The organism is Treponema sp. OMZ 803 (assembly GCF_024181165.1).
In the GTDB taxonomy this organism is placed as follows: domain Bacteria; phylum Spirochaetota; class Spirochaetia; order Treponematales; family Treponemataceae; genus Treponema.
In genome coordinates, this window is record NZ_CP051195.1 from 519,043 (window position 1) to 634,385 (window position 115,343).

107 protein-coding genes and 4 pseudogenes (1 of these 111 running past the window's edge) are annotated in these 115,343 nt (G+C 41.7%); 59 read left to right on the forward strand and 52 right to left on the reverse strand.

Annotated elements, in window-relative coordinates:
• The 5 genes from ABH09_RS02375 to ABH09_RS02395 form a co-directional block, all read left to right on the forward strand.
• Positions 1-428: the 3' end of an alpha-L-fucosidase gene (locus ABH09_RS02375; RefSeq protein WP_253715050.1), read on the forward strand. Its footprint begins 994 nt before the window's first position; the window shows 428 of its 1,422 coding nt (coding positions 995-1,422); its start codon lies beyond the left edge, outside the window; it ends in the stop codon at positions 426-428.
• A gap of 136 nt (positions 429-564) precedes the next feature.
• Positions 565-1,203 carry a TetR/AcrR family transcriptional regulator gene (locus ABH09_RS02380; protein WP_371922139.1) on the forward strand — a complete coding sequence of 213 codons (639 nt, stop codon included), beginning with the start codon at positions 565-567 and terminating at the stop codon, positions 1,201-1,203.
• Positions 1,204-1,460: 257 nt separating this feature from the next.
• Positions 1,461-2,039, forward strand: coding sequence for an MptD family putative ECF transporter S component (locus ABH09_RS02385; protein WP_253715052.1), 579 nt, complete (start codon positions 1,461-1,463; stop codon positions 2,037-2,039).
• Positions 2,039-2,740 (forward strand): energy-coupling factor transporter transmembrane component T family protein, encoded by a 702-nt coding sequence (locus tag ABH09_RS02390; protein ID WP_253715053.1) that lies wholly within the window; start codon positions 2,039-2,041, stop codon positions 2,738-2,740. The genes ABH09_RS02385 and ABH09_RS02390 overlap by 1 nt, the downstream gene beginning before the upstream one ends.
• A gap of 13 nt (positions 2,741-2,753) precedes the next feature.
• Entirely contained in the window at positions 2,754-4,229 is a 1,476-nt protein-coding gene (locus ABH09_RS02395) for an ABC transporter ATP-binding protein (protein ID WP_253715054.1), read from the forward strand.
• 168 nt (positions 4,230-4,397) lie between these two features.
• Here the strand turns inward: ABH09_RS02395 and ABH09_RS02400 are convergent, their stop codons facing one another.
• Both ABH09_RS02400 and ABH09_RS02405 read right to left on the reverse strand, forming a co-directional pair.
• A complete protein-coding gene (locus ABH09_RS02400) occupies positions 4,398-5,219 on the reverse strand; it encodes a glycoside hydrolase family 191 protein (protein ID WP_253715055.1) in 822 nt (273 codons plus the stop codon).
• Positions 5,220-5,285: 66 nt separating this feature from the next.
• On the reverse strand, positions 5,286-6,005 hold the full coding sequence (locus tag ABH09_RS02405; RefSeq protein WP_253715056.1) for a class I SAM-dependent methyltransferase: 720 nt from the start codon (positions 6,003-6,005) through the stop codon (positions 5,286-5,288).
• A gap of 65 nt (positions 6,006-6,070) precedes the next feature.
• Here ABH09_RS02405 and ABH09_RS02410 point away from each other — a divergent pair, with 65 nt between their 5' ends.
• Together ABH09_RS02410 and ABH09_RS02415 are read left to right on the forward strand one after the other, a co-directional pair.
• A complete protein-coding gene (locus tag ABH09_RS02410) occupies positions 6,071-6,904 on the forward strand; it encodes a hypothetical protein (protein WP_253715057.1) in 834 nt (277 codons plus the stop codon).
• Between the two features lie 33 nt (positions 6,905-6,937).
• Complete coding sequence (locus ABH09_RS02415; RefSeq protein ID WP_253715058.1) at positions 6,938-7,924, forward strand: helix-turn-helix transcriptional regulator; 987 nt, start codon at positions 6,938-6,940, stop codon at positions 7,922-7,924.
• A 448-nt stretch (positions 7,925-8,372) separates the two neighbouring features.
• Here ABH09_RS02415 and ABH09_RS02420 read toward each other — a convergent pair whose 3' ends face one another.
• The 3 genes from ABH09_RS02420 to ABH09_RS02430 all read right to left on the reverse strand — a co-directional run bounded on the left by ABH09_RS02420 (position 8,373) and on the right by ABH09_RS02430 (position 12,029).
• The gene (locus ABH09_RS02420; RefSeq protein WP_253715059.1) at positions 8,373-9,044 is read right to left on the reverse strand and encodes a CPBP family intramembrane glutamic endopeptidase; all 672 of its coding nucleotides are present in this window, start codon (positions 9,042-9,044) and stop codon (positions 8,373-8,375) included.
• 84 nt (positions 9,045-9,128) lie between these two features.
• A complete protein-coding gene (locus tag ABH09_RS02425) occupies positions 9,129-10,043 on the reverse strand; it encodes an alpha/beta hydrolase (protein WP_253715060.1) in 915 nt (304 codons plus the stop codon).
• A gap of 63 nt (positions 10,044-10,106) precedes the next feature.
• Entirely contained in the window at positions 10,107-12,029 is a 1,923-nt protein-coding gene (locus ABH09_RS02430) for a beta-N-acetylhexosaminidase (protein WP_253715061.1), read from the reverse strand.
• A 263-nt stretch (positions 12,030-12,292) separates the two neighbouring features.
• Between ABH09_RS02430 and ABH09_RS02435 the strand changes: the two genes are divergently transcribed.
• Entirely contained in the window at positions 12,293-12,967 is a 675-nt protein-coding gene (locus ABH09_RS02435; RefSeq protein WP_253715062.1) for a B3/B4 domain-containing protein, read from the forward strand.
• A 10-nt stretch (positions 12,968-12,977) separates the two neighbouring features.
• Here ABH09_RS02435 and lepA read toward each other — a convergent pair whose 3' ends face one another.
• Positions 12,978-14,783, reverse strand: a complete 1,806-nt coding sequence (lepA, locus tag ABH09_RS02440; RefSeq protein ID WP_253715063.1) for a translation elongation factor 4 — start codon at positions 14,781-14,783, stop codon at positions 12,978-12,980.
• 210 nt (positions 14,784-14,993) lie between these two features.
• On the opposite strand from lepA, the gene ABH09_RS02445 reads away from it, so the two are divergent.
• Both ABH09_RS02445 and ABH09_RS02450 read left to right on the forward strand, forming a co-directional pair.
• A complete protein-coding gene (locus ABH09_RS02445; protein WP_253715064.1) occupies positions 14,994-15,845 on the forward strand; it encodes an Rpn family recombination-promoting nuclease/putative transposase in 852 nt (283 codons plus the stop codon).
• A gap of 242 nt (positions 15,846-16,087) precedes the next feature.
• Entirely contained in the window at positions 16,088-17,647 is a 1,560-nt protein-coding gene (locus ABH09_RS02450) for a major outer sheath protein Msp (RefSeq protein WP_253715065.1), read from the forward strand.
• Positions 17,648-17,880: 233 nt separating this feature from the next.
• On the opposite strand, the gene ABH09_RS02455 is transcribed toward ABH09_RS02450, so the two are convergent.
• From ABH09_RS02455 to argS, 3 genes are all read right to left on the reverse strand, one after another.
• Positions 17,881-18,867, reverse strand: coding sequence for a hypothetical protein (locus tag ABH09_RS02455; RefSeq protein WP_253715066.1), 987 nt, complete (start codon positions 18,865-18,867; stop codon positions 17,881-17,883).
• Positions 18,864-19,790, reverse strand: a complete 927-nt coding sequence (locus ABH09_RS02460; RefSeq protein WP_162662446.1) for a DUF58 domain-containing protein — start codon at positions 19,788-19,790, stop codon at positions 18,864-18,866. The genes ABH09_RS02455 and ABH09_RS02460 overlap by 4 nt, the downstream gene beginning before the upstream one ends.
• Positions 19,791-19,878: 88 nt before the next feature.
• Positions 19,879-21,642, reverse strand: coding sequence for an arginine--tRNA ligase (gene argS / locus ABH09_RS02465; protein ID WP_253715067.1), 1,764 nt, complete (start codon positions 21,640-21,642; stop codon positions 19,879-19,881).
• 331 nt (positions 21,643-21,973) lie between these two features.
• Between argS and arcA the strand changes: the two genes are divergently transcribed.
• The 4 genes from arcA to ABH09_RS02485 all read left to right on the forward strand — a co-directional run bounded on the left by arcA (position 21,974) and on the right by ABH09_RS02485 (position 26,897).
• On the forward strand, positions 21,974-23,200 hold the full coding sequence (gene arcA, locus ABH09_RS02470) for an arginine deiminase (protein WP_253715068.1): 1,227 nt from the start codon (positions 21,974-21,976) through the stop codon (positions 23,198-23,200).
• A gap of 139 nt (positions 23,201-23,339) precedes the next feature.
• Positions 23,340-24,332 (forward strand): ornithine carbamoyltransferase, encoded by a 993-nt coding sequence (argF, locus tag ABH09_RS02475; RefSeq protein WP_253715069.1) that lies wholly within the window; start codon positions 23,340-23,342, stop codon positions 24,330-24,332.
• 19 nt (positions 24,333-24,351) lie between these two features.
• Positions 24,352-25,296 (forward strand): carbamate kinase, encoded by a 945-nt coding sequence (gene arcC / locus ABH09_RS02480; RefSeq protein ID WP_162662450.1) that lies wholly within the window; start codon positions 24,352-24,354, stop codon positions 25,294-25,296.
• 179 nt (positions 25,297-25,475) lie between these two features.
• On the forward strand, positions 25,476-26,897 hold the full coding sequence (locus tag ABH09_RS02485; protein WP_162662451.1) for a YfcC family protein: 1,422 nt from the start codon (positions 25,476-25,478) through the stop codon (positions 26,895-26,897).
• Positions 26,898-27,174: 277 nt separating this feature from the next.
• Here the strand turns inward: ABH09_RS02485 and murD are convergent, their stop codons facing one another.
• A complete protein-coding gene (murD, locus tag ABH09_RS02490) occupies positions 27,175-28,626 on the reverse strand; it encodes a UDP-N-acetylmuramoyl-L-alanine--D-glutamate ligase (protein ID WP_253715070.1) in 1,452 nt (483 codons plus the stop codon).
• A gap of 166 nt (positions 28,627-28,792) precedes the next feature.
• Here murD and ABH09_RS02495 point away from each other — a divergent pair, with 166 nt between their 5' ends.
• The 3 genes from ABH09_RS02495 to ABH09_RS02505 all read left to right on the forward strand — a co-directional run bounded on the left by ABH09_RS02495 (position 28,793) and on the right by ABH09_RS02505 (position 31,786).
• Complete coding sequence (locus ABH09_RS02495; RefSeq protein WP_253715071.1) at positions 28,793-29,323, forward strand: adenine phosphoribosyltransferase; 531 nt, start codon at positions 28,793-28,795, stop codon at positions 29,321-29,323.
• 15 nt (positions 29,324-29,338) lie between these two features.
• Positions 29,339-30,760, forward strand: coding sequence for an asparagine--tRNA ligase (gene asnS / locus ABH09_RS02500; RefSeq protein ID WP_253715072.1), 1,422 nt, complete (start codon positions 29,339-29,341; stop codon positions 30,758-30,760).
• 123 nt (positions 30,761-30,883) lie between these two features.
• Positions 30,884-31,786 (forward strand): DNA repair protein RecO, encoded by a 903-nt coding sequence (locus tag ABH09_RS02505; RefSeq protein ID WP_253715073.1) that lies wholly within the window; start codon positions 30,884-30,886, stop codon positions 31,784-31,786.
• Positions 31,787-31,859: 73 nt separating this feature from the next.
• Here the strand turns inward: ABH09_RS02505 and ABH09_RS02510 are convergent, their stop codons facing one another.
• The 3 genes from ABH09_RS02510 to ABH09_RS02520 all read right to left on the reverse strand — a co-directional run bounded on the left by ABH09_RS02510 (position 31,860) and on the right by ABH09_RS02520 (position 33,310).
• On the reverse strand, positions 31,860-32,480 hold the full coding sequence (locus tag ABH09_RS02510) for a DUF2812 domain-containing protein (protein ID WP_253715074.1): 621 nt from the start codon (positions 32,478-32,480) through the stop codon (positions 31,860-31,862).
• Position 32,481: 1 nt separating this feature from the next.
• Entirely contained in the window at positions 32,482-32,796 is a 315-nt protein-coding gene (locus ABH09_RS02515) for a PadR family transcriptional regulator (protein WP_162662462.1), read from the reverse strand.
• 310 nt (positions 32,797-33,106) lie between these two features.
• Entirely contained in the window at positions 33,107-33,310 is a 204-nt protein-coding gene (locus ABH09_RS02520) for a nuclear transport factor 2-like protein (protein ID WP_253715075.1), read from the reverse strand.
• Positions 33,311-33,336: 26 nt separating this feature from the next.
• Here ABH09_RS02520 and ABH09_RS02525 point away from each other — a divergent pair, with 26 nt between their 5' ends.
• Positions 33,337-33,555, forward strand: coding sequence for a winged helix-turn-helix transcriptional regulator (locus ABH09_RS02525; protein ID WP_253715076.1), 219 nt, complete (start codon positions 33,337-33,339; stop codon positions 33,553-33,555).
• Between the two features lie 181 nt (positions 33,556-33,736).
• Here the strand turns inward: ABH09_RS02525 and ABH09_RS02530 are convergent, their stop codons facing one another.
• The 20 genes and pseudogenes from ABH09_RS02530 to ABH09_RS02625 all read right to left on the reverse strand — a co-directional run bounded on the left by ABH09_RS02530 (position 33,737) and on the right by ABH09_RS02625 (position 50,598).
• Positions 33,737-34,750, reverse strand: coding sequence for an SH3 domain-containing protein (locus ABH09_RS02530; protein ID WP_253715077.1), 1,014 nt, complete (start codon positions 34,748-34,750; stop codon positions 33,737-33,739).
• Positions 34,751-34,850: 100 nt separating this feature from the next.
• Positions 34,851-35,171: a type II toxin-antitoxin system RelE/ParE family toxin gene (locus ABH09_RS02535; RefSeq protein WP_253715078.1), complete on the reverse strand. Its 321-nt coding sequence runs from the start codon at positions 35,169-35,171 to the stop codon at positions 34,851-34,853.
• Positions 35,171-35,416 (reverse strand): type II toxin-antitoxin system prevent-host-death family antitoxin, encoded by a 246-nt coding sequence (locus tag ABH09_RS02540; RefSeq protein ID WP_253715079.1) that lies wholly within the window; start codon positions 35,414-35,416, stop codon positions 35,171-35,173. The genes ABH09_RS02535 and ABH09_RS02540 overlap by 1 nt, the downstream gene beginning before the upstream one ends.
• Before the next feature lie 473 nt (positions 35,417-35,889).
• Positions 35,890-36,498, reverse strand: a complete 609-nt coding sequence (locus ABH09_RS02545; RefSeq protein ID WP_253715080.1) for a hypothetical protein — start codon at positions 36,496-36,498, stop codon at positions 35,890-35,892.
• Positions 36,499-36,643: 145 nt separating this feature from the next.
• Positions 36,644-37,033: a toxin-antitoxin system HicB family antitoxin gene (locus ABH09_RS02550; RefSeq protein WP_253715081.1), complete on the reverse strand. Its 390-nt coding sequence runs from the start codon at positions 37,031-37,033 to the stop codon at positions 36,644-36,646.
• Position 37,034: 1 nt separating this feature from the next.
• Positions 37,035-37,292 (reverse strand): type II toxin-antitoxin system HicA family toxin, encoded by a 258-nt coding sequence (locus ABH09_RS02555; protein WP_253715082.1) that lies wholly within the window; start codon positions 37,290-37,292, stop codon positions 37,035-37,037.
• A 265-nt stretch (positions 37,293-37,557) separates the two neighbouring features.
• Complete coding sequence (locus tag ABH09_RS02560; protein ID WP_253715083.1) at positions 37,558-37,896, reverse strand: type II toxin-antitoxin system PemK/MazF family toxin; 339 nt, start codon at positions 37,894-37,896, stop codon at positions 37,558-37,560.
• Complete coding sequence (locus ABH09_RS02565) at positions 37,890-38,123, reverse strand: AbrB/MazE/SpoVT family DNA-binding domain-containing protein (protein WP_253715084.1); 234 nt, start codon at positions 38,121-38,123, stop codon at positions 37,890-37,892. Before ABH09_RS02565 ends, ABH09_RS02560 begins: the two co-directional genes overlap by 7 nt.
• A gap of 325 nt (positions 38,124-38,448) precedes the next feature.
• Positions 38,449-38,754: a helix-turn-helix domain-containing protein gene (locus tag ABH09_RS02570; protein ID WP_253715085.1), complete on the reverse strand. Its 306-nt coding sequence runs from the start codon at positions 38,752-38,754 to the stop codon at positions 38,449-38,451.
• Between the two features lie 140 nt (positions 38,755-38,894).
• The gene (locus ABH09_RS02575; RefSeq protein ID WP_253715086.1) at positions 38,895-39,305 is read right to left on the reverse strand and encodes a hypothetical protein; all 411 of its coding nucleotides are present in this window, start codon (positions 39,303-39,305) and stop codon (positions 38,895-38,897) included.
• Positions 39,306-39,511: 206 nt separating this feature from the next.
• Positions 39,512-40,621: a DUF4145 domain-containing protein gene (locus tag ABH09_RS02580; RefSeq protein WP_253715087.1), complete on the reverse strand. Its 1,110-nt coding sequence runs from the start codon at positions 40,619-40,621 to the stop codon at positions 39,512-39,514.
• Positions 40,622-40,730: 109 nt separating this feature from the next.
• Positions 40,731-41,606: a hypothetical protein gene (locus tag ABH09_RS02585; protein ID WP_253715088.1), complete on the reverse strand. Its 876-nt coding sequence runs from the start codon at positions 41,604-41,606 to the stop codon at positions 40,731-40,733.
• Between the two features lie 260 nt (positions 41,607-41,866).
• Positions 41,867-42,228, reverse strand: a pseudogene (locus ABH09_RS02590) (tyrosine-type recombinase/integrase); the annotation flags it as partial.
• A 20-nt stretch (positions 42,229-42,248) separates the two neighbouring features.
• On the reverse strand, positions 42,249-42,830 hold the full coding sequence (locus ABH09_RS02595) for an SAP domain-containing protein (protein ID WP_253715089.1): 582 nt from the start codon (positions 42,828-42,830) through the stop codon (positions 42,249-42,251).
• 120 nt (positions 42,831-42,950) lie between these two features.
• Positions 42,951-44,198 carry an NAD(P)/FAD-dependent oxidoreductase gene (locus ABH09_RS02600; RefSeq protein ID WP_253715090.1) on the reverse strand — a complete coding sequence of 416 codons (1,248 nt, stop codon included), beginning with the start codon at positions 44,196-44,198 and terminating at the stop codon, positions 42,951-42,953.
• Between the two features lie 13 nt (positions 44,199-44,211).
• Positions 44,212-45,759 (reverse strand): NAD(P)/FAD-dependent oxidoreductase, encoded by a 1,548-nt coding sequence (locus ABH09_RS02605; protein ID WP_253715091.1) that lies wholly within the window; start codon positions 45,757-45,759, stop codon positions 44,212-44,214.
• A gap of 3 nt (positions 45,760-45,762) precedes the next feature.
• A complete protein-coding gene (glpK, locus tag ABH09_RS02610; protein WP_253715092.1) occupies positions 45,763-47,256 on the reverse strand; it encodes a glycerol kinase GlpK in 1,494 nt (497 codons plus the stop codon).
• A gap of 135 nt (positions 47,257-47,391) precedes the next feature.
• The gene (locus ABH09_RS02615) at positions 47,392-48,501 is read right to left on the reverse strand and encodes a D-alanine--D-alanine ligase family protein (protein WP_253715093.1); all 1,110 of its coding nucleotides are present in this window, start codon (positions 48,499-48,501) and stop codon (positions 47,392-47,394) included.
• Between the two features lie 84 nt (positions 48,502-48,585).
• A complete protein-coding gene (locus tag ABH09_RS02620) occupies positions 48,586-49,728 on the reverse strand; it encodes a tetratricopeptide repeat protein (protein ID WP_253715094.1) in 1,143 nt (380 codons plus the stop codon).
• Positions 49,729-49,779: 51 nt separating this feature from the next.
• A complete protein-coding gene (locus ABH09_RS02625) occupies positions 49,780-50,598 on the reverse strand; it encodes a PilZ domain-containing protein (RefSeq protein ID WP_253715095.1) in 819 nt (272 codons plus the stop codon).
• Positions 50,599-50,685: 87 nt separating this feature from the next.
• Between ABH09_RS02625 and ABH09_RS02630 the strand changes: the two genes are divergently transcribed.
• The 11 genes from ABH09_RS02630 to ABH09_RS12995 all read left to right on the forward strand — a co-directional run bounded on the left by ABH09_RS02630 (position 50,686) and on the right by ABH09_RS12995 (position 62,105).
• Positions 50,686-50,946 carry an exodeoxyribonuclease VII large subunit gene (locus ABH09_RS02630; RefSeq protein WP_230977963.1) on the forward strand — a complete coding sequence of 87 codons (261 nt, stop codon included), beginning with the start codon at positions 50,686-50,688 and terminating at the stop codon, positions 50,944-50,946.
• A gap of 151 nt (positions 50,947-51,097) precedes the next feature.
• Positions 51,098-51,892, forward strand: a complete 795-nt coding sequence (locus ABH09_RS02635) for a DUF4261 domain-containing protein (RefSeq protein WP_371922140.1) — start codon at positions 51,098-51,100, stop codon at positions 51,890-51,892.
• Positions 51,893-52,137: 245 nt separating this feature from the next.
• Positions 52,138-53,034 carry a helix-turn-helix transcriptional regulator gene (locus tag ABH09_RS02640; protein ID WP_253715097.1) on the forward strand — a complete coding sequence of 299 codons (897 nt, stop codon included), beginning with the start codon at positions 52,138-52,140 and terminating at the stop codon, positions 53,032-53,034.
• Positions 53,035-53,172: 138 nt separating this feature from the next.
• Positions 53,173-54,720: an ABC transporter substrate-binding protein gene (locus ABH09_RS02645; protein WP_253715098.1), complete on the forward strand. Its 1,548-nt coding sequence runs from the start codon at positions 53,173-53,175 to the stop codon at positions 54,718-54,720.
• A 151-nt stretch (positions 54,721-54,871) separates the two neighbouring features.
• A complete protein-coding gene (locus tag ABH09_RS02650; RefSeq protein WP_253715099.1) occupies positions 54,872-55,816 on the forward strand; it encodes an ABC transporter permease in 945 nt (314 codons plus the stop codon).
• Positions 55,806-56,636 (forward strand): ABC transporter permease, encoded by an 831-nt coding sequence (locus ABH09_RS02655; RefSeq protein WP_253715100.1) that lies wholly within the window; start codon positions 55,806-55,808, stop codon positions 56,634-56,636. The genes ABH09_RS02650 and ABH09_RS02655 overlap by 11 nt, the downstream gene beginning before the upstream one ends.
• Entirely contained in the window at positions 56,633-57,418 is a 786-nt protein-coding gene (locus ABH09_RS02660) for an ATP-binding cassette domain-containing protein (RefSeq protein WP_253715101.1), read from the forward strand. Before ABH09_RS02655 ends, ABH09_RS02660 begins: the two co-directional genes overlap by 4 nt.
• A 10-nt stretch (positions 57,419-57,428) precedes the next feature.
• A complete protein-coding gene (locus ABH09_RS02665; protein ID WP_253715102.1) occupies positions 57,429-58,208 on the forward strand; it encodes an ABC transporter ATP-binding protein in 780 nt (259 codons plus the stop codon).
• A 77-nt stretch (positions 58,209-58,285) separates the two neighbouring features.
• On the forward strand, positions 58,286-60,010 hold the full coding sequence (locus tag ABH09_RS02670; RefSeq protein ID WP_253715103.1) for an ABC transporter ATP-binding protein: 1,725 nt from the start codon (positions 58,286-58,288) through the stop codon (positions 60,008-60,010).
• A 14-nt stretch (positions 60,011-60,024) separates the two neighbouring features.
• Complete coding sequence (gene cydC / locus ABH09_RS02675; protein WP_253715104.1) at positions 60,025-61,689, forward strand: thiol reductant ABC exporter subunit CydC; 1,665 nt, start codon at positions 60,025-60,027, stop codon at positions 61,687-61,689.
• 287 nt (positions 61,690-61,976) lie between these two features.
• Complete coding sequence (locus ABH09_RS12995; RefSeq protein WP_371922122.1) at positions 61,977-62,105, forward strand: DUF6756 family protein; 129 nt, start codon at positions 61,977-61,979, stop codon at positions 62,103-62,105.
• A gap of 127 nt (positions 62,106-62,232) precedes the next feature.
• Here the strand turns inward: ABH09_RS12995 and grdD are convergent, their stop codons facing one another.
• On the reverse strand, positions 62,233-63,381 hold the full coding sequence (gene grdD / locus ABH09_RS02680) for a glycine/sarcosine/betaine reductase complex component C subunit alpha (protein WP_253715105.1): 1,149 nt from the start codon (positions 63,379-63,381) through the stop codon (positions 62,233-62,235).
• Positions 63,378-64,928 (reverse strand): glycine/sarcosine/betaine reductase complex component C subunit beta, encoded by a 1,551-nt coding sequence (gene grdC, locus ABH09_RS02685; protein ID WP_162662519.1) that lies wholly within the window; start codon positions 64,926-64,928, stop codon positions 63,378-63,380. Before grdC ends, grdD begins: the two co-directional genes overlap by 4 nt.
• Positions 64,929-65,248: 320 nt before the next feature.
• Here grdC and ABH09_RS02690 point away from each other — a divergent pair, with 320 nt between their 5' ends.
• A complete protein-coding gene (locus ABH09_RS02690; protein WP_253715106.1) occupies positions 65,249-65,773 on the forward strand; it encodes a cysteine hydrolase family protein in 525 nt (174 codons plus the stop codon).
• 66 nt (positions 65,774-65,839) lie between these two features.
• A complete protein-coding gene (nudC, locus tag ABH09_RS02695) occupies positions 65,840-66,631 on the forward strand; it encodes an NAD(+) diphosphatase (protein ID WP_253715107.1) in 792 nt (263 codons plus the stop codon).
• 120 nt (positions 66,632-66,751) lie between these two features.
• On the opposite strand, the gene ABH09_RS02700 is transcribed toward nudC, so the two are convergent.
• The 3 genes from ABH09_RS02700 to ABH09_RS02710 all read right to left on the reverse strand — a co-directional run bounded on the left by ABH09_RS02700 (position 66,752) and on the right by ABH09_RS02710 (position 71,628).
• Positions 66,752-68,476 (reverse strand): thiol-activated cytolysin family protein, encoded by a 1,725-nt coding sequence (locus ABH09_RS02700; protein WP_253715108.1) that lies wholly within the window; start codon positions 68,474-68,476, stop codon positions 66,752-66,754.
• Between the two features lie 174 nt (positions 68,477-68,650).
• Complete coding sequence (gene pyk, locus ABH09_RS02705; protein WP_253715109.1) at positions 68,651-70,411, reverse strand: pyruvate kinase; 1,761 nt, start codon at positions 70,409-70,411, stop codon at positions 68,651-68,653.
• A 29-nt stretch (positions 70,412-70,440) separates the two neighbouring features.
• Positions 70,441-71,628, reverse strand: coding sequence for a dicarboxylate/amino acid:cation symporter (locus tag ABH09_RS02710; RefSeq protein ID WP_162662529.1), 1,188 nt, complete (start codon positions 71,626-71,628; stop codon positions 70,441-70,443).
• A 206-nt stretch (positions 71,629-71,834) separates the two neighbouring features.
• On the opposite strand from ABH09_RS02710, the gene ABH09_RS02715 reads away from it, so the two are divergent.
• From ABH09_RS02715 to ABH09_RS02835, 24 genes and pseudogenes are all read left to right on the forward strand, one after another.
• The gene (locus ABH09_RS02715; protein ID WP_253715110.1) at positions 71,835-73,277 is read left to right on the forward strand and encodes an aminopeptidase; all 1,443 of its coding nucleotides are present in this window, start codon (positions 71,835-71,837) and stop codon (positions 73,275-73,277) included.
• Positions 73,278-73,351: 74 nt separating this feature from the next.
• Positions 73,352-75,274: a phosphoglucomutase gene (locus tag ABH09_RS02720; RefSeq protein ID WP_253715111.1), complete on the forward strand. Its 1,923-nt coding sequence runs from the start codon at positions 73,352-73,354 to the stop codon at positions 75,272-75,274.
• Positions 75,275-75,440: 166 nt separating this feature from the next.
• The gene (locus ABH09_RS02725; RefSeq protein WP_253715112.1) at positions 75,441-75,821 is read left to right on the forward strand and encodes a PUR family DNA/RNA-binding protein; all 381 of its coding nucleotides are present in this window, start codon (positions 75,441-75,443) and stop codon (positions 75,819-75,821) included.
• 268 nt (positions 75,822-76,089) lie between these two features.
• Positions 76,090-76,482 carry a VanZ family protein gene (locus ABH09_RS02730; protein ID WP_253715113.1) on the forward strand — a complete coding sequence of 131 codons (393 nt, stop codon included), beginning with the start codon at positions 76,090-76,092 and terminating at the stop codon, positions 76,480-76,482.
• 25 nt (positions 76,483-76,507) lie between these two features.
• The gene (locus ABH09_RS02735) at positions 76,508-76,717 is read left to right on the forward strand and encodes a hypothetical protein (RefSeq protein ID WP_253715114.1); all 210 of its coding nucleotides are present in this window, start codon (positions 76,508-76,510) and stop codon (positions 76,715-76,717) included.
• A gap of 27 nt (positions 76,718-76,744) precedes the next feature.
• The gene (locus ABH09_RS02740) at positions 76,745-77,842 is read left to right on the forward strand and encodes a Gfo/Idh/MocA family protein (protein WP_253715115.1); all 1,098 of its coding nucleotides are present in this window, start codon (positions 76,745-76,747) and stop codon (positions 77,840-77,842) included.
• A gap of 16 nt (positions 77,843-77,858) precedes the next feature.
• On the forward strand, positions 77,859-78,977 hold the full coding sequence (locus ABH09_RS02745) for a DegT/DnrJ/EryC1/StrS family aminotransferase (protein WP_253715116.1): 1,119 nt from the start codon (positions 77,859-77,861) through the stop codon (positions 78,975-78,977).
• A 218-nt stretch (positions 78,978-79,195) separates the two neighbouring features.
• Positions 79,196-80,434, forward strand: a complete 1,239-nt coding sequence (locus ABH09_RS02750) for an ATP-binding protein (protein WP_253715117.1) — start codon at positions 79,196-79,198, stop codon at positions 80,432-80,434.
• A gap of 6 nt (positions 80,435-80,440) precedes the next feature.
• Positions 80,441-80,935 carry an acyltransferase gene (locus tag ABH09_RS12895; RefSeq protein ID WP_305880071.1) on the forward strand — a complete coding sequence of 165 codons (495 nt, stop codon included), beginning with the start codon at positions 80,441-80,443 and terminating at the stop codon, positions 80,933-80,935.
• A gap of 429 nt (positions 80,936-81,364) precedes the next feature.
• Positions 81,365-82,612, forward strand: a complete 1,248-nt coding sequence (locus ABH09_RS02765) for a CDP-glycerol glycerophosphotransferase family protein (RefSeq protein WP_253715118.1) — start codon at positions 81,365-81,367, stop codon at positions 82,610-82,612.
• A gap of 7 nt (positions 82,613-82,619) precedes the next feature.
• A complete protein-coding gene (locus tag ABH09_RS02770; RefSeq protein WP_162662550.1) occupies positions 82,620-84,029 on the forward strand; it encodes a lipopolysaccharide biosynthesis protein in 1,410 nt (469 codons plus the stop codon).
• A 75-nt stretch (positions 84,030-84,104) separates the two neighbouring features.
• The gene (locus ABH09_RS02775) at positions 84,105-85,256 is read left to right on the forward strand and encodes an N-acetyl sugar amidotransferase (protein ID WP_162662552.1); all 1,152 of its coding nucleotides are present in this window, start codon (positions 84,105-84,107) and stop codon (positions 85,254-85,256) included.
• 9 nt (positions 85,257-85,265) lie between these two features.
• Entirely contained in the window at positions 85,266-86,345 is a 1,080-nt protein-coding gene (wecB, locus tag ABH09_RS02780) for a non-hydrolyzing UDP-N-acetylglucosamine 2-epimerase (RefSeq protein WP_253715119.1), read from the forward strand.
• Between the two features lie 39 nt (positions 86,346-86,384).
• The gene (locus tag ABH09_RS02785) at positions 86,385-87,707 is read left to right on the forward strand and encodes a nucleotide sugar dehydrogenase (RefSeq protein ID WP_253715120.1); all 1,323 of its coding nucleotides are present in this window, start codon (positions 86,385-86,387) and stop codon (positions 87,705-87,707) included.
• Positions 87,707-89,005 (forward strand): glycosyltransferase, encoded by a 1,299-nt coding sequence (locus ABH09_RS02790; protein WP_162662558.1) that lies wholly within the window; start codon positions 87,707-87,709, stop codon positions 89,003-89,005. The genes ABH09_RS02785 and ABH09_RS02790 overlap by 1 nt, the downstream gene beginning before the upstream one ends.
• A gap of 8 nt (positions 89,006-89,013) precedes the next feature.
• Positions 89,014-90,045, forward strand: coding sequence for an EpsG family protein (locus ABH09_RS02795; protein ID WP_162662560.1), 1,032 nt, complete (start codon positions 89,014-89,016; stop codon positions 90,043-90,045).
• Positions 90,046-90,061: 16 nt separating this feature from the next.
• Positions 90,062-91,042, forward strand: coding sequence for a glycosyltransferase family 2 protein (locus ABH09_RS02800; protein WP_253715121.1), 981 nt, complete (start codon positions 90,062-90,064; stop codon positions 91,040-91,042).
• 23 nt (positions 91,043-91,065) lie between these two features.
• A complete protein-coding gene (locus ABH09_RS02805) occupies positions 91,066-92,151 on the forward strand; it encodes a glycosyltransferase (protein WP_253715122.1) in 1,086 nt (361 codons plus the stop codon).
• Complete coding sequence (locus ABH09_RS02810; protein ID WP_253715123.1) at positions 92,148-93,137, forward strand: NAD-dependent epimerase/dehydratase family protein; 990 nt, start codon at positions 92,148-92,150, stop codon at positions 93,135-93,137. The genes ABH09_RS02805 and ABH09_RS02810 overlap by 4 nt, the downstream gene beginning before the upstream one ends.
• Positions 93,138-93,432: 295 nt before the next feature.
• A pseudogene (locus ABH09_RS02815) lies at positions 93,433-93,615 on the forward strand (dTDP-glucose 4,6-dehydratase); the annotation flags it as partial.
• Between the two features lie 43 nt (positions 93,616-93,658).
• Positions 93,659-94,654 (forward strand): GNVR domain-containing protein, encoded by a 996-nt coding sequence (locus ABH09_RS02820; protein ID WP_162662568.1) that lies wholly within the window; start codon positions 93,659-93,661, stop codon positions 94,652-94,654.
• Between the two features lie 235 nt (positions 94,655-94,889).
• The gene (locus tag ABH09_RS02825; RefSeq protein ID WP_253715124.1) at positions 94,890-95,507 is read left to right on the forward strand and encodes a hypothetical protein; all 618 of its coding nucleotides are present in this window, start codon (positions 94,890-94,892) and stop codon (positions 95,505-95,507) included.
• Between the two features lie 10 nt (positions 95,508-95,517).
• Entirely contained in the window at positions 95,518-95,736 is a 219-nt protein-coding gene (locus ABH09_RS02830; protein ID WP_253715125.1) for a hypothetical protein, read from the forward strand.
• Between the two features lie 88 nt (positions 95,737-95,824).
• Positions 95,825-96,175, forward strand: coding sequence for an arsenate reductase family protein (locus ABH09_RS02835; protein ID WP_253715126.1), 351 nt, complete (start codon positions 95,825-95,827; stop codon positions 96,173-96,175).
• 65 nt (positions 96,176-96,240) lie between these two features.
• Here ABH09_RS02835 and ABH09_RS02840 read toward each other — a convergent pair whose 3' ends face one another.
• The 13 genes and pseudogenes from ABH09_RS02840 to lon form a co-directional block, all read right to left on the reverse strand.
• The gene (locus ABH09_RS02840) at positions 96,241-96,639 is read right to left on the reverse strand and encodes a type II toxin-antitoxin system VapC family toxin (protein WP_253715127.1); all 399 of its coding nucleotides are present in this window, start codon (positions 96,637-96,639) and stop codon (positions 96,241-96,243) included.
• The gene (locus tag ABH09_RS02845) at positions 96,636-96,881 is read right to left on the reverse strand and encodes a hypothetical protein (RefSeq protein ID WP_253715128.1); all 246 of its coding nucleotides are present in this window, start codon (positions 96,879-96,881) and stop codon (positions 96,636-96,638) included. Before ABH09_RS02845 ends, ABH09_RS02840 begins: the two co-directional genes overlap by 4 nt.
• A 223-nt stretch (positions 96,882-97,104) precedes the next feature.
• Positions 97,105-97,776, reverse strand: coding sequence for a hypothetical protein (locus tag ABH09_RS02850; protein WP_253715129.1), 672 nt, complete (start codon positions 97,774-97,776; stop codon positions 97,105-97,107).
• Positions 97,777-97,931: 155 nt separating this feature from the next.
• Positions 97,932-98,636, reverse strand: coding sequence for a hypothetical protein (locus ABH09_RS02855; RefSeq protein WP_253715130.1), 705 nt, complete (start codon positions 98,634-98,636; stop codon positions 97,932-97,934).
• A gap of 224 nt (positions 98,637-98,860) precedes the next feature.
• Entirely contained in the window at positions 98,861-99,637 is a 777-nt protein-coding gene (locus ABH09_RS02860) for a hypothetical protein (protein ID WP_253715131.1), read from the reverse strand.
• Between the two features lie 428 nt (positions 99,638-100,065).
• Positions 100,066-100,212 (reverse strand): annotated as a pseudogene (locus ABH09_RS02865) (integron integrase); the annotation flags it as partial.
• On the reverse strand, positions 100,208-100,699 hold the full coding sequence (locus ABH09_RS02870) for a hypothetical protein (RefSeq protein WP_253715132.1): 492 nt from the start codon (positions 100,697-100,699) through the stop codon (positions 100,208-100,210). The gene ABH09_RS02870 and the pseudogene ABH09_RS02865, both read right to left, overlap by 5 nt.
• A gap of 136 nt (positions 100,700-100,835) precedes the next feature.
• Positions 100,836-101,240 carry a type II toxin-antitoxin system HicB family antitoxin gene (locus ABH09_RS02875; RefSeq protein ID WP_253714792.1) on the reverse strand — a complete coding sequence of 135 codons (405 nt, stop codon included), beginning with the start codon at positions 101,238-101,240 and terminating at the stop codon, positions 100,836-100,838.
• Positions 101,241-101,261: 21 nt separating this feature from the next.
• A complete protein-coding gene (locus ABH09_RS02880; RefSeq protein ID WP_002672316.1) occupies positions 101,262-101,444 on the reverse strand; it encodes a type II toxin-antitoxin system HicA family toxin in 183 nt (60 codons plus the stop codon).
• Positions 101,445-101,862: 418 nt separating this feature from the next.
• Positions 101,863-102,966 carry a hypothetical protein gene (locus tag ABH09_RS02885; RefSeq protein WP_253715133.1) on the reverse strand — a complete coding sequence of 368 codons (1,104 nt, stop codon included), beginning with the start codon at positions 102,964-102,966 and terminating at the stop codon, positions 101,863-101,865.
• A gap of 184 nt (positions 102,967-103,150) precedes the next feature.
• Positions 103,151-104,776 (reverse strand): leucine-rich repeat domain-containing protein, encoded by a 1,626-nt coding sequence (locus tag ABH09_RS02890; protein WP_253715134.1) that lies wholly within the window; start codon positions 104,774-104,776, stop codon positions 103,151-103,153.
• A gap of 272 nt (positions 104,777-105,048) precedes the next feature.
• A pseudogene (locus ABH09_RS02895) lies at positions 105,049-105,672 on the reverse strand (integron integrase); the annotation flags it as partial.
• A 695-nt stretch (positions 105,673-106,367) separates the two neighbouring features.
• Positions 106,368-108,803: an endopeptidase La gene (gene lon / locus ABH09_RS02900; RefSeq protein ID WP_253715135.1), complete on the reverse strand. Its 2,436-nt coding sequence runs from the start codon at positions 108,801-108,803 to the stop codon at positions 106,368-106,370.
• 209 nt (positions 108,804-109,012) lie between these two features.
• Here lon and ABH09_RS02905 point away from each other — a divergent pair, with 209 nt between their 5' ends.
• The 3 genes from ABH09_RS02905 to ABH09_RS02915 are packed head-to-tail and all read left to right on the forward strand — an operon-like array spanning position 109,013 to position 111,906.
• Positions 109,013-109,768, forward strand: coding sequence for a ParA family protein (locus ABH09_RS02905; RefSeq protein ID WP_162662597.1), 756 nt, complete (start codon positions 109,013-109,015; stop codon positions 109,766-109,768).
• Positions 109,761-110,768, forward strand: coding sequence for a ParB/RepB/Spo0J family partition protein (locus ABH09_RS02910; protein WP_253715136.1), 1,008 nt, complete (start codon positions 109,761-109,763; stop codon positions 110,766-110,768). The genes ABH09_RS02905 and ABH09_RS02910 overlap by 8 nt, the downstream gene beginning before the upstream one ends.
• Before the next feature lie 22 nt (positions 110,769-110,790).
• Positions 110,791-111,906, forward strand: a complete 1,116-nt coding sequence (locus ABH09_RS02915; protein WP_253715137.1) for an Mbeg1-like protein — start codon at positions 110,791-110,793, stop codon at positions 111,904-111,906.
• Positions 111,907-112,009: 103 nt separating this feature from the next.
• Here the strand turns inward: ABH09_RS02915 and ABH09_RS02920 are convergent, their stop codons facing one another.
• On the reverse strand, positions 112,010-113,446 hold the full coding sequence (locus ABH09_RS02920; protein ID WP_253715138.1) for a sodium:solute symporter family protein: 1,437 nt from the start codon (positions 113,444-113,446) through the stop codon (positions 112,010-112,012).
• Between the two features lie 277 nt (positions 113,447-113,723).
• On the opposite strand from ABH09_RS02920, the gene rny reads away from it, so the two are divergent.
• Complete coding sequence (gene rny, locus ABH09_RS02925) at positions 113,724-115,265, forward strand: ribonuclease Y (protein WP_203232439.1); 1,542 nt, start codon at positions 113,724-113,726, stop codon at positions 115,263-115,265.
• The last annotated feature ends 78 nt before the right edge of the window (positions 115,266-115,343 follow it).

Genomic DNA, 115,343 nt, shown 5'->3' on the forward strand with positions numbered 1-115,343 from the left:
ATGAAGGTCAAACAGCAGCGTTTCATGTTCCCCCTATTCAGGCAGAAAAAGACGGTTCTTTCCGGTTGACCGTTTGTACAAACCTTTTTCGCTATACGGGCGGTGAATACTATACCCTGCGGCCGATTATAACGGGAAAACGCTGGCGGTTGGCTGTTCCGCCTGAATCTACCCAAACGGTCTTTATGTTGGGCTGGAAGTGTGTCGCTCCTCTAAAAGAAGATATAAAGCTCTGTTTTGAAGATGACGATACACGGCTGTATTTTTCGCTCCGCAAGGGAAAAACATACGGCCTTATCAGCTCCTGCTACCGCTTACCGCAAAACCGCCGTATATGCACACTGGAGCTTTCCACTGTTGGGGCACCCCACAGCCGCGGGGAACTCATCCCTGACAGCATGGTGCTGACCTTGGAAAAACAACTTTAAATGCGACGGGTGAACAAAGCGTGGACTTTGGAAACTGTTGCATTGATGTGCGAACAACGTACACGTTCCGTTCTTATTGACAAAAAACTAAAGAACCTATTAAATATAACTAAGTTATATTTAATAGGTTTTGATGATGGCAAACGGAGATTTCGACCTGACGCATAAGAAAATACTGGAATGCGGAAAAACAATTTTCAAAGAAAAGGGCTTTGAAAAAGCCAATCTGCGGGAAATCTGTGCGCAGGCAGGCGTTACAACCGGAGCCTTTTACGGTCATTTTGAAGACAAAGAAGCTCTTTTTTCCGAATTGGTACAGCCGATCATTACCGATATAGAGTACCATTATAGCTTGCTCAAACAACAAAGTTTTACAATGTATAAAAAAGAAACGGTAATCACAAAACAAACAATCGAATCCATCCTTGATTTAAAACTAAAGGGCGCAATTAGTATGGTGTCCTATTTTTTTGATAACAAAGATATTTTCGAGCTTTTGGCGTTTTGCTCATACGGAACAAAGTATGAACATTTTTTAGATGAAATAATAGAAAAAGAAGATGAAAATCACCTGAAGATCTTAGAAATGATTCACGGAAAAAAGAAAGCAGCCCAAGTAATCACCAAAAAAGGCATTCACTTACTGAACCATGCGTACCTGTATGCGCTATCGGAAGTTGCCGTCCATTGTGAAACAAAAGAAGAAGCCGAACGCAATGCCTATTTAATTGCAGACTTCTTTAATGAAGGCTGGAAAAAAATGCGCACGGTTTAATTGCAATTATTAATGAGGGAAAATTATTTTTTTAAGTTTAAATATAACTAAGTTATATTACAGGAAGCAGAGGAGAAGGAAATTCTCTTATTAGTTATTCCCAATTAGAGAAAACCTTTTTGAAAATAGAGGGAGCAGATTCAAGGCGCGTGCAAAAAACACCCGCAGGCGTACTTGCTGTACGTTGAGGACTGTTTTTTGCTAAGCAACGCAGAAGATGCCCGTATATTTTCAAAAAAATTATAGGAGGTTGTTTGATGAAACTAAAAGACATCGTGCAAATAGCTGTATTGACAGTTATTGGGTTCGCAATCGGAATGACAATTTCGATGCTGACGGGAACACTGGGAGCCATAGCCTTATACGCTTCTGCAGGATTTGCTGCTTTTGCAGTCGGTCCTGTTTTTGTGATAACGGCTAAAAAAATAAAGCATCGCTGGACGGCGGTTTTATTTTGGGTTATCTACGGATTGTTATATACCCTTATGGGCTATTGGATAATGATACCGATTTGTTTGGTTTCGGCAGCGCTTGGCGAAATCATCATCGGCGATTATTCAAGCAATGTAAAAGTTTCAATCGCTTTTTCGGCTGCAATGTTTGTCGTCGCAATGCACCCGATTATATTTGTCAAAGTATTAGGTGCGGAAGGAATTACGAAGTTCGCTCCGTCTATTTCAAGTGAACAGGCTCAGTGGATGATTCAGTTTTACACGGGAAAAGCCATCGCAATAGCGGTAGCGTGCAACATCATCTTGGAATCTTTGGCAGGCTTATTCGGTACTTATATCAACAAAAAATTCTTTGAAAAGAGCAGTAAAAAGAGCGTATTATAATGAAGCCGGCAAGAAACACTCAAGGATGGTCAATGAATCCGATAACGCTTTTTATCCTCATACTGCTCACATCATTCTTGGTGTTTTTTGTCGATCAAACGATGTATTATGTGCTGCTCGGTATGAGCTTTCTCTTTTTGGTTTTATTTTCATACTCGGAAGGCATAAAAAGGGCTGTAGTCTATATCGGTTTATTTTTGCTGATAAAGCTCTTGGCATATATCGATTTGGGAATGACAACCGGAGCATTGATAGGATTGATTGCTTTATTTTTAAGGCTCTATCCTATCTTTAACATTGGAAGGATATTGATTTTAACCAGTCCTTTAAAAATTATGAGCGCATTGCGTGCGGTAAAAGCGCCGCAATCTCTTTCGATAGGACTGGTTACCGCCTTACGCTTTTTGGACGAGATGACGGCGCGGCTAAAAGAAATAAGAAACGGCATGAAGGTGCGGGGCTTGCGTTTGAGCCTGTTACATCCTCTTCGCTCGTTTGAACTCTATCTTATTCCCCTCATTTATAAATGCCTTCATGTAAGTGAAACGCTGACCTCATCGATAATCGCAAAGGGGATTGAGTACGAAGGAAAAAAGACGAGTTATAAACCGGTGCGCTTCGGCTGGTACGATACGCTGGGTTTATCGGCGGCTGTATTTTTAGTATGGCTGACTATCTGCTATAGAGGGCAGTGGAGCTAAGCAGGATATCAGTATGAATATAATAGAAGCGCGGATAAAAAATTTTACGTATGAAAATGATGAAAGTCCCACGCTCCACGCTATTGATTTGAATATTGAAGAAGGCGAGCTTGTTGTGCTTACGGGCTTTTCCGGCTGCGGGAAGACTACCTTAACGCGGATATTAAACGGCTTAATTCCCTATCATTACGGCGGAATACTCGACGGTGAGGTGCGCATTTTAGGGAAGAACATCTTGGATTATAAAAAGGGCGAATTGGCAAAATACATCGGCAATGTGTTTCAAAATCCGAGCGATCAGTTTTTTGCTACCATTGCAGAGGAAGAGGTTGCCTTTGCCGGAGAAAACCTCGGTATGGATTTTCAAACCTTGTGCGAAAAAACCGATGCTGCTTTTCAGACGATGCAGATAGAATCGCTTAAAGGTGCGAAACTTTCAGAGCTTTCCGGCGGGCAAAAACAAAAGGTCGCCATTGCTTCCACACTCATCTATGACACAAAGCTGCTTTTTTTCGATGAACCTTCTTCCAATCTCGACTATGAAGGTATTGTGCAATTTCAAGCGATGATACGGGATTTAAAGGCGATGGGAAAAACGATTATCATTGCAGAACACCGTTTATTTTTCTTAAATGAATTGTACGATAAGCTCATCTACATGAAGGACGGCACTATCGAAAAAATTTTTTTGAAGGGTGAATTGACAACAGAGGATTGCAGGCGGTACGGACTGAGGGCAATACGGTATGACAGTCTTGTCTGCGAAAACCCTTCGGTGCCGAAACAAGCGGTTACGCATATCGAGGGTTTGAGCGTTTCTATCGGCAGGCGGGAACTTATCAAAAAACTTTCGTTTGATGTACACGCAGGAGAGATTACCGCCGTTATCGGAAAAAACGGCAGAGGAAAGACTACGCTCGGCAAAGCCTTAGGCGGGCTTTTGTCTTGCAAGGGGTATATCGGTTACGGTAAGCGGCGGCGGCAGCGCTTAAAGACAGCGTATTACATGATGCAGGATGTTGACTATCAGATTTTTTTTGACACGGTAGAAAACGAGCTTATCCCTTCTTCAAAACGGAAGGATGAATCCTATTTGCAACAAGCGGCTGAGTACCTGCACATAATTGACCTTTGGGAAAAAAGGCTTGACCATCCGCAGGAACTTTCAGGCGGACAAAAGCAACGGCTCGCCCTTGCAACGGCATTTTTGAGCGGCAGGCATATCATCATCTTAGACGAGCCGACCAGCGGTCTCGACTACAAACGTATGGACGAAATCGCAAAGCTCATCTTACACTGCGCTCAAGAAGTCCCCGTACTCATCATCACCCACGACTTGGAACTCTTATTCAAAGTCTGCAACACCGCCCTCCTGCTCGGTGAAAACGCATACAAGAAGATTCCGGTAAACGGAAATGAGAGAGAAATTCGGGAATTTCTAACGGCTTCAGTTTTTTTAAAGGGGGCATCTTCTTTTGGTTATAACTAAGCATATATTTTGCTGTCTGGACATCTCTATTCCAAAGGATGCGAAGCAAATCTAACCGAGTTTTTAGAGATGTCTCAGTGTAATAGCTGTAATCACCTTATGCATCATCAGAAAGATTTTTATGCAATGTTATATCTCACCAAGTTCACGGATCGAAGCCCCCTAAACTTAAAACAGCTTATCCAGCTCTACTGAATAGGATATGTCGTATATAAATCCGTTGCGTTCGCAATAGGCTTTTATTTCTTTTGTCAGTTTTTTCGTTGCACCGTATTCGAGTACATAGACGGTGAGTCCATACGTTTTACATTGAGCAAGATATTCCATAAAATATGCTCTATCTTCTACCGGTTTTGCTCCAAACGTATTATTCTTAAAATGTATTTCGGTAAATACGCTTTCTTGATTAACGCCATTTACTATCCCTTTAATGGAATCTTGCTGCATCGCTTCGGTGATAAACGTATCTCCGCCGTTAATGATAATGGGTTTATTCTCCGTATGTATTTTCTGTAAGATGGTTATAAGTCCTTGATATATTTCGGGTGTGTGATAATGATAATAAACGTCAGCGTTATCAAGAAAAAAACCGTCTATGCCTTTTTGAGATAAAAGCTGCGCTTTGTGTTTTATCCTTTTTTGCCATCTTTTATCCGCAACATTTACCCATTGTTCTTCGTCCCAATTTTCGTAGTGTCCTAAAGCGATATCCGCAAATGCTGCATAGTCATCGCGGAATGTTTCGATAGAGCCGATGTTTAAATAAGAAAATATATGGACGTTTCCGTTTTTGTGAAGCTGCGCGATATCTTCTTGAGAAAAAAATTCCGCATCAATTACCAGCGTTTTAATTTCTTTAAGCTGCATCACTTTTTCATGATCCATGCCTATCAGCACTTTGTAGTCTTGTTTCCTCTCTGCGGATATACCATTCATTACAGCAACTGCAAAAAAAATTACAAACAAGCAAGTGAGCTTTTGATTTCTCATAAATAAACCTTATATTGAGAATTACGAAATTATCATTATCAAAATGATGATACGGAATTGCTCCGCTTATTTCTTCGCTGTATACACTACGGCGTAATCTTCTGCATGGCTTTCGGTAAAGTTGTAATCCGAATAAGAGGCAACAGATTGGAAGCCTGCCTGTTCAAATAAAGCTAACAGTGTTTGGCGCTGTAACGGATGTAATACCGTAAAGTCCGAACCTACGGTATTGTGCTGCTTGTCGATAAACTCTATGGTAAACTTGATATTCCCGTCCGGCAAAAAATCATAGCGCCGCTTAAAAATAAAAGCGTCCGTTTCTTTATCTTTAAAGTCCATTTTTTTCTCGGCAAGGATGCGGTCGTAATTGAGGACTTCAACAATAAAAATACCGTGCGCTTGTAAAGACTGATACACAGCGCTGAAAAAATGGCGAAGTGCCGTTTCATCAGGTAAATGCGGGAGCGTATTGCCGAAACACAGTACACCGTTACAGGCACCGAATTGCAGAATATCGGCAATATCCGCTTGATGAAATGCCAACTCTCCGGATGTGCGAATTCCCGAAGCTTTCTCTTTTGCGATTCCAATCATCTTTGCATTTAAGTCGAGCCCGTATATATCGTATCCACGTTGATGTAAACCCACCGCAAGGTCGCCGGTTGCACAACCTGCATCACACAATCTGCCCGGCAACGGACAAAGACGCCGGATAAAATCAAGCTTTTCCGCCTCAAGCGGGAAAAGTTCGCTGTAATGTTCTGCAATCAAATCGTATACGTTCATTCACTCTTCTCCATCGGTATAATTATGGTATACTATATCAATATAATATGCTATGGGAGAACGGTATGATCAAAATAACAAAACGCATATTTTTTTACGCAGCTTTTTTACTGTGCGCTGCACTTGTTTTTGCGGCTGATAACAGTAAAAAAACGGATAAACCGGCTATTAGAGTGTACGATTCAAAAGATAAGTTGGTGTGTGAACTCACAGAGAGCGAAGATATTGAATCCTTTAATTATTTATTGACGGAGAGTGCAGCCGTTGCTGCCGATGATGCCGCTTTTACGCAGGTGCCAAAAAACGCCAAGATAGCGTATCGCTATGATATACCTAACAATTCATCTGCCGATATACGCCTTCTTATCTATGCCGACAGTCATATTGCATATATACCTAATGCCCCGAAAGGCGATGATATGCCGGAGGTGTTTGCATGGGAGCTATTCGGAGAAGCATACAAGATACTATCCGAGCCTGCTTCGTTAAAAAAGGCACTTGCTCGGTATCAAGATAGCGACAAAAATATTTTTGTCTATGATGCAAAAGGTTTTTTGGTATCTGAGGCACGTATTCCGTCAATCTTGCACGTATTCGGCAAAGTCATGGACGTTTATGCCGGTGATGCAAATGACCATCAATTTTCGGGAAGCATTTTACCGGAAAGAAGTGTGCACGGAGGAAAGCAACTGCTGTACCGCTATACCATTTGGGCTTTTAAAGATGAACCGATACGGATATACGTTTATAGCGATACGGATAAAGTTGTACTCACAAACACATTTCCGGCTTGGCTTGATTGCACACTGACAAAAGAAGGATATGAACTGTTTTCAAATCCGAAACGATTGATTGATCGGTTGAATAGGGTGGCGATTGAATTGATGGATATACGCTGATCGGAATTTTGATATTCCTTAAAAAGGGCGCTAATGCAATCGGTCTTAGTTATTAAACAGATAGATGATTATGATTATATATTAAGAGAGCAATTCGGCTTCCGCTGTGCGGATGAGGGGTGTTGTAAAACATATACGGTTCCGAAAGAGGTCGGAGTCGGAACTATCCGCAATATTTTCCCTTGCGGGAATGTCGGGCTTTCGATTATTCGGCTCAAGCTGCGCTATCCGCTGGTGATGCAGTATGACGGCTATAATTCCGCATTTGAAACGACGTGTTGTTTTGGCGGGCATATCGCCTATTCCGAAACAGGTGTAATCGACACGTGCCTTTCGCCGAATGAGCTGGGCATTTATACCAAGCAAAACAGCTGCGGTATGATGATGTATCCGGCAGGGGAGGATATTACGGCTGTTTCTCTATTCGGTACGGATGAATTTAAGCAAGCGCTGCCCTTTGCGTTTGCAGGTATGCAATCAAAAAACACAGAGCCGGATGGCTTGACGGATTGGCTGATGGAGCCGAAAAAACCGGAACTTCCGTTGATACGGCTTTTTAAGGATATTATCGATAGTCCAGTAGAAGGCGCGATGCAGCAGATCTTTTATGAAGGTATTACCAAAACGCTGCTTACACAACTTTGGCAACGTTACATTGCAAACCCCATGCGCGGAATTACCCGTTCCTCGCTTTCTCCTGCCGAATATGCTGCCGTGTTACGCGCTCACGATATTTTATCGGAACGATATGCTGCTCCTCCGACAATTCCGCAATTAGCGCGGCTGGTATTTTTAAACGAAACCCGATTAAAACAGGGCTTTAAAGAAACATTCGGAAAAACAATTCATCAGTTTACTCATAGTATAAGGATGGAAACGGCACGATCATTATTGGATGATAAAAACACAACGGTCAGCCAAGCCGCTTATGCAGTCGGGTATGTGAATGTCAGTCATTTCTCGCAAGCCTTCCGAAAATTCTATGGAAGAAGTTTGAGGTTCCCTGCTATCTTCCCATAATAGCCGCATTACTCTGCCTCAATCAACTCATGCTCGGCAAAATGAGCTTTTCCCTCTTTTATATCACGCACAATATTTTCAAGATAGCGGATATTACTTTCAGAATAGAACGGGTCAACGGCGGCTTGTTTTTTTGGGCTTATATTTTATAGTGTGGATGGGAAGCCCCACTATTTTGAGGCATACTATGCTAGGTATAAATTTTGAATTCTCTGAATTATAGGAAACAGTACAATTTTTTAGAGCTAACAGGCTTTTTTTAAGCGGCGTAAAGCCACGTTTCATTTTAACAACGCTGCACGATGAGGCGGTGAACATACCGATTTCTTACGCGAGGGAAATGGCGGTATACAATTCGGAAAAGGTGAAGGATATTGCGTTTGCCGACAATCCGTACAGCCTCGATATGATGAGGGTACCAGGGCATCTCTAAAAGCTTGGTTAGTTTTTAGAGGTTCCCAATAGTATTTCCCCACAAATAATAATACACCCCGATATTCCAAAGGCCGTGTACTATGGCTACCAGCGCGATACTTACTGCCGGATGGAATACCTGTTTGAGCTTAAGATAGGCAATGCGAAATACGATTCCGGCTCCTGCGGCGAAGAGCATAGACATACCCCCGAGGTAACGATGCGCGAGCGTGAAGAGCAGCAGGGCGGGGATTTCGGTGAAGCACAATTCAAAAAGTACGGTAGTTTTGAATGAGGCGGCCTTTTTATAACGGGACTGATCCGTGCGGAGGGATAATGCTAACATGCCACGTTGGGAATGTTGATTATGCGATAAAGACTGCTGCTGCAAATCTATGGCGTTTTCGGTGGTGCCTTCCGAGCTGTTTTCCGATGCCGGCACATTTCCCTGCAGCCGCGGTTCGATATAACCGGCATAGATGCGGTGCAGCCGATTTGGAGTATAGAGCCGATATAGTATTTCTTCATACGCGGCGGCACATATCGTATAAAAACAGAAAACACACTGTGCATATAGTCCGTCCGGCTTGGGCGGAAGGGTGAACGGTACCGCTGAAAACAGCGGAGGAAGCAATAAAAAAGCAGTTACAGCAGCGAATTCAATAAAGAGAAGTACATCGTTTTTATTAAAGTCGTTCCATTTCATCTCGTTATCTTATCGTGATTTTTTTTAAACTAGGTTATCGCCTATCGCGAACCTCTAAAAATCTCATTGAGTTTTTAGAGGTGCCTACAGCCGCTTTTCTATCCATTCCAAGATATCGGCTTTTACTTCCTCTTTATTTGTTTCATTCAAAATTTCGTGCCGGCCGTTCTCGTATAGTTTTAGCGTTACGTCCTGCATCCCGATGTCCTGATAGATACGGTAAAGGGTTTTTAGCGTTTTGCCTCCGTTTGAAACGGGATCTTCCGAACCGGCGGTAAGTAAAACAGGAAGAGCGGCCGGTATACCTTTTAAAGCTTCCTGCGTATGCAGTCTTTTAAGACCACGCATAAAATCCTGAAAAAAGCCTGCGGTACAGACAAATCCGCAGTATTCATCATCGATATATTTTTTTACTTCGCTTTCATCCCTCGAAAGCCAGTCAAAGGCTGTGTGCGGATTTTTTATCCTGTTGTTATATGAGCCGAACACCAATGCATTCATAAATTTTGCAGCGGATTTCCGACCTTTAAATGCGCAGTTAAGATTTGCAAGCAACAAGGCGACGGATACGCTTGGGTTGGGGCCTGCCGAACCGATGAGAACTGCTGCTTTTACCGTTGTACCGTACCGTTCGATGTATTCCTGTGTTACGAAGGAGCCGAACGAATGCCCGATGATGATAACCGGAAGCGCAGGATATTGTTTTTGTATCTCCGCATTGATTTTTTTTTGATCTTCGACAACACGTCTGAATCCGTCTCCATCGGCAAGGTACCCCATTAAGCCGCTTTTTGAACCGGTCTTTCCGTGACCGCGGTGATCGGAAGCAACTACTGCAAAGCCTCTCTCACATGCCGTTTTTGCAAAATCATCATACCGGAGGGCGTGTTCTGCCATTCCGTGCACGATGTGCAGCACAGCCTTAGGGTGCTGTTCCGGAAGCCATTTATAAACGGCGAGGGAGGCACCGTCGCTCATTGTCTGATATGCTATCTGCATTAGTTTTCTCTCCTCCAGGGCAAATACTTAAAAGTTCCGATGCGTTTGCCATGACTACCTTTTTTACCACGTTTCTCGGCAGGCGGTCATAATACGCAAGGCGCGATTATAGCGCACCGCTTGCGGTTCGAGCATTTTATCCGATTCGGGGCATGGATCGAGCCGTTCTTCTTCAAGTTCGTCGATTTGCTTAATCTTACCCTGTATGTAATCGGCCAGTACTTCCTGTGTAACTTCCAGCCGCATCAGCATTGCGCCGAAGCGGTGATCCAACACCTCCGAACCGAATCCGCGGCATTCTTCCGTCCATACCCGCCGACGCGCCTTCGCTGTTTCGGCTAATACCGTTTTTAGCGGCTTTATCTTATTTTCGATTAATGCCTGCAATGCTTTTTTATCCGCCTTCTTATACGCCTCCCAAATATCCAAGGGGAGCCGCCACTTATAGTAAAGCGTTTTCATCATCATCGCGTAAAATTCGGCGATACTGTGCTGCAAAGAATTATCCGTATTGGCTGCGTCCTCGGTAAAGGCTTGTTCAAGTTTTTTATAGACGGCATCCATATCGGTTGTTAACGTCCGTATGTAATGCAGAAATTTTGAACCGAGCGGATCTTGATATAATAGATATTTCGACGGCGTTATATCATAATTATTACCGGTTGTTCCTTCAAATAAATCCGGTTCTCCCTGCCGCATCCATTCGTCAAGCCCCATACCGGTATAGAGTTTTAGATACTGTGCAAATTCTTCTTCTTGATATTTGATATGGCAGTCAAGGTAGGCATAGAGTACCAAGCCGAACATACAGGTGTAAAGCGGCGCTTCGCTACCGTCGTCTCCCCAGGTTGTAACAATAATTTCTTTGATTCTTTCCTTTCGACAAGCTTCAATAGCGGCAAGTGTGGTTTCGAGTGTTTTCTTATGATGGGGTATGTATCCCATCCAGCGCCATGCCCCGCCGGCAAACATGGTCTTTTTCGTTAGCGTACGGCATGCTTGAAGGTGGTCTCGATAATGTTTGCTTATGCAGCTGTAGTAATCCCAGTACATCAATCCTATCTGATTAGGGATAATCGGCTCAGTATCCTCTTTGTTATTGGAATAACAGCCGAAGAACATATCATCCCAAATAATAGGTTTAAAGCCGTATGTTTTACAGAGGGTTTTCATAAAAGCAAGATGCTCTTGCATAATATCCCCCCTATTCTTAAACCCGTTTTCATCCAAATAGCGCCCGCGCCCCAGATTATAGGCTTCGTCCATCCCAATGTGGATAATATCAGTGGAGAAAGCCTTGCGCAACGATGCAATCATCCGTGTAAGTAGGGCTTGTACTTCAGCATTGCCGACATTAAAGATGTTATCGATATCCTTATACTTGTATTCTACGGCCTCCCACATAAAATATTGCTCCATGTGAGCAAGTGTCTGAATACACGGTATCAACTGTATGCCGAAAATCTGTGCATAGCGGTCAACTTCCTGTAAATCTTTTATGGAATACCGTCCGCGTAATGCGCCGAAATAGGGAGCGCCTTCAACTTCGTACACATCTTCCATGTACAGCATAAACCACGAATGTCCCATAAAGGCCATTTCGCGAATAAACTGCTTCAGCATATCGATATGTGCAACAGCATTACGGGAAAGATCGAGCATTAAGCCGTTTTTTTCAAAAAAATGATCCATGCGGAATTCCAATAAACGCTGTGCATCCCGCCGTGTATAGACCTTTGAGTCTTCGATCGTTTGGCTTTTAAGCAGCAGCATCGACAGCGCAAAATAAAAGTGCGGTGCAGAGTCCGCTTCGATTTCGCATACGCCGTTCCTAAATGTTGCGGAAATTTCGGAGTCCTTCACTTTTTTGAACGTAACAGGAATACCGTCTTCGCTAATTCTGAGCGGATAGCTTTTCCGAAGTTCCGCCACTGCGAGTGTCATTTTCTCGTCAAGATCGGATAGATCGAGTTTTAAAGGTTTCAATTGTTTTATCGCCGTACACATTATTTTATCCACTAAAACTAATTAAAGAAATCTTCTAATAATTTTAGGTTTTAGAGTTTCTCTAATAATAGTTTTCATTATATCATAGTTATAGAGAAATGACAGCCTTAATTTAACGCAATGCATAGGCTTTTAAAAAAATTATCAGGCATCTCTAAAAAACTCAGCTTTTTAGAGATGCCCTATTAACAAAGGTATAATCAATCCGCTATACTCAATACAAAAACCGGAGGCCAGCTGCTATGGAATTTATTATTGATAAAAGTATCGTTGAGCTTGGGATTAAAAGTGTTGCGATTGGCATTGCAAAAAATATAGACCCTCAGGCGCCATTATCAGATTCGTTCTTAAAGAAGCAAAAGAAGATGGAAGATTGGGCGCTGCACTGCGATGTTGAGGCGGTGTCGAATCATCCGATTACGCAAGGGTATGCAGATATGTTGCAACGTGTTGGGCGTAGTATCAAAAAGTATCCACCGACTGTTCCGGCCTTTATTCGGAATATTCAGCGACGCGGTTCTATGCCGCATATCAACAGTGTTATCGATATTTATAATGTTGAATCATTACATTCGTTTTTAGCGATTGGCGGGCATGATCTTGATAAGATAGACGGGCAGATAGCGTTTACCGTCAATAAAGAAGCGGGCGTTTTTCTTCCGATTTCATCGACGGAAAAACACGTCGCCGAAACCGACTATGTATACCGCGACCCTAAAGGTATTATTGCATGGCTTGGCGTCCGCGACGGTGAAAATTATAAATTTGATGACGGAACAAAAAATGCAATCTTTATTATCCAAGGGAATGCCAATACCTCTGTTGAAATACGTGTAGAAGCGCTCAAGCGGATTCAAAGCGATTTAGCGGAGTGTATGCCCCAGTTGGAGTTTGAAATACAGGTTATCGAGGGGTAGTGCGCAACCGCTATTCGCTTTTGGTTTTAAGCACCGAAAGGAAGGCTGACTGCGGTAACTCGACATCGCCAACCATCTTCATGCGCTTCTTTCCCTCTTTCTGCTTTTCAAGGAGCTTACGCTTGCGGGTGATGTCGCCGCCGTAGCACTTTGCCAACACGTCCTTGCGCACCGGATTAACCGTTTCCCGTGCGATAACTTGGCTGCCGATTGCCCCCTGAATGGCGATTTTGAACTGCTGTCGCGTAATTTCTTCCTTTAACTGCTCGCACACGTGCCGTGCCTTGTTGTAGGCGTTAGGCTTATACGAAAGCTGCGCAAGGGCATCCACCGGCTTGCCGTTCAGCAGAATATCGATTTTTACCAGCTCGGTTGGGCGCATTTCGATTACTTCATACTCAAACGACGCATAGCCGCGGCTGATGCTTTTGAGCCGATCGTAAAACTCAAACAGCACTTCCGCAAGCGGCATTTCGTAGGTAACCTCCACCCGCTTTTGGTCGAGGTAGGTCATGTTGGTTTGCGTACCCCGCTTTTCGATGCAGAGAGAGATGATATTGCCAAGGTATTCAGTCGGGGTGATGATATTCGCTTTGATATACGGCTCATCCGCGGAAGCGATTTTCCCCTCGTCGGGATATTCTGCCGGGTTGTCGCAGATCATGGTTTCGCCGTTCCGCAGATGGAGGCGATACCGCACGGACGGCGCCGTAAAGATAACCGCTTGGTCGAATTCCCGTTCCAGCCGTTCCTGTACAATCTCGAGATGGAGCAGCCCCAAAAAGCCGCAGCGGAACCCATGTCCGAGCGCTACCGAAGAATCTTTTTCGTAGGTGAGGCTTGCATCGTTTAGCTTGAGTTTTTCAAAGGCATCGCGCAGCTGCTCGTAGTCGTTGGTGTCGACGGGATACACGGAGGAAAACACCACAGGTTTTACTGCTTTGAACCCGGCACGGGGCTCCGCACAGGGACGACCTGCATCGGTGAGCGTGTCGCCGACTTGCACATCGGAGACGGTTTTAATACCCGCAATGATGTAGCCGACCTCTCCCGCACGGAGAGAATCCCGCTGCACAAGGTCGAGGATAAAAACGCCTGTCTCTTCTACACGGTATTCCGCATTGCTGTGCATAAAGCGGATGGTCATGCCGGGCGTTACCGTCCCTTCAAACACCCTCAGGTGGATAATAACCCCGCGGTATGCGTCATAGTGGCAGTCAAAGATGAGCGCCTGCAAGGGGGCTTCTGCGGAACCGGTCGGCGGCGGGAAATACTTGACGATGGCTTCAAACAGCGCATCGATATTTTTGCCGGTTTTTGCCGAAACCGCAACGGCAATATCGGGATCAAGCCCTAGGTCGTGATCTATCTGAGCGGAAACCGCCGGAATATCCGCCGCCGGTAGGTCAATCTTATTGATGACCGGCAGAATTTCGAGGTTGTGCTCAAGCGCAAGGTACATATTGGAAAGCGTCTGAGATTCCACCCCCTGCGTTGCGTCCACAATCAAAATTGCCCCCTCGCAGGAAGCAATAGCGCGGGAAACTTCGTAAGTAAAGTCTACGTGACCGGGCGTGTCGACAAAGTTTAAAAGATAATCCTGCCCGTCGGCAGCGCGGTAGGGAATGGTAACCGCTTGGCTTTTAATGGTAATGCCGCGTTCCCGTTCAATATCCATGTTATCGGTCATCTGCGCCCGATAATAGCGTTCGTCGATAACCTTGGCTTTTTCTATAAGACGGTCGGCAAGCGTTGACTTCCCGTGATCGATATGAGCAACAATACAAAAATTGCGGATATGGTCGATTGAATACATAGGGTCTTTATACTATTGGAAATGCGAGGGGCTGTCCAGAGAGGTGATACTGCAATTATAAAAAATATTGGACGGCAATATACGCTTCATAATGATATTTAGTCAGCAATATTTTCTCTCGTTTTTGGTCATGCCAGATTTCTGACAAACTAGGTTGCGCCACGCTTTTTTTTGGTATAATATTACAAGAATGAAATAGGAACTAAAACCATGGAAAAAGATTTTGATGAGCTGACCATAGCCGACGATTATATGTTTTACCGTGTCATGGAGGATCCGGAAATCTGTAAAACACTGTTAAATAGAGTTTTACAGGGAAAGGTAGGAACAATAACCAATATAGAGCTGCAAAAGACAATCGACGATGCAGGGCGAGCTAAAGGTGTCCGGTTTGACGTATGGGCAAAAGATTATAACGGGCGTATTTATGACATAGAAATGCAAGCTCTCGATAAGAAAGACCTTGCAAAACGCATCCGATACTATCAAGCTGCTATCGATGTGAGCCTATTAGGAAAAAGCAAACCGTATGAAAGTCTACCCGATACGTTCATCCTGTTTTTCTGCACTTTTGATTACCTTGAAAGAGCGTTACCAGTATATACTTTTAAAACAGTGTGCAGTGAAGACAGCCGGATAGAGCTGTACGATGGGGTAACAAAGATTATTATAAACAGTAAAGCTGCAGCGCAAGAAAAAAATAAAAAACTGAAAGTATTTTTAGAGTATATGAATGGGAAAGTAAGCGACGATGATGAGTTTATCCAAAGGCTGGAGCAGCGAATAAAAGAGGTAAAAGCGAATGAAGAGTTAAGGAGGGAGTATATGCTTGTAAATACAATTGAACGAGATGCGCGGAATGACGGATGGAAAGCAGGTATTGCACAAGGTCTTGCCGAAGGTAAATCTCTTGGTCTTGCCGAAGGTAAATCTCTTGGTCTTGCCGAAGGTTCGCACCAAAAAGCCCTTGAAACAGCCCGACTTATGCGTCAACGCGCTTATCCGGTGGCAGAAATTTGTCTTATGACCGGACTCACAAAAGAGGAAGTAGCGCAATTGTAATTTATAATTGTGAATTACCCTAGCAATTCACAATTATAGAGAATTTTTGCTGAATTCAAGTCTCTTGCTTCTATATTATTATGTGCAATAGGGGTTTTCTGTAACAAAAAAAAACAAAAAAGTTACAAAATAAGTGATTGACAAATAAAAAAAAATCAGCTAGCATATTTTTAATTAAGTATGGCCGCTCAAAAGCGTGTTACGCTTTGGCCAAGAAAGTATTAAAGGAGGTATTTTTTGTTATGAAAAAATATCTACTCGTAAGCTTGACTATTCTTTTTGCTGCTGCTTTTGTGTGGGCAGCAGATGATGCTGCAACTGCAGATCAGAACATTGCTATTGAAGCCGACGCAACCGTAAGTTGGGGTATTGACCTTGGCTCAAAGACTGAGTCGTATAAACACGGATTTAATAACGAAGCTTCGTGGAAGGTAAAATTCCCGATTTATAAGAAGGCTGATAGAACTTCTACAAGAGGTAACGTGCCCGTATACGGCGAAGTTGTCTTAGAGGGTGCGGAGCTTAGCCTTCTTAGTGAACGAAAAGAAAGCAATGAGAAGAACGACAAAGTGCCTTTTACAGTTGATGGAAAAGTTAAGGGGCTTAAGGCAAAATTGGTTTTCTACGACGTTTATCTAAGTGCTTTCAGCAAACCTAATTTTAGTGCAAATTATGCTGAAATATGGAAGCCTATTGACAATGATGATGATTATGAACCGAAGGACTATAGATATAAGCCGGCATTTGAAGGTTTCGGCACAAAATTAGGCTATGCAAACAAGGACTTGCTGGGATTGGATGTCGGTTTAAAGTTCGGCTCGGATGGAAACTGGAAATCTGAGGCCGGTAAGGCTCAAGTTAATTACGAAAAGTATAAAGGAACTGCCGATAAGCCTGCGGATACTCCGGTTCCTGATGGTGAAGTATGGATTAATGTAACGACAAGAAAGGAGTATTTCGGAGACGCAAATGGAAAGACGAAAGTTCCTCATGGTCATTACTCAATGTATGAAACAAAAGCTGGAGATTCTGCTCAGTACAGCAAGTATGCTATTGGTTTTGACCTTTCTATTAAACCGCTTGATAAGATGCTCGAACTTGCTCTTACCGTCAACTCGACATTGAGCCCTGGCTATAAGGATGCTAACGTAAACTTCGGTGTCGAAGCGAAATCTGCACCTGTAGACGGCTTAGAACTTAAAGCAGGTTTTGATGGTGGGTATGCCTTTGCGACAACGACAAAGGAGTTTGACTGGGACACCGTATTTACTGCTCAGTATAAATGGGTAGGCGCCGGTGTGTATGTCGGTTCAAAAGGAACTGTGATTGGCGGATATAACGCAGAAACCAAGGCAAGAGGTAAGACAGTTGACTTGGCTGTGTTTGCAAAGTTTGAAACAAAAGCCGACAAGGATGATGCAACCAATTTAGTAGAAGGCTTGGATGCAGGTGTCTACGTCGGTATGTATCAACTGCTTGCTAAGCTGAAGGCTACCCCTAAGGAATTCCCGTTCTTTGCAAAGGTGTGGGGGGCATACACAATTAATATCAACGATTCTATGTCGATAAAGCCCTTTGCCAATATCTGGCTTGAAACTCCTCATACACAGAAAGTTGGTCTTGCTTATGACGTCGGTGTAACTTACAGCCCTGCCGAAAAGGTTGAAGTAACGGCAAAATGGAGTCAGGGCAAAATTCAGGAGAATAAACACGGGGTAAACGACGTAAAGATTATCGAGAAGTCTGCCACAGGCGGCGAGCACTACGGTGCATTCGTTCTTTCACTCAAAGTTAGCTACTAAGCCGTATTCGGCCTAATAGCTACGCTTAAAAGCCTGTTCCGCACTACGCGGGACAGGCTTTTTTTGTATACGGAAAGCATACTGATTAATGAGATACTTTTTAACCTAAGATCGGCAAAATAAGATATCTGGCATCTCAGAATACCGTCATAACCAATTCCGGAGTAGATCCGGCCGCTGATATTTGCAAGATAGCAGGCCTTTCTAAAGTCGAACTGGAAGCGCCTAAATAATTAAGGATTCCGGCTGAGCATGGCATACGCAGCTTCCGCTCTTTCGGCAATGCGCGGGAGTTGCTTAAGCATATCCTGCGAAACGGCGGTATAATCGCGTATCAGCGCCGGCGGGGGACTTGCAAAACGTTGCCGTTCCAGCATGGCATAAAAGATACAAAACAGATCGGTTATGCTTCGTTTTGGTGCAAATAGTTCTGTAAGCGTTTCTGTCAACTCTGCGTAGGTCGCGCTTAAAAAATATGCTTCATCCTTTGTTGAGGTTGTAAGGTGGTTGCTCATATACAAATCTTGTATATATTTGCGGAGGCAGCGGTCAATGCCCGCATACCAGTTTTCTATGGCATTTTTCGTATTTTTTAAGCCCTCGTCAAAGATTAAGCCCGCATCTGCAGGAATCTGACTTGTACCGAAAGCTGCATCGGACGGGGGGATGTGCTTTTGAATTTTCCGTGCTGTTTTATAGAGCCGCTTTAGTTGTTTACGCAGTGCAGTAAGCCGCTGTTTGGCTGTTCCAAGCGTTCTTTTCCGCAGCTTTTTAAGCAGCAGCCACACTCCGCAGCTTGACGCTGTAAGCAACCCGACCCCTAAAATCGCTGCGCCATATAACAGAAAATCGGTTCCCGGAGGTAACAACGGTGGCTTCGGCGGCTGGAGGCTTACCCGTTCACCGGTTCCCAAAAGTGAAGATACAGAGATTGCCGGAAGTTTATTGTGTAATTGTAAGAACGTAAGAGCGGGAAAATCGATGTCACCTGTTTCCCATGGGATGAATGTAATAGCGAGATAGTACCCGGATTCCCGTTTTACGATGCTGATTTCGTTGATTGTCATCACATCGTTTTGCGTTATATTTCCGAGTGGGATAGGTACGCCGACAGTAAAGCCGCTGGCGGTTAAAGTTTTGTATTCTTTTTGAGATAACGGAAAAAGGAACTGTGCCGTATCACCGACAAAGATATGCTGGGGAATGAGTACGCCGTTCATAATGCCGCATCCACCTGAGGCCGGTATCGGCTAAAGGGCTGAGCACCGTATTTGCCGGTCAAAAAAAATTGGTTCAAGAGCTTTACCGTATTACCATCGTACGGTAACACGAGCGGATATGCTCCGCAGCGTATACAGGTGTTTTCCCATTGTTGGGTATCTTCTGCTATACGGCGGATACGATCCTGCCGGAACTGATGCGAATTGGTCGGCAAGAGCCGCTCCAGTCCCGTTTCGGGGTCGGTAAAGCGCAATATCCCTGCGGCGGGCAGCGCTTCATCGTAAGGGGCAGTAATGCGAATAGCTGCAACATCATGGCGGCGTGCCAATAGCCCTAACTCCTTTTCAAAATTTTCTACTTTAAAGTCGGATAAAATAATAATGAGAGCCCGTTGCCGCAGGAGTTTTGCTGCCGCTTCGAGTGCAGGAGCTAAAGCTGTTCCCTTGTTTTTGCTGCCCGAAATGGCAATACGTTCCAGGGTGCTTAGTATATGCAGGTTCGCTTCCCTGCCGCGCTGGAGCTGGAACACCCGCGCAACTTTTCCGTCAAAAGCGAGGAGTCCCGTATAACTATGCAAGTGTTCCGCCGCAAAGGTGATCAGCGCTGCTGCTTCCAAAGCTTTTTCTTGCGGCGATTGGGTGGTGCAACCTGTTTCCATCGAAGCGGAAACGTCGACAATCAGAAAAAGGCGCAAGTCTCGTTCTTCGCGATAAAGCTTCACAAAGGTTTTGCCGCTCCGCGCCATCAAGTTCCAATCGATACTGCGGATATCGTCCCCCGCTTCATATTCCCGCAGCGAATCAAATTCAATACCTCTTCCGCGGAAATGGCTGCGAAAACTTCCTGCTTGCATTCCCTGTGCAATGGAGAGCGCCGCCAGCTGTAGTTGTTTTGATCGTTCCGCTAAATAACCTGTTTTCATCTGCCCTATATACGGAAAACCTCTAAAAACAACGGTTTACATTACCAAATGTTTTTAGAGGTTTTGACAGTGTTAAGACTCCTGCCGTTTACATAACTTCAAGGAAGGGAACGAGCACGAGCCATGTTGCATTTTTCAGTACGATATATACTGCTTTTGCGAGGGCAAGCCGGGTTGCAGCGACATCTGCATTTTCTGCACCGAGGATGGGGCAATCATGATAGAAACGGCTGAACAGCTTACAAAGGTCGTAAAGATAGCTTGTTATCAGCATCGGTGCATACTGGTCGGCTGCTTTGTCTACTTGAGCGGGAAATTCCTCCAGTTTTTTCAGTAATTCCCACTCTATATCGGAGCTAAGCAGTTCAGGCTTGCAAATGCCCGCCTTTGCTTTTTTGCCTTCTTCCGTATCAGCTTTGCGCAAAATAGAAGCGATACGTGCACCCATGTATTGGATGTAGGGGCCGGTGTTGCCGTTGAACGAAAGAGACTCGGACGCATTAAAGAGCATATCCTTTATTGTGTCTACTTGGAGCAGGAAGTAGTGCAATGCACCGAGTGCAACTTTTTCTGCAACTTCTTCAGGGTTACCTACCGCCTCCTCACGTCCCTTGGATGAAATCTCTTTTAGCGCGCTATTCTTGAGCTCGGTAATAAGATCGTCCGCATCGACAACAGTGCCCTCGCGGCTCTTCATTTTACCTTCCGGTAAGTTTACCATGCCATACGCAAGGTGATATAAACCGGTATACCAGTCATAGCCAAGAAGCTTCATTATATAGAAGAGTACTTTAAAGTGATAAATTTGCTCGTTACCGACTACGTAGATAAGCTTGTCAAACGGCCACTCGTTATGGCGTGTTATTGCGAGTCCAATATCTTGTGTGATGTAAACAGACGTTCCGTCTCCGCGCAACAACAGCTTCTTTTCAAATCCGATCGATTTAAGGTCGACCCAAATGGAGCCGTCTTCGTCTTTATAGAAGATACCTCTTTTTAAGCCTTCCATAATTTCGGAGCGCCCTTTGCGGAATACATCGCTTTCAAAGAAAAGCTTATCAAATGAAACACCTGTGCGGTCGTATGTTTGCTGAATACCCTGCAGTGCCCAGCCGTTCATCTTTTTCCACAGTTTTATCGTTTCAGGGTCTCCTGCTTCCCATTTCCGCAGCATTTCCTGTGCTTGCTCTTCGGCTTCGGGATGATCTTTGCTGTACTTGTGGAACTGAACATACATATCACCGACAAACTTATCGGGTTTGATGCCTTCTTTTACCGGATCAATACCGTTGCCGAAGAGCTGGTATGCCAGCATCGATTTACAGATGTGCACACCGCGGTCGTTGATAATATTGGTTTTGTATAAATCCGCTCCGCTGAACTGGAGGATACGAGAAAGACTTTCACCGATGGCGTCATTACGCAGATGGCCGAGGTGCAGCGGTTTGTTGGTATTGGGGCTGGAAAACTCGACCATGATTTTTTTACCATGCAGGGTTTTCGTTTTTCCATAATTTTCATTTTGATTGATAATCGTGTTGAGAATTTGGGCGGCCGTTTCTCCCTTGGGTAAAAAGACATTGATATATGGTCCAACCGCTTTCACTTCTCCTTTTCCCTTGAGGGCAGGATCGGCTTGCAGCTTGGGCAACAACTCCGTTGCGATTTTAGCGGGAGCGGAGCGCAGTGCCTTTGCAAAACTGAAAAGCGGAAAGCCTAAATCACCAAGGTTCGGATCGGGAGGTGTTTCCATCGCAATTCGTTCCGCAGTAACAGACTCGGCTCCTTCCGGCAGCAGCGATGTAAGTGCACGGGCGATACTTTCTTTCCATAATAACCGTATATCGTTCATAATTACCTCACTTATAGGAATTGCTAAAAACTTCTGTTTTTAGTGATTCCTTTGTGTTTCTGATTTAGGAAAAACCTCCGGAACTATTGATTTTAAGAGGTCTTACCAGTATAGGAAATTCCGTACCTTAGTGCAAGAGGTCGATCAGGGTAAACGCATCAGGCCATCTTGTCGAAAAAAATTATGAATTATTTTGCTTGCATTTTAAAAAAACTGTGTTATAATTGTCCTTATCTTACAGGGATAAGGAGGCTGGCAGCGTTTTTTGCGCAAAACAGCCTTCAAGCGGTGCAGTTGCCGCATCCCGCACTATAAGTTATAGGAGGCTTATATGTCCGTATTGAGTGTTACCAGTGAAATTAAAAAACTGCGTAAAGTATTGCTTCATAGGCCTGGTGCCGAACTACTTCATTTAACTCCCGACACCTTAGGCGAACTGCTGTTTGACGACATTCCGTTCCTTAAAGTCGCTCAGGCAGAACACGACGCCTTTGCCAAGATTTTGAGAGATAACGGAGCTGAAGTTCTGTACCTCGAAGACCTTGCCGCAGAAGCAATTAAAAAACCCGAAATTAGAACAAAGTTTATTGACCAGTTTATCAACGAAAGCGATGTTTATTCCGAAAAGTACAAGGAAAGTCTTCGCGAACTGCTGAACAACATCAAAGATAATAAACAGCTGATTTTAAAAACGATGGAAGGCATCGATATTAAGGAACTTAATATCAAAGGTAATGCCTCATTAGTTGACTTTGTCGGCGATTCCGATTCGTCAATGATTGTCAACCCCATGCCTAACCTGTATTTTACCCGCGATCCTTTTGCTACGATCGGAAACGGCGTAAGCTTGAATAGGATGTTCTCCGTTACTCGTAACCGCGAAACAATTTATGCCGAATATATTTTCGATCATCATCCCGATTATGCAGGAAAGGTTCCCAAGTTCTATGATCGCTATGATCCGCCCCACATCGAAGGCGGTGATATCCTCAATATAAACGAAAAAGTTTTAGCCATCGGTATTTCGCAGCGCACCACAGCAAACGCGATCGACCTTATCGCAAAAAAGATTTTCTTTAACAGCGATTTGAAGATCGAAACGATCCTCGCGTTTGACATTCCCGTAAGTCGCGCATTCATGCACTTGGATACGGTATTTACGCAGATCGATCACGACAAATTTACCATCCATCCCGGTATTCTCGGCCCGCTCCGCGTATTCACTATCACCAAAGGCGCTGCAAAAGGCGAGTTGAAGATTGTTGAAAATGATACGACACTCGAAAAAACGCTCGCTCAGTACACCGGTACCGGCCATGCAGAGCTTATTCAGTGTGCAGGCGGCGACAGGATTGCTGCAGCACGCGAGCAGTGGAACGACGGTTCGAACACGCTGTGTATCAGCCCCGGAACAATCGTTGTCTACGAAAGAAACGATGTTACCAACGAAATCCTCGCGAAGCACGGACTAAAGGTTCTGACAATGCCGAGCGCGGAACTTTCACGTGGACGCGGCGGTCCCCGCTGTATGAGTATGCCGCTCGTACGCGATAACTAAATCGTACATTGCTTTATACTGCCGATGCTGTTTTTGTATTAAGTTGAATAATAAAGAAAGCGGCATCGGCAAATTTTATTATTGCCCGCATATAAGCGGGTATGAATTTTAAGCGCTATAACAATAGCAAGGAGTTTTTATGGGTGTGAATCTTTTAGGACGCAGCTTCTTAAAGTTGTTGGATTTCAGCTCAGCAGAAATCAGGTATTTGTTGGATCTTTCAAAAGAATTAAAAAAATTGAAGATGACACATACCCCGCACGATCACTTAAAAGGAAAAAACATCGTATTACTGTTTGAAAAAACCTCAACACGCACACGCTGTTCTTTTGAAGTTGCCGCAATGGATTTAGGTATGGGTTCAACCTTCCTTGATCCTGCAAGCTCTCAAATGGGGCATAAAGAAAGCATCGAAGATACCGCACGGGTTTTAGGTCGTATGTACGACGGTATCGAATACCGCGGTTTCAGCCAAGAAATCGTTGAAAAACTGGCAAAATATGCCGGTGTACCGGTTTGGAACGGCTTAACCAATGAATTCCATCCTACGCAGATGCTCGCAGACGTACTAACCGTTGAAGAGCATTTCGGTCATTTAAAAGGCATCAAGCTGACCTTTGTCGGCGATGCACGCAACAATGTTGCCAATTCGCTGATGGTTGTATGCGCAAAGATGGGTATGCACTTTACCGCATGCGGCCCCAAGGACTTGTTCCCCTCCGCCGATTTGGTCAAGACCGCCGAAGCGATTGCAAAAGAAACCGGCGCAACCATCACGCTTACCGATGATGTAGAAAAAGGCTGTAAAAACGCAGACGTATTGTACACCGACATTTGGGTATCGATGGGCGAACCCGACAGCGTATGGGAATCCCGCATTAAGCTGTTGAGCAAATATCAGGTGAACAAGAAGATGATGGCTCTTGCCAACCACAACGCTATCTTCCTGCACTGCTTGCCTTCGTTCCACGATCTGAATACGAAAGTCGGACGCGAAGTAAACGAGAAATTCGGTATTCCCGAAATGGAAGTAACCAACGAAGTCTTTGAATCGGTACAGTCAAAGGTATTCGATCAGGCTGAAAACCGTATGCATACTATTAAAGCGGTTATGTATGCGACCTTAAAGTAAAGCGAGCGGCAATACGAATATGAAAAAAGAAAGAATTGTCGTAGCGCTCGGCGGAAATGCGCTTGGAAACAATCCGCAGGAGCAGCTTGCGTTAGTAAAAGAAACGGCAAAATCGATTGTCGCATTGGCAGAAAACGGCTATGAAATCGTTATCGGACATGGTAACGGGCCTCAGGTCGGTATGATTAATTTGGCAATGGATTATGCAGCGAACGGGGGCGCAGGGACTCCTGCAATGCCGTTTGCCGAATGCGGTGCTATGAGCCAAGGATACATCGGCTATCATCTGCAGCAGGCGATCGGCGATGAGCTGAAACGACGAAATGTTAAGCGTGAAGTCGTATGCCTTATCACACAGGTTTTGGTGTCCGAAAATGATCCTGCGTTCACAAACCCGAGCAAGCCTATCGGTATGTTCTATACAAAAGAACAAGCTGATAAAATTAAGGCTGAAAAACCTGACCAGACCTTTGTTGAAGATGCCGGTAGAGGCTACCGCCGCGTTGTTCCGTCACCGCAGCCGGTCGCAATTATCGAACGCCCCGTTATCGAGGAATTGGTTGCTAAAGGGCACATCGTTATCACCGTCGGAGGCGGCGGTATTCCGGTTCTGCAAAAGGCGGACGGTTTGCACGGCGTCGATGCGGTTATCGACAAGGATAAGTCCTGCGCAAAACTCGCAGCAGATGTTAAAGCCGATAAGCTTGTCATCTTAACGGCAGTTGAGCAGGTTTGTATTAATTTCAATAAACCCAATCAGCAGGCTTTAAGCAAACTGAACATTGCCGAAGCGGAAAAATATATTGCCGAAGGGCATTTTGCGAAGGGCAGTATGCTTCCCAAGGTGGAAGCATGCTTACAGTTTGTCCGTAATCACAAAGAAGGACAAGCGGTTATTACCTCGCTGGCAAATGCAGGCAATGCGCTGAAAGGCGGAAACAGCACGGTTATTACTGCAAACTAATCTATCGCGCTGACAGTCGACGCCGCACAAATAAGTACATTGCTGTTTACTGCGGCGTGTCGGCCTATTGCCGGTACTCCGGTTAGAAAGACGTTGTCTTTTAACCGGAGCTTGCATCATATATATATCGTATAGATGATGAAGGCAAACCGGTTTTTAAATAAATTGGAGGAAAAAAAATGGGAAAAGATAAAAAAAAGAGGGCGTCCCTCTCGGCATTCTCGATCCTGTACATTATTTTACTTGTACTGGCTGTAATCACTTGGATTATTCCCGATGTACAAAACGCAACGCTCGGAACAATCGTTATGGCGTCCTACAATGGATTTTCCAATGCGCTTGACGTCTGTTTCTTCGTATTGGTACTCGGCGGCTTCTTGGGCATTGTAACAAAAACCGGCGCTCTTAACGCAGGTATTACTCATCTTGTCAAGAAGTTAAAGGGTAATGAGCTTATTCTTATTCCGATCCTGATGACACTGTTCTCAATCGGTGGAACGACTTACGGTATGTCCGAAGAGACCGTTGCTTTCTATGGACTGTTGGCGGCAACGATGGTCGCTGCCGGTTTTGACTCGATGGTAGGTGCTGCAACCGTATTGCTCGGCGCCGGTGTAGGCGTTCTCGGTTCAACGGTAAACCCCTTTGCAACCGGTATCGCTATCGACAGCGTTAACAAGAGCTTCGAAGAACTCGGCATTCAGAGCAGTGTAAACAACGGTGTAGTTATCGCGTTGGGTATTGTTCTTTGGCTTTCTTCTCTCATTATAGCATGTGCGTTTGTAATGTCTTATGCAAAGAAAGTAAAGCGAGATAAAGGTTCTACCATTCTTTCCTTGCAGGAACAAGAAATCATGAATACGGAATTCTCCAAGAAAGATACGGACGTTGAAGTTGCCTATACCGGAAAAATGAAGTTTACGATGGGTGTCTTCGCATTCGGTTTCTTCGTAATGATTATTTCCGTTATTCCGTGGGATAAATTCAATGTTACCATATTCCAGGGCTGGTCTTCATTCTTAACAGGTGCTGCAATCGGTGAATGGTGGTTCGGCGAACTCGGTATGTGGTTCTTTATCATCGGTTTGATTATCGCGTTTATCAACAGATTCACCGAAAACGAAATTGTTTCCGCATTCATGGAAGGTGCCAAGGATATCATGGGTGTTGTTCTCGTTATCGCTGTTGCTCGTGGTGCTTCCGTACTGATGGGCGAAACCGGTTTGGATAAATACGTTCTCGAACATGCTTCCAAAGCGTTGGAAGGCTTGCCTGCATTTGCATTTGCACCGCTTTCATACATCTTGTATGCACTGTTGTCCTTTGTTATCCCGTCGACCTCAGGTTTGGCAACCGTATCAATGCCGATTATGGGGCCGCTTGCTCAGAACTTAGGCTATAACCCCGCTGTTATGGTTATGATTTTCTCCGCAGCATCCGGTATCCTGAACCTGTTTACCCCCACGAGCGGTGTCGTTATGGGCGGTCTTGCGAGCGCACGTATCGAATACAGCACATGGCTCAAATTTGTCGGAAAACTACTTGCTATGCTGTTTATCGTTAACCTCGTTGTTCTGACTGTAGGAATGATGATTCTGTAAAGATAATCTCCGGGCATAAAAGCCTTAAGGCCGTTGGCGCCTAAAAATTTCGGTTTTTACGTGCTACATATTTAATCAACATACCCCGACGCAAGCGTCGGGGTACAATGCTCAACGTTTCGCATTGTATGTTCTATAAGGTGGTTGCAGTCGGCTTTAATACCCTTTGTTACGACGCAAGCGTCGGGGTATTAAACCATCCGCACGAATAAATGAAAACAGCCTATTAACTCAAACGGGTTAATAGGCTGTTTTTTTACTTTTAGAGGGAAACGCATCAGATGTTTGACCAATATTGTCGTACGGCTTCCTTAAAGCGGAGTCCGCGGTCAAACTCATTTTTAAACATGCCGAAACTCGTAGCGCCGGGGGAAAACACGACGATCTCTTGTGTTGTAGTATGGCTGCTTTGCGGCACCGTATTGTTGCTTTGCGGTGTATGTTCGCATTCTCGGTGGACGGCCTCAAGTAGTGTCGATAGGTCTTGAAAGGGACCGAAGTACAGAGTGTGTTGTGCTTGCAGCAGCGGGATTAATTTATCGGTGCCCGTACCGGCGAGTAAAAACAAGGCTTTTGCTTTTTTAAGCTCCGGTGCAAGCGCGGTAAAATCGAGTTTTTTGTCGGTACCGCCGGTGATGAGGATAATCGGTTTTTCAAAGGCATTGACCGCTGCTGCCGCCGCTTCGGGAATTGTTGCTGCGGAATCATTATAGAATTTGAATTGGTCTGTTTCGTAAAAAAATTCGAGCCGGTGAGGGATACCGCCGTAGTTTTGCATAACGGCTGGAATTTTTTCCGGATTTACGCCGTATAAAGCAAGAGCGAGCGAGGCTGCCATAACGTTTTGCTTGAGCGCTGCGCCGGGCACCGCAATTCGGGGCGGCAGTAATAACCGATCATCGCCCGGTGTCAACCGCATACATGCGGAGCCGTCGGGAGCTATCCATGCGCCGACAAGATACGTCGGCAGCGGGTGTGCGCTGTACCAAAAGACCTGTCCGGCAGTTTCCTGTGCAAAGGTCTTTCCCCATCCGTCGTCGTAATTGCATACGGTGTAATCGGTCTTATCCTGATTGCGGTAGATAATTTTTTTGTCGGCGACATAGCGTTCCATCGAACCGTACCAGTTTTGATGATCGGGCATAATGTGAGTGATAATCGCTATTTTCGGTTTCAGCTGAGGGCAGTGTGCAAGGTCGCCAAGCTGCCAACTGGAAAGCTCCAACACAACCGGTGTATCGGAATTTGTTTCGGTTAAGAAGGTGAGTGGACTTACCGTGATGTTGCCGCCGAGAAATGCCGGTATGCCGCATTGCTGCAGTCCGTAGTATAGCGCGCTGACGGTTGACGATTTGCCCTTGCTACCGGTTACGGCAAGTACCGGCGCAGAACTCAGCTGCAAAAAAATCGAGATATCCGTTTCGATGCAGTGCGCTGCGGCAAGATACTGGTTCCCCTCGGATTTTACGCCGGGGTTTTTAATCACCATATCCGCCGTACGGAAATCTTCGATATTATGACCGCCGAGCGCAAAGCGTACATTAGGATAGTGTCGCAGCTCTGCGACGGAGGGTGCAAGCTCCTCCTCGGTTTTCATATCGGTTACGATAACCTCTTTTGCACCGTGTTCCGCAAAAAAACGCGCGGACGCAAGCCCTCCGCCGTTTAAACCCAGTCCCATAATCGTTACCGAAAGCCCTGCAATATCGTTTAAATTCCGTATCATCATTCAACGATAGTATCAAAAAAAAAGCCTTTAGGAAAGAATGGAGATCTTTAAAAACTCGGTTGTTTTTTTAGAGATGTTCCAAAGTATTAAATCCCGCATTAATACGCCAGAATGTCCGTTTTTGCATTACCTTGACTATTATACCCCGTAAAGTTAAAATGTTAATATGAAAGATACATTGATAGATGGTGCCGTCCGTAAGATTCCTGATTTTCCTAAGAAGGGAATTTTGTTTTATGATATTACGGGGCTTCTGATAAATCCTGAAGCGTTTCACTATTGCTTGGATAAGCTTACGGGCTTTTATAAGGATGAAAAAATCGATGCGGTTGCGGCTATTGAATCGCGCGGTTTTATTTTTGCGGCTCCTTTTGCCGATAGGCTCGGTATTCCGCTGATTCTCATTAGAAAAAAAGGAAAGCTGCCGGGTGAAACCTATTCCTGTTCTTATGACCTCGAATACGGGCAGGCAACGATCGAAGTTCACACCTCCGATATACAAAAAGGCCAGCGGATATTGCTGCTCGACGACTTGATTGCAACCGGCGGCACGCTGAACGCTGCGCGGAAAATGCTGAATCAGGGCGGTGCCGAGGTGGTTGGCTTTTGCGGCGTTATCGGATTGCCGTTTTTGCACTATGACAAACTTCTCGGTGATTTACCGATTAAAACACTGATTGAATACGACAGCGAATAGGGATGAATTTTTAAAATGATTACATTAATTAAAGATATACTGACACAAAAACCGGACGGGCAGGAGGTTGCCGTCTACGGATGGGTGCGTACCAAACGCGAAACAAAAAACCTCATTTTTATTCAGGTAAACGACGGTTCATGCTTTGCTTCAATTCAGCTTACCTTTGACCGCGATAAGGGAATCGATGCGCAAACCGAAAAAGAATTAAGCAGGATTACGACCGGTGCCTCGATTAAAGCGGTCGGAGCATTGATCGAATCTCCCGCATCGGGACAGGCCGTAGAGGTCGCTGCAAAAACGATTTTTGTGTACGGCGAGGCTTCCGGAGAAACCTATCCGCTGCAAAAAAAACGGCATACGTTTGAGTTTTTACGCGACATAGCTCACTTACGCGCTCGTACCAATACGTTCGGAGCGGTTGCCCGTGTGCGGAATCAAATGGCTTTTGCCGTGCATAACTTCTTTCAAGAACATGGGTTCCAGTACGTGCATACGCCGCTGATTACCGCTTCGGATTGCGAAGGCGCCGGCGAAATGTTTCAGGTAACCACGCTCAATATGCAGGAGATTGTCCGCAAGGCTTTAAAAGATAAAGTTGATCCTGCCACCTTCGCAGTCGATTACAAACAAGACTTCTTTGAACGGGAAGCCTATCTGACGGTTTCCGGTCAGCTTGAGATAGAAACGTATGCAACGGCGCTTTCACGGGTCTATACCTTTGGACCGACCTTCCGCGCGGAAAACTCAAACACGACGCGGCACCTCTCCGAATTTTGGATGATAGAACCGGAGATGTCGTTTTTCCGGCTTGAGGACAACATGGATTTAGCGGAGAAATTTGTTGTCTACCTCCTTAAATGGGCGTTAACTCATTGCAGAGCCGACCTTGAATTCTTTAATGCACAGATTAAACCGGGTCTTATCGAAACGCTGGAACACGTGGTGGAGTCCAAGTTTACCCGCATCACTTACACCGATGCGGTGAAAGAACTTGAAAAGCACGCTTCCGAGTTTGAGTTTAAACCGTTCTGGGGTTGCGATCTTCAAAGCGAGCATGAAAAATATTTGACCGAGCAGGTTTTTAAAGGCCCCGTTATCGTAACGGATTATCCCAAGGAAATAAAAGCCTTCTATATGAAGCAAAATGATGACGGCAAAACGGTACGGGCGATGGATGTACTGGTGCCGGGACTGGGAGAGATTATCGGCGGTTCCGAACGGGAGGATAACCTTACTGCGCTGGAAACCCGTATGACCGATCTCGGTCTTGATGTCAAAAACTACTGGTGGTATTTGGATTTGCGCCGTTACGGCACCGTACCGCATTCGGGATTCGGACTCGGATTTGACCGGTTGCTTCTCTATGTTACCGGTATGGCGAATATCCGCGATGTTATTCCGTACCCGCGGACTCCGAAATCTGCGGAATTTTAACCCCGGCAACGTGTTGTACCGCAACGCAGCGTATTTATACGGGATGTACCGGTATGCAGTGTACCGGTACATGATGCGTTTGTATGTACCGTACTTACACGCTCCGACCATAAAACCGGCAGTATGAGTAACCGTTCTTGGAATACCGAGGCACTTGTGCTGTCGGTTTCTTCTTTTAGCAGTGACCATCGGAACGTGTCGCTCCTTGTGCCGCAGGAGCACGGGTGTACGATTGTACCGGCAACCCTATTCGGCGGTGCACGGAGTAAACTGCGGGGGATGGTTTCTACCTACCAGAGCGGGCAAGTCTGGCTCTATTCAAACCCGATAAAAAATTCAAACAAAATTACCGATTTTTCAGTGAGCGCCTACCGGATGGAGCTGCGCGAAAGTTTAGCCCGCAGCTGGTGCGCTGCCGTGTGTAGCGAAATCACGATAAAGACCTGCGGCACGGTGAACTGGCAGCTGGTAAACGCTTTTTTGGATGGGCTGTGCGTTTCCGACGATGAAGGATGCGAGCGGGGGCTCCTGCGCTTTTTATGGCGGCTGCTACAGACGGCAGGCGTTGCCCCCGATATATTCCACTGCGGCACATGCGGTGCAGAGATTGCACGTAGCGCCGGAGTTGTAACCGGCAGTGCGGAGATTGTAAGCATCGGTGCGGGGAGCGGCGGCAGGGGGATAACCAATGCTGCGGGGTGGGGGAGCCGCGGTGCCGAAATTGCAGCCGACGCTGAAATTGCGGCAAACGCTGCGTCCTGCCCGGCGGAAACGTGCTGCGCCGTATATAGCCCCGCAGAGGATGAGTGCTTTTGCAGTTCCTGCCGCCGGTTCGATGCCCATACGTTTCCGCTTTCTGCAGAGGCTTTCAGGTATTTGTATGCCGTAACGGAAAAAGCTCCCGGCTATTCACGGCACTTGCCGCTCAGCCCCGCCGCTTATGGGGAGCTCAAGCGGTTCCTCTTCTTCTTAACCGAAAAGATGGCAGGGGCACCGCTCAAAACCTTTCAGATGGGGTATGTGTAATTTCTAAAGTTGCAGAGGGGGTAATGGGCATCTCTACAGATGATACCTTGAGTGTTTGAAAGATGCCCTCATATCAATCTGTTAACTCAGACTCCTTTTTATATTTTTTATAGTTTTTTTGTGCTTTGTATAATATGCTTGCAACTATCAATGTAACTAACCCGATAATCCCACTCAAAATAATTTTAGAGACTTCAAAGTTGCTTTTGTATACTTTATACGCAGAAAATACAAACAATGCAAAAACAATGATAAATCCTTGCAAATAAGCATTCTTTATATTTTTATATTGTTCTGCCAAATCGGAATTATCGGTCAACAATTTTTGCGGTTCTTTTTCGTTATTTTCAACTACGAGTATTTCTTTATTAAAGCCTTGAAAAGAATTAGCTATTTTCCCATCACCATGTGCATACGGTCTAAATCTAACTTTTCCAAACACTATGCTACATTGGTTTAATGGAGCTCTATACACCCTTGTTCCATTCTCTTTTAGCATTTGTATATAGCTATCATTTTCGCTTGATGAGTTTGCGCCTATAAATTGTGTAGAATAAGAATAATTTTTATCGGTTTTTTCAAAATTATATACGAAATTATTGATCGCCTTTAATCGATAACCTTTTTTAGCCGTTTCATTTAGCCATGTTTCCAAATCACTTATCGGATCTAAAAAAAATTTAATTTTCTGCATATTATCTACCTCGTATATTTTTTATCAATAATTGAAGTTCATGCAATCGATTCGCCTCTTTTTTAACCTGTTCTTTTCCTGCTTCGGTTATAATATAATTGACTTTTCCATCGACTCTTGAAGATTCAACAATCCATCCTTTGTCTGCCAGATTCTTTATGGCTCCATAGAGAGTCCCCATTCCCAAAACAACTCTTCCATCGGTTTTTTCTTCAATAAATAATTTAACTCCATAGCCATGCAGTTCCTTATATAAGGCTAATAAAACCAATAATGTCGTTTCAGTTAAAGCCCCACTAGATATATTATCTCTCACACTTATTGCTTCCTTTCTTTATATCACTATGCGTAATATATCACTATCCGTAGTATTTGTCAATATTAATGAATATTTTACTTAACTTTTAGTTGATAAGTCACAAATCTTACATTGAGACAATAACATCACAGAAGAATTTTCTGGATCACCGCTAAGTGGCGCAAATTATCAACCTAACGTTAGCTTAACCTGCATTGCCGCAAAGGTAATGGCAGGTTGAAGCGGGTGTTAGATGTCTTTTATTTATTTTTCTATGATGAATGATCTATAACACAGAAAAATTCTATATGAATCAAAGCGTACACACTTAACCCCAAAATGTGTCTTCTGCCGATTGTTGTTCGGCAAAAGTCCATACTTCTTGTATCTTGCCATTTTCTATTTTGAATAGATCAATACCCGGATCATTGAGCTTATCAGCACCTTTCTCCGCTACGGAAACAACACTTGCAGCAACAACACACTCGTTGCTCGCAGCCCAATTGGTAATATCATCTGAGTACGGGCACAAAAAGGTTTAATGAACTCGAAAGATTAATGCCTACGACAACTCGAACTGTTTTAACAAGACAGCTCCGTCAGCTTGAAAAAGATAAACTAATCGACCGCAAAGTCTTTGCCGAAGTCCCGCCTCATGTTGAATACTCTTTGAGTAAATTAGGAACTCAGTTTCAAAAAGTATTAGACGAGATTGAGATTTTTGGTTTGAATTATATCGCCGAATTAAATAAAATGCAAAAAGGAAAAAGTAGGTAGCATTTTTATCGATGTATTACTTTTTATATTGAAACCTATTTATGGTATCATTTTCAAATTCCCGTAGATAGGTCTTTTGACAATTGTTCATAAGTGGTGTTGGTTGTCACCTTGATATAATTTTAAATTGGAATACGATTTACCCATGTTGTCAGTTTTGAAAATTGTGTTATGTAGTTTTTCAATTACATTGAATCAGCTTTTTTCGATGTTCTTCCATAATCGGATTCCAATAATCATGATATTCCTGTTCGTATTGTGTGTTTTTTGCAGAAATCCCATACGCAATCAGTTTCGAAATTAGACGATATCTTAATTCAAAAAGACTTTGTGTTTCTTTCCAATAGCTAAAAAAAGATGTACTGACTCCTTTAATTATGTTTACCGGTAAATTATCATCCGAATATGCGATTTTATATATTAAAGGCATTTTAACTACATCTGAATAATGCCAATGATGTCTATGTACAAAAGGCTTGTTTAAATATCGTTTACCGTTAATATAACATTGAGCCTCATCAATAGGCTCAATTTCCAAAATTTCTATTCCATCAATTGATTTCGGAATATACCAATGAATTTCTACCTGATGATGATTCAACACTTTCCATGTGCTTTGGTTGTCGTCATCGTCATAGTTTTGGAAAAACCAAGCTTTATCGGAATCAACAACTTCTTTGTCCTTTAAATCCGGATCTCTTGATCTTGAATAGGTGTAGGTATACTTTGTATAAAAATTAAAGTGATTATCTTCTCTATAACCTTCACCGGAATATGTGTTCTTATCCGGAAGAGACCAGTTTCCGCATTTTAAATATTCTTTTAATTGATTTGCCGTTTTCGGTTTAATAAATTCAGGTTGAAAATGCGATAAGTAACCGCCGAACACCCAACCGTATTCAGCTTTATCGTCTTTCCATTCATAAGGCGGAATTAAAATTTTAATCCATGGGGCTGTAATTTCGTCGATTGTTTCTTCTTTCCCAACAGCAATAATTTTTACAGGTAATCTGTGCGGCAATCCGCAAAGACGATTTGATTTTAAAGACGGATAGCCTCTCACTTTTAATCCTTCTTTGGAATTAACATACATTGTATCAATTACTTTGCCATTTTCATAAAAATTATTTTTGTCCGCAAAAACCGATGTAATTATTAAAATCGATACTAATAAAGTTAAACAAAAATTTTTCATATTTTTTTTCTCCAACATTACGCCGTGGAATGTACACATAACATTCGCTTGACCTGCATTTGCTGCAAAGGAAATGTCGGGTTGAAGCGGATGTTAGACGCTATTTGCTATTCTCTCCAAATAAAATACGAACAAAATCTCTTCTTGAATACAAAACCCTTATAATTCTTATAACTTCGTCTTCAATTCTATAAAATATTGAATAATTATTTGCAAGCACAAACTTATAATCGGTAGGAAATGAAACATATTTTTCCACAGAAATCCCTCCATTTGGAGAGAACGTTAAATTTTCATAAGTTTCTATAATTTTTGAAATAGTATTATGTGCTGCTATAGGATTTTGAAGTTCATTCTCGATATAATTTTTAATTTCAAGTAAGTCTGCTGCCGCTTGCGGAGCAATCTTTATCTCAAACATCAAAGCCCTGCCATTTTTCTGACTTGTGTTGTGTCCAACCATCCATTTTGCAAAGCAGATTCTTCGCCTTTCTGCAATTCAGAAAAAAGAGTTTTCGTAGCCGTCAATTTTTCGTAATCTCTTATAGAAATCACCGCATAACATCCCCTGCCATTTCTAGTAAGAAAAACCGGCGATTCATCAGCAACATCTTGCAAAACTTCATTATAATTACGCAAATCTGAAACAGGTTTTATAACAATCATACATACCTCTAATATTCGTAATATTTTACGAAATAATTATCTTAAAATACTTACAAAATGTCAAGTGGATTAAACATTCATATCAAGGATTTCGTTTTAAAATTATAAAGCTATATTATATAATAACTTATACGACTTACATTTTTATAATATTTTATAGCAAGTTATTACCACACAATAATTTAGTTAGTTATAATCCAGAATCCCTGACTCTCTTATTTTTTACTAATGGGGAATAAGTACATCTCCATGACCGTCCGAAGGACTTATCTATAATTTATCGTGCTGTAAGGCATCCATCTAACAACTGGTTATACCGCAGAGAGCTCGACCCGCTTTCGATTACGAACCTTTGTTATACGTTCCATCTTACTATAGTTAATTACTTGTTTCATTAAACAGATTTATTTCTATTTAATTCTTATTTTATTTAAACCAAATGCAATAAGATTAATCAACAGCTAAAAACTTTTTTATACACTGGCTGCAGCCATTCCAAAAAAGGCAAAATCATATATGAGTATATAAACCCAAAATAAAATATTGGAAATTATGTTCAATTTTTTTGACTTTACGACATCACCATTATAAAACCTGACGATTAAGACTTTTAGGTAATAAAAAACTATAAGTATTATTGAAAAATAAAAGACTACAGGATTTAAATAGTTTTCAAAATTTGTGATAAGCTCTATGCAACTGTGAGTAAAAATCATTAATCCAGATAACACAATGAAAAAAATTTGTTTTCCACTTTTATTTAGATTGTTATCTTTTGTTTTTAATAAAATGAAAACTAAACTTACAACAAAAATTAAAAAATAAAGACCACCAAATTTCAAAAAATTTTCTATATGAAAATAACTCATATCTGATCCAAAAGAATATAATGTATTAAATAATGGAAAAACCGGTAAGAAGATAAACCCTAAACAACTTTTTAACAAAGACTTATTTTTCCTTAAAAAAATCCAGCCAACAATAGAAATAACATATGTTAAAAAATAGGCAGTAGTATGAAATAAAAAGAGTTTATTAATTCTAAAAATAACATCTATACCATATAGAAAAGTGTAAATCATATCTTTATCTCTTTTTCATTTTTCTTATTTAAATAAGCGAGGAAAGTTGCGTACCTTTTCTCATGTTTCCAGCACAGAGGGCTGTACGTATAACATTGTTTTAAACCGCACGCGGCTCGACCGCGTATCGGCTTTGAAAACGGTGTTATACGAATACAGTTTGTTCTTGCGATAATATATGTTCTTTTTCTGAATTCTTTGCAAGAAGATATACGCAATATTGGTTCATACTTACTCCTTCCTTTTTAGAATCTTCGGCAAGAGTCTTGTGCAAAGATTTTGGAATACGTAGTTTGAATTGACCGGAATAAGAATCGGCACTTTTTGGCTCTGCAATTTCAATATTTTCTTCAATGGCAGCCAAAAGCCACTCTTTTTTTGCATCTTCTGCATTATTAACTGCATCAGAAATTGTTGAACCACAAGTTATACAACCCGGAAGGTCTGGATATGAGGCTACAAAACCTGATTCTTCTGAATCCGGAACAATTTCCAGTTTATATGGCATTTTCATATATTCATCAATTGTTTTCATATCAATCCTCCTTTCCCTTGTGCTCCTCTTCAGATTCTACAACCTCTTTTACCATTCTTACATAAATAATTTTTATCGGTTCATGTTTTGGGATGGTAATCGGATTACAACCATCTTTTCGAAAAGTATAATGACTGCTTCCTCTTTTTGGCTGTGTCATTCTATAGCCGTAACTTTGTAGCACTTTCTTGAGTTCTGTAAAACGCATATCTTTATCAAGAGATAGTATTTTAGCCAGAAGTTTTTCCCATTGAGCCATAATCTCATTATAAGTGGTGTTATATATGGTGTCAAGAAGATATGTTTTTAGAATGATTAAAATACAATATATTCTCCAAAGCGTAAAATTTAATTCCATTTTTTTAAGCAAATTTAGTTTGCTGGAAAAATATTTTTACTGAATCAAAACTTCTTTTATATAGCCTAGAAATAAATACATCTATTTTTTTTATCTTTTAACATTTCCATTACTTTATATGAATCAAAAACTCCTCCATCTGTCAAAGGTCTATTCCGCTCATTGATTACTCAATCAACAACTTTATATTATCTACAACAGCATTTATCTCTTCTTCTGTTATTTTTTCTATAAAATCACAACTTCTTTTTTTATAATCAAGGTTCTTTACTTGGTCACTAAGAATACAGCCATTTATCGAATGATTATCCAATACAATTTCAAAAGGATAACCTTTTATATGGCTTGTAATAGGACAAAATAAAGCAAGTCCGACTTTTTGATTGTATCTTTTTTGAAAAATGCAAATTGCAGGACGACGACCTTTCTGCTCATGTCTTACTTGCGGATTAAAATCAAGGCAAACTAAATCACCTCTATCGGGAACATAATTTGAATTCACCATTCTTCGTTACCTACTGGATAACCTGTCGAGATTTCCGAATGAACATTTTCAGAAGTAACCATTGCCAGCATATCATCAAGAGTTTTTTTCTGAGGAAGAATTATTATTTTTCCTTTTTCTGCGATTACTTCTATTTTGCTTCCATTCTTTACATTATTATCTTTTGCCCAAAGGGAAGGTATTCTAAATCCGAGACTATTACCCCATTTCTGAACTACAACCTGCATAATAAACCTCCATTATTTTTTAATATATACATTGTATAGTCTTTTTGTTAAGGATTTTTTCAAAAACCGGGCTTGCTCCACTGCCTAAATCAAAGGGATATGCTCCATTTATCACTGTAACCTTTGCTTTAGCCATTAGAAATCCTGTACTTTGGCAACTACATAAGATAAATAGACTTATTAACTGGGAATATATTTCTTCATTTTTACCTCAAGCTGCCCGAAGGGCAGTCCAACCTAACGGGGTGCGTAGCGTTCGTTCAACTGCCGCTTAAGCTGCATTGCCGTAAAGGCAATGTCAGGTTGAAGCGAGTGTTAGGTCTTCTTATACTTTCAAAAGAACTTTTTCCTGGTTTTTAGAAACAGCAAGTTTTGGATAAGTAATAATTTCGAGTCCCATTCCGAGACTGTCGAGATAGTCTATTAAAGTTGAAATTTTTATATCTTTCCTTTTTTCAATTTTAGAAACAGATGACTGGGTAAAATTAGTCATTTCTGACTGTTTTACATTCTGTTCTTCGCGAAGCTGTGCAAGACGAATTGTCATAAGACCCTGCTCGGCTTTTATGTGAGTGCGACGAACAGCCTCTGGAGACATATTACTTTCCATCATCTTGATTGCGTCTTTCATTTTCTAATTTTGTCCAATGTTAGAAACCAAGCATCATATTCATCTGATGAATCTACATTCCACATAATTTATTATATGAACTAAAGTGAATATTTGTCAAGAAGAAAAAGGCGGGCTTGACCCGCCAGATTATTTAATTATTATGGATAGATAAACTCAGCAACATTGCTCCAAGCACTATCTGAAATGCTATGAGCCGTATTCATTACTTTTATCCAAAAATAATATTTTGTTCCATGCTGAGGAGTAAAATTATTATATTCAACAGTTCTTGTATTCACTCCTGCTTCTACCGTAGCTGTTGAAGGGGCTACTCCCGCAACGGTTTCATACACAGCTTTAGAAGAATCATTTGTAGTTGAGTAACCTAAAATTACAGAAGACGCCCCATCAAGGCCGACTTTTCCATTGTAGGTAAATGTACAATTAACTTTGGTATTCAAACCTTCTGTTATCGAATTAATAACTAAATTTGTCGGTGCTTCAAGTTTAGTTAGAGTTTTACCCTCATTTGTTGCTGCCTGTTTACAACTGACAAAAGCAAGTGTCAATAATACAGTAGTTAGTAATACTGTAAATTTAGAAAAGCGTTTTATAAAATCCTCCTATGATTTTATAAATTTATTTTTAGATCGAAATAAATATCATAGGTCGGTTCCGCGCCTGCCTGTCTTTAGGCAGGTCAACCTAACATTGTTTTAAACCGCAACGCAGCTTATCTGCGTTGTCGGCTTTGAAAACTGTGTTATGTGATTCATTAACTAAACTTTATTTTTAAAGAAGCTATATTTTCTATCTCTTCCTTTTTTTTATATTTATCCAATATTAGATTTTCAATAACCTTATATGTTTTATACAAATCATACTTACTTATAATTCCACCTCCATGGGAACCTTCGTTACCAACATTTTTTAATATCTTCAAAATCTTTTTTTGTGAACTATTAATTTTTTTACAATCATCAATTCTTTCAGCTAAATTTCTAAATTTACCATCTAAAGATGTTTCTGAAACTCCTAATTCTGTTAAAAACATATCTAAAGATACTCGTATTTTATTTGCACATGCATTTTTATCAGAGAAGTATAATAAAAAACTTTCTCGGAGAACTTTCTGCAAATCTTCATTTTGCAAATAATCTATATTAATAAAATCTTTTACTCTCTGAAAATACTTTATTTCATACACCTCTTCAACATATCGTTCACAATAATCATCTATCTGTTGGATACAGTACTCTGAATAGGAAGATTCGCCAAGAAATGCAATTTTTTCAAAACAATTATTACAACATAAAAATCCTATAAACGAATTTCTGAACCAGTCCGTATCATATTCTCCATAATAATCGGTTCTTATTTTTTCATTGAAATTCTTATATTCTTCACTTATAATAGATTTATCATCATTTACACAAAGAATTCCTTTCTTACATTCTGGACATAAAAAAACTGTTTGAATAGGATACTTCTTTTTTATATCAGAATAACCGATGATTAATCTATCAGGAAAAAACAAATCCTTTTTTTTATTTGAAAAGATTTTAAATTCTTCAGCATATATTTTATTTAAAATTTTTGATTCGATTTCATGAATATCATCCATATATTTTAAATAGTAAATTGAATTCTTATAAACAATCTCAATTCGCTTATTTTCAAATTTAATTGCCAGTTTTGCAGTATTTGTTTTTTTATCAAAAGTAATAAAGAATAGAATAAAAGAAATATTTGTGTTTTGATTATTTCCTATATTAAATTCTTTTGAAGTCTCAGTTAATTTTTTATACTTTGCTTTATATTTTCCCCCTGCATTAGTTTCAGTTTTAATTTTTTTAGCAAGATTTTCGAAATCATTATATTTCATTTTTTACACCTTGTGCACCAGTTGTACATCCATCTAACATTCGTTTAACCTGCATTGCCGCAAAGGCAATATCAGGTTGAAGCGGGTGTTAGATTTTTATTTTTAAATATTAGAATCCAACCATTATGGTGTCGTCTTCTGCATCCCCTTCATATACAGTGTACAGCATCTCTTTTTTTAATCCGAAATAGGCAGATGAGCCAATTTCCCATTCAACTGCACTACCATCAACTGTTTCAACTTTCAGTTCTACTCCTTCTAAAATTTTACTACCAGATGTTACACTTATATTGGTTGCTTGATTAGTACATTTCACTTTACTTGCATTAAATTGAATCGTTATTTCTTTTTTATCCCTCTCAGAATAATCTAAGTTAATTTCATTTAAATTATTTGCATCGGAAACTTTAACATTATACCACAAATAATTAAATTCATATAATTGCTCACTATTTTTTATTTTCCATACAGCAACTTTATTAGGGGTAATATTTTTAGGAGTGAACTCCAACCCGTCCTGTTCAAGAACTTCAGAGTTTTTTTCTATCTCGCTATCATCCTTTTTACATATAACTTTTGTATTATCAAAAACTATTTTTAACTTTGCTGGTATTTTCAGAGTATAACTTACATTGATGGTATTTCCTTCTGCATCATTTTTTGAAATTTTATACCATATACCGGAAGATGTGGCATTTTCTATTTTCTTACCAATAATCCATTTATCAACGATCTTCCCAGTGGGAATATTTATTGCAGTAAACCACACCACACCACCTTCAGCAACCATCATATCACTTGGTATCTCTGCATTATTACTGCCATCAAAACACTTTATCTTTGCTTTGTCAAATTTTATTACTATAGTATTCGGATTGCGTGAATTGCCTGAACCAGCGGGGTTTTGACATCCTGTTATCACAAGTACTGCACTAATTATTAAAACTAATGCGTCAATTATTGAAACTACTTTTCTCTGTTTCATGCCAACCTTCCTTTTGCAATGTCTTTTTACATTGCGAGTTTTATTTCTCAGTCGAATGTCTGTTTCGATTGATTCTGTGCTCGCCTGGAATAGTCAATCTAATACCTTTTCGACCTTTCCTCATAATATCATAAAAACTACTCGTTTGCAATCTAAACTGTTACAAGATAAGAAATTAAATCTTTCTACCATAATACTCGCCTGAACACATCACTAACAGCCAGATTAGGCCTATCTTCACTAAATGATATAAAGACAAATCACATTCGGTCGACAGGGCTTTGAACGCCGAAACCGCCGCGGTTGAGGACGTGGGTGTAAACCATAGTGGTTGAAACATCGCTGTGACCGAGAAGTTCTTGGATGGTGCGGATATCGTAACCGGATTCCAGTAGATGCGTTGCAAATGAGTGGCGGAACGTGTGGCAGCCGATTGGCTTCGGAATACCCGACCGTAAAACAGCTTCGTGCAAAGTGCGCTGAATAACCGAAGGATCAATATGATGCCGTCCCTGCTCACCGGTTTCTTTATTTTGCCATCGACGTGCTTGAGGAAATACCCATTGCCCTGCCTAAGTTTTACCGGCATTGGGATATCTTTTTTCGCACGAGCAGAAGGAAGATTACATTTGCTCTATATATTTATCTCTGCGTCATGGTTGTTGATTTTTTCCACGTTATATAATCTTTTTTGACCTTCATACTTTTTAGTTTATTCCATGCTTCCAATGCCTCTTCTCTTGTTGCATTTTTTTCATTTGCCAGATAATCACTGATAAAATTATTAAATTTACAGGATGGAATTTGCGGAAGCTTTCCTTCAATTCCGTTTAACCGAATGTATTCACAAATGACATCGCTATAAGTTATTTTTTCACCATCAGAAAGTTTATTTTCAATCCAGCGATTAAGCCAATATTTTGCACCTGATTTCGGTTTTAATCCTCGAACTCGTTTATCCATTTCACTATGTATGAATTCCCATGTTTCTTTTTTGTTGCTAAAATTTTCAACATAAGTATGACTATTCAATATATCTCTATTCCGGCTTTTACTCCGATAACTATTTTTTTTATTCACCGTTCCGGTTTCCAAAAACTGAATAATCATCTCTTCAAGCTGACCCTTTCGTATTTTTAAATCAAAAGGTATTTTAAGCGACTTTGCAAGTGCTTTGAGTTCACTCATGTACCAATATTTATTCTCAAATTCTTGTATTGTCATAGAGCTTTTTGCTTATGTGCCGTAATTATTGTATGACTGTATGCATTAGCGGTTATGATACTATCATCAGTACTGATATCTTGATTTCTGTGCGCGCTGCCGTCCGCGGCTAGCACCCCATTACTGCACCGTAACTTCTGCGGTGATTGGTTCCGTCAAAGGACGTATCTTTTCGGCGCTCAACGGTATGTTGATCATTTCGGAGGGAATCATGCGGGCAATCCGTTTTGTTGCAAGCACTGTGTTTCCCGATTTTACCGATACGGTGGCGTTTTGGTAGATGGCATCCACCCGCATAAAGAGATTCACTCCGTCGGGCATGTGCGTCAATACCTTGCGCGGCATCACATAGCGGATACCTTTGCCGGGCGTACAGGGAACGGAAGCCGAATCGGGTAGAGCGCCGAGCGCGTACAGCCCTGCGTGTTTTCCGGCGATTCTGCTTTCCCGTGTTACAAAATCGACGATGTCGTGTACATGCAGCACATTACCGCAGGCGAATATTCCCGGTATCTCCGTTTGCATCGCGCTGTCAACCATTGGCCCGTTGGTAATCGGGTCGAGTGTGACACCGGCTTTTACCGAAAGTTCGTTTTCGGGGATCAGACCTACCGAAAGAAGCAGCGTGTCGCATGGATAATAGATTTGTGTGCCTTCAATTTCGTTAAAGTGCGAATCGATTTGCGAAACGGTAACCCCTTCCAACCGATTCTTTCCGTGGATAAAGCTGATATTATGGCTTAACAAAAGCGGTATACCGTAGTCCTCCAAACATTGAGCGATATTCCGGTTGAGCCCGCTCGAAAACGGCATAATCTCTACGACAGCTTTTACCTTTGCACCCTCAAGTGTCATGCGCCGCGCCATAATCAGGCCGATGTCGCCGGAGCCGTAAATGACAACCTCGTGCCCCATGCGGCAGCCTTCCATGTTCATCATCCGCTGCGCCATGCCCGCAGTATATACACCCGCCGGACGGTACCCTTTTACGGCAATCGCGCCCGCCGTACGTTCGCGGCAACCCATCGCAAGCACAACGGCTCCGGCCTGTATGGTTTTAAGCCCGTCCGTCCCTGCCGCAGTGATAAGCCGCTCCGGCGAAATATCGAGTACCATTGTATTCAGCATTACCTGAATATCCGTTTGTGCAGTTTGCATAATAAAGCGCTGCGCATATTCCGGCCCGGTCAGTTCTTCTTTAAATTCATGCAAGCCGAAGCCGGCGTGGATACATTGATTGAGGATGCCGCCCAATTCGCGGTCGCGTTCGATAATCAGAATTTTTTTTACGCCGGTTTCCCGCGCGGCGAGGGCTGCTGCTAAACCTGCGGGGCCGCCCCCGATCACTACAACATCATATTTCATCATGCTCTTTTTCCGTTTAAGATTTTGAGGAATTACCGCTGCGGACTTCACTCTCTGCGATGTTCTTTAACCTTCCCAACACGATCTCCGTACCCTTGTCCGATTTGGCGATGTTTTCCATCGGCAGCTGTAATTCCCTGCTGAGGATTTCCAAAACGCGCGGCGTACAAAAGCCTCCTTGACAGCGTCCGGTTCCGGGACGTACCCGCCGCTTAACACCGTCAACGGTACGCGCTCCGGCAGGACGGCGGATCGCTTCAACGATTTCCGCCTCCGTTACCGTTTCGCAGCGGCAGATGATTCGTCCGTAGAGCGGATTGTCCGCAATCAGGGCAGCCCGCTCTTCGTTGGAAAGGGCGGAAAACTGACTGATACCTTTCCGTGCACTAACAACGTGCGGCTTTTTTATCAGTTCCGCTCCTGCATACTGCAAAAGCTCCGCAACGTATTCGGCAATTGCCGGCGCCGAGCTCAATCCGGGAGATTCGATGCCTCCGGCGTGAATAAATCCCTTTGCATGCTTTGAAGCATAGATCATAAAGTCGCCGGTACTCGGACGGGCGCGCACGCCGGTAAAGGTGCGGATGGTTTTTCGGAAGTCGAGTGCCGGTACCGATTTTTTTGCGGAACTGTCAATCTTGTTCAGACCGGCAAGCGTCGTCGAAGTATCCTCGCGGTCGTCAACGTCCTGCGCCGTCGGCCCTGCCAAAAGGTTGTTATCATAGGTGGGGGTTACCAGAACACCCTTGCCCATTTTGGTCGGCGCTTGGAAGATAACGTGATGCACCAGATCGCCGCATACCTTATCCAACACACGGTACTCACCTTTGCGGGGATTGATAGCGTAATCGTAATCGCCGATCATCGCGGCAATGTTATCCGCGTAGAGTCCTGCGGCGTTGACAACATACCGCGCAGTAAAAACTCCCTGCGATGTCGTTACGGAAAAGGTATGTTCTTGCGCCGACGTTTGTGCAGTTACAGCGTGAACGGCGGTATCCTGTGTTGGCGCATGTTGAATATCCTCATCTATTTTTTGTATGCCGGTTACCTCGGCATCGCATATCAGCTCAACGCCGTTTTCTACCGCATTTTCGATAAAGGCATACGTCATTCCAAAGGGACACACGATACCGGCAGTCCCGCAAAACAGCGCCCCCTTTGTTTCGTGCGAAAGGTTCGGCTCTTCCGCTAAGGTCTTTTCTCTATCCCATATTTCAAGCTCCGGTACGCCGTTTGCGATGCCCCGTTCATAGAGCTTTTTAACTTCCTCCATATCTTCATCGGAGAAAGCAACAACTAACGAACCTATCTGTTTAAAATGAAACTGAAGCTGCGGCGCAAGGCGGCGGATCAACTCGTTTCCACGCACATTGAGGCGGGCTTTTAATGTACCCGGTTTAGCATCAAACCCGCCGTGCACGATAGCGCTGTTCGCTTTGGAAGAACCTTCGCAAACTTCCGAATGTTTTTCGAGCAGAGCAATGCTTAGCCGGTACTGCGACAGTTCCCGCGCAATAGCACACCCGACAACCCCGCCCCCAATTATAAGTACATCATACATGAGTTAGTCTTCCCAATCCATAGCGCGCGTTATCGCCTTTTGCCAACCGGCATAGCGCTGTGTCCGCGCCGCTTCATCCATTTGAACGGTGAATGCGCGGTCTACTGCCCAGTTGCGTTTAATTTCTTCCATATCTTTCCAAAAGCCGACTGCCAGTCCCGCCAAGTATGCGGCGCCGAGTGCGGTTGTTTCCAGCACCTGCGGACGGTGTACCGGTACATTCAAAATATCGGCTTGGAACTGCATCAAAAAATTATTGACCGCCGCGCCTCCATCTACTTTCAGCGCCTTGAGCGTGATGCCGGAATCTTTTTCCATTGCGGAAAGGACATCCCGTGTCCCGTAGGCAATCGACTCAAGGGTGGCGCGGACAATGTGTTCGCGTTTGGTACCGCGGCTTAAACCCACAATCGCACCCCGCGCATACATATCCCAATACGGAGCGCCGAGACCGGTAAAGGCGGGCACAACGTATACGCCGTTGGTATCTTCTACCCGTTCTGCGTAATACTCCGTTTCGGCGGCGTCGTACACCAGTCTGAGCTGATCCCGCAACCATTGCACGGCTGCTCCCGCTACGAAGATGCTTCCCTCAAGCGCATAAGTTACCGTGTCCCCGATGCCCCATGCAATGGTCGTTAACAGCCCGTTCTGCGAGATAATCGGCGCAGTGCCGGTGTTCATCAGCATAAAGCAGCCGGTACCGTAAGTGTTTTTCGCCATGCCCGCTTCGAAGCATGCTTGTCCGAACAGCGCCGCCTGCTGATCTCCCGCAGCTCCTGCAATGGGAATGTCGGCGCCGCCAAAGGTGCGTTCATCGGTGTTGCCGTACACGCAGCTCGACGGTTTTACCTCCGGCAGCATCGAGCGCGGAATATTCAGTTCCGTCAGAATTTCATCATCCCATTGCAGGGTGTTGATATTGAACAGCATGGTGCGGGATGCATTGCTGTAGTCGGTAACGTGTACCTTGCCGCGGGTTAAATTCCAGATAAGCCACGTGTCGATATTCCCGAACAGCAGTTCTCCCCGTTCCGCCCGCTCGCGTGCTCCCGCTACATGATCAAGTATCCATTTTATTTTCGTGCCGGAAAAATAGGCGTCTATGATAAGCCCGGTCTTTTTCCGTATCGTATCCGTCCATCCCTTTGCTTTGAGTTCATCGCAGATGGAAGCGGTACGGCGGCATTGCCACACAATCGCATTGTACACGGGCTTTCCGGTATTCTTATCCCACACGACGGTGGTTTCGCGTTGATTGGTAATTCCGATTGCTGCAACCTCATCGGGGCGCGTTCCGGTTTCTTCCAATACTTGCCGGGCAACACCGCTCTGTGTCCCCCAAATTTCCATAGCATCGTGTTCCACCCATCCGGACTTAGGGAAAATCTGGGTGAATTCCTGCTGTGCAGTAGCGATAATCATACCGGCTTTATCAAATAAAATAGCACGGGAACTGGTTGTTCCCTGATCGAATGATAAAATATACTTTTTCATATCAGTCCTTTACATGGAAACGGATTCCATTTTCTCTTCTTTTACCGATATTTATTTGTGTAGATTTTGAATGAGCTTTAATTATACGCCAAGACATCTTCTAAAAACTCGGTTAGATTTTTAGAAGATATCCCGTCAGCGAAGTTTCCAGTCGGTTCTGATTTGTCGTGAAGAATTGAATCGATCTATTGCGAGTTCAAATAAATGCATGATGAGTTCTCGGTACGGCATCCCCGACGCTTCACACATCTTGGGGAACATGGAAATAGCAGTAAAGCCCGGAATGGTGTTTACTTCGTTCAAATAGATTTTCTTTGTTTTTTTATCTATAAAGAAGTCAACGCGCGCTAAGCCGCTTAAATCAAGCGCTTGGTAAGCCTTGCCGGCAATATTGCGGATTTCTCGGCGCTGTTCATCGTCGATATCGGCAGGAATTTTCAGCTGTGCACCGTCGGGATCGATATACTTTGCATCATAATCGTAAAATTCATGGGAGGGGATAATTTCTCCCGGAGTGTAAACTACACACTCATCGTTACCGGTTACGGAACACTCGATTTCGCGTGCGGCAATACAGGCTTCGATCAATACCTTACTGTCCCAAAGAAAGGCTTCTTGTATCTTTTGCAGCAACTCGGCACGATTAGTCGCTTTACCGGCGCCGACGGAACTACCGACCCGGCACGGTTTTATAAACAACGGGTATTCCAATTCCTTTTCCGCCTGAACAATAAATCTTTCGCACTCTTTCGGATTATCCCATTGGAATTTTCTTACACAAAGGAAAGGAACAATCGGCAACTGTTCGTGCTGCCAGATTATCTTTGTCTTTTCTTTATCCATTGCCGCACTGCTTGCAAGCACACCGCCGCCGACATACGGGAGATCAGCCATTTCAAATAAGCCTTGAATAGTGCCGTCCTCTCCAAAGCTGCCGTGCAATACCGGAAATACAACATCCGCTGTAATCGGCTGTCCGTTCACGGATAAACCGGCTGTAACGCCCCCGCCCGGGATGACGGCAACTCGTGCAGCTTTATTGCACTCTATTGTTAAAACCGCAGATGTATCCTTACGGATATGTTCTAAGAGAGACTCAGGTTGTAAATACCATTCGCCGTTTTTGGTAATGCCGATTAAATGTACGATATGTTCACTGCCGATAGCACGAACAACAAAAGAAGCGGAAACAAGCGAAACCTCATGTTCGCCTGACCTTCCACCATAGATAATCGCTATATTCATAGTATACTCCGCATCAAATTAAATCTAAGGGAAAACCGGTGAGCAAAGCTCACCTCTAAAAACGGAAGTTTTTAGAGGCCCCTTTTATGTATTTTCCAATTTTTTTAAAATTTCAACGGCGAGTGCATCTTCGGGATAAATATCAAGAACCGTTCTAAAAAATGCTTTTGCTTCTTCAGTCCTTCCTTCTTTTAACGAAATAGTTCCTAAATTTGAAATAATCTTGATATTCTCCGGTTCCTGTTCAAGTGCGCTCATCAGCCAACGGCGACTTTCATCAAATTGACCGAGCTCCATTAAACAGATGGCTAGTTCATTGCAAATATCACAATAGGCGACCGCCAGTTCCTTAGGAGTCTTTTTGCCAAGCTCCAGGCAATGGAGAAACGCTTCTGAAGCATCCTTCCACCGCTCCTGACGACGCAATGCCCAACCGAGTAAAAACCACGCATTCCATACTTTAGGGTGATGCTCTAAAAACTCCCGTATTTTTTCAAGCGCCTTTTCTTCTTCACCCATTTGGATAAAATCAAAAGCACCTTTAAATAGCTCGTCATCGAGCGCTTGTGTTTCTATCCAGTCAATGAGCTCGGAAGCCTTTTGCCTACGGTGTGCCGTTAATTCATCTTGTGCCGTTTCAATATGCAGATATGTCTCGAATACGCTTTTTGCCTTAGGAAAATTCTTTTGACGGATAAAGAAAAAACCGGCATTAAAAAAGGCATCAGGCAACGGCGGTTCGGCAGCCAACACCTCTTTATACGCTTGAAAGGCTTTATCGGTATAATAGTCGGCATAGTCTTCTGCACCGGCTTGTTCATAAAAACGAGCACGTTCATCCATCAACAACGCAACGTTCAGTTTTGTTTGCATATTTTCCGGAAACAGCCCTTCAAGTGCGAATAGTAGCTGTTCCGCTAAGTCAAAATCGGCATTTTTTATCTTTAGAATTGCGGCATTAGTCATCTCTTCGAGAATATTCGGCCGTAGTTCTTTAAAAATATCTCGATAGTATGCAATATGTTGATTATCCCGTTCATAAGCGAATACATTCAACATACCGGCTAAAATCATCTCTTCTGAAATAGTTTCCGGTCTAAAATCTTTCCCTTCATCCGTTAAAAGAAGCGGAAGCGGTATCGATGAATCAAAGCCCGGAATTTTTGCCGTTAAAGCATATTCCTCAGGCATTTTGATGTAGATGAGCTGCTTATCGGAGTTTTCCATATTGTATGTATCCTATTACTTACGAAGATTATGCGTATGTTTATAGTCGGATTAAGGGTAGATTTTGCGCTGTTGATTAAAATATTGGTTCAATCGTATTTTATATGCAAGCGGTACGGTCGAGGCATTATACGCCATCGCTACTGCAATAAGGTCTTTTCGTTTTTCGACTAATTCCGCTCTGATGATTTTACCGCGTAACCCAACAATGACAGTAGGATCGTCAAAATCAAATTTTAGCACACAATCTTTATTGAGTAGGAATGGGGCAATCCCCGCCATAATAAACTTTGCGCCGGAAAATGAAATATCTCGCACGATACAACGCCGTGGAATGTTTTCGATGTAGACAATCGTCTCTTTTTTGGTCAGCGAGAGCTTTCGCATTGCCTCCGCATTTAATTCGATACGTTCATTGCCGCGTTTGGTTGTATTCGCTTTTGCATCGACGAGGAGCCCTAATTTTTCAATTAGGTCATCAGGAGCGCGCTGCGTGTATTCAATACTAAGTAAGAGTAAATCGGGTGTCACGGTATACGGAGTACAACTTACAACTTTCCCGGAAACAAAAAACGAAAGATCGCTTTTTCCGTTTGTTTGCGAAAAAGAGAACCACAGAGAGACAGCCGTAGAACCTTCGCATATTTTTTCATATATTCCGCAGTGCTGTGGTACGATAACCTTTGCTCCTATCATCGAAGAAGAGTTGATGACGCATGGCCATGGCCCTCCTTCGGATCCGACGCAGCGTATCGACGACTGCTGTGCATTAAGATTCATCGCTTGGATAACTTCTTTCGTAAAAGTTATTTCTGCCTTTTGGAAAAAATCGTAATATTTATTGACCTGTTGGCTCGTCAGGAAACCCATATTTATAATAATAAATTTATTTTGTTAAAAGGTCAAGGTGAGAATGAGCAGCTGTTCGGTTAGGAACCCATCGGGCAGCCGCTTTTAATGCGCCTTGACGATGCAAAAGAAAATCTGCTGTACACAATGCAGGCACTGCAGACCGATACGAAGCACCGGTTCGCCTGGCTGACTCGAAGCATTGAAGGGGCAAACCCACAGGAAATACTCAACAGAGGGTATTCTATCGTTTACAACCGGCAGGCAGAGCTCGTACCTCGCCGCGCGCAGGATGCGGCAGCGGCGCGCGATCTTCGTATTAGGCTTGCCGACGGCGAAATCGAAGTCTCCATCGGTAATACCCGTTGATGCCGCTGAAATGGCGCAGCTGAAAGACATTGACAACCGTGCAACGAAAATGCGAATTGAACAACATTATAGATTGACACTTTGTTCGGTTGTTCAATATATATGTAGAATTGTATTGAGAAAAAATTATAATAGTAAAAAAGGAGATATCATGGGAATCTTAAATAATGCATTCAACAAGAAAGATAAAAAAAAGGAAGTTAAAGCACCGCTTATTTTATCTATGCCGATGTTTAAAGGCGATAGCGGGTATTCATTGGAGAAAGTTATCGAGGATTTAAAATCATATTGGAGACTTACGGTTGATCAGATAGAGGGCGATGATACTACCGCTTTATTCGAAATCGGCGAAGAACGTGTAGTCATTGCGTTGATGCCTGCGCCGATACCCGCTGAGGAATTTGAATCCATGTACAGCTATTCTTACCTTTGGAAAGATGCTGAGAAAGAGGTAAAAGAACATACACAGCATGCAATAGTCTCGCTTTTAGCCGGCAATACCTCGGCAGTGGAAAGGTACTCTCTATTAACTAAAGTGAATGCTTCTATTTTGAGAACGTGTGAAACGGCAATAGGGGTATATCAAGGCTCATCGACACTGTTACTCCCAAAAAAGCTTTATCTTGATTTTGCTCATTTTTTATTGGAGGATATGTTACCGATTCAGCTGTGGGTGTATATCGGGATTATCAATGGCGATGAGAAAAGCAGTGTTTATACGTATGGGATGAAAGAGTTCGGTAAATCCGAGATAGAAATAATCGATGCAGATATGAAAGGCAGTGAAGTATATGATTTTCTATTATCTGTCCTTGAGTATGTTTTACAGCAAGATGTAACGCTGCACCACGGAGAAACCATAGGATTTACCGAAGAACAGAAAATTAAAATCACAGAATCGGAAGCAATTTATTTGGAGGGCACATCATTAAAAATAGAATTATAGATTACTGTATTTCTTTCTGTCCGGTAATCAACATAGAGAAGTCTTTGTGTGTTCTCCTCCTACTTTAAAGTAATATCGTCGTAATAGCCGGCCTCACGGGCAATCTATGTAATCGACAGTCGATGCCGTCCAGAGGCGGTTAAGGAACGGCGGGTATGAAAACCTCCGCATGAATAACGTAAGCATTTCGGAATGAAAAGATGTGGTTTAATGAAAAGATGTGGTTTGAAGCATGAGGAAAATAAATGAATAAAACTGCCGAATATAAAACAGCTGTGATACAATTGTATAAGGGCGTTAATCTTGAATTTTATGATACCGAAAGCGATGAAGTATATTTTCTTCGCGGAAAACCGCGTAATGTATTTAGAATCGATTATTGCAAACAAGGTATTTTGGAAGGTGAATTTGAAAATAAATCTTTTTCATATTTAGGCGAAAAAGAAGCGGCAATTAATTACGAAAAACTTGCACTGTTAAAAACATATTTTCCACTGAGGATTTACAAAGGAGTAAGCATTTTATTTTTTCTCGATGAACTGGATGAAAAATTTACCGCCGTAACGGAAATCTTTGATATCGATATTAGTAAGATTTGTGCAAAATTGGATTTAAAAAACGGATGGTATAAACTGAAACCGGAATCGGAAATTACAAAAATTTTAGACGCGTTATATGTAAACACGGATATGCACGATCATATTTATTTTCAAATTAAAATACTTGAAATTCTTCATTATTTGAACAGGCTTGGTCTATCGGCATACCGGACAGCAGAATTTTTTTCAGGCTATAATATCAATAAGGTAAAAAAAATTCATGCCTTTATTGCCGATAACCTTGATAAAAATATTTCATTTCAACAGCTTGTAAAAACGGAAGGAATAAGTTACACGATTTTTCAAAAATTGTTCAGACAAATATACGGCGACAGTCCGTATTCCTATCTAAAAAAATATAAACTAAAAACGGGAGCGTTTTATATTTCTTCTACAAACAAAAAAATAGCGGAGATAGCGGCTGATTTGGGTTATGCAAATGCGAGTAAATTCTCCGATGCCTTTAAGTCCATATACGGGCAAACACCGCTGCAGTACAGAAACACCCTTACGAACCCTGCTAAAAACGATAAAAATTCATAGAATCTTCAAAAGTATTTTTCAAAAAAAATATCAAAATGGAGTATTTTCGCCCAAAATGGAGTGGAAAGAAAAATCATTTTGCGTATAGTAAGTTGAAACTAACTTCTATTTATATATTTTAAGGACGGTATAACTTCTATGAAACGCTTGCTATTGGGGATTCTTTCAATTGTGCTGCTAATCTCATGTACGGTAAAAAGCGAAACACCCACGGATACGGAACAGACCGTGCTGAAAATAGGCGCCATAAAGGATTTTAAACGGTCGCTTGAAGGCTCGACGTTGGTATTTGATACGCTTTTGCAAATGACACTCGATTACAAACCGCTTCCCAATATCATTACCGAATGGACGCGGAACGATACGGCAACGGAATACCATCTTACCATACGGGATGATATTCTTTTTTCCGATGGAACTCCGCTTACCGCGCAAACCGTAAAATGGGATATCGAAAACGTTGCGCCGATAACGTACTGCGTATTTTCATCCCTGTTGAAAGAGGTCAGCATAACGGATACGACGCATTTAAAAATCAGCTTGACTGCTCCGTATTATTTTCTGCCGCAGGATCTTGCGTTAGTAACGGCGATAAAAGAAAACGGAGTTGATGAGGCGTTAAACATTACCGATTTTATCGGAACCGGCGCATATATTTTGAAAGAATACGACGAAGGTCAGTCGGCTTCTTTGATAAAGAATGAGAACTACTGGAATAAAGCGGCAGCGCCTTCAATTCCGCAAGTAGAGTGGCTTGTAATCACCGACGACAATGCACGGAATTCGGCTCTTTCGTCAGGGCAAATCGACGTGCTTGGCATAAGTGAGCATTATCTTTCGATACAGTATCCGTTAATCGATGATTTAATAAAGGCAAAAAAGATGAGCTTTTTTGAAGAACCGAAAGACGCTTTTACTTCACTTATGACTATCAGCTTTAATTGGAAAGAAGGTTTTTGCAGCGATAAAGCGTTGCGCGAAGCGCTGGAATACGGAATAAACCGACAGGCGCTCGTTGATACCGTTTTTTTCGGCATACCTCAGGCATCGGGACATCAATTTAACCCTGCATTTACCGATGGACCTCAAAACGAAAAACCATATACCTATAATCCGGAGTTTTCAAAGACGCTGCTTGCCGAAGCGGGTTATCGGGACAGCGATAACGACGGTGTACTCGAAAAAGACGGAAAAAAAGTTTCGTTAAAATTTTTAATTTCTTCAAAAGAAGATTACCAACGCGATTTGGCCGTTTTTATAAAATCGGAATTGCATAAACTCAGAATAGATTGCGAAATTATTCAGGTTACCGGTGAAGCAATGAGGGAGCATTTTAAAACCGGCAATTATGACTTGGCTGTTTCTCATCCGTGGTATGAACCGATCATCGGTACCGTAACCTATTTCGGATTTGGTGATAATTATACCGACTACGGATTAAGCTATGCCATTAATGCAAAGTCTGTGGAAGCGGCGCATGCTTTGGTCGAATCGGCAACCGAAGAACAAATTAAAACCTACGCGGGAGCATTATGGAAAGAACAATACGAGCAGTGCGTAACCCTACCGTTATGTACCAGTTCCCGCATGGCAATTTTTAATCCGCGCTTTGAAGGCTTCCGGTTTAACGGGAACGTATACCGCATCGATTTAAGCGGCGTCAAACTCCGTACCGAAAAACGGTAGTGGTGCAGCGCTGCCGATTGGAAAATGCAAGAGCATCTCTAAAAGCACTGATTCGCAGATCCGTGTTAGCGAATATGATGATTACTTTCTTACAGGATAAGCGATAAACTTGTAGTTTTTGAAAGATGCTCATAAAAGGAAAAAACGGTTTATGAGTCCGTTACATGTATTTATCAGAAAATTAATTATGATTATACCGACGGTACTGTTGCTGTCTTTTTTAAGTTTTTCCGTAATTTATTTTGCGCCCGGCAGCGCAGAAAAGTTGTTGCTGAATGCAAAAAATGCACGGGGCTTTATAAGCGACAAAACAGTAGACGTATACGGCAAAAAGCTCGGACTCAATAAACCGTTCGGCAGGCTATATGCGCATTGGTTATGCAGTTTATTAAAAGGAGATCTCGGTACATCGTATTTGACAAACAAACCGGTTTCCGGCATTTTTATAAAACGTTTTTCGGTTACTTTTAAACTCGCATTGTTAAGCCTGCTGATTTATTCGGCATTGGGTATTCCGATCGGAGTGCTCGCATCGGTAAAAGAAAATATACTGTGCCGTTTCTTTTTGCAGCGGTGGCGTATCATTTGTATGTCGATACCGTCATTTTGGATTGCCGTTATTTTGGTTTGGTTTATTGCGAATTATATTCCTGTTATTCCTACAATAGGTTATCACGGAATAAAAAGTTTAATAGTTCCTGCTTTTTTACTGGGCATTATGTCGTTTTCCAATTTAACCTGCGTTATTCAAAGTAAAACTCAAGCGGTGTTAAGTAAGTCGTTTATCATCTTAGCGGGAGCGCTCGGCATTCCGCAAAAGATCATTTTTATAAGGCACGTGCTTAAAAATATCGCAGCCCCTGCAATTGCAGTAGCCTGCATCGATTTTAGCGGATTTATCGGCGGGGCAATTTTAATCGAAAATATCTTTTCTATTCCCGGTTTGGGGCTGATGCTTGCCGAAGCGCTCAATGTAAAAGATTACCCCGTTATCGCAGGAACACTTTTTTTGTTGGGACTTTTTATCAATCTTTTAAACTTCTTTGCAGAGATGGTATATCTTATAATCGACAGACGAGGTATTTATGAAAACTAAAAAGAATTGCAAAGTTCGTATTATCGTCTATTCGATATTGAGCTTTGCCGTTCTTACGGCAGTGGTATTATCCGATATTGCAGCTGCTCCGGAAATACATGCCTCATTGGAACACAGATTTTTGCCGCCGTCGATACGGCATCTATTCGGTACGGATGATTTCGGTCGGGATGTTTTTTTAAGGACGCTGCAAGGGTTCAAATACACTTTTTTTATTGCGCTCACTGCTCAGGTTTTCAGTTTTTTATTAGGTGGGATAATCGGCCTTTTTGCAGGATATTACGGCGGACTGTTCGACGAAATACTGTATTATCTTTGCAATATCATTCTATCGTTTCCAATGATTGCCGCCGTTATCTTTTTCTCCGCTGTTTTCGGAAATTCCGTTTTTATTTTAATCGTCTTATCGATTGTTTTCGGTATGATATTTAATATAAAGGTAGTCAGAAGCGAAATAATGATACTGAAGCACAGCGATTTTGTTACGGGATTAAAAATTATCGGCGCTTCCGATTTGTTTATCGTAACGAGGCATCTTTTAAAGCCTGCGTTTATGCTACTCTTACCGACGGTTCCGCTCATCTTGGGACACATCATTATCGGCATTTCCGCATATTCATTTTTGGGTTTCGGTGTGCAGCCGCCTCATCCTGAAATAGGCTTGATGTTAAAAGAAGCCATTCGGTTTATCAATTATGCGCCGTGGCTGATGGTTTGTCCGGGATTATTTCAATTCTCTGTTATCCTCATCTTTGCCGATTTATCCGAAGCCGTTCAAAATTTTATGCAGTACGCACGGGATATCAGGAGAAAGATATGACGGATGCCGTTTTAAGCATACGTGCGCTGACAGTTGATTTTGTAGTCGGAGAAGAAAAAAAACGGATTATAAAAAATATTTCTTTAACTGTTAAAAATGAAATATTTGCGATTATGGGAGAAACAGGCAGCGGTAAGTCTGTTCTTGCAGCAAGCATTCTGGGGATGTTGCCTTCAAATGCAATAATCGAAGGTACTATTTTTTATAAAGGTAAAGCGATTTCCGGTTTAACGGAAAAGGAATATAACACCATTCGCGGAAAAGAAATAGCATTGGTGCCGCAAATTTCTGCGGACTCTTTAAACCCGCTGTTAAAGGTTAAAAGTCAACTTGCCGTACCGATTACGGTTCATAAAATTTGTAAAACGGCGGATGAAGTATATTCCCGTTCCTGTGCATTACTGAAAAGTGTGTCGCTTAATCGGGATGTATTAAATCTATATCCGTTTCAATTAAGCGGCGGGATGCAGCACCGCGTTTTAACTGCGCTCGGTCTTTCGTGTAAACCTTCCGTAGTGATTCTTGACGAACCGACCCGCGGAATGGATATGATGTTGCGGAACGAATACGCTGCGCTGATTAAGTCGATTTACGATACGGAGCATATTGCAATTATTTTTATAACGCATGATTTGGAACTTGCGCACAAACTTTCTCACCGCTGCGCGCTTATGTATAACGGGGCAATTGTAGAAGAAGGAGAAACGCAATCGGTATTCAAAGACCGTCGCTCTTCTTATTTTCGTTCTTTGATGGCAGCGATGCCGCAAAATCTTATGTGAAGGCGATAGTATGGAATATATTCTCCAATGCAGCGCTCTTTCAAAATCATTCCGCAGCAATACAATAGTCGGGGCATCCGCTTCTATTTTAAAAAATATCGATTGCAGTATTGCACCTTTTTCCGTCACCGGCATCACCGGAGAAAGCGGCTGCGGCAAAACGACACTTTCACGCTGTATTCTTAATTTGATAAAACCCGATAGCGGAATCGTTTTGATACACGGTAGGCCGGTTTGTGCATACGGCTGCAAAAAAGAATTTTTCCGCACCATACAAGCAGTGCAGCAAAATCCCGAATCGGCGCTGGATCCGGATTTTACGGTACGGCGCAGTTTGGAAGAAATGTATACGCTCCATAAGAAGCGCTTTGCTTCAAAGCAGGCGTTTTTGAAGGAATTGGAGTCGTTATGTAAAGATGCCGGAATTGCATACGACGAATTGGATAGACTTCCGTATTGTTTTTCAGGCGGTCAGCTACAGCGTATTTGCATTATCAGAGCGGTCATTATAAAACCGGAGATTCTGATTCTTGACGAACCTACTTCGATGCTTGATGTTGCCGTTCAGGCGCAAATCTTGTCGCTACTCTCAAAGCTAAAAGAAAAGTATAAACTGACGTTAATTTTGATTTCGCATGATCTCAATGTAATCGAATATTTCTGCGATTATTTGATTGTTATGCGGGCAGGCAGCATTGTCGAATCGGGCGTATGCAAAGAAGTATTTGCTCATCCGGCACACGAGTATACGGCAGCTTTATTGAAAAGCAGAAACTTACATTTGAACTAAAAAGAGTTCTATTGGGCATCTCTAAAAACTCCGTTAGATTTTTAGAGGTTCCCTATTGTAATTTGGAGAAAATAGTTATGATGATTCACAAACGGGTGATGGAACTGACGAAAGGTGCGCGTTCCGGTATTGTATGCAAAGCCTTGATAGGGGTTGCCATTTCTGCGACCTATATTGTACAGGCAGCGACGCTGGGCACGATCGTCGGGCTGTTGTATAAACGGGCTGCATTTTCCGCACTGCTACCGTATATAACATATCTGGCAGCAATTATCGGTACGCGGCTTGTATTAATCTATATAAATTCCGTGTATGGAAAAAAAATTATCGGCACAGTAAAAAATATACTCAGACGGCGCATTTATGCAAAGCTGCTAAAACTGGGACCCGCATTTTTGGATGACGAGCGTACCGGTACATTGGGCTCGACAATGGTAAGCGGTGTCGATTATTTGGAAGGTTATTTGACGCTGTATCTGCCGCAGGTGCTGGTATGCCTTATCGCTTGCTCTGCAATGCTTGTCTATATTTTTTCAGTGCATTATGTGCTTGGGCTTATTGCGTTGGTAGCATTGATTATCGTGCTCATATCCCCGATCGTATTCGGGAAAGTATTGTCGGAATCTTCCAATGCGCATTGGGCGGCGTATCAGGAGCTGACGGCAGAAATATTAGACGGTGTACAGGGGATTGTAACGGCAAAGGCAAACAATGCGCAAGAACGAATCGGCAGCGTATTAAAAGGAAAAATGAAAACGCTTTTTTCCGAAACGATGAATAATCTCAAAGTCAATTTAACGGAAGTGGGTATTGCCGGATTTGCTTCGGGCGCAGGCGTCAGTTTCACCCTTGCGGTTGCCGCTCTTCTGGCGGTAAAAGGGAGTATTCCGCTTTCTTCGCTTTTGGTTCTGCTTTTTATGACGAATGAAGTGTTCAGACCTGCGGCCGATTTAAGTGCGTATTTTCATCAAGGCTTTATGGGCATTACTTCTTCAGGCAGTATTTTTGCACTGCTCGACGAAGAAGAAAAAATACACGATACGGGGACAAAAACACTCGATGTAAAAATGCCGGGCGGTTTTGAAATTGCGTATACGGATGTCTTATTTTCATATAACGAAAATGAAGCTCCCGTTTTTGAAGACATGAATTTTACGGTCAAAAAAAACGAGCGGCTTGCAATCGCTGGAGAATCGGGAAGCGGAAAAACAACTCTTATCAATTTGTTGCTCCGCTTTTATGATCCGCAGGCGGGACGCATCGCCATTAACGGAATCGATATACGGGATCTGACGCTGAAATCGCTCCGCAGTTTAATTTCCGTTGTTTCGCAGGAAACATATTTGTTCAACGGTACGATAAAAGAAAATCTGCTGCATGCAAACGAAACGGCTGATGACGATATGGTAATCGAAGCATGCAAAATTGCGCATATCGATTCGTTTATTCAAAGCCTGCCTGAAAAATATAACACGCGTGTCGGGGAACGGGGGCTTAATTTTTCAGGAGGACAGCGGCAGCGTATTGCTATTGCACGTGCCGTGTTGAAAGATGCGCCGATTATCGTACTGGATGAAGCGACCTCCGGTGTCGATACCGAAAACGAAAATGAGATCAAACATAGTCTTTCGGTGTTATTAAAAAACCGTACGAGTATTACCATTGCCCACCGTTTAAATACAATAGAAGATTGCGACCGCATTTTGGTTTTGCGGCATGGCCGAATTGTCGAAGAAGGAACTCATCATCAGCTGTTTGGAAAAGACGGTTATTATAAAAAACTGGTACAAGCACAGCAGTAGAAAGGAGCGAAGAAATGTTCGAAAAATATAAACCGCTTTTAAAATTGATCGTATATATCAAAGAGTATAAAAAAGAATTCATGATTTCAGTGCTGTATGGAATATTGAATAGTGTTTTTTCGCTACTGACGGTATTAACCGGAGCGTATATTACCTCGGCGGCACTGTCCCGTGCGCGTGTTCAAACCGTGCTGTATTTGTTTATCCCTCTTTTAGCGTTTATATGCGGAAAAGGGCTTTTTTCTTTTTTGGAAATGTACGAATGTCATCTGGTTGCTTACAAAATTATAGAAAAAATACGGGGGCTTTTATACGATGCGGTTTCGGCATCGGCGCCTCAATCGATGGCAAAAACAAGGTCGGGGAACATAACCGCTGCTATCGTTGAGGATGTGGAAGCAACCGAAATCTTTTACGCTCATACCGCAGGTGCGTATATCGTTGCTGCCGTATGCACCGTACTGTATCTGACGACTCTTGCGTTTCTCTCGTTGCGTATTGCCGCCGCCGTATGCGCTGCTTGTATCCTTGTTGCGGCAGTACCGTATTTTTTCAATCGTGTTACCAAAAAAACGGGAGAGGAAATACGGGAGGGTGCGGCAGCCGTACATGCGGAAGCGGTGGATACCGTTCAAGGGTTGCGTGAAATTTTGATTTTTGGAAAAGAGAAAAAATATATCGAAAAGGTCGTACGGGATACGCTCAGGTTGAACAAAAAAGAAAGGAAGGACGGGCGATTTAAGGGGGTGCAGGGGTTAACCGTCAATCTGATTACCTCCGCTGTATTGATTGCGTCGCTTTTATTCGCTCATACAGAAGTTATTGCCGGAACATTGCGGCCGGAAACGGTTTCCGTCGTGATTGTTTTTTCGCTGTTTGCCTTTATACCGGTGATGGGTGTTTCGGTAACGGCGGGAGCGATGAATATTTCCAACGGAGCGGCAAAGCGGATTTTGAATATTCTTGAAGAAGCACCGTCTGTTACCGATACCGTACCGTATATTCCTCAATCCGAACTGCACCTTGCAGGCAGTGTCAAGTTTAAGGATGTGCGTTTTTCTTATGAAAAAGACCGGGAGGTACTGCACGGTATTTCTTTTTTCGTGCAGGCGGGAGAGAGCGTTGCCATTACCGGAGAGTCGGGAGCGGGGAAATCGACGATAGCGGCTCTACTGATGCGTTTTTACGATCCCGACAGCGGCGCGGTGTATATCGGCGGAAAAAATATCAAAGCATTGAATCAAAAATCCGTGCGGGATATGATTGCATATGTGCCGCAGGATGTATATCTTTTTAATAAAAGCATTAAAGAAAATATTGCGCTCGCCTGTCCCTGCGCTTCCGATGAAGAGATAAAAGCCGCAGCGCAGATTGCAATGGCGGACGGCTTTATCGAAAAACTGGAATACGGATACGATACAAATGCGGGCGAGCGCGGCGTACAGCTTTCAGGCGGGGAAAAACAGCGTATCGCCATTGCTCGCGCCGTTTTGAAAAAATCTCCCATTTTGCTAATGGACGAGGCGTCTTCCAATTTAGACAGCGAAAGCGAGGCCTTGTTTCGGCAAGCGTTGAACAATATCCGCAGAGGCAAAACTATCCTCACAATTGCGCACCGTCCGTCTACTATAAAAGAAGCGGATAGAGTTATCCGAATCGATAACGGACGGATGGTATAAAAAGTTAAAAGACCGAGAAATGGTAGGTATTAAATCCGCGAATAAAGACGTTCTGAAAGGTGCCTACTCTGCACTCCTGCTGCTGCAAAAACATTACCTCTTAAAATGCGCCGGGGTAACCGCCTTTCCGTAGCTTTTGCTTTTCTTACTGTTTTCATTGCAAATATCCATTTTTTATTCGTGCGGAGGGTTTAATACCCCGACGCTTTGCGTCGTAACAAAGGGTATTAAAGCCGACTGCAACCACCTTATGAGAACAACATACTCCGACGCTTGCGCCGGGGTTGTTGATTAGCGAAATATACGGATTAAATGATTTTTATATTGTTTCAAAAAAATTTGATTGGCTTATAAGTGAATGTCACGAAGATGTTGTTTCATTTGTTGGAAAGACATTAAATATTTCTTGCTTTTAAAATAACAGAAAGAATATAAGACCTCTAAAAACTTGCTTTGCAGGCCGCAGCAGACAAGGAAATGAATTTCCTGACAGAACACGCTGTGAAGCCTGCCGTTTTTAGAGGTCTCCTACAGTAATTCTTTTTATATATAGTTCGCTGCGGTTAAAATCTTACGCGCTTTTTCAGCGTCTTCACCGGCAAGCAGGATGACGGGGCCGGTACAGCCCATGCCCGCTTCTGCATAGATGTTCTCTTTCCAGAGCGTCTTGCAGGCATTTTCTATGTCGATAACGTCGATGCCGTGGATTTCTTCCGTAACGACCTTCTTAGGCGGCACCGCGACTGTCTCCGCGCTTGCCTCTTTTGCGGCGCCGAACGAGTCGAGTATGGCTTGCAGCCCCGATTTTTCGGCGGCTTGCACCTCGGCACGGCACAGCGCTTGCAAGTTTGCCTGCGCGCTGCGCGCGGAATACGCCAAGGCTGCGGCGATAACCGGGGCGCCCGATGCGCGGGAAACAATCGCGACAACATCGGTCATATCCTTACCGGCGCAGGGACCGTAACCGGAACCGGAGGCTTCGTAGCTGCCGCCCGTTAAGAAGGAGCTGAAAAGCTTCATCAGCACATTGCCGGTTAAGGTATCGCAGACCATCACATCGGGCGTCCCTTGCAGCAAATCGTTTCCGCGCATGCGTACCCCGCCGTCGGCGCGGTGCGATTCGGTAAAGCGTATCGGATAGCCCGCTTTTTGCAGCTTTAACAATGCTTTTTCAATCGTTGCAACGCCGTCGATGTTTAGAAGCCCGACCGTCGGGTTTTCAACGCCGTTTGCTTTTGCAACGGCAATTCCGGCAAAGGTGTTTAACAGCATTGCCTTATACCGGTCGGCATCGGAGGCGCCGGTAGTGGACGCAATAAACATTTCTTTGCCGAAGCCGGGCGTTACTACCTTTCCGATTGTCGTAACGCCGAGCGGGAAAGTATAGTGCATTGTTACAGCGGCTTTTATTTCGCCCGTTTTAAACAATTCTTCCATTTTATGATGAGCGTCTTCCAGCGTCGGCGCTTCATACCAGCGAAACCCCTCGGTTTTCGGGCCGCCGATTAGCACAATATCCAATCCGGGATTGGCATGGGCTGCAAGTTTTGCTGCGCGGATAAGCTCCGCTTCTCCGTGCTCGCTGCCGGGGACAGTTAAGCCGACCGGAAAGGCTTCCGCAAAGGCGCCGGTTTCCAGTCCCTTCGCCATCAGGCTGAAGGCATCGGCTACTTGTTGTTTTGTACTGCTCATTTTGCTCCGTCCTCCGCTAAGATACGGGCAGCAACATCGCGCATAGCATCGGCTACAATCTTCTTAATTTCCGCTTCACCGGCGCCGCCCGCAGCACCGGAACTTCCCTTACCGTTGTTCGCCTCAATTAAAAGGCTTAAACCGTCAAAGAGGTTGGTCAAACGGCCGAGGAACAAGCTGCCTTTTCCGATAATCATTGCGCGGCGCAATTTACCTGCAAGCATATCCCGCCGTGCATGGCCGATAAAAGGAACGCCGGAGGGAATATGTCCCTGCGTAGGCGCAAACCCTTCCACACCGTATTGCTTTACAAATTCCGCGATTTTGGCTCGTTCAAGCTGGCCTTTCATAACCGCAAGCGCCGCGATCATCTTTGTGTTCGCTTCCGGCACATTACCGGCGCCTGCAGGAGCGGTAATTTCATGATTCTGCAACTCCGCAGCAAATTTTTCGACATCGGTAATCTTCATCCCTGCGGCGTTCAGCGGATCGTAGATAAGCGCTGTCATAACCGCCTGCGGAGAAGAACCGGAAGAAATCGTATGTTTGCCGATGACATCGGTATTGATAATGGGGTTTACACCGTCGTCTTCCGTAATTAAAACGGCGAAACCGCCTACCATATCCTCAAGGAGCGGCATCTCTTTTTTAACATGATCTTTACCGTTCATACCGAGCTTAGGTACGGAACCGCCGGCGACAACCATCACGGTCTTAAAGATACCCGACCGCACGAGCGCAGCGGCATTTGCCAATGCGTGTACCGGCGCTGCACAGAAACCGCGGATATCACAGCCGGTCGCATGAACGCAGCCCGCCTTTTCACCGACGGACTTTGCAATATTTCCGCCGCCGCGCTGATTCACATCGCCTGCAGCTTCCTCGGAACACTCGATAATATAATCGATGTCCGCCGCATTGATGCCTTCAAGCTCCGCGAGGTGCCATGCGGTTAAGATGCCGGTTCCCTTGGTAACAAGGTTTTCGAGCATCGTATGAGCGCTCAAGTTCGGGTCGGTGTCATGCGCTTGTTTGACACAGCCGACCAGCACGTCATTGTCGTATAAACCTTCCGCCGTGTGCGATTGCACCAACTTTTCGATATCGGCCTTGGAATGGGCTTCTCCCAACGTAATCGCCTTATCCTTCATTAACGGATGATTTTGAATAATCGTTGCCGCTTCGGCAGTAAATTCTTCGGTTAAGTATACCAGTTCAAAAACGTCGGCGTACTTCATCAAAATATAGAGTTCTTTTTGCGTTGCAATTTCACCGAACGGCCCAAAGCGGTCGGCTTTTTCGGTGCACTTAAACCACGGCTCGGGGATACCGGGCAAATCTTCCGGCTTCTTGTTTCCGATATACACCTGATTAGGCGGATATTGTACAGCTTGCTCAAAGGTTCTTAAATGAGACGGGATTGCGGCAATATAGGGATCGGCAGGATCTTTCGCAATCGCTGCGGTCTGAGTTGAACCGTTCCGTTTTAACAGATCGGGGCTGTATGCCAATGTGTAACTTGCCCCTTTAATCACTGCGTTTTTCATAATACATCCTTATTGATAAGATATTGAAGCACCTCAAAAAATTTTAATTTTTAGAAGGTGCTCAGTTAGAAAAATACCGTCTCATATCGATACACGGTTTTTCCTATAATATGGTAGCATTGACTTAATTTCATAGCCTACACTTTGAAAATGCTCTTGTCAAGCATTCATTTTTTATAGAATTTTTTATAGAAGACAGTGTTCGGTTTCTTATTGATACATGCCCTCGTCCGTATTTGAAATAAATGATATAAAGTTATATATGGAGAGATACATCCAGTTGTTCCATCAATAAATTTGAGATAGACGGAGGATTTTCTATGAATGATGTGTTGGCTGTTATCGATATGCAGAATGATTTTGTCAGCGGGAGTTTGGGGACAAAGGAAGCGCAAGCGATTGTTCAAAATGTCGTAAAAAAGATTGAGACCTTTAGTGGTAATATTGTATTTACGCAGGATACGCACCCAAGTTCATATCTGCAATCTCAAGAAGGAACGTTTTTACCTGTTCAGCATTGCATAAAAAATACGGAGGGATGGGAAATTGTTGCTCCGATTAAAAAGCTCATAACCGATCAAGTCTATGAAAAACCTACCTTCGGTTCGCTTTTGCTGGCGGAATCTTTAAAAAGTTTGCATGAAAGAACCCCAATCCGTTCTATTACGCTGATAGGATTGTGTACGGATATTTGTGTTGTGTCGAATGCGTTGTTGTTAAAAGCTTTTTTTCCCGAAATCCCCATTTATGTTGATGCTGTCTGTTGCGCGGGAACAACGCCCGAAAATCACAAGGCGGCGCTGCAGGTTATGAAGATGTGCCAAATTATTATCGAAAATGAATAAGTATCATTTTTAGCAATCGGAATATGTCGATTTGACTTAAACCGATAAAAGGATATACTGAAACGTATGGCGCTTATAGATTGTCCCGATGGGGCTGATTTTGAATTCGGTATTTTGATACAAAAGAAAAATATTTTTATTTTAGAAAACGGACAGTTACCGAACGGTAGCGAAGTATCTAAAGTTCTTAAAAAATATAATGATAGTGATATTCTCGGTTCTTACGGCGAACAGGCATATCACACGTTTGCGGCAGTTTTGTCGCCCGAAGCGGCGGGGCCGAAAGGTTTTAAACAAATTCCGTACCGAAATCTATTTATAACGGAACCTGCTGAGCATGCCGCGATTGTTGCTCGCGCAGCGCTTTTACTCGATTGGCTGCATCATACAAAGTATTGTTCTTCTTGCGGTAGCCGCCTGTATTTGAGCACAACCGAAACGGCATTGGAATGCCCACAATGCCGCAGAATATGGTATCCGGTTCTTGCGCCGTGCATTATTGTACTTATCAGCAAGGGTGAACAAATTCTTTTAGCGCGGCATGTACAGCACATCTCCGACCTTTATACTTGTATTGCGGGTTTTATCGAAGCGGGAGAAACGGCGGAAGAGGCGGTTGCCCGCGAAATACGCGAAGAGGTTGGTTTAACGGTTAAGAATATCCGGTATCGCGGAAGCCAAGGCTGGCCGTATCCCAATCAGCTGATGCTTGCCTTCCGCGCCGAGTACGTTTCGGGGGATATTACCGTACAAAAGGAAGAGCTATCGGATGCTGCATGGTTTACACGCGACGCATTACCGCCGATACCGCTCCCCGGATCCGCCGCTTACGATCTTATCTGCGGCGACTGGTTTTAGGTACACGGACAGGACAATCCGTTTGCTGTGTTTGCCCTGCCTGCTTTTGAAAAACCCGTGCAAAATTTTGGATAAAACTTTGCACAGGTTGTTTAAAAGTAGTGTATCGCCCTTTTCTTGTTAACTCTCTTTTTCAACTTTAAACCGAATATCGAACACCAGCGTTTCATTCGGATTATCTTTGTGATAGAGCGTAAAATATTGCAAGGAACTTTTTTTGAGTTCGCTTGCCTTAGGCGTAAGCAGCATAGAATTATTCCCCTGTTCATTGCTTACAAAAACTTGTTGCACACCATTTACATAGCCCTTTATATTGAAGGAAAGCTGAACAACAGAAGATTCGCTTAATACAATAATATTATTTGTTTGCGCTTGAGGCTGTACCTTTTTCATGTACGTACACGTTAATTTTGGCAGAGGTTTCGTATTACTGTAGTTAAAGATCGCTTGCCGCAGCTTGTCTTTATCAAACGGCTGCATGCCGATACTACCGATAACATCTATAGTTTTATGGCCTGTATAATGTATATTTTCTACCGTTGCGGTTACCTTGTATCCTTTTGTCGGTACCTCAATGCGTTCTACCGTCTTGTATTTTTCGCTATATTTGATATATGCGACGGCATTATCGTCCAAGAATCTTAATTGGTACTTAATAATCTGCCCCGGATTCTTTGCAGAAAATCCCTCTTTTACAATATATTTTTGAAACTGTCTAAGATCGGTAACAGCCTCGCTGCCGCCTCCGATAATATTGATGGTAATCGTCGTTCCTTTTTCCAGTTTTTTGATTGCCAGATCGATGTCGGCTTCGGCATGATTTGCTGTTGTAACTTTAAATACTGTGTCGAGATTGGCTTTTAGCTCTGATTTTTCCTGATCGGATTCAATAGTAAGATATGCAATTCGTCCGTAAGAAACCGACGACACATATACCGGCATTCTGTCGCCTACGGCTGCTCGCGGTATATTGATCATAAGCGGAGCTGCTTCTTGATTTACATCGACGGTATAAAACGTTTCAACGAATTTGATAAGGCGCCGTTCCTTTTGGTCTCCATTTTTGAATTTAAAGCCTGCTGCAATTTTGCTTTTAATTCCAGCTGCACCGAAACCAACCCCTATTTTAAGCTGTGCTTCAAGGCTTTTTTCATTGGTAATCTCCATCTCTTCATAGCTTGAATGGGCAGAGGCATGGTATGTAATACTTTGACTGAGGATTCTATTGCGCAGATCTCTATATGATGCTAAATTCGGGAAAATTGCGTCGGACGTAATCCCTGCTTTTCCATCTTTACCTTCTTTATCTTTTACTCCTTGTAAATCGAATGAGATCGTCGCTTTTCGTTTATTGCCTTCGGTAATTTCCCGGTAGCTCTCTTTATCAAGACTATCGCCACGCAGAACGGAACCGGGATAGATTGAGTTCTGAGCAGGATCAAGCATGAGCGTGTCATCAAAGGCAGCCGAAATATCATGCTCAACTTCTTTTTCGATGTATTTTACCACCATACCCTGGGCATTAAGCTGCGGCTCCGTTTCACTAATCTGCCGCCCTTGAAAAATCATTTCGCGCAATCTCTGCGGCGATCGTGCAAGCGTTTTAGGAATATCAAGCCCTTTATAAGTAAATTCCTCTTGCTCGTTGCTTTGGCTGTTACCGGAATTACCGCTGTTTCCGTTACTCGGTTTTGCAGGTTTTTGCACCGATTTGTCCGTTTTAATTTCCCTCACTAACGGTTTTGTCGGTTGTTGGCACCCCGTTATACCGAATAGTACAAGACAGAACAACAGTGATTTCCATTTCATACATGTTGCGAGCTTTACTCGTTTTTGTTGCTGCATAAAAACCTCCTTGCGGTTGATGCTGTCTGTCTTATAAAGCACGTAATGTAAAATGGCTTGAAATTCGGAGAAAAAAATAAAAAATTTTAAAAAATTTCGTGCAAAAATAAGGCAACCGCCTGAGATATCTCCAATTCGGTTGCCTTAGTGTGTAGAAAAAGCTGTAAAATTAATTTAATAAATAGCGGCGGTTCCTTTTATCACGACGCCGGTTTTTCCGTTCAGCGTGATAATATCGCCTGTTTTTAATATGCTTGTTGCCTCGGAGGCGCCTACGATAGTCGGCTTCGACAAGTTCATTCCCATCAAGGCGGCGTGTCCGCTCAAGTTGCCGTTTTCGGTAATGACGGCGCCTGCCCGCTCGATAAAGGAATTCATTAAATCGTTGGTCGTTTGGGTTACGATGATGTCTCCGTCCGCAAAGTCGGTCAGTAAGTCTTGCTCGGAACGGATAACCTTTACTCGGCCGGTTACAACCGACTGAATGCCGGTGCCCTTACCCTTTAGCAATATCTTCCCGACGGTTTCAACTTTCAACAAGTTTGTCGAACCGACCAGTCCGATAGGAACTCCGGCGGTAAGCACGGCGAGTTCACCCTCTTGTACAAACCCATTCTCTTTTGCGACGTTGATGCACTGTTCAAACATTTCGTCCGTCGATTTAAAATAGGACGTGACAATCGGATATACCCCCCAGTTAAGTGATAACCGGCGTGCAGTTGCTTCATAGGGGGTTACGGCAACAATCGGCGCCTTGGGCTTGTATTTTGAAAGTGCCCGCGGCGTTTCTCCCGAAGAGGTCGCGGTAACGATAACCTGTGCATTCATTTCCAACGCCATAGAACAGGTTGCGTGTGCGATGGCATTCGTAATGGTCAAAGAATGCTCCCGGGCAACCGCCCCCATAATCTTGTCGTAGTTTAACGAATTTTCGGTTGTAACGGCAATGCGGTGCATCATCTTAACGGTTTCTACCGGATATTTGCCCGCAGCCGTTTCTCCCGAAAGCATAATGGCGCTTGTTCCGTCAAAGATGGCGTTTGCAACATCGGTAACCTCCGCCCGCGTCGGACGCGGATTATGCGTCATTGATTCGAGCATCTGGGTTGCCGTAATCGCCGGCTTACTTGCCTTCAGTGTTTTGCGGATAATCATCTTTTGCACAAGCGGAATTTCTTCCGGCGGAATTTCGATACCTAAATCGCCGCGAGCAACCATGATGCCGTCGGAAACTTCAATAATCTTGTCGATGGAGTCGACGCCTTCTTGGTTTTCGATTTTCGCAATAATATGGATATTGTTCCCATTCGCTTCCTCCAAGACCTTGCGGATGCTTAAAATATCCGCAGGGCCGCGGGTAAACGAGGCTGCTACAAAATCAACCTCATTTTGAGCGCCGAACTTTAAGTCGGAAATATCCTGTTCGCTCAGAAAGGGGAGGTTGATTTTTGCTCCGGGAATATTGATGCCCTTATGATTCGATACGGGGCCGTCGCTCATGACGGTACAGATAATATCGGTGCCGTTATCGATCCGCTCGACCTTCAGTTCGATTAAGCCGTCATCTATAAGGATGCGATTATTAGGCTGTACTTCCTGCGCAAGGTTCTTATAGGTTACGCTGCATATTTTTTCATCGCCGACAACATCACGTACGGTAAGCGTAAATTGCTGTCCCTTGCTCAGCTGTACGGAATTGCAGCCGAAGTTTTTCAGCCGTATTTCCGGCCCCTTGGTGTCCAGCATAATCGCAATCGGCAAGTTGAGTTCCTGTCGAATCTTCTTGATACGGTCGATACGGATCTGGTGCTCTTCATGCGTACCGTGCGAAAAATTAAGGCGGCATACGTTGAGCCCTGCCTTAAATAATTCGCGCAGTATTTCTTCCGAGTCGGAAGCGGGACCGATAGTACAGACAATCTTTGTCTTTTTCATCTTTTCTCCTATCGAATAAAAGTATGTCTTTACGCTTTCTTCTTATCCTTCGAGATGGCATCCACTAGAATGGCAATTGCGCCGTCTCCGGTTACGTTACATGCAGTTCCGAAGCTGTCCTGTGCAATATAGAGCGCGATAATCAATGAACTCATTGTGTCGTTAAAGCCGAGAATGGACTGAACAAAGCCAAGCGCTGCCATAACGGCGCCACCGGGGATACCGGGGGCTGCAACCATTGCGATACCCAAGATTGCGATAAACGGAAGCATAACGCCGGCGTTTGCCGTTTGTCCGTGCAGGATCAGGATAGCCATCGAGCAGCTGGTAAGGGTGATAGTACTTCCTGCAAGATGAATGGTTGCGCAGAGCGGAATAACAAAGTCCGCAATTTTTTCCTGAATACCGATTTTCTTTGCGGAAGCGAGCGTTACCGGTATGGTTGCTGCGGATGATTGAGTTCCCAATGCGGTAACATACGCCGGTAGCATCGTCTTAATCGACGTAAAGGGATTCCGTTTTGCAATGGTACAAGCAATGATATACTGAATAAGTATCATGATGACGTGCAGTGCAATGACGATTGCAAATACTTTGATGAATACCTTGAGGATAAGCCCAACCTGTCCCGCATGGGTCATGTTGGTAAACACGCCTAAAATATGGAGCGGTAACAGCGGAATAATGATAACTTCGATAACTTTCGTAACGATATTCTGAAATTCGCGTGCTGCATTTTTTAATGTTTCAGAACGGGTTACCGCGATACCGATACCGAGAACAAAGCTTAAAATCAACGCAGTCATAACGCCCATCAGCGGCGGCATATCGATACCGAATAAGCCGGGCAGCAGCGCATCTTCAGGGTTCGCATGGGAAAAAACATCCGCATGAGAACTTAAAAAGAACGGGAAGAATATGGAATCGGTTACAAAGGCCAACGTACCGGCAAGCAGCGTTGAACCGTACGCAATACCGGCAGTGATAGCGAGCAGCTTTCCTGCGTCGGAACCCAGATCCGCGATACCCGGAATGACAAATCCAAGAATGATCAGCGGGATGATAAAGCTGAGAAAGTTGCCGAATACCCCGTTAAAGGTTGCCAAAATCTGAACAGGCAACGGCAAATGGATGGAGCGCGTCAAGTTACCGATTAAAATACCGGCAACGATTGCAATAACAAGACGCGGCAATAGACCTAATTTTTTTGCACTCACAATAAACTCCTTTTTAAAAGTGTCCGAACATCTCTAAAAGCTGACCGGTTTTTTAAAGGTGTCCGTCTATCTTTTTATAGTGTAACTGACTTTATTTCACTTGTCCAGTTTTTTTTGATATTCTGGCGCCGCGATGTACCTCTTTTATAATTCCCTTCAATAGTATATACTGCTCCATCTGATGAAAATTCAATAAGAGGTACACTATGGAACTCACGTATAAAGCCAAAACAGCATGGGAAAAGCTCACCGACAGCGAACTTGCCGAAATGCAAACGCTTTCTCAACACTACATCTCGTTTTTAAACAGCGGAAAGACCGAACGCGAATGCGCCGCTCATATCATACGGCAGGCAAAGGAAGCCGGTTTTAAACCGCTTGAAGAGGTCATAAAGAGCGGAAAAGCGCCGGCGGGTACAAAGGTATATCTCAACAATAAGGATAAGTCCGTTGTGATGATGGTGCTCGGCGAGGATATCATGCAAGGTATGAATATTGTCGGCGCTCATATCGACAGCCCGCGCCTTGATGTCAAGCAGATGCCGCTCTATGAAGATTCAAACCTCGTGTTTTTAAAGACCCATTATTACGGCGGTATCAAAAAGTATCAGTGGACTGCAATTCCGCTCGCTATTCACGGGGTCATTTTTACCAAAGAGGGCAAGAAGGTTGAAATCTGCATCGGTGAAGATGAAAACGATCCGGTGCTTTTTATTAGCGACCTCCTGATTCACCTTTCAAAAAAGCAGTTGCAGGAAACGCTGGCCGAAGGGATTACCGCCGAGCAGCTTAACGTACTGGTCGGAAATATGAAACCTGCAACGCCGGATGAATCGGATGATAAGAAAAAAGACAAATCTAAAGAGGATAAAAAAGGAGATAAGGCATCGCCGGTTAAGGAAAATATCTTAAAAATCTTGAATCAAAAATACGGCATTACCGAAGAAGATTTCCGCGTTGCGGAGCTTGAGATTGTTCCCGCAGGAAAGGCACGGAATGTCGGGCTTGATAACTCGATGATTGCAGGACACGGCCATGATGACCGCGTATGTGCCTATACCACACTGAAAGCGATGCTCGAAGTTTCGGGGACTCCTGCAAAGACTGCCGCCGCCCTCTTTGCCGATAAAGAAGAGATCGGTTCGGTCGGTAATACCGGCATGACAGCGCTCTACTTTGAAAACATGGTCGCGGAGATTGCCGCCCTGCAAAAAGCGCCCTGCGATTTAGGTGTGCGCCGCGCATTTGCCAATTCCTGTATGCTGTCTGCCGATGTATCCGCCGGTTATGACCCCGCGTTTACATCCGTATTTGAAAAGCTCAATTCGGCGTTTATCGGCAACGGTATCTGCATCAACAAATACACCGGCTCCGGCGGCAAGGGCGGCTCAAATGACGCAAACGCCGAATATCTCCAAAAGATCAGGCATTTATTCGATACCAACAATGTTGTCTGGCAGACGGCGGAACTCGGCATGACCGACGCCGGAGGAGGAGGCACAATTGCCTATATCCTCGCTAAGTACGGAACGGAAGTCGTAGACTGCGGAGTGCCGGTATTGTCGATGCATGCCCCCATCGAATTGATCAGCAAAGCCGACCTTTTAATGGCATACCGAGCCTACAAGGCGTTTTTACAGGCACATTAAAGCTAAGCGAAACCTCTAAAAGCTGTAGTTTTTAGAGGTTTCCGGTTAATCGATTTCGATACGAGAGAATATCAATGAATACAGCATACCCTGAATTACAGCAAGCTTTTGACAAGATGATCTTATCGGCGTCGGGCTGGCGCAAAGTGTTTGCTCAATCCGGAAGCGAAAACGATGGAGCGCCGGAAATTTCCGCTGCCGACCGCGATATTGTTTTCTTTGCCGCTCAATCATTTGCGGAATTCTTACAAGCGGAGTTTCCGGCAATCCGCACGGTAGTCATAGCCCGCGACAGCCGCCCCACCGGAGCAGCGCTTTTAAAAGAGGCGGTAACTGCATTTGCAGCCGCTTCCGTGGCAACAGGTTCGGATGCGCCCATAGTAACAGCCGCTAGGAATACTTCTGCGGCAACAAGCTCGGCTGTACTAGCGATACAATCGGTTGGGATAGCCGCGGCGCCGGAGATTATGGCGTATGCACGTTCCGCAGGGGCGGCTTTCATGTATATTTCTGCAAGCCATAATCCCATCGGGCATAACGGCTTTAAGTTCGGGTTGGATACCGGCGGCGTACTGGACGGAAGTCAATCCGCGCGACTTATAGCCTTATTCACACAAAAATGCGCCGCTGCCCACCAAGATACCGCAGCTGTCCTGCGCAAACAGGCCGCCCCGGCACAGGCGCAAGCGGTGTTTGAAGCAGAAGCGGCGCACAAACAAGCGGCGCTTACCGCCTATCAAAACTTTTTACAGGAAGTAATTGCCGATTCAAAAGACACGGCGGAACAAGCACGGTTCTTTGACGGCATTTGCACTCAATGTACCGCGCTTGCGGCAGCAGGTAAGCCCTTTACGCTGGTTGCAGACTTTAACGGCAGTGCCCGCGCCGCTTCGGTTGATCGGGCTTTCTTTGAAAAGCTCGGTATGCAGCTTGTCGGTATTGCGGAAAAGGCCGGAAATATCGTCCATGGTATTGTTCCCGAAGGAGGAAACCTTGCAACCTGTGCAGCCAAAATCGAAGAACTGCACCGGAGCAATCCCGCACAGGCGGAGAATACGTTGTTCGGCTATATGCCCGACTGCGACGGAGACCGCGGCAATATCATTTACTGGGATGAAGCGCAGCAAAAAGCATTGATCCTTGAAGCGCAGGAAGTCTTTGCCCTGTCGGTCATCGCAGAACTGAGTTATCTGCACTACAGCGGTAACATCAGCGCGCCACTTGCGGTTACCGTCAACGGACCGACTTCGCTCCGCATTAACGAAATCGCAAAAGCCTTGGATGCGGAAGTGTTTTATGCGGAAGTAGGCGAAGCCAATGTAGTAAACCGGGCGGAAGATGCACGTCGGTACGGTTATAAAGTGCGGATACTCGGCGAAGGTTCCAACGGGGGGAATATTACGTACCCTGCCGCCGTGCGTGACCCGCTGAATACGCTCTTTGCAATCAGCAAGCTCCTGCTCATAAAGGATATGCCTGACCGCTCCTGCCCGTTCCGTATCTGGTGCGAGCGGTCGGGGCAAACGGCAAAGTACCGGAAAGACTTTACCTTTGCGGATATTATTGCAACGCTTCCCCGCTATTGGACTACCCCGACGCAGGAAGCCCGGGCGCTGATGCATATCCATACGACCGACCATACCGCACTGAAATCGGCATATCAAAAGATTTTTATGCAGGAATGGGCGGATAAAAAACAGCTGCTGAAAGACCGATTCGGTATAGCAGCCTGTAAAGTATTTGCGTATAATGGAACGGTTTGCTCAGAAAACCTCAGGGATTTTGGGGTTTCCGCAAAAGGCGGCCTCAAAGTGCAGTTCTATAATGCAAGCCATACTCCGATTGCCTTTATCTGGATGCGCGGTTCCGGCACCGAACCGGTATTCCGCATTATGGCGGACATCAAAGGATATGATCAGGCAGCGGAAGAATATCTTGTGCAGTGGCAGGGAGATATGGTACGCAAAGCCGATGCGGCGGTATCGGCAAAAAATTAAGGGAAGGTGGTATAACTTCGGCAGCCGCAGTAAGGCTGCCTCGTTAACCGTCAAGTTTTCTTTCGAAAACTTGCTTATTAAACATGTGCGCTTTTCGCGCACGAATTCGCCTGCCTCCAAAATTGATATTTTGTTCGGCTGTCGAATTTATGGGAAGGATAACAGAATGGGAATTCGAGGAGAATTATTTACCACTCAAATTCCGGTAGAAAACCGGACATATTTTTTTAATGTGAAAGAGAATCGGTTGGGTGATGTTTTTTTGCAGATTGTCGAAAGCAAAAACACCGATGGCGCCGGTTTTGACCGCCATGCAATTGTCGTATTTCAGGATGAAATGCAAACCTTTTTGCAGGGGCTTAACGAAAGCCTTGAATTTATTGAAAAAAAGCGGAAAGAGCAGCTCAAAGAAAAACGGGAGAAAAAACAGCGGAACATTTCTGCGGAAACAGCCGGCGTAGAAAAAAAGAAAATCATCAATAAACGGAACACAAGCACAAAATCGGCGCGAAAGGTACGCATCGTCAAAAAAGACGGCACAGAATAGGTTGTTACGCATCCCGCAAACGGTATGTTGACAAGAACAGGGCTGGGAAACCTCCAAAGTTATAGCTTGCATTTAGACTAGACTTGGTGTATATTTCTACCGTTTGCGGTTATCAGCCTTATGCGGACTGGAGCCTGTTTCGGCGGCACGGAAAGCAACGGCGGTCATTTAATATAGTGCGACATACTGCATGCTTAAAATTGTTAAAATTAAAGGCAGCTATGTTAATGGTGAGGTGTGCTCTCATTGTCTTTCAGAGGTTTTAATAATGATGCTGAAGAAATGTATTGCTTGCGGTATGCGCTGTATGTCGATTTGTATCGCTGTTGTTATCTTTCTCCTTTCTGCACAGTCAAAGCTGCCTATTCCGGAGACCGTTTCTTTTCCCGGATTGGATAAGTTCTTACATGCATGTGCTTTCGGGAGCTTCGCTTTTACGCTTTCTTATTGGTTTTCTACCGATAAGTGGCTTGGAAAACCGCTCAAATACTGTACGATTGTCTGCTGTATTGTTGCTTGCTATGGTATTTCCGACGAAATACATCAAATTTTTGTTCCCGGGCGCGATGCTTCCATATATGACTGGTTTGCCGACTGTACCGGAGCGGTTTTAGCGGTATTTGTACGTCTGGGGATGGTAAAATTCTGCGTGAAAACTTGATTTTTAGGAAAAAAAAAGAGCGTGAATGAATGCCGCAATTATAGAAAAGCTTACCGCTTTTTTTGACGCTAAACCCGAAATCATCCTTGCAATGCCTAAGGAAAGTGCTTTGCTGCATAGGCATACTATGACTGCTCTTTATTGGTATGAAGATTATTACCCCATCTATAAGCGCGGGCAAACGTATATTCTTGAGCATGCTTTTAAACGAAATCTTGTCGGTGATGTACAATGAGTATTGATAAAAATGAGAGGTATATGAATGAAATATAAGATAGCATTAATCGGCTGTGGCCGTATTAGCTTTAAGCATATTGAAGCCTTCGTTGCGATGCAGGATAAGGTTGACTTAGTTGCCGTTTGCGATCCTTTGGTGGAGCGGGCAGAAGAGAAAAAAGCTGAATACACTAAAGCAGTGTCGAATGCAGCAGTAAGAGTCTTTGCCGACTATAAGGAAATGCTGGCAGCGTGTAAACCGGAGGTGGTAACGATTGCAACCGAATCCGGTAAGCATAAGGATATTGCAGTACATTGTTTGCAGAATGGCTCGCATGTAATCTGTGAAAAGCCGATGGCACTTTCTACGGCTGATGCGCAAGTGATGATTGATACGGCAAAACAGCACGGCAAAACATTGGCAGTGTGCTTTCAGAACCGCTTTAATGCACCGGTTGTAAAAGCACGCGAAGCATACGAAAAAGGGCGCTTCGGTAAAATGCTGCACGGAATGATCCAAGTGCGCTGGAATCGGAATAAAAGTTATTATGATCAAGCAAAATGGCGTGGTACTTGGGAACAGGACGGCGGCACTCTGATGAACCAGTGCACGCACGGGATAGACCTTTTGCAGTGGATGATGGGAGAAAATGCCGTCCGCGTACAGGCACAAACCCGTCGCTTTATCCGTCCGATTGATGCAGAAGATTTCGGTTGTGCGATTGTAGAATTTGCTTCCGGTGCTGTCGGCATAATAGAAGGAACTGCCGATGCGTATCCGAAAAATCTAAACGAAACATTGAGTTTATTCGGTTCCGAGGGGGCTGTTGTGATTGGCGGGCTTGCGGTTAATAAAATGGAAACATGGCGTTTTGCCGATGCGGAACAGGTCGGTGATATGGAAGAGAAGGTGCTGAATCCCAATGAAAAAGACCCTCCGACGGTGTACGGCTTTGGGCATACAGCTCTTTTCAGAGATGTTATCGATGCAATCGAGCATAATCGTGAACCGCTTGTTTCGGGCGAAAAAGGCAAAAAAGCCTTAGAGATTATCTTGGCCATTTATAAATCCCAAAAAACCGGATTGCCGGTAACGCTGCCCTGCGATTTTTCAACGCTGGAAATGAAGGGGATTTTTAATTAATGAGGAGAGAAAAATAATGAATATACCTTTTTATACAGCGACAAGAGAATATAAGAATCTAAAAGCAGAATTTGATACAGCGTTGTCTTCCGTGCTTGAAATGGGTGACTTTATTTTGGGAAAAGCTGTAGCAAGCTTAGAAGAAGGCATAAAACAGTATACCGGTGCAAAATATGCGGTCGGCGTTGCTAACGGCAGTGATGCATTGGTAATTGCGTCCGATATTCTCGGGTTTAAAGACGGCGCAGAGGTTATAACCCCTGCTTTTACATTTTTTGCGTCAACCTCCTGTATTGCCCGCTTAGGCGGTAAGCCCGTCTTTTGCGATATTGATGAAGATACCTTCTGTATGGATATGAAAGATGCGGAAAAGCGTATAACAAAAAAGACGGTTGGCATATTGCCGGTGCATTTATTCTTGCAGACGGCGGATATGGAAGCCTGCATGGCGCTTGCGAAAAAGCATAATCTTCGTGTTTTGGAAGACGCTGCAGAAGCGTTCGGTATGCAGGATATGTATAACGGCGTTTTACATCAGTCCGGAACTATCGGCGATATGGGGATTTATTCGTTTTTCCCGACAAAGACGCTCGGCGGTTACGGCGACGGCGGCATGATTGTTACGAACAACGAAGAATATTACCTAAAAGCCAAGAGTTTGCGTGTCCATGGAGCGACAAAAAAGTATCACCATGATTATATCGGCTATAACTCGCGGCTCGACAGCTTACAGGCAGCCGTTTTGAATGTTAAGCTCAAGCATATTGATGATGCGATTGCAAAACGGGCTGAACACGCAGCTCAATATCGGGCTTTACTAAAAGATATCGGACAGATAAAACTTCCCGTCGTAAAAACGAAAGGAAAAGAAGTATACTATGTATTCAATATCCTTGCTGAAAACAGGGATGAGTTACAGACATATCTCACCGAAAAAGGTATAGGCACAACGGTATATTACCCCAAGTGTCTGCATGAACAGGAGTGTTTTAAGTATCTCGGTTACAAGAAAGGCGACTTCCCTGTTGCGGAAAAACTCTGTGCTTCCGTACTTGCCTTACCGATGTATCCTGAACTGACTCAGGATGAAATTTCCTATACCTGTGACGCAATAAAGGAATTTTATAAGCGGTAGGGCGATTTTTTAAAGAAGATAGGCATACTGCCTGCATGGGATTGTTTTGGATAGTAATGCGCCTAACTGAAGAAAAAGATATAATACTTTTATGCTTATACCTATAAAAATACTGTTTTTTTTCTGAGTTTTATAGCTATGGCTATAAAAACTTGTTTCTGTATTGACTTCTTATGCTTATATCTTTAAATTTAATTCAATAATCAGGGGGGGGGATTATGGATGTAAGCATAAAAACTATAGTCAGACGATTGGATTATCTGCAGGAGGTGTCTCCTTTTATCGGAAAGCCTTTTATAAAGGTATTTTCGGGGGTGCGTCGCTGCGGGAAGTCCGGTATTTTATCTTTGCTGCGTGATGCACTTATTGCGCAAGGCGTCGATGCGGCGCATATTATTTTTGTCAATTTTGAAAGTTTTGCCTTTTCAACGATTAAAACCGCTGAGGATTTATACCGGTATATTGTTGAACGGGTTCAGCCGAAGCAGCGTGTTTATCTGTTGTTTGATGAAATTCAAGAAGTAGCGGGCTGGGAAAAATGCATCAATTCCTGCTTGGTAGACTTTGATGCGGATATTTATATTACCGGTTCCAATGCTCGGCTGTTATCCTCGGAATTGGCGACCTATCTTGCAGGCCGTTATATTGAAATTCCGATATATACGCTGTCGTTTGCAGAATGTTTACAGTTTCAGGCTTATTACTTTCCGCAGCGGAACATGACGCAGCGGGACGCTTTTTCAACCTATTTGCGGAAAGGCGGTTTCCCAGTTATCCATACCGCGGATTACGGAGAGCAAGAAGCATATAAAATTGTATCAGACATTTACGCTTCGATACTGCTCCGCGATACTATCCAACGGTTTAATATTCGTGATATTGAACTGCTGGAGCGGGTGGTAAAATATACCTTTGATAATATCGGCAATAGCTTTTCCGGTAAAAATGTTGCCGACTATTTTAAAAATCAGAAGCGTAAACTTGATGTAAATACAATATACAATTATTTGAATGCGCTTGAGGCGGCCTTTGTTTTGTATCCTACACGTCGTTATGATATAAAAGGGAAAGAGCTGCTCAAAACACAGGAGAAATTTTATTTAAGTGATGTATCGCTCTTGTATGCTATTTTAGGATATACCGATCAAAAAATTTCCGGCATACTGGAAAATATCGTTTTTTTGGAACTAAAGCGTAGGCGATATAATGTATATATCGGTAAGCTCGGTGCAAAAGAGATTGATTTTATTGCAGAAAAACACGGCGCAAAGCTCTATATTCAAGTTGCCTATAAATTGGAAAGTCAGGAAACCGTCAATCGTGAGTTTTCTCCTCTTTTGGAAATCCGCGATCAATATCCTAAATTTGTCGTAACGATGGATGAATTTTGGCAGGAAAATGTAGAAGGTGTGAGGCATTTTTACATTGCCGATTTTTTATTGAGTAAGGAATATTAAAGATTAATGGAAAAGAATTATTTTGTGCATGAATCGAGTTATGTGGATGAAGGTGCGGAGATAGGCGAGGGAACGAAAATTTGGCATTTTACCCATATTATGAGCGGCGCTAAGGTCGGTAAAAAGTGTTCGATCGGGCAAAATGTCAATATTGGCGGTAAGGCAATTATCGGCAATGGTGTAAAGATTCAAAATAATGTTTCGCTATACGATGATGTTGTAATAGAAGATGATGTATTTTGCGGTCCCTCCTGTGTGTTTACCAATGTCATAAATCCTCGTGCCTTTATTGAACGCAAACATGAGTATAAACAAACGGTGATTAAGAAAGGAGCTTCTATCGGTGCCAATGCTACGATTGTTTGCGGCGTAACCATTGGCGAATATGCGTTAATCGGTGCAGGAAGTGTAGTAACAAGAGATGTGCCTCCGTATGCCCTTGTTTATGGAAACCCCGCACGGGTGCATGGCACGGTGAATGCAGCGGGGGCTAAGGAATAGAAGATGACAAAACAAAAATTGGGGTGTTTTAAACAACTTATGAAAAGAATGTTTTTGAAAGCGCTTAAATATATTTTGTTTTTTATTCCCATTAAAAATGGTCAATTATTTGTTATTACTGATTCTACTATGCGGGATGAACCTTGTGGTATTACTACGAATGGACTTATGTGCATCTCCGCTTTCTTATTTTAAGTATATTCCTCTTGGCTCTATGCGTCATGACTAACGGTTTTATTTTGAATATAGAAAGTTGAATAGAGCATGATAGAAACTTGTATAATAAAAGTAGAACTGCTAATATAATAAAAATATTTATTAGTAAAACTATTTTATAGAATATATTCTATATATAAAATATGAAGTGTGTCTGTAATACTTATTTTTATATGAAAATGTTGCTATTTATCTCTAAAAAAGGATGTAGGTATGATTTTGAATTTAAAATACTGTCTAAAGCAAGCGTGTAAATTCGTATTCAAAATTGTTTTAGGATGGCTGCCCTGCCGGAATGATTTTTTATTTATAATTCCTGAAGATTCTTCTTTGCGTGAAAGTTTTAGTATAAAGAATTATACAGGGGATAACGTTTTATTTTTTTTGCACTACCTTTTGGAATGCCATGACGTCATTGATGCGCCATTTAAAAAAATATATCTTAGTATATTGAATGATGTTACTTATAAAGATTGTTGTGAACTCCAAAAACAATTAAAATATATACAATTGCTTCCGATTGTTTCACCTAAAATGCACAAATGTATTTTAAATTATATAAGATATTATTTTGCCTTTTTAAAATGTAAAATAATTATTACTCCTGATGTTATGTCACCTCTTTTAGTAAAAAAAGGATCTCAAATTGATATATGTCTGAATTATTATGCGTGCCCATTTAAATCTGATGTTGCTAAGCATAATGAAAGAACAAGAATGCAAACAAAAAAATATGTAGCTGCTTCTTCCGATTTTGCGTCTCGTATGGATATGTGTGCATCACATGTGCCGTATTTTGACTATAAAGTATTAGGATTTATCCGTCATGATAATATTGTGAATCCGCGTTTTGATAAACCAACAATAAAAAAGATGATGGGAATTGATGAGAAAATTAAAAATATTATTCTGTATACTCCTACGCATAGAGATGGTCAACTGGCAAAACAACATCAAGCTATTATTGGTTGCGATGATTATACGAAATTAAATACTTTATTAAATGTTAACTCGGCTATTTTGCTCGTTAAATCTCATGTCGGTATGTTGGATGATGTTTTAACTGGTGTGGATGGATGTTCTAATATTATGATTTATAAACCGTCCTCATGTTATACTTTTTATGATATTTTACCTTATGCTTGTTTGTTAATAACCGACTATTCATCAATATATTTTGACTTTTTGGTTACCGGTAAGCCTGTTGTGTTTAATTTTTCTGACCGAGAAGAATATGAGAGGAACAGAGGCTTGTCTTATAATCCTGTAGAATTGTTCTGTGCAGGGAAGATTGCTTATACTGAAGAGGAATTGTATGCTGCTATTGAGAATGAATTAAACGGAAAAACGTATAAGAATGACAAGCATTATAATGATGTTAAGAATCTTTTTATTAAATATACGGACGGAAAAACAGGTGATAGGGTATATGATTTTATTTGCAAAAAAATAGCAGAATGAGTGATATATGTTAAAAAAACTATTGCAATTTTCCATCGGCTCTTTTGCTGCTGCTGCCGTATCATTCTTTACAACGCCTGTTGTTACCTATTTTATCATACCCGAGTATTTTGGTGTTGCAACTCTTTTTTCTACGGTCGCAGTTTTTCTTTTCCCTATAATTAATTTCGGAACTGATCAGGCCTTTATGCGTTTCTTTTATGAAAAGAAAGGCGACGATCGATATATATTGTTGTGGAGCTGTTTGTTCCCATGTTTTTGTATTTTTATTTTTTTATGTACAGGATTATTGATTTTTTCACATCGGGTGTCTTTGTATTTTTTTGATAAAGATATTCCGTATTTGGTCGTTTTGTTATGTATTGATTTATTCTTTAGATTAATCCAGCGTTATTCGATTTTAACGATACGAATGCAGCAAAAAGCATTGTTGTTTTCTCTCCTGAATTTTTTTCTTTCTATAACCAATACCATGACAATAATTATTTATTCGTTGTGTTTCGAAAAATCATATCTTGCAATAATATACGGAGGAATAGTTTCCAACCTGGTGGCATCGATTATCGCGATTCTTATTGAGCATAAATTTTGGTTTTCAAAATTTAGAATTACAAGTGTCGGTATAAGAGAAGTGTTGTTGTATTCGGTTCCGCTTGTTGCGGCTCATTTTTTATCCACTTTGTTTGATGGAATTGATAAATATTGTTTAAAGCAGTTTTCTACTTTTTATGAACTCGGTTTGTATAGCGTTAGTTTTAAAATTATAGCGGCTTTGCGTCTTGTACAGTCAGGGTTTTCGATGTATTGGACTCCTGCCGCTTTTGAACATTATGAAAAACATAGAGATGATACCTCTTTGTATGAAACCGTTTTTGAAAATTTATTATTGTTTCTGATAAGTGTTTCACTATTACTAATTATATTTAAAGATATTATTGTGCTTATTCTGAGCCGACAGTATTCGGCTTCTGCACATATTATGCCTTTTTTGGTGTTTTTACCTGTCATGTATACAATAACCGAAGTTTCTAATCTTGGAATATATTTTAAGAAAAAGATGATGTACGAAACATATACTTTTATTATTCTAGATGTGGTTGCGGTTGGTTTAAATTTTGTTTTTCTTGCAAAATTCGGCGCAAAAGGTGCGGCAATGGTAATTTCTATTGTATATCTTTGTTATTTTTATGTCCGTACATTTTTTTCAATAAGATTGTATCCAATGAAATTCAAGCTTGTAAAGGCAAGTATCTATTTTTTAATTTTGTGGGCTGTTGCCTTTGTTAACACCTTTGTCGATTGTAAGGTTTTTGAAATTTTATCTGCAGCTGTTGCTTTAATAATGGTCTTGATTATTGACAGAAAATTATTAAAGATGTGGATTTGGAAATGTTTAAATTATATGTATTCCAGATAGATGTGCCTATGAGTTGGTAGGTAAATTATCGGCGAATACGATTACTTACTGATTATAAAGGAGGAGGATAAATATATGATCAAATTTCAACGCTGTAATAGATGTATCATGGATAATGTATCCGATGCTAATATACGGTTTGATAGAGACGGGAATTGTAATTATTGTATCGCGGCCCTTGCAGCAAAACCATATCGGTATTTTCCAAATACAGAGGGAGAAGAAAAACTTCGGCAATTATTGACCGTTCTAAAAAATGCCGGACGAGGCAAAGAATTTGATTGTCTCATGGGCATATCAGGTGGGCTCGATTCTGCATATCTTGCATATTTGGGAGCTGTTAAATGGGGATTGCGAATCCTTGCTGTGCATGTTGATGATGGCTTTGATACCGAGTTGGCAAAAAAAAATATTAAATATTTGGTGGAAAAAGCCAATATCACACTCATTACCATTAAACCTGATCCAGAGCAGTTTTTGGATTTAAATCGAGCTTTTTTATATGCAGAAGTACCTAATTTGGCTATTCCACAAGATAATGTCTTGTTTGCTGCTTTGTATGATTTTGCTCGAAAAAAGAAAATAAAATATTTTTTATCGGGACAGAATTTTTCCTTGGAATCTATTCTACAATCTGGAAATACTCATTCGGCGTATGATCTCGTTCATATTAAGGCTATCCACAAATTATTTGGCACAAAACCGATTAATAAATTACCGTTAATCTCTTGGCAACGGCGGATGATAGATAACCGAATATTACATTTAAAGACGGTTACTCCTCTTGATTATATTGATTATAATAAAGAACGTGCTATTAAAGAATTGCATGATTTTTCCGGTTTTACATACTATGAAGCAAAACATCTTGAGAATGTATTGACAAAAGTTGTTCAGCTAGTTTGGTTTAAAGAAAAATTTAAAGTTGATAAGCGTACTTCGCATTTATCAAGTTTAATTATTTCTGGACAATTGACTCGTGATGATGCCTTGAGTTTATATCAAAAACCTGCTTATGATAAAGAGCAAATGGAGAATGATATAGCTTTTGTATTGGATAAATTACAAATTTCGAGAGAAGAATTTGATAGAATTTTGCAGAGTCCGCCTAAACAGCATACTGATTATAAAACATCTTATTTCTTAGATGTTTGGACGAATCCTAGTAAATTGATCTTTTTAAGAAAGCTAAAGCGGTTTTTGCGAAGTTTATTTATCTCAAAATGAGAAATGACTATGCACATTCTTACAATTATTGGCGCTCGTCCGCAATTTATCAAAGTGGCTGTATTAAGCCGCTATATTAGGAACAATCCGCAACTTGGTGTAAAAGAGACAATCGTTCATACCGGTCAGCATTATGATCAAAATATGAGCGATATATTTTTTACTGAAATGGATATTCCTCAGCCGCATTATAATTTACATATTGGTTCCGGTTCTCATGGTAAAATGACCGGTCTAATGCTCGAAAAGATTGAGGCATTACTGTTAGAACTCAAGCCTGATGCAGTGCTTGTCTATGGTGATACTAATTCTACGTTAGCTGGAGCTTTAGCTGCGAGTAAGTTGCATATTCCGGTGGCGCATGTGGAAGCTGGTTTGCGTTCCTATATGATGGTAATGCCGGAAGAACAAAACCGTAGACTTACTGATCATCTTTCAACATGGCTTTTTTGCCCGACAGATACAGCGATAGATAACCTTAAGAAGGAAGGAATTATTTCTACGGGTGGTTTACCGTCTGCGGATAATAAGACTGTGTGCAAAACGGGTGATATTATGTATGATGCCTCGCTTTATTACCGGCAAAAAAATATTCCATTACAAATACCGAGTAATTTTATCTTGTTAACCATTCATAGGGCAGAAAATACTGATGATCCGGTTCGCTTAAAAAGTATTGTAAATGCAGTTAATTCACTATCAGAAAGCAAGTTTCTTTTCCCTGTGCATCCTCGCACAAAAAAAATATTAACAGAACATGGGTTGGATTTTGGAAAACATGTTACACTTATCGACCCGGTCGGTTATTTGGAAATGCTTAAATATGAAGAAGCTTGTGTTGCCGTGCTTACGGATTCAGGCGGTGTTCAAAAAGAAGCTTTTTTCTTTCAAAAGCCTTGTATCACTATGCGTGACACTACCGAATGGGTTGAACTTGTCTCTTCCGGCTGGAATACACTCACGGGCGCTGATACTGGAAAAATCATATCAGCTATTGGGAATATTCATACTCCAGAGAATTATCCTCAGCTTTATGGTGATGGGCATACGGCAGAAAAGATTATGAAGGTTTTACTATGTCAATACTGATATATAAAAAGAATACGATAGACTATAGGAGATTTAATTATGCCAAACTTTGACGTAATCATAGAGAAAATTGAGAGTAATACCGAAGTTATTGGTGTTATCGGTTTGGGGTATGTTGGATTGCCGCTTGCCGTGTCTTTTGCAAAAAAGGATGTACAAGTCTTGGGTTTTGAGAAAAGCTCTAAAAAAGTAGAATTGGTGAATACCGGAAAAAACTATATCGGTGATATAAAAGATGAAGATTTAATCCGTGTAGTAAAAGAAACAACAAAGCTTTCTGCAACAACTGATTTTTCTCGAATTAAAGAATGCGATGCGGTCATTATCTGCGTTCCGACACCGCTTGATCATTTTAAGAAACCTGATATGAAGTTTATCGAACAATCTTGTATAGATATTGGAAAAAATATGAAAGCAGGTACTTTTATTTCGCTTGAGAGTACTACCTATCCGACAACCACCGAAGATTTTATGAAGCCAATTATCGAAAAAGAATCAGGCTTAAAAGAAGGTATAGATTTTTGGCTTTGTTTTAGTCCCGAACGGGTTGATCCGGGAAATAAAGATTATAAGACTGATAATACGCCGAAAGTAGTTGGTGCTTTAGGCGAAGATGCTCAGAAAATTGCAATTGCTCTCTACAGCAAGGCGATTCAGCATCTCTATCCTGTCTCAAGTCCCCGCGTGGCGGAAATGGTTAAAATACTTGAAAATACCTATCGGCTTATCAATATTTCACTTATCAATGAACTAGCTCTTTTAGCGGGTAAAATGGATATTAATATTTGGGAAGTGATAGACGCTGCAAAATCGAAACCCTACGGTTTTCAGGCCTTTTATCCCGGTCCCGGTATCGGCGGACACTGTATCCCGCTTGATCCGTTCTATCTTGAGCATATTGCAAAAGGCTTTAATTTCGATTTAACAATGATAAATACTGCCGGCAATATCAACAATCAGATGCCGCATAAAATGATGAATAAGATTATGTATGCGCTTAATCGCAAGCAAAAAGCAATGAATGGTGCAACAATTCTATTCCTTGGTGTCGCATATAAGCCGGATATTGATGACCCGCGTGAAAGCCCTGCCTTACTTGTTATGGAAGAATGTGCTAAAAAAAGAGCAAATGTCCTGTATCATGATCCGTATATCCCTGAATGTATTGACGATCACGGAAAAAAATGGGTCGGTACGGATTTAACTGATGCCCTATTATCTAAAGCAGATTGCGTTGTATTTACAACCAATCATTCATGTTTTGATATTGAGCATATTGTAGCAAAATCGAGCTTAGTGGTGGATTTACGCAATGCAGTAAAAAGTGTCCACATTGAAGATGGGAAGGTTTTTAAACTGTAATGAGAAGTGATGTTGACAAGCCTGTAATGATTATTGTTTCGACTCTATTTTTTAATCGTATTGGGAATCAATCTTTATTAGAGACAGTGAAACAGTATATTAAAAAATATCATATTGTATTTATTACATCTGCCTCAAAACACAATAATTATTATATGGACGTAAAAAAAGCATTGGATATATTTGGTACAGATATAACTTTTCTCCATGTTTATCAGATACTACCGGCTGTAATAAAATTTCTGCTCGTACCATTTGTTAAAAAACAAAAGAATAAACAAGCGTCTGGAAATTTTGTCAACACTACTTATGGTAAATTGAATATACTTTCTTCAAATCTTGCAGCAGTATTCTTATATCGGAAATTACTTTATGCAATTAAAAAATTCAATCCTTCGGTTATTTGTGCTTATGAAGTTTTTGCAGTGAAACCTGTTTTAAAAGTAAAAAGGAGGTGTAAGCAAAAGAATATTAAATATTTAGCAAAATTCCAAGGAACAGTATTAGGGTTCGATTATCACAAAGTTAGTGATTCTGTTATTTACAAGCGTTATAGTACTGATATTGAAGCATTTAAATTATGTAATCAATTTGATTTGTGTTCGATTACCAATGATGGGACAAATGGTGATAAAGTTTTAGCCTATTTTGGGGTTGATAGAGATAAAATTTTGTATGAACCAAATGGTATTTCGCACTACATTCAAGATATTAAACCGAATATCCGTATAGATAATACATTTGATAGTGTTGAGACGATTAATCTTTTTACACTGTCACGTCTTATTGGATGGAAACGGATATATCTATCCATCGAAGTAATGCATAAGCTAGTTAATATTTTAAAATGTCATCGTTATGCTTTGCATATTTATGGTCATGGTTCCGACTCTGAAATTAAAGCTTTGCAGGGTTTGATAGAAAAATATCGATTGTCCGCCTATGTACATCTTTATGGAGCTGTTGAGCATGATGACTTGATTGATGTATATAATCAAAATCATATCATGGTGTCGCTCTATAAATATACAAATGTTACTAATCCGGTATTTGAAGCGTTGTATCTTAATAAGCCTGTAATAACCCTTCATGATGATAATCTTGACGCTATTTTGAAAAATATAGAGACAGATCGGATATTCCTTTTTAATGATGATGGAGAGGCTTGTATTACGGATACCATATCTACTTTTTTGCATACACAGCATTTTCAATTTTTGAGAGAAAATAATAACGTTTCTGATGTTTTTGATTGGAAAGCAAGAATTGATAATGAATTAACTAAAATACAGGAATAAGTCTTTTTATGATATTCTATCTACAGTTTTTATTTATTATCACAATATTATATTTAGCTGCAACCACTAATAGAATGCTGGATCTTGTTGGATGGTATATCCTGGGGATTTTTATTATCTTTTTGGCTTGTTTTCGTTATAATATTGGTACTGATTATCTTAATTATTTATCTATTTATTCGAGTCTGCAGGACGGATATTCCAATTATAATATAGAGATTGGGTATAAGTATATCAATCTCTTATTTGTTCATTTAAAATTACCTTATGCGTTTAGTGTTTTCTTTTTTGCCTTTTTTACAAATGTATTTATGTTGTTTTTTATAAAGAAACATAGTATAGATCCAATGCTTTCTCTCGTTTTGTATATACTATTGAATTATTATTTCATAACCTATAATGTCGTTCGTCAAATTATGGCGATTTCTATTTTTTTATTAGGCGTAGATTACATTTTTCAGAAGAAGTATTTAAAGTTTATAGCAATAACATTATTTGCTTCTTTGTTTCACTATACAATGCTGCTAGGGCTTATATATCCGTTTTTGAAGAACATTAAACTAAGATCGCTTATATGTATTTGGGGCATTTTACTGCCATTTATTATTTTCCCTGTTCAGACAGTGATTATGAAGGTAGTACCGAATTCTTTTTATTATGCACACTATTTTGATTCGCAGTTTTTTATGAAATCTTCTCAACTTTCTATGCTTAAACTGATACTGCCTAATATTCTTGTAATCGTTTCCTTTATTTATTCAAAATACTTTAATGGACAGTATGAGAGATTCTGGCTAAAACTATTTGTCTTTTCAATTAGTATAGCAAATCTAGCTAATGGAACTAATGTTTTGATGCGATTGAACTATGGATTTCAAATTAGTGAAATTATTTTTTATCCTCTCTTTATATCAAAAATTGCAAAATCGGAAAAGAAATGTATTTGCATTTTATTGGTTGCCTATGCTATGCTTTTTTATATTGGTACAGTTGTCATCCGGGGTGCTCATGGTGTTATACCGTATCAATTGTTATTCTGATATATGGAAATAGTATATGAACGAAATTTTATTATCAATTATTATTCCGGCATATAATAGCGGGCGTTTTTTGCCTGCAACGCTGTCAATGCTTGTACAGCAAGGTCTTGATGATTGTGAAGTTATTATCATAAATGACGGTTCTATTGATTCCACTGAATCTATTTGTCGTGATTTCTCAAACCGTTGTTCAGAAATACGTTTCGTTTCACAAGAAAATCAAGGGGTTTCTGCTGCGCGAAATAGGGGTATAGAAGAATCACATGGTCGTTATTTATATTTTTTTGATTCTGATGACAGTCTTACTGATGGTAGCTTAGATTTTTTTCGTAGTATCTTGAGTCGACATGATGATAATACAACGCCAGAGCTCTTTGTGTTCAGTTATGAACTGCATAGACTTGATGGAGTTGTCAAGCATCTTTTTTCCAATAAACTGCATAAAACAAAAATATATGACGATACAATTAAAAAATATTTTTTTGCAAAGAAAATACCATGGCACATCTGTAGTTGTGTTTTTGATAGAAACTTTATCGTAGATAATAATATTCTCTTTCCCAATGGCATTAAAATTGGAGAGGATATTGTCTTTATGCTACAAGCAATTACTGCCGCAAAGTGTTTGTATTATCATAATCGCTTGTGCTTTATCTATCAAATACGGGCTGACTCTGTGATGCAGGGCTATAAAAGTTATAGTATGGATAGAATGAAGTCATTTGAAATTGTACGGGATGCTATTTTAAAAAATTCCACAGCTTATGCTACGGTTAAAAAAGAAGTAAATTTTTTTATTGCAAATTTATATCTAGCTAATTTAGTTGCGTATATCAAAGCTGATGTTAAAGATAGAAAGATAAATAGTATTTTCATGCAAAATAAATGTTTTTTGTATAAAAGATTGTCGGGAAGATTTATCAATTATGGAGCGCTCTGTATTGCTCGATGCATTCCGCTTCGAATAGTTTTTGCAATTTTGAAATATTCTGTGTAGAGTAAGTAAGGTGGAATGTATAGATGAGAATATTGCATATTATAACGAATACGGAATTGGGAGGCGCGCAATCCGTTTGTATTTTTTTAGCAAATGCAGCAGCTCAAGAACAAAATACCGTTGCTGTAGCTAGTATGCCTGGTGGATATTTATGGGATCAATTACATCCTGATATTATCCGTTACCCGGTAAAAACAATGGTGAAGCCGATTAGCCTCTTTCCAGACATACGCTGTTATTTTGAATTAAAAAAAATTATTAGATGTTTTGGACCTGATATTATTCATTTGCATTCTAGCAAAGCGGGCGCATTAGGTCGTATTGCTGGAATAAAATATAAAGATCGTATTGTCTATACTGTTCACGGGTTTGACTCTATTCGTCTTCGTCATAGAGTGTTTTTACCATTAGAGCGGCTATTACAGCGGTATTGCGCAGCAATTGTTGCTGTTTCATGTTATGATGAAATGAATTTAAAGAAGGAAAAAATATATACTAATGTTTTGACTATTCATAACGGGGTACAGTCGCCTAAAACAGCTGTTTTAAGACCATTTGATAATAGTGGATATAAAAAAGTTATTATGACGGTTGCTCGTATTTCGCCGCAGAAACGATTTGACGGGTTTCTTACAGTGGCATCTCATCATGAAATGCAAGATTTTTTATTTGTGTGGGTCGGCGGCGCGGCAGGAAAAACACTGGATGATCTGCAACAAGAGTATACTATTCCCCCAAACGTGTTACTGTTGGGTGATTATCCTGATGCAAGCTCGCTTTTAGTGTATTGTGATTTATTCATTTTGCTGACGAATTATGAAGGTTTACCGATGACTATACTTGAAGCCATGGCTCAAGGAAAAGTTGTTGTTGCCTCTGCTGTAGGCGGGATTCCAGAACTTGTAGATGATTCGAATGGAATGTTGGTGAAAAACGATGAAGATGCTGTTATGGCAATACATCAGTTATTAGCTGATGAAGAGAAATTAAAGCAGATGGAACAGATATCAGTTTATAAATATCTTAATTATTTTACCTTTGAGACTATGTATCATAAATACGCTGAGTTATATAAAACAATTTTTAACCTAACAAGGAAAGAAGAATGACTATTGCAATAATAGGCGGTTCCGGATTTATCGGAACAAGATTGACTCGACGGCTCTTAGCTGCCGGACATACTGTTAAAATACTTGATAAGCAGGATAGTAAGTATTATCATGAATTACGGGCTTTTGCTGATGTTAGAGATATTGATTCTCTACAGAAAGGTTTAAGTTCGAATATCGAGTGTGTTATCAACTTAGCTGCTGAGCATCGTGATGATGTTGAACCTAAGAGCCTCTATGATGAGGTGAATGTTAACGGTGCCGAAAATGTATGTAAAGTATGTTCGGAATACAGCATAAAAAAAATTATTTTTACAAGCTCTGTTGCTGTTTATGGCTTTGCTCCTTTAAATACGAACGAGACGGGGGCAATAAACTATTTTAATGATTACGGAAGAACAAAATGGTTTGCAGAGGGAAAGTATCGTGCTTGGCTGAATTCCAATACGAATAACTCACTTACAATTATTCGCCCTACTGTTGTTTTTGGCGAACAGAACAGAGGCAATGTGTATAATCTTCTAAGACAAATTAGTTCCGGATTTTTTCCTTTTATCGGTGATGGAAAAAACAGAAAGTCTATGGCGTATGTTGAAAATATTGCCGCTTTTATTGAATTTTCTCTTAATAATACTTCTGGGGAGCACTTATTTAACTATATAGATAAGCCGGACTTTGATATGAATACTCTTACCAAAGAGGTGTATGCTATACTTGGAAAACCGCATCATAAAATTTTTCATTGGCCGTATTGGTTGGGGTATTTTGGAGGTCTTTGTTTTGATCTTCTTGCCAAAATGACTGGAAAAAAATTAGCTATCAGCTCTATTAGGGTAAAAAAATTTTGCGCAAACACCCTTTTTGATTCAATTAATACTCAAAAGACTAGTTTTAGGCCTCCTGTTTCATTGAAAGATGGTTTATATAATACGGTTAAATACGAATTTATTGATAAGGTTCAAGGGCATAATTTTTATAGTGAATAATACCTATAATTTTATACAGAACAACCGCTCAAAATCTTTTGAGATGCAATAATGTTACGAGGTACCTAATAGTTTTGTTTATAGGATCTTAAAGAAATGCGTACAAGTGAAATTGTAGTATAGGATGCATATATCTACAATGGCTTGAGTCTGTCAAAGAAGTTGATGTTACCGCTAAAACATCTTAAAGGAGGTGTTCTAAATGCGCCGTTTAAAAAATATTCTTATCACAGGCGATGCCGGCTTTATTGGGTCTAATTTTATCTGTACCTTATTAAAAAGACCAGATTAAAAAAACCGGCGCTATGCTATTGATTGTACAAAGCTTAAAACGCAGCTGGGCTGGAAGCGTGTGTTTGATTTTGAAACAGGTCTTGCACATACTGTTGACTGGTATTTACAAAATAAAGATTGGATTGAGAATGTCCGTTCCGGTGAATACCGAAAGTGGATTGAAAAAAACTACAGCAGACGTTGATAGCATGATTATGTTATACTTGCAAAAATGAGAGGGTATATTTATGAATGATGAAAATAATGTTGTCGATGAAATATCTTTGCTGGATTTAATTTCCGTATTGTGGCGGTGGAAATGGCTTATTGTCGGAGTAACCGGTTTGATATCGGTGGCTGTGTTTGCTTATGTTTTTATCGGTAAAAAAATGGCGCCTGAAAAATCATATATGCCGGATCTATATACCAGCACGGCTTTTATACGGGTACAGATCGATGCCGGCGCTGCGAGTGATGCCTTGGTGTCAATGCTGCGGCAAAGTAATCCCAGTAATCTAGCTGAATTGGCCGGCAGTGGAATAGTACTTTATATTGCAGGGAGTAATTTATTTCTTGATACTGTTGCCGATGAATTGCATATCGCCGAAAAATATGGGATTAAAAATTCTGTCAAAACAGAGACAAGGAATATAGTAAAGGGTCTGTTTAAGGTAAAGATGGACGAAAAAAGCGGAATATTTTCAGTAACCGCTACGCATATTGATCCTAAGTTTACGCAAAAAGCCGTATCGGTCGCTGTCGATTATTACGAAAAGTGTTTTGCGGAGCTCGGTTTGAATAAGAAGGCTCGAGAAAAAGAAAATTTGGAAAAAAGTTTGGAACAATCCTTTAATGAAATAAAACGCTTGGAGCAGGAAGTTGATAATTTGGAAAATAAAAAATCTCGTTCAGGTGGGGGAGAGAACGTTGTGCCTGCGATAAAGCAAATTAAACGTGAAATTGCTATCCAAGAACAGGTTTACGAACAGTTAAAAGTACAATATGAACTCTTAAAAGTAATAATTGCAAGCGAAAATCCCGCATTTCAAATACTGGCTATGCCGGAAATACCCGAAAGAAAATCAAATCCGCCGCGGACAAAAATATATATCATTGCTTTTGTCGCAGGATTGTTCTTTTCAATCTTTCTGGCATTTCTCTTAAACGCGCTACAAGAAATATGGAGAGATCCTTCAGTTCGCGCAAAATTTTTATCAAAAAAAGAAAAGCACCGCGAGTCATAAATTTGTTTTATCTTTTTTGCGGTCGCCACGCCTTTGTTATTCGTAGCTTCAAATTCTGATGTAGAAGCTATAACCGCTTATCGTTCCTGGAATAGAACAGAGTGTAATGCGGAACGGCGTGGCAATACGCTCCGACGCATATCCGTATATGCCTTGTCGTAAATTTGACTTTTATATTGCGATAGCCGTTATCCCTCCTCTTTAAAAATCCCACAAAATAGTATATGCTTTCTTCATGGGCAATACAAAAACCGACAGAGATTTTCTCTTTGCGCTTGATTATATATTGAATAAAGCGAATCTACGCGAGATTGAAGCATTTGCCGCAGCGGTTGAGCGCCGGCAAGCTCAGCTTGAGGGAGCGATAAACAGTAGCATCCCATTTACTCCGGAAGAAGCAGCCAAGAAAATGTCGGAATCGATCTACGCTTCTATTGATGCAAGTATGGATGGGGTTCGGCATACTTTTCGGGATTATGCCGCCGATATCTTGCAAAAAGAAGCGCCGGAACTTTCTAAGGAACAGATTGGCGAGCTGGTCGATTCATGGATTCCGCAATCGAGCAGGGCGGGCGGTAAAAACCGTCGTGCTTCTTTGGTAAAGAACGGCTCGGTGCAGGGTGTTCCTGCCGATCTGTTATACGAAATGGTTATACAGTTTGTTTCCTATAGTTTGGGAGAAATGCCGGTTGAAACACAGCGCAACCTTACTGCTACAATGCATGATTGGACGGGCTCTTATTGGCGGCGCTTTCCTACCGGAATAAAACAAGAAATAAAAGCTTTTTTGAACGGAGAGACAACATCCGGCGAGTTTCAAGGTCATCTACGTGATATGTTAGGGTTAGCATAAGGAGATTTACATGCAAGAAAACGAGCAGCCGTTCGAGGCGTGGACCGGATATTATAAAATAGAATATCTTGATACTGAACCCAAAGTTACGGAAAAAGAGCTCTTCGATACGGTATTTGCCAAGCTGGAAAAAATACAAAAGCAAGCTATACTCGAAAAGATTAAAAGAGTAGAAGCTCAGCTTGTAAGTCTGGAAGAGGAATTGGATATATTTTTAGCACAAAGGTAATAAGTGTCTGTGCTTGAAGTTTTTCTTTTCATAGTGTAAGCAATATAGAGTATGGCGAATGCTCAGATTTCAATTCGAAGGAAGATATATGACTTTTATCTATTATCCTAAATGCACAACATGCATGAAAGCAAAAAAATGGCTTTATGATCATCATATTGATTATATTGAGCGGCACATCAAAGAAGATAATCCATCTGTCGCTGAATTACAGACCTGGCATCGGCAAAGCGGACTGCCGTTGAAAAAATTTTTTAACACAAGCGGATTGTTGTATAAAAGTTTACAACTTAAAGACAAACTTCCCGGTATGACTGATGATGAAATGTATAGTATCTTGGCATCGGACGGCATGCTTGTAAAACGACCGCTTATTATTACAAAAAATAAAGTTCTTATCGGCTTTAAAGAAAAAGAATGGGAAGAAAGTCTATTATAAGAAGATGTGTTATTAATTTTTGCAACAAAGCAAATGTATGGTTGAAGCGGGTGTTAGATGATTTTCTAGTTACAAATATCTATAGACAATTTTTCACACACGTTTGCTAAAGCTCCATCATTTGTTATTAAAGTCGCATCATTCCTTCTTGCTAATACAGCATAATACATATCATAAATCGAATGATTATTTTTCATTCCTTCTGCTAGGGCTTCTTTCCATAATTCTCTTGTTTCAATAAAATCATCAACCATATCAATTCCATCTTGAACATATTGAATACAATCAATATGAGATATGAGACCTGCCTTATAATATTTCCATAAAACATTTGTAATTTCGGCTATAAACAAATCGGGGGCAATAATCCAAGTACCTTGATTATATATACTCTTAAATGTATTGTCTTTTTCTCTTTGAAAAATAATCTCTATAGCTGCACTTACATCTAAAACTACAATCATCTGTTACGATCATCTCTTATAAAAGACACCGGATCGATTTTCTTAATTTCAGATGCTATCTGTCTCTTTTCAAGTCTATCAATCAATCGTTTACGTCTTCCGATATTTGATTCTTGTTGCTCTAAACTCTTTTCAAGTAAAACTACTACTTGTTGAGCTATAGTTCTATTTTCATTTTTTGCAACGTATGAAATTTTTCTATAAATATCTTCCGGACATTCTCTTACTTGTAATAAAGGCATATAACCACCTCCTGCATATAATATACAGCTATTTGTATGTTATATCAAGCAATTTTTCTAGTAATATAAATCGATTCAATTAGGATACTATAAAGAAAAATGCTTCCCCGCATCTTTTATGCGTGCAGCGTCCGTTCAACATCCGCTTAACCTGTATTTGCGGCTTGTCCGCAATGTCAGGTTGAAGCGAGTGTTAGACGTTATTTTTAAATATAACTATATACTATTTAATTATATTTACTTTTATTTTATCAAACTCAGTTGGTAAAAACTCTAGTTTTATTGAATCGTTAAAATATTCGCTATCAAAGCCTTGTATTATTATTGTTCCGATGAATTTTTCTACATCATATTCTCCTAGACATTCATCAAGAAATAAAAATCCAATCTGACTATAAATTTCACATTCGATCTCAGTGTATCCATTACAAAAAAGAACAATTCCTATTTTACTTTTATCTTCATCTTTTATAAACATAAATCTTATATCATTTGGACAAACTTCTTTATCTTCTATTTTAATTGAATTCTCTATTTCCCTTCTCGGGCGGAATTTTATAAAAGTCCATTCTGATAATTCCGGTTTTAATGAATACAATTTTTCGACTGCAGGAAATGCATCTAGTATTCCATCTGCACTAATTACAAAATCTCTTTTTCCATTTTTTACAGAACTAATTTCAAACGTTAGATCAGGATTTATTTTATGTAATTGAATTTGAAGTTCATTAAAAATTTTTTCCTGATTTATTTCATAATTGTATATTAATTGTGAGTTTTTACAAAACCAACCCCAAAATTTTTCTTCTTTTGTCTTTACAAAACATGATATTAAGCCCATAAGCATAAATCCTATAATAAATATAATTTTTTCATTTTCTTTCTTGTTGCCCATTGGGCAATCCGTCTAACATTCGCTTAATCTGCATTTGTGCCTTTGCCGACGCGCATAGCGGCGGCAAAATTGGTGCGAGAGTTGCGGTGCCGTATAGGCACTTTAAGCAACGTTCGTGTCAAAACAAATATCAGCGTTGAAGTGGGTGTTAGGCATTATTGTTTATATCCGCTGAGCTCCATTATTTGGGATAAATATTTCCAATAATTTTCTGCACTTTTTTTATACTTTTTGATATTTCTCTCATCTAATTTATATTTAAATTTTTCATTAAAGAATAGATAGTTAAAAAAATGATATACAAGTTTCTCTTCTTCTTTTAGTTCCGAATATTCTATTTTTTCTAATAGTGATTTATCTTCTAAAAAAATATATTCTTGAATTCCATGATCTAAATCCATACAATAATAATAAAATCTTTCATCAAATGTTGTAGGATCATTTTTCGTATTTCCCCAAACTAACCATGGCCATATATCAAGTAAAAACTTATTAATTGGTTGCTCATATTTTCCATAATTAAAAGAACCCTGATTCCAATCATTAGTAACTAAATTACCATTTTTATTGAAAACTGCTTCTTCACCAGTTTTTTTTGTATAAACTACATTGTCATTTTCATTTCTCATTTTATGAATATTATTTTCATAAACAAATTTTAAAATATAATTTATTATAGATATATTTTCTTTTGGAATTTCTTTTGTAATATCTATATTTAATTCTTTTAATCCGTCTTTCAGATATTTTTTTAAATCAATTGTATTTTTTGAATCTTTGAATACAGAGATAATAGTTTTTTCTGCAAAGATATTTGAAATCAACAGTAACATTAATGTAATTAAAATAATTTTTTTCATTTTCTCTCCTGCACCGAAGGCGTCAATCTAACATCCGCTTAACCTGCATTTGCGGCTTTGCCGATGCGTAAACGTAAGGCAAAGTTGGCGCGAAAGTTGCATTAAAAGGGAGCCGCAGGCGACCGTTCAAGCAACTTTCGTGACAAAGCAAATGTCAGGTTGAAGCGGGGGTTAGATATTTTTTTTGTTATGAAAAACTATAGTTATTCATAACACTTTTTAGATTATCGAATTTTTCCATATTTCAATAATCTTTCGACATCCTTTCTTATTTTTTCATAGTCACAATTATCATATTCGTTCTTTTTAAATACTAAATGAGGAAGCTCGTCTTGTCCCGGTGATATTCTGTATAAACTTATCATTGCATAATCATCCATTAAAATAACGGCCATAGTTGTATATAAATTTTGTGTGTAAATTTCTAATTTATGATCCCTATTTATAGACTCTTTCTTCAGTTCCTTAATAAAATCATTAATTTTATTTATGTAATAATCTCCTTCATGATCATTTTTCCTTGTTAACACAGAAATTGAGTCCGCCGCATCGGGATCCAATAAAATAAATCTTGTCGTTTTATAACTTTGATTAAATCTTTTTCTGAATAATTCAATATTATTAGCAAAAAATCTTTTACCATCATTCATTACTACTATAACGATTTCGCTTTCGATAAAATTCTCTTCATAAGTATCGTTTTTTAGTGGAAACCCTGATTCAAAACCTTCTAATCCTTTTTTTTCAAGTCTATCCAAAAAAGGAAGATTTTTCTCAAGCAAAGTCCGCAATGTTTCCTCAAAATGATTTCTTTCAAAAATACTTATTATAATTGTGAACAAAGCAGCAGTAATTATAGAATAAGCAATTGATTTACATATTTCAATAGCAATTGGATCCTGTATATAATTATAGGTAATATATAATAAGACCGCACTTACAATAATTAATATCAAAGCAAAAACAATTGTATTTAGTTTATAAGACTTTTTTACCTTCATCTTCATTTATCTCCTTATTATTTTCGCGGTAACGGACAAAATAACTATCGTTTTTTGTCTTTACTAGAATTTTATTTTTTCTCAGTATGAACAAAATTTTTCTTTCTCTTCTGGGCGCCGAAGGCGTCCACATAACACCTTTTCGACCCTTCCTCATAATATCATACGAGCGCCCCATTTGCAATCTAAACTATCGTGGATTAAAACAACTATATCTTTCTTCCATAATATCCGCCGAAATACATCATCGATAGGCAGATTCAGCCTATCTTCACTAACTAGGATACACCTTCGGTTGATAGGGCATGAAAACCGGCTGCAACCACTTTGTAAGAACAGCACTTTGGAGGATTTGCATCGGGAGGGTTGATTGCCTTTGGAATACCTAACCGTAAAACAGCTTCATGCAGGGTTTGCTGAATAACCTAAGGCTCGATATGCTGTTCTCCTGTTTCTTTATTCTGCCATCGACGTGTTTGGAGAAATACCCGCTGCCAGACCTGAGTTTTACCGGCATTAGGATATCTTTTGGCGAGAGCAAATGGAAGCGCCCCTGAATCGAAATCATTTCTACAAAGGCAATTCCGCCACAAGCCATTCACCGCTTTTTTTGTCTTTTCTCATAGTAACTTCGTCCTCACCTTCGTCAGTTTTGCCCTCGTAGGAATATGCGATTTTTATCGTGTAAAAAGCGGTTGCGTCCCCCTTAAGCATAAATTTTTCAGGACTAATTGTAATGGAAATTGTATCGGCTATTCCGTAGAACTGCTTATAAGCCTCATTCATTTCGTCGACTAATATCTCATAAAATGTATTATTCACGATCAAATTATGCCAGTCGTCAGTTTGCTTAAAATAGCTGACAAAGAACGCGGCAAGTACAGCCGATGGCTCTTTTCTATCTTTCCAAGAATTACCACTCAAAGGCTTTCCTCCGTAAGTTGCAGTAACCTCTTTTCCATTCCGCACAACGATGAATGATTTTTCAGTGATTAGCGTGTTCTGCGCATGCAAAACAGTTACTGTGAAAATCATCGCGGCTAGTCTGATGATGTGTTTCATTATTCCTCCTTAACTATTGATTAATATCTATTTGCATTATCAATTTTTTCGCCTCGAAGAGGTCAATCTAACTACCGCTTAACCTGCATTTGCGGCTTGTCCGCAATGTCAGCGTTGAAGCGGGTGTTAGATGATTTTACATAGCACCTGCATATTTTTCTACTATCGTATTTTGTAATAATTGCGAAAAATTCACATTATTTTTTTCTGCAAGTGTATTCACCCATTTAGGAAGTGTTATATTTTTTCTTATACATTTACTTGAATATTTTTCACTATACGAATCCATATCTAAAATAAGCATATTTATAAAACTTTTATTATCAGACAGTTTTATTTTTGTAAGCTCACTTGCTTTTGGAACAGCATTTCCTTCCTCGATTTCTGTTAATATCCACCCTGATGCTGCATCTATTCCCATCTCTATCGCTTCTATGAGAGAAAAGCCACCCGAAACACAACCTTTTAAGTCGGGAAATTCTACGCTATAACTATTATCTTCTTCGCAATATGTTATAATTGCCGGATATGCTAATTTCATTTTATACCCCCTCCATTCCCTTTATTTCAATCCTGCCTGTTTTAAAATCGCTTTCACCGTCCCTATTGGTATATCGCCTTTATGATTTGGTACCGTAACTTTTCCGGATTTTACAGTATGTTTATATTGATTATGAGAACCTTTTGCTGTTACAAAATACCAACCATCCGCCTTTAGTATTTTTTCTATCTCTTTTACTGTCATTTTATATCCAATCATATTATACGCATTATGCGTATAATATCAAGTACTTGATACTTTTTGTTTTTCCAATTCTTTAATCAAATCCGCAATATATTTTTTCTGCATAGTCTTTAAATTCATACATATATATGAAAGTATTTCCATAATAAGATTTTTCATATTCAAGATTTCTGTGAACAAGATTTTTATTTCTGAAATATCACTCCATCACGAATGATGTTCATTATCGGTTATTATTTTCCAAATATTTTTTATGTTGCTATGAATTATAGTTTCAAATATTGATTTTCTTATATCCCTCCACTCCAATGTTGACGGCATTGCCGTCAATCTGTCTAACATTCGCTTAACCTGCAAAACGTACCGGCGTCTAGCCGGCCGCTCTTCAGAGCGGGTTTTGTCAGTCTTGAACTGCGTGTTAGACTTGTGGTATAGAATTAATTATATTTAATTCATAATAAGTATTTAAATTTTCTAATATTCTAATCATTGAATCTTCAAAGCCCATTAAAAGATGATATGCATTATGATTATGAAAATAAATCATTTCAGTAAATTTATTACTCTTTGCATATAGTGATAAGACAGTTGGAACATCAACACCAAACTGCATACTAGTTTCAGAATGTAAAATACTATGTTTTATACTATTAAAAAGATCATTAATAATTCTAAGGAATCCAGAATCATCAGATTTATATTTTTCTCCATCTCCAAAAATGATGGTATGCTCAAAGCAGTCTTTGTTATTAAGAATGCATCCAAGAGAGTCAACTCTTAGAGCATGTTTATCTAATATATAGTTATAATCTACTAATAAACTACTCAACTGCACAAACATATCGATAACAGTTTTCATTTGGAATATAATACTCTCAAGAACTTCTTTATATTGATAGAATATATCAGCTTCTTTATGCTCAAAATTATGCTTAAGAATAGTCATCTCACGGTGTATATAATCAACCTTTCTCTTAATCACGAATATCATAATATCACTATTCATCAAAGAAGGAATTGAAGGTATTGGTGGAAACTTTGCCATATAATCAATTAAAGAATAGCCACTATTTTCTAGATTTAAAGTTTTACTTGATCTACCTGCATCATAATTTACTTCAGAATACTCAGGAATCCAAAAGTTATTCTCAACTATTTTCCACATTTTACCATCAAATATTGGTATTTCATGAGAATTTACATTGTCAATTGGTGGAGGAATTTCTGTTTCATTTGGATAATGAGGTTCTGTATAGTAGATTTCTCGAATATAATAACCATAATAGGGTTCAAACATAAATCGGCAAGGTAATATAATACCTTTTTCCATTAATTCATCCAGTGATAAAAATCTAGAAAAATTCTCGTCAAAAATACGAATATCATGTCCAATTCTCACAATACCATGGTCAGGAATATGCAAAAGACTTTTATCTTTTGCTCCACAAGAGATTGCAGTAACAATATTATTATCAATTTTAAGTTGTAGCATAGGTCTACTATTATTTTCTAGGTCTAACATTCGCTTAACCTGCATTTGCGGCTTGTCCGCAATGTCAGGTTGAAGCGAGTGTTAGACTTTACATCTTAAATTTCCCCACTTCATTTAACCAGTCTTTGATTTTTGTTTGTTCTTTTTACTCATTTCGTTTACTTCTGGAATCTCTTTTTCAACTTCCAATGATACTCAATTAAAATTAGTTTTTTTAATATTCCGTAATCCTGCTTCCAGGATAGCCAGAATCAATTATCTTCTGTTTTAAGTTGTAAGTATTGTTCTTAGGAATTTGTACTTCTTTAACACAGGAAAGCTGTCTACCAAAAGGCTGTTCGCCTTTAATATGAATATCAGCATTAGGTAATTTAACTATTACATTTCTAGCACAGTCAAAAATTTGTCCTTCAATATCTTTAAGATTAGAACATTCTGAAAGATCCGCATCTGTTAATTTTTCACAATTCATAAAAGCACATACGCCGATACTTTCAAGATTTGCTGGAAATTTTATACTTATTAAGTCAGCAAACTCAAAAGCATGGGCTTCAAGTCGTACAACATTTGTAGAAAATTCTACGGTTTCTAAATTTTCACAACTCATAAAAGCGCTATCACCAATTTTTATAACTGAATCAGGAACTTTATAACTTTTTTTAGGTTTACCACTTGGATATTGTACCAGCTCAGTTTTATCCTTGTTAAACAATATTCCATTTTCAGTGCAATATTTGCTGTTGTTTTTGTCTACTATAATGTCTGTTAATGTAGTACAGAGAAAAGGCCCCCCTTCAATAGCTTCCAGATTTGCACAGCCTGAAAGATCTACACTCACTAACGAACACTCGCTAAATGCCCACCTCTTAACTGTTCTAAGATTTATAGGGAAGGTAACATTTGTTAAAAATTCACACCCCGCAAAGGCAGTCTCACCAATTTCTGTAATAGTATCCGGGATTGTATAACCTGAACTCGTTTTACCGCTAGGATATAATATTAATTTAGTTTTATCTTTGTTAAACAGTATACCATCTTCTGTTACGTAATTAACATTATTTACATCCACTATTATATTTGTTAAAGCAGAGCAAGATCGAAAGCTTGAAAAACCAAGAGTTTTAAGACTTGCAGGAAGTTTTACATTTGTTAAAGAATGACATCCCTGGAAAGAATGAGCACCTATTTCTTCAAGGCTTGTACATTCTGAAAAATCTAACTCTTTTAAGGAGTAGCACCACATGAAATTCTGCCATTCAATTTTTTTTAGACTAGTACAATCTGAAAAGTTTATACTTTCCAAAGCAGGACTCTTATAAAAAGCTTCTATTCCAATATTTTCAAGTTTATTGCAGCCTGAAAAATCAACTGTAACTAAGTCAGCACAGTTAGCAAAAGCTTTATTTCCAATACTTGTTAATTCAGAAGAAAATTTAATACCTATTAAATTTTTAACACCGTAAAAAGCTTTCTCTCCTATTTCAGAAAAATCGATAACACCACGGCTTCCCTTTTTTCCAAGAATTAAAAATACCTTTTTATTTCCATTACGGATTAACGATCCAAGAGGACTGCAAGAATTTTCAGTTCCCTTAAGAGCTTCATTTGAAATATCACTTATTGCAACAAAGTTTGTACCATTGGTTCCTGCATCATTTTTAAGCCATGTTTCAAGATTTTTATATTCTATTTTAACAGGTTTATCTACTGACCCTTTAGCTTCGATATTGGTATTTCCTATTCCTAAACTATTTCCAGTATCACATGCCGTAAATCCAATTAACAACATTGCTGTTAACCCCAAAAGGCTTAATGCCTTTACCATATTTTTTTTAGTCATAAAGACCTCCTCTTTTCTTGCATTCTTTTTCGCAATAATCTAAATATTTTGAAGCCGAAATTATGCTTTGATTTGTTCCGCACGCCTTATTCGCGCCAACAGGCGTCAGTCTAACACCTTTTCAACCCTTCCTCATAATATCATAAAAACTACTCGTTTGCAATCTAAACTGTTACAAGATAAGAAATTAAATCTTTCTTCCATAATACTCGCCTGAACACATCAGCAACAACCAGATTAGGCCTATCTTCACTAAATGGGATAAAGGCGAATCACATTCGGTCGATAGGGCTTTGAACGCCGAGACCACCGCGGTTGAGGACGTGGGTGTAAACCATAGTGGTTGAAACATCGCTGTGACCGAGAAGTTCTTGGATGGTGCGGATATCGTAACCGGATTCCAGTAGATGTGTTGCAAATGAGTGGCGGAACGTGTGGCAGCCGATTGGCTTCGGAATACCCGACCGTAAAACAGCTTCGTGCAGAGTGCGCTGAATAACCGAAGGATCAATATGATGCCGCCCCTGCTTACCTGTTTCTTTATTCTGCCATCGGCGTGCTTGGGGAAACACCCATTGCCACGCCCACGTTTTACCTGCAGCGGGATTTTTTTTTGCAAGGGCAGACGGCAGCGGCACCGAACCGAAACCGTCTTTGCAGTCTGCCTCATGGATGAGGCGGACATTTTCCAAATGTTTTTGCAGCGGAAATTTCAAGGACACCGGCAGCATAGTTTTACGGTCTTTTGCTCCCTTTCCGCAGTGTACCGTAATTTCATTTTTATCAAAATCAATATCCTGTACCCGTAACCGCAAGCCTTCCATCAACCTCATTCCCGTTCCATAAAGTAAGCGAATAAAAAGACCATAATCGTTTTCAGGCAACAGCAGGAATAGTCCAAAAGCATTGAGCCGGAATCCAAGCTCTGTTGGGTACTTTTTTTATCGCTTGCAAGATTTTAGAAAAATCTTCTCTACCTGCTTTAAAACGTACTGATAGCGTTTAATATTTATTTTTGTGCATCACGAAGTAGATGCACCCCTGCCGTAAGCCTTTTGAAATAGACGGCGCAGATACGAGGCGCAAGCACAAATTAACCGCAGGCGTATCTTTGATACGTTGAGGATTAATTTGTGCGCAGTAACGCAGTAGATGCCCCTTCCGTAAGCCTTTTGAAATAGACTGTTAAGCAGTTGTACATCCGTGTACAACTGCTTAACGACGAGATTTGTGTACAACACAAATCTCGCTACTGCTTATAACCACGGCCATCCCTGTCCGCTTTGAAATTACGAGGCGCGAGCAAAAATAAAGCGGAGACACGCCACAGAATGTACGTCCTGTACATTCTGTGGCTACGAGTTTAGCCTTACGTCTAAACTCGTTACTGATTTACTCCCCCGCCATCCGTGGCGGCTCTGCTACGTTGAGCATTTATTTTTGCGCAGTAACGCAGTAGATGCCCCTTCCGTAAGCCTTTTGAAATAGACGATGCAGATACAAGGAATTAGGCAAAAAAGTACCGCAGGCGTATCTATGATACGTTGAGGATACTTTTTTGCCGTATGACGCCGTAGATGCGTCGTATATTTCAAAAGGTGTGGGGGAAGGCACATTGAATAACCTCCTCCATCCTCGTAACGGGATGGAACTGAATGCCTTTCTTTACGTGCCCGGGGATTTTTTCGAGGTCGCGGATATTTGCGGCGGGGATGATAATCCCCTTGATGCCGTTGCGGCGAGCGGCGATGGTTTTTTCTTTTAAGCCGCCGATTGGGAGTACTTGACCGGTCAGAGAGAGTTCGCCGGTCATGGCGAGCTTCGGTTTAATGACTTTACCAGACAACAGCGAAAGCAGCGCAACGGTCATCGTGATGCCGGCTGAGGGGCCGTCTTTGGGAGTTGCGCCTTCCGGAATGTGCAGGTGGATAACGTGGCTTTCAAACCACTTAACGCTTGCAATACCATGTGCGTCGGCAAAGTGGCGCACCCATGTCCATGCAATCGAGGCGGACTCCTTCATCACATTGCCCATCTGACCGGTCAGGCGGAATTGCCCCTTGCCCTTATTCGATAAGGCTTCTATCAACAGGGTATCGCCGCCCATGCTCGTCCATGCAAGCCCGATCGCCGTACCGGGGACTTTCGCGTATTTGATATCGTCGTCGCGGAAGATAGGTTTGCCGAGCATCTTTTCGATTTCGGCGGTATCCGGCGCAAACACATCTTTTTCGCCGCGCTCGCCGGTAACCAGCTCAACGGCGATCTTCCGGTGGAGCTTATCGAGGTTCTTTTCAAAGTTGCGTACCCCCGCCTCCCGCGCATAGCCGTTCGCAATATGCAGCAGTATCTGCTTGGAATATTTCACCTGCGCTTTCTTTAAGCCGTTTTTCTCAAGGCTTTTCGGCAACAGGTAGTTCTTTGCGATTTCTACCTTTTCCGAATCGATATAGCCTGCGAGTTGAATAACTTCGGCGCGGTCGAGCAGCGGGCGCGGAATACCGTCAAGTGTGTTTGCCGTCAGAATAAACACGATATGCGATAGGTCAAACGGCAGATCGAGGTAGTGATCGCGGAATGAAACATTCTGTTCGGGGTCGAGCACTTCAAGCAAAGCGCTGGAAGGGTCGCCCTGATAGCTTTGCCCCATCTTATCGATCTCGTCAATCATAAAGACCGGCGCCTTTGTTTTCACGATTTTTAATCCCTGCAAAATCTTGCCGGGCATCGCGCCGATATACGTTCTGCGGTGACCTTTAATTTCAGCCTCATCCCGCATACCGCCCACCGAGAATCGGAAAAACGGTTTATTCATTGCACGGGCAATTGACTTGCCGACACTCGTTTTACCGACACCGGGCGGCCCTACCAATAAAACAATCGAGCCCTTCGTATCGTTTTTCAGCTTCCGTACCGCAAGGTATTCGATAATCCGCTTCTTTACATCCTCCAGCCCGTAATGATCCGCGTCCAAAACTTTTTTCGCTTCTTCTATATTATACGCTTCCGGTTCGGGGGGATTCCACGGGAGAGTCAGCGCCGTTTCAAGATAATTCCGTCCGACAATGTACTCAGGCGAATTCGGTTCGAGGAACTTGAATTTTTCAAACTCGGCTTCTATCGTCTCTTTTACTTCACCTTCAAAATGGAATGAGTCGATCAGCTTGCGGAATTTCTCTTCATCGGCATCCTTTGGATCGGAACTCAAGCCCAGCTCTTTTTTGATGCTTTTGAGCTCTTCATGCAGAAAGTATTCGCGCTGATTTTTTTCAATCCGCGTATTCAGATCAGCCTGAATTTTCCGCTGGACATCGAGCAGCTCTTTTTCTTTTTTGATATGAACAAAAACTTTTTCCATCCGTTCACGGACGTTGATGGTTTCCAGTATTTTTTGCTGATCCTCTTTCGGGATGTTTAAAATGCTCGCAGTAAAGTCTGCAATCTTTCCCGGATGATCGATGTTGACGATGTTGAGCCGCATCTCTTCCGTAAAAAGCGGATTGTTTTCGGAAAGTTCTTTCATCTCCCCGATCAGTCCGCGGAGCATCGCTTTTACCTCAACCGTATTTTCTTCTTCATCTTCGAGATACTGAACAGCTACGACAATCGGTTTTTTCTCGTTGACAACTTTGCGGATTTTGAACCGCTTCAAGGTTGAAATAAGAATATTGATACCGCCGTCAGGCAGGTTGATTTTTTTGATAATCCGCGCAGCAGCTCCGATTTGGTATACATCAGAGGCACCCGGATCTTCCGTCTCGTTTTTTAACAGCGAGAGCCCGATAAAACCGGTACTGCCGTACGCTTCTTCGACAGAGCGGATATCATCGGCGTCGTTTATCAAAAGCGGGGTAAAAATCCCCGGATAAATAGGCCGGCCGTTCAGCGGAATAAGATTGATTTTTTTAGGCAAAAGTTCTTCGATTGGAATAACCGCCTTTGCGTCTTGTTGAGTTGACGTATCTGCCGCGTTCGGCGTATCTAAAGTCTTTGAAGTATCTGAATTCATAGCTTTAAATATCGTCATTATTCAGCGAAAAGTCAATAAATGCCCTTTTGGGAACCACTAAAAACTTGAGTTTTTAGTGGTTTTCCTTAATCTTATTTGCGATGTTTTAATTTAAGTCATTATTATATAAAGACTTAAATTAAAACTCGTCGGGGATATCTAAAAATCTAACCGAGTTTTTAGATATCCCCTTTTATCTCTTTAGAAAATGCGGTATACTGACCCTCATGGGGAAAAGTATCGTTTTTGTTAATCAAAAAGGCGGGGTAGGGAAGACCACTTCAGCCGTCAATATCGGCGCATACTTTGCACAGGCAGGGAAGAAAACGCTGCTTGTGGACTTTGATCCGCAGGGAAATATGTCGTCGGGCGTCGGTATTTCCAAAAAGCAGCCGAGTATTTATGATGCAATTGCCGGAAAAATTCCTATCCAAAAAACGGTCAGACCGACGGCGGTTAAGGACTTGTATGCAATCCCTGCCGATATCAATTTATCGGGTGCGACCATCGAACTGGTTGATCAGCAATCTCGAGAATTTTTTCTCCGTGACAATCTTGCGCTCCTTAAAGAAGAATACGAATATATTTTAATTGATTGCCCTCCGTCATTGGGGATTTTAACGCTGAACGGACTCGCCGCTGCGGATGAAGTGTTTATTCCGCTGCAGTGTGAGTATTTTGCGCTTGAGGGGTTAACGCTCCTTTTACAAACCGTTAAAAGAGTACAGGAAAAAATCAATCCCCGCCTTAAAATCGGCGGTATCTTTTTCACGATGTACGATTCCCGCACAAAGCTCGCGCAGGAAGTTGTGCAGCAGGTTACCGCCTATTTTAAAGACCGCGTATGCAGCACGATTATTCCGCGTAACGTCCGCCTCTCCGAAGCGCCCTCCCACGGGCTGCCCATCTGTAAGTATGACGATTCCTGCATCGGCGCCCGCAGCTATGCAAAACTCGCCCAGGAGGTGCTTGACCGTGCCTAAATCTGCACTGGGTAAAGGGCTCGACTCCTTGCTTCCTCCCGACATCACGGATTTGTACTCAAACGATGTTGCTGCACAATCTTCTGATGTACAATCGGATAACGGTTTGTCTGTAATGCAGCAGCAGGGTATGACGCAAGGGGCTGATGTGCAACAAGCCGGTACTCAAAATCGTGCCGATACGTTCGGTTCTGCTCCGGTTGAGCTTGACCCCGCGCTGTTAAAACCCAATCCGTTTCAACCCCGCCGCACCTTTAACGAAGAGAGTTTGCAGGAGCTTGCCGCTTCCATCAAAGAACACGGGATTATTCAGCCGATTATCGCGGAAAAAAACGGCGATGAATACTATATTATTGCGGGAGAGCGGAGAACGAGGGCGGCGCTTTTAGCGGGGCTTACACGGGTTCCGGTTATCTTCCGTGAATTTGAAAATAGCAAAAAGCTTGAAATTGCGCTTATCGAAAATATCCAGCGGGAAAACCTCAATCCGATTGAAGAGGCGAAGGCATATCAGGAGATTATGCAGCTGTCCAACCTCAATCAGGAGGAGACCGCCAAGCGGGTAGGGAAGAGCCGATCGGCTGTTGCCAATGCGATGCGGCTTTTACAGCTGCCCGACGAAATGCAGACAGCGCTGGAAAAAGGCTCCATTACCGCAGGTCATGCGCGGGCAATTCTCTCGCTTATCAATCCGGCGGATCAAACGCTGCTGTTTACCCGCATTACGGAGCAGTCGCTTTCGGTGCGTGAAGCGGAAGTGCAGGCAGCTCAGCTGAAAAACGGCAGCCGCGCCGGACAGAAAAATACGGCACCGCAGCCGGTAAGTCGGCTGGAAGCGGACGATGCGCAGCTTGCAGTCAAAGATATTGAGCAGCAGTTTATCGATGCGCTAGGTACAAAGGTGGAAATTAAAGGCGACCTTGAAAAAGGTATCGTGCATATTTCGTACTTTTCGCAGGCGGATCTTGATGCGCTATATAATAAAATTGCCGCAAAATAGTATTGCAGGAACATAACCTTCGATGGCAAACCTTTCCGATTATATAGTTTGGCGCGGCGATCTTCCCTTTGAAGTGCGCCCGTTCAATGCGGTAGATGCGCTGATTCTGTGTCAGCTTTCTTACCTTAACTTTTCCGATATTGTTCCAGCCCAATTTACCGATGGTATTACGCTGCGAGAAGCTGCCCGTATCTACGGCGCCGATTCTACGCGCGGAACTCCTGAAGAGTTCGGTGTGTTAATCAACCCGCTTACCGCCGATTTGCTCAAAACTGCTGGGGAAACGGAGCGCTTCGGTTCTATTCTTTTAAAAGGCTTTGTGAATGAGATTGACCGCAGTGCGGATAAGCAGTTTGCAGCGATTACCGCCCTGCTTCCAACGGGGGCTGTCTGTGTTGTCTATCGAGGTACGGACGACTCGATTATCGGATGGAAAGAAGACTGCCTTTTGAGCCTTTCCGCTCCTATCCCCTCTCATACTGCAGCGGCAAATTATCTTTCGGTGGCTGCGGAAGCTGCCGTTGTGTGCGGTACCGAAAAGCTTTACATTGCGGGGCATTCTAAGGGCGGAAACCTTGCGCTCTATGCGGCCGGGAGTGCCGTTGCTTCGGTACAGGAGTGGATTGAGCGGGTGTTCTGCTTTGACGGCCCCGGCTTTGCCTTTGATATTGAACAGCGGAGCGGATTTCAAGCGATTATCCCTAAAACCGCTTCTTTTATTCCGCAGTCGTCCGTTGTCGGCGTGCTGTTATCCTATTTGCCGCATTATACCGTTATTGAAAGCGCCGAAACCAACACCTTCTGGCAGCATGATGCATTTTCTTGGCAAATTAAACGGGATGAGTTTGTAACCTATCAGCAAGGGCGGACAAAGGAAAGCTATTTTGCGGAAAAAACCATGCAAGAATGGCTTTCTCATCTTAACGATACCGATCGGAAAGAATTTATCGAAACGTTGTTTGCCGTTCTATTCGGCACTGGTGCGGAAACGCTCAGTGAATTAACGGCTAACGGACTGGCTTATTCGCTGCATATTTTAAAAGAGCTGCATACGGTAGATTCCGAGCGGCGGAGAGAGCTGTTTGCCGTCATTAAAGCATTCTTCGGGGCGGTTTACACGCATTTTCCCTATCCGTAATGCCTTCATTCGTGCGAGGGGTTAATACCCCGATGCTTTGCTAATGCGGCATCTTCTATCCTGAAGGATGCAAAGCAAATCTAACTGAGTTTTTTCGGATGTCCTAGTCGTTTTCTTCCGCTAATTCAAGGCTTTCAATATTCGGTTTGAATGCCTTACTACAGATAATAAAGCAAGCAAAGCTAACCGCCAATCCCGGAATGATGGGGTCAAGGCCGAAAAGTGAGGTCTTTGTTTGCTCAAGGATGATGACGACAATACTTCCGGCAATGAGCGAGGCAATAGCGCCGATGTTTGACGCCTGCTTCCAATAGTGTCCCATAACATACGGGAAAAAAGCGCCTGCCGCCCGCAGTGTAAACGAGAATAGCAGCAGTTTAATGATGCTGCCGGTGTTAAACAGTGCAATGAGCATACCGAATATGCCGACTATCAGCATAGTGATTTGCGTAACGCGCATAACTTCTTTGTTTGTCGCATTCGGTTTGATGTAAATTTTGTAGATATCGTTTCCGAATATGGAACCGGCGCCCAGTAAGTCAGAGTCGGCACTCGACATCGTTGCAGAAATAATACCGGAAAAGAGAAGTCCGACAATCAATGCAGGCATTGTTGCCATCGCTAAATGCGGCAGCGCATATTTCGGACCTTGGCTCAGTATGATATCTCCGTCTATTTTTTTCATATTGATAAGAGCCAACGTAATAATACCGAGAAGCGTTGGAATAAAGGCATACGCAAAGTTCAGTATTGCAGAAATGATTGACCCCTGTACGGCCGCTTTTTCATCACGAGCGGCATAGTAGCGAGAAACCGCTTCTTGCCCCACCGAAAACGATGCAACATACATAATCGTCATCGAAATAATCGCGCCGACGCCAATGCCCTTAAACGGACTGAATGTGTCGGGCGGAACATTTGCTACGACGGCTTGCATACCGCCTGCAAGATTGAGAGAGAACGGCAACGCAAGTGCCATACCGATGATAATCAAGAATACCTGTACAAAGTCCGTAATGGTAACGCTCCATAAACCGCCCATAATCGAATATACGGTAACAACAATCGCAACGATGATAACCGCTACGGAGTAGTTTATGTTCAGCATAAAAGATACGATTGTCGCAGAAGCGATAAACTGAGAGGCCGTCAAACCGATCAGCGGTAAAATCATAATAATTGCGGTAATCAACCCTGCCGAGCCGCTGTATCGGCGTCTAAAGTATTCGGGTACGGTTTTAACCATTGTCCGGCGTAGACGGGGGGCAAATACGGCAAGTACGATATAGGCAATGCCCATCGTTGCAACATACCAAAATGCACTCAATCCCCAATTCGTAAAGGATTTTTCTGCGACACCGAGCGAGCTTCCTCCTCCGATTTCCGTCGCGGTTAATGTTCCTGCCATTAAAATCGGCCCCAGCCGCCTTCCGGCTACCATAAAATCTTCATTCGTTTTAATCTTTTTTGAAGATATCCAGCCGATAAAAAGCATCAATAAAAGATATGCGACGACAATGACCAATACCATCGTATTCATGATTCCTCCTATTTACAGACGTCTCGGCAAGTTAACTCACATTCTTAAAACGTCATAAATATATACTACTATAGTTTTTTATAATCCGCTACATTGATATTCGAGGTTTTACATATTAAACCTGCCCGGAAACTTCCGTTTCTGAACAGGGTACCTCTTCAGCCTCTTAACGTATCGATTACTTATTAGTCATCACTAAACAAGAAAATTATTGACATTTTGAGGTATTCAGTATAAAGTTTAAGATGACAGTTATCTACTGTTATAAGGAGCAAACATGTCTGGAATCATGATGGTGATCGTGTGTATTGCTCTCGTAATTATCGGTTTAATTCTTGGATGGACGATTCGCTGGCTGTATGCCAGATTTCAACTATCTGCTTCTGAACAGCGTGCAGAGCGGGTTTTACAGGAGGCTATAAAAGAGGCTGAAGCTCAAAAGAAGGATATCCTTCTTGAGGCAAAAGAACAACTTATTCGGGAAAGAAATCAACAAGAACGAGAGAACCGCGAACGGAGAAGCGACCTTCAACGGATGGAACGCCGCTTAACCCAAAAAGAAGAGCAGCTGGATAAACGGCTGGAATTGGCAGAAAAAAATGAAAAGCAACTCGTTGAGCGGGAGGATGCGCTTGACGAACGTGAAAAAGTCTTGGATGGGGAGGAAGAACGGTATAAGGAAGAGCTGGAGCGGATTTCCGGTTTAACACAGGCGCAGGCCAAGGATTTAATTATCCAGAGCCTTGCAAATGAGGCGAAGAAGGATGCGCAGGTTCTTATCAATAGAATAGAAGAAGAAGCGAACCTTACCGCTGAAAAAAAAGCGCGTGATATCTTGGTTACGACCATTCAGCGGCTGACTACGGAGACAACAAGCGATATAACCGTTTCTACGGTGAGCTTGCCGAGTGATGAAATGAAGGGGCGGATTATCGGGCGTGAGGGGCGCAATATACGTGCGCTGGAAACCTTGACCGGTGTCGATATTATTATCGATGATACGCCCGAGGCGGTGGTTATTTCCTGTTTTGATCCGGTGCGGAAAGAAATTGCCCGTATCGCATTGGAACGGCTTATCCTAGATGGCCGGATTCACCCTGCGCGAATTGAAGAAATCGTACAGAAGGTTACGCGCGAAATTTCGCAAACCGTGTATGAAGAAGGGGAAAAAGTACTCTTTGACCTCGGTATTCACGATATGGGACAGGAAATGGTGCGTGCGCTCGGCCGCCTGCATTTTAGAACGAGCTACGGACAGAACGTATTGCAGCATTCCAAAGAGGTTGCTATTTTGGCAGGTACGCTTGCCGCAGAAATCGGCGCAAATGTGGAAATTGCAAAACGCGGCGGTTTACTGCATGATATCGGTAAAGGTGCCGAAGCCGATTCCGACAAGAACCACGCCGAAGTCGGTATGGAGATGACGCGGAAGATGAGCCTCGATCCGCGTATCGTCAATGCGGTCGGTTCGCACCATAATGATATTGAGCCGTCCTGTGTGGAATCCGTACTGGTACAGATTGCCGATGCTATTTCCGCCGCACGGCCGGGCGCCCGCCGCGAAACGATGGACAATTACGTCAGACGGCTTGAAAACCTTGAAGCAATTGCAGAAGGGTTCCAAGGCGTTGAGAAAGCGTATGCAATCCAAGCAGGCCGTGAGCTGCGGGTATTGGTAAACAATGAAAAGATACCCGATCAAGAAGTAAAGGCCTTGGGCAGGGATATTGCGAAAAAGATTGAAAACGATTTGAAGTATCCTGGCCGTATTCGGGTAACGCTCATCCGCGAAACACGTATTATCGAATACGCACGATAGCGGAAATGTTCGGTAAAGCAATTCCATTTACCGGTAATTGGTAATGAGTAGTAAAAAGCCGTCCTTAATAGGGCGGCT

Coding starts and splice junctions, on each gene's coding strand:
- ABH09_RS02920 (WP_253715138.1), bottom strand. CDS start 113,446: ATGAATACGATGGTATTGGTCATTGTCGTCGCATATCTTTTATTGATG.
- ABH09_RS02420 (WP_253715059.1), bottom strand. CDS start 9,044: ATGAAATGGAACGACTTTAATAAAAACGATGTACTTCTCTTTATTGAA.
- ABH09_RS02775 (WP_162662552.1), top strand. CDS start 84,105: ATGATCAAATTTCAACGCTGTAATAGATGTATCATGGATAATGTATCC.
- ABH09_RS02660 (WP_253715101.1), top strand. CDS start 56,633: ATGACGGATGCCGTTTTAAGCATACGTGCGCTGACAGTTGATTTTGTA.
- ABH09_RS02830 (WP_253715125.1), top strand. CDS start 95,518: ATGCAAGAAAACGAGCAGCCGTTCGAGGCGTGGACCGGATATTATAAA.
- argS (WP_253715067.1), bottom strand. CDS start 21,642: ATGAACGATATACGGTTATTATGGAAAGAAAGTATCGCCCGTGCACTT.
- ABH09_RS02540 (WP_253715079.1), bottom strand. CDS start 35,416: ATGATTGTTATAAAACCTGTTTCAGATTTGCGTAATTATAATGAAGTT.
- ABH09_RS02750 (WP_253715117.1), top strand. CDS start 79,196: ATGGATGTAAGCATAAAAACTATAGTCAGACGATTGGATTATCTGCAG.
- ABH09_RS02445 (WP_253715064.1), top strand. CDS start 14,994: ATGGAAAAAGATTTTGATGAGCTGACCATAGCCGACGATTATATGTTT.
- ABH09_RS02885 (WP_253715133.1), bottom strand. CDS start 102,966: ATGTTAGACCTAGAAAATAATAGTAGACCTATGCTACAACTTAAAATT.
- argF (WP_253715069.1), top strand. CDS start 23,340: ATGGGTGTGAATCTTTTAGGACGCAGCTTCTTAAAGTTGTTGGATTTC.
- lon (WP_253715135.1), bottom strand. CDS start 108,803: ATGACGATATTTAAAGCTATGAATTCAGATACTTCAAAGACTTTAGAT.
- murD (WP_253715070.1), bottom strand. CDS start 28,626: ATGATGATACGGAATTTAAACGATATTGCAGGGCTTTCGGTAACGATT.
- ABH09_RS02795 (WP_162662560.1), top strand. CDS start 89,014: ATGATATTCTATCTACAGTTTTTATTTATTATCACAATATTATATTTA.
- ABH09_RS02625 (WP_253715095.1), bottom strand. CDS start 50,598: ATGGGTTTCCTGACGAGCCAACAGGTCAATAAATATTACGATTTTTTC.
- ABH09_RS02560 (WP_253715083.1), bottom strand. CDS start 37,896: ATGGTGAATTCAAATTATGTTCCCGATAGAGGTGATTTAGTTTGCCTT.
- grdD (WP_253715105.1), bottom strand. CDS start 63,381: ATGAGCAGTACAAAACAACAAGTAGCCGATGCCTTCAGCCTGATGGCG.
- ABH09_RS02890 (WP_253715134.1), bottom strand. CDS start 104,776: ATGACTAAAAAAAATATGGTAAAGGCATTAAGCCTTTTGGGGTTAACA.
- ABH09_RS02380 (WP_371922139.1), top strand. CDS start 565: ATGGCAAACGGAGATTTCGACCTGACGCATAAGAAAATACTGGAATGC.
- ABH09_RS02595 (WP_253715089.1), bottom strand. CDS start 42,830: ATGACAATACAAGAATTTGAGAATAAATATTGGTACATGAGTGAACTC.
- ABH09_RS02535 (WP_253715078.1), bottom strand. CDS start 35,171: ATGTTTGAGATAAAGATTGCTCCGCAAGCGGCAGCAGACTTACTTGAA.
- ABH09_RS02635 (WP_371922140.1), top strand. CDS start 51,098: ATGGGAATCTTAAATAATGCATTCAACAAGAAAGATAAAAAAAAGGAA.
- grdC (WP_162662519.1), bottom strand. CDS start 64,928: ATGAAAAACGCAGTGATTAAAGGGGCAAGTTACACATTGGCATACAGC.
- rny (WP_203232439.1), top strand. CDS start 113,724: ATGTCTGGAATCATGATGGTGATCGTGTGTATTGCTCTCGTAATTATC.
- ABH09_RS02880 (WP_002672316.1), bottom strand. CDS start 101,444: ATGACAGTAAAAGAGATAGAAAAAATACTAAAGGCGGATGGTTGGTAT.
- ABH09_RS02630 (WP_230977963.1), top strand. CDS start 50,686: ATGCGCCTTGACGATGCAAAAGAAAATCTGCTGTACACAATGCAGGCA.
- ABH09_RS02620 (WP_253715094.1), bottom strand. CDS start 49,728: ATGGAAAACTCCGATAAGCAGCTCATCTACATCAAAATGCCTGAGGAA.
- ABH09_RS02450 (WP_253715065.1), top strand. CDS start 16,088: ATGAAAAAATATCTACTCGTAAGCTTGACTATTCTTTTTGCTGCTGCT.
- ABH09_RS02845 (WP_253715128.1), bottom strand. CDS start 96,881: ATGCCTTTATTACAAGTAAGAGAATGTCCGGAAGATATTTATAGAAAA.
- ABH09_RS02875 (WP_253714792.1), bottom strand. CDS start 101,240: ATGAAATTAGCATATCCGGCAATTATAACATATTGCGAAGAAGATAAT.
- ABH09_RS02835 (WP_253715126.1), top strand. CDS start 95,825: ATGACTTTTATCTATTATCCTAAATGCACAACATGCATGAAAGCAAAA.
- wecB (WP_253715119.1), top strand. CDS start 85,266: ATGCACATTCTTACAATTATTGGCGCTCGTCCGCAATTTATCAAAGTG.
- ABH09_RS02720 (WP_253715111.1), top strand. CDS start 73,352: ATGAATACAGCATACCCTGAATTACAGCAAGCTTTTGACAAGATGATC.
- ABH09_RS02905 (WP_162662597.1), top strand. CDS start 109,013: ATGGGGAAAAGTATCGTTTTTGTTAATCAAAAAGGCGGGGTAGGGAAG.
- ABH09_RS02790 (WP_162662558.1), top strand. CDS start 87,707: ATGAGAAGTGATGTTGACAAGCCTGTAATGATTATTGTTTCGACTCTA.
- ABH09_RS12895 (WP_305880071.1), top strand. CDS start 80,441: ATGGAAAAGAATTATTTTGTGCATGAATCGAGTTATGTGGATGAAGGT.
- ABH09_RS02700 (WP_253715108.1), bottom strand. CDS start 68,476: ATGCAGCAACAAAAACGAGTAAAGCTCGCAACATGTATGAAATGGAAA.
- ABH09_RS02800 (WP_253715121.1), top strand. CDS start 90,062: ATGAACGAAATTTTATTATCAATTATTATTCCGGCATATAATAGCGGG.
- ABH09_RS02425 (WP_253715060.1), bottom strand. CDS start 10,043: ATGCAGATAGCATATCAGACAATGAGCGACGGTGCCTCCCTCGCCGTT.
- ABH09_RS02665 (WP_253715102.1), top strand. CDS start 57,429: ATGGAATATATTCTCCAATGCAGCGCTCTTTCAAAATCATTCCGCAGC.
- ABH09_RS02820 (WP_162662568.1), top strand. CDS start 93,659: ATGAATGATGAAAATAATGTTGTCGATGAAATATCTTTGCTGGATTTA.
- ABH09_RS02390 (WP_253715053.1), top strand. CDS start 2,039: ATGAAGCCGGCAAGAAACACTCAAGGATGGTCAATGAATCCGATAACG.
- ABH09_RS02395 (WP_253715054.1), top strand. CDS start 2,754: ATGAATATAATAGAAGCGCGGATAAAAAATTTTACGTATGAAAATGAT.
- ABH09_RS02495 (WP_253715071.1), top strand. CDS start 28,793: ATGAAAGATACATTGATAGATGGTGCCGTCCGTAAGATTCCTGATTTT.
- ABH09_RS02730 (WP_253715113.1), top strand. CDS start 76,090: ATGATGCTGAAGAAATGTATTGCTTGCGGTATGCGCTGTATGTCGATT.
- ABH09_RS02605 (WP_253715091.1), bottom strand. CDS start 45,759: ATGTATGATGTACTTATAATTGGGGGCGGGGTTGTCGGGTGTGCTATT.
- ABH09_RS02715 (WP_253715110.1), top strand. CDS start 71,835: ATGGAACTCACGTATAAAGCCAAAACAGCATGGGAAAAGCTCACCGAC.
- ABH09_RS02770 (WP_162662550.1), top strand. CDS start 82,620: ATGTTAAAAAAACTATTGCAATTTTCCATCGGCTCTTTTGCTGCTGCT.
- ABH09_RS02565 (WP_253715084.1), bottom strand. CDS start 38,123: ATGCAGGTTGTAGTTCAGAAATGGGGTAATAGTCTCGGATTTAGAATA.
- ABH09_RS02915 (WP_253715137.1), top strand. CDS start 110,791: ATGGCAAACCTTTCCGATTATATAGTTTGGCGCGGCGATCTTCCCTTT.
- ABH09_RS02570 (WP_253715085.1), bottom strand. CDS start 38,754: ATGAAAGACGCAATCAAGATGATGGAAAGTAATATGTCTCCAGAGGCT.
- lepA (WP_253715063.1), bottom strand. CDS start 14,783: ATGTATTCAATCGACCATATCCGCAATTTTTGTATTGTTGCTCATATC.
- ABH09_RS02410 (WP_253715057.1), top strand. CDS start 6,071: ATGATCAAAATAACAAAACGCATATTTTTTTACGCAGCTTTTTTACTG.
- ABH09_RS02455 (WP_253715066.1), bottom strand. CDS start 18,867: ATGAACGGCGTACTCATTCCCCAGCATATCTTTGTCGGTGATACGGCA.
- ABH09_RS02505 (WP_253715073.1), top strand. CDS start 30,884: ATGAGTAACCGTTCTTGGAATACCGAGGCACTTGTGCTGTCGGTTTCT.
- ABH09_RS02655 (WP_253715100.1), top strand. CDS start 55,806: ATGAAAACTAAAAAGAATTGCAAAGTTCGTATTATCGTCTATTCGATA.
- ABH09_RS02850 (WP_253715129.1), bottom strand. CDS start 97,776: ATGGGCAACAAGAAAGAAAATGAAAAAATTATATTTATTATAGGATTT.
- ABH09_RS02735 (WP_253715114.1), top strand. CDS start 76,508: ATGAATGCCGCAATTATAGAAAAGCTTACCGCTTTTTTTGACGCTAAA.
- ABH09_RS02460 (WP_162662446.1), bottom strand. CDS start 19,790: ATGAAAACAGGTTATTTAGCGGAACGATCAAAACAACTACAGCTGGCG.
- pyk (WP_253715109.1), bottom strand. CDS start 70,411: ATGAAAAAGACAAAGATTGTCTGTACTATCGGTCCCGCTTCCGACTCG.
- ABH09_RS02745 (WP_253715116.1), top strand. CDS start 77,859: ATGAATATACCTTTTTATACAGCGACAAGAGAATATAAGAATCTAAAA.
- ABH09_RS02385 (WP_253715052.1), top strand. CDS start 1,461: ATGAAACTAAAAGACATCGTGCAAATAGCTGTATTGACAGTTATTGGG.
- ABH09_RS02870 (WP_253715132.1), bottom strand. CDS start 100,699: ATGAAACACATCATCAGACTAGCCGCGATGATTTTCACAGTAACTGTT.
- ABH09_RS02415 (WP_253715058.1), top strand. CDS start 6,938: ATGCAATCGGTCTTAGTTATTAAACAGATAGATGATTATGATTATATA.
- glpK (WP_253715092.1), bottom strand. CDS start 47,256: ATGAAAAAGTATATTTTATCATTCGATCAGGGAACAACCAGTTCCCGT.
- ABH09_RS02645 (WP_253715098.1), top strand. CDS start 53,173: ATGAAACGCTTGCTATTGGGGATTCTTTCAATTGTGCTGCTAATCTCA.
- ABH09_RS02530 (WP_253715077.1), bottom strand. CDS start 34,750: ATGAAAAATTTTTGTTTAACTTTATTAGTATCGATTTTAATAATTACA.
- ABH09_RS02650 (WP_253715099.1), top strand. CDS start 54,872: ATGAGTCCGTTACATGTATTTATCAGAAAATTAATTATGATTATACCG.
- ABH09_RS02545 (WP_253715080.1), bottom strand. CDS start 36,498: ATGATTTACACTTTTCTATATGGTATAGATGTTATTTTTAGAATTAAT.
- ABH09_RS02435 (WP_253715062.1), top strand. CDS start 12,293: ATGGAATTTATTATTGATAAAAGTATCGTTGAGCTTGGGATTAAAAGT.
- ABH09_RS02525 (WP_253715076.1), top strand. CDS start 33,337: ATGCCTACGACAACTCGAACTGTTTTAACAAGACAGCTCCGTCAGCTT.
- ABH09_RS02765 (WP_253715118.1), top strand. CDS start 81,365: ATGATTTTGAATTTAAAATACTGTCTAAAGCAAGCGTGTAAATTCGTA.
- ABH09_RS02600 (WP_253715090.1), bottom strand. CDS start 44,198: ATGATGAAATATGATGTTGTAGTGATCGGGGGCGGCCCCGCAGGTTTA.
- arcA (WP_253715068.1), top strand. CDS start 21,974: ATGTCCGTATTGAGTGTTACCAGTGAAATTAAAAAACTGCGTAAAGTA.
- ABH09_RS02810 (WP_253715123.1), top strand. CDS start 92,148: ATGACTATTGCAATAATAGGCGGTTCCGGATTTATCGGAACAAGATTG.
- ABH09_RS02485 (WP_162662451.1), top strand. CDS start 25,476: ATGGGAAAAGATAAAAAAAAGAGGGCGTCCCTCTCGGCATTCTCGATC.
- ABH09_RS02400 (WP_253715055.1), bottom strand. CDS start 5,219: ATGAGAAATCAAAAGCTCACTTGCTTGTTTGTAATTTTTTTTGCAGTT.
- ABH09_RS02580 (WP_253715087.1), bottom strand. CDS start 40,621: ATGAAATATAATGATTTCGAAAATCTTGCTAAAAAAATTAAAACTGAA.
- arcC (WP_162662450.1), top strand. CDS start 24,352: ATGAAAAAAGAAAGAATTGTCGTAGCGCTCGGCGGAAATGCGCTTGGA.
- ABH09_RS02585 (WP_253715088.1), bottom strand. CDS start 41,606: ATGAAACAGAGAAAAGTAGTTTCAATAATTGACGCATTAGTTTTAATA.
- ABH09_RS02825 (WP_253715124.1), top strand. CDS start 94,890: ATGGGCAATACAAAAACCGACAGAGATTTTCTCTTTGCGCTTGATTAT.
- ABH09_RS02550 (WP_253715081.1), bottom strand. CDS start 37,033: ATGAAAACAATTGATGAATATATGAAAATGCCATATAAACTGGAAATT.
- ABH09_RS02855 (WP_253715130.1), bottom strand. CDS start 98,636: ATGAAAAAAATTATTTTAATTACATTAATGTTACTGTTGATTTCAAAT.
- nudC (WP_253715107.1), top strand. CDS start 65,840: ATGGCGCTTATAGATTGTCCCGATGGGGCTGATTTTGAATTCGGTATT.
- ABH09_RS02555 (WP_253715082.1), bottom strand. CDS start 37,292: ATGGCTCAATGGGAAAAACTTCTGGCTAAAATACTATCTCTTGATAAA.
- ABH09_RS02860 (WP_253715131.1), bottom strand. CDS start 99,637: ATGAAGGTAAAAAAGTCTTATAAACTAAATACAATTGTTTTTGCTTTG.
- ABH09_RS02640 (WP_253715097.1), top strand. CDS start 52,138: ATGAATAAAACTGCCGAATATAAAACAGCTGTGATACAATTGTATAAG.
- ABH09_RS02615 (WP_253715093.1), bottom strand. CDS start 48,501: ATGAATATAGCGATTATCTATGGTGGAAGGTCAGGCGAACATGAGGTT.
- ABH09_RS02725 (WP_253715112.1), top strand. CDS start 75,441: ATGGGAATTCGAGGAGAATTATTTACCACTCAAATTCCGGTAGAAAAC.
- ABH09_RS02805 (WP_253715122.1), top strand. CDS start 91,066: ATGAGAATATTGCATATTATAACGAATACGGAATTGGGAGGCGCGCAA.
- ABH09_RS02840 (WP_253715127.1), bottom strand. CDS start 96,639: ATGATTGTAGTTTTAGATGTAAGTGCAGCTATAGAGATTATTTTTCAA.
- ABH09_RS02740 (WP_253715115.1), top strand. CDS start 76,745: ATGAAATATAAGATAGCATTAATCGGCTGTGGCCGTATTAGCTTTAAG.
- ABH09_RS02670 (WP_253715103.1), top strand. CDS start 58,286: ATGATGATTCACAAACGGGTGATGGAACTGACGAAAGGTGCGCGTTCC.
- cydC (WP_253715104.1), top strand. CDS start 60,025: ATGTTCGAAAAATATAAACCGCTTTTAAAATTGATCGTATATATCAAA.
- asnS (WP_253715072.1), top strand. CDS start 29,339: ATGATTACATTAATTAAAGATATACTGACACAAAAACCGGACGGGCAG.
- ABH09_RS02785 (WP_253715120.1), top strand. CDS start 86,385: ATGCCAAACTTTGACGTAATCATAGAGAAAATTGAGAGTAATACCGAA.
- ABH09_RS02405 (WP_253715056.1), bottom strand. CDS start 6,005: ATGAACGTATACGATTTGATTGCAGAACATTACAGCGAACTTTTCCCG.
- ABH09_RS02690 (WP_253715106.1), top strand. CDS start 65,249: ATGAATGATGTGTTGGCTGTTATCGATATGCAGAATGATTTTGTCAGC.
- ABH09_RS02510 (WP_253715074.1), bottom strand. CDS start 32,480: ATGCAGAAAATTAAATTTTTTTTAGATCCGATAAGTGATTTGGAAACA.